Source organism: Streptomyces mirabilis, from assembly GCF_018310535.1.
Classification (GTDB): domain Bacteria; phylum Actinomycetota; class Actinomycetes; order Streptomycetales; family Streptomycetaceae; genus Streptomyces.
This window is the reverse complement of sequence record NZ_CP074102.1, coordinates 4,066,101-4,179,735: the sequence shown is the minus strand read 5'-3', so window position 1 is coordinate 4,179,735 and position 113,635 is coordinate 4,066,101. Positions and strand designations below refer to the sequence as shown.

The window sequence follows — 113,635 nt, the reverse complement described above, 5'->3', positions numbered from 1 at the left end:
GCGGTCTCGAACTGGCCGATGGAGCTGAGCGCGGTCTGCGGCTTGTCCATCGTCTTGGGGAAGACGGAGGCGTTGGAGCGCACCGGCGTGAGCTGCTCGGAGTTGAAGCCGAACTTCTCGGCCTCCGCGAGCATCTTGTCCTTGCCGAGATCCGCGCCGATCTTGCCGAAGACCGTGTTGCAGGACACCTTGAGCGCCACGCGCATGGTGGCGTTCTTGCAGGGGATGTTCCCCTCGTTCTTCAGCTCGGTCGAGGTGGTCGGCAGCGTGTACGGCAGCGGCGAGTCCGTGTTCTCGTCCGCGGACTTGTACAGGCCGTTCTCCAGCGCCGCCGCCGCGGTGACCACCTTGAAGGTGGAGCCCGGCGGGTAGGTCTCGCGCAGCGCCCGGTTGAGCATCGGCTCGTCGGGGTTGTTCTTCTTCTGGAGCTTGTTCCAGGCCTTCTCGTCGCTCCCGGAGGTTCCGGCGAAGGTCGAGGGGTCGTACGACGGGGTCGAGGCCAGCGCCAGGATCGCGCCGGTCTGCGGGTTGATCGCGGCGACGGCGCCCTTGCCGCGGCTCAGCAAGCCCTGGTACGCGGCCTTCTGCGCGGCGGCGTTGAGGGTGGTGACGACGTTGCCGCCCTGCTTCTTCTTGCCCGTGATCATGTCGAGGGTGTTGCGGAAGAAGAGCCGGTCGTCGTTGCCGGTGAGGATGCCGTCGTCCAGCTTCTCCAGCTGGGAGGCGTCGAAGGCCTGCGAGGCGTACCCGGTGACCGGCGCCCACATGGGGCCGTCCTTGTAGGTGCGCTTGTACTCGAAGTCGTTGATGCCGCTCTTGGTCGACTTGGTGGCCCCGGTGATCGGGTTGCCGTCGACGATGATGTCGCCGCGCGGAGTGGCGTACCGCTCGATGGCGACGCGGCGGTTGCTCGCGTTGGTCCGCAGGCTGTCCGCCTGGACGTACTGGATGTAGTTGTCGCGGATGAGCAGGGCGAGGACGAGGAGCCCGCAGAAGAGCGCGATCCGGCGCAGGGGCTTGTTCACGGGCGGACCACCTGGGTCATCTCGGCGTCGGGGCTGGGGGCGGGCGCGGGGGCCGGGCGGCGGGCCGTGTCGCTGATTCTCATCAGGATGCCCATCAGCGCCCAGTTGGCGATGACGGAGGAGCCTCCGTAGGCCACGAACGGCATCGTCATACCGGTGAGCGGGATCAGGCCCATGACGCCGCCCGCGACGACGAAGACCTGGAGCGCGAAGCCGCCGGAGAGGCCGACCGCGAGGAGCTTGCCGAACGGGTCGCGGGCCGCGAGCGCCGTTCGGATGCCGCGCTCCACGATCAGGCCGTAGATGACCAGGATCGCCATGATCCCCGCCAGGCCCAGTTCCTCGCCGAAGCTGGCGAGGATGAAGTCGGAGTTGGCGGCGAACCGGATGAGTTCCGAGTGGCCCTGTCCCCATCCGGTGCCGAGCGTGCCGCCGGAGCCGAAGGCCCACAGGGCCTGCATGGCCTGCTCGGAGTGGAGGATGCCGTCGTGGGTTCCGGCCTGGCTGAGCTTGTACTCGCGCATCGGGTCGAGCCAGGCCTGGACACGCGTCTGGATGTGCGGTTCGAAGCTCGCCACGCCGACGGCTCCGGCCGCCGACATCAGCAGACCGAAGACGATCCAGCTGGTCCGCTCCGTGGCGACGTACAGCATGATCACGAACATGCCGAAGAACAGCAGCGAGGTACCGAGGTCGGTCTCGAAGACCAGGATCAGGATGGAGACGAACCAGACCACCAGGATCGGGCCGAGGTCACGGCCGCGCGGCAGGTAGAGGCCCATGAAGCGGCGGCTGGCGAGGGCCAGCGCGTCACGCTTCACCATGAGGTAGCCGGCGAAGAAGACCGCGAGGATGATCTTCGCGAACTCGCCGGGCTGGAGGGTGCCCAGACCGGGGATCGAGATCCAGATCTTGGCGCCGTAGATGTTGGCGCCGAGGCCCGGGACCAGCGGCAGCAGGAGCAGGACCAGGGCGCCGAACATGGAGATGTAGGTGTAGCGCTGCAGGACGCGGTGGTCCTTCAGGAAGATCAGCACGGCGACGAACAGACCGATGCCCAGCGCGGTGTACAGCAGCTGGCGTGGCGCTGCCTGGGCGAAGTTGGGCAGCGACTGGAGCAGCTTGGACTGGTCGAGACGCCAGATCATCACCAGCCCGAGGCCGTTGAGCAGCGTCGCCAGAGGCAGCAGCAGCGGGTCGGCGTACGGCGCGAACTTGCGGACGCCGAGATGGCCGACGCCCGCGATCAGGCCGAGGCCGAGGCCGTAGCTCAGCAGGCCGGACGGCACCTTCTCGTCGATGGCGAGGCCCACGTTGGCGTACGCGAAGACCGGGATGAGGACGGCGAACACCAGCAGCGCCAACTCGGTGTTGCGGCGGCTCGGTGTGCCGATCGAACCGATGGTCGACGTGTGGTGCGTCGGCGTGTTCGTACTACTGCTCATGGTGTGACAGGGCCCCTCACGGCTTCTTACTGCTTACCGCACAGCGAGACCAGCTTCTGCTCCTCGTCGGAGAGGCTGGGGCCGGGTGTGGGAGTGGGTGCGGTGGAGGTGGACGGTTTCGAAGACGGTGCCGAGCTCGATGCGTGCGGCGTCGGGGACGGCCTGGACGTGGCCTTGGACGTCAGAGAGGTGGTTGTGGTTCCCGTGGTTCCACCTGCCTGGCCCGCGCCGGTCTTCGCGCTGTTGCTGTCGGCGGCGCGGCGCTCGGCGTCCTTCTTGCACGCGGAGGCCTGCGTGGCGAGCTCGCTGATCTTCTTCTGGGCGTTCTGGAGGCCGCCCTCCGCGATCGTCGCCTTGATCTGCTTCTGCTGGTACGGCGGCAGGTACTTGAGTTCGATCTCGGGGTGATCCTTCTCCACCTTCGAGAGCGAGACCCAGGCCAGGTCCTGGCTGATTCCGCGGTACAGCGCGACGTGCTGATCCTGGGCGCCGACGTAATACTGCGTCTGCGTCCACTGGTAGCCGCCGTACAGACCGCCGCCGATGACGGCGAGGGCCAGCGCGGTGTAGAGCGATCTCTTCAGCCACTTGCGCCCGGCGCTCGGCTTGACGAAGTCCTCGTCGGAGTAGTCGCCGTAGCCGCCCGTGGAGACGTAACCGGTGGTGTCGCCGCTGCCGGGCGGTCCGAACTCGCCGCCACCGCCCTGTCCGGGCACCGGACGGCCGAGGCTGGAGGCGCGGCCCGCGGGGGTCTGCATGGCGTCGTTGTCGTGCATCTGGTGCTGGTGCTGGTTCTCGGCGACCGCGCCGACCACGACCGGGGTGTCGGAGAGCTGGGCGGCGAGGGTGTCGCCGGAGTCGATGTCGAGGACGTCGGCGATGATGACGGTGATGTTGTCGGGGCCGCCGCCGCGCAGCGCGAGCTCGATGAGGTTCTGGACGGTCTCCTGCGGGCCCTGGTAGCTGGCGAGCGTGTCTTCCATCGTCTGATGGGAGACGACGCCGGACAGGCCGTCGGAGCAGATCAAGTAGCGGTCGCCGGCGCGGACTTCGCGGATGGAGAGGTCCGGCTCGACGTGGTCGCCGCTGCCCAGCGCGCGCATCAGCAGGGAGCGCTGCGGGTGGGTGGTGGCTTCCTCTTCGGTGATGCGGCCCTCGTCGACGAGGCGCTGCACCCACGTGTGGTCCTGGGTGATCTGCGTGAGGACGCCGTCACGCAGGAGGTACGCACGGGAGTCGCCGACGTGCACGAGGCCGAGGCGCTGACCGGTCCACAGGAGCGCGGTGAGGGTGGTCCCCATGCCCTCCAGCTGGGGGTCCTCCTCGACCATCATCCGCAGCTGGTCGTTGGCACGCTGTACGGCGGTGCCCAGCGAGGTGAGGATGTCGGAGCCCGGGACGTCGTCGTCGAGCGCGACGATGGTGGAGATCACCTCGGAGGAGGCGACCTCACCGGCGGCCTGGCCGCCCATCCCGTCGGCGATCGCGAGCAGGCGGGGACCGGCGTAACCGGAGTCCTCGTTGCCCTCGCGGATCATGCCTTTGTGCGATCCGGCGGCGAAGCGCAGTGACAGACTCATGCGCACCTCGCCCGTCGGCTCCGGGTACATCCGCACGGTGCCCACCCTCCGGTCGGGAGCGCGCCGGGGTCCGTCGTGTGGACCGCTGCTGCGTGCTCGCTCCGCTCGCTCATTGTCGTACTACTTCCGCAGCTCGATGACGGTCTTGCCGATGCGGATCGGCGCGCCCAGCGGAACAGGCGTGGGAGTCGTCAGTCGGCTCCGGTCGAGATACGTGCCATTGGTGGAGCCGAGGTCCTCGACGATCCACTGGCCGTCCCGGTCCGGGTAGATCCTGGCATGGCGGCTGGACGCGTAGTCGTCGTCCAGCACGATGGTGCTGTCGTGCGCGCGGCCCAGGGTGATGGTCTGCCCCTGCAGCGCGACGGTCGTGCCCGTGAGAGTGCCTTCGGAGACGACCAGCTTGGTGGGGGCGCCGCGGCGCTGTCGGCCACCACCGCCGCCGCCGCTCGGCGGCGCCGCCTGCTGGCGCTGCGGAGGTGGTGTGGTTTGGCGCGCGGCCTGCTGCGGCCTGGAGGCGTCCCTGCGCGAGCCGCGCTGTGTGACGCGCGTTCCGAACAGGTCGCTGCGGATGACCTGCACGGCCACGATCACGAACAGCCACAGTACGGCCAGGAAACCCAGCCGCATGACCGTGAGGGTCAGCTCTGACATTGCCCCCGCTTCACCCTTCGGCTTGCCGGTAAATGATGGTGGTGCTGCCCACGACGATCCGCGAGCCGTCGCGGAGCGTAGCGCGGGTGGTGTGCTGCCCGTCCACCACGATGCCGTTGGTGGACCCGAGATCCTGGATCGTCGAGGGCGTTCCGGTCCGGATCTCACAGTGCCGGCGGGATACGCCGGGGTCGTCGATCCGCACGTCGGCTTCGGTGCTGCGGCCCATCACCAACGTCGGGCGGGAGATCTGATGGCGTGCGCCGTTGATCTCGATCCAGTGCCGCATACGGCCGCCGGCCGCCGGGCCCGGAGCCGCGCCGGGCCGGGAGCCCATCGGCGAGGGGCCGGGGCGCACGCCGGGCGGCGGCGCGGACGGCATCGGGGGAGCGCCTGCGGGACTCGCGCCCGGGGCGGCAGCCGGATAGCCGTAGCCACCGGGCCGGCCGGGGGGCGGGCCCGCGGGGGCGCGCTCGGGGGCCTGCTGGTCGGTGGAGGAGGCGAGCGTACGGCTGCGCACCCGGTAGAGACCGGTGTCGAGGTCGTCCGCCTTCTCCAGGTGGACCTTGATGGGGCCCATGAAGGTGTAGCGCTGCTGCTTGGCGTAGTCGCGCACCATCCCGGCGAGCTCGTCGCCGAGCTGGCCGGAGTAGGGGCTGAGGCGCTCGAAGTCCGGCGCGCTCAGCTCCACGATGAAGTCGTTGGGTACGACGGTCCGGTCGCGGTTCCAGATCGTGGCGTTGTTGTCGCACTCGCGCTGCAGCGCTCCGGCGATCTCCACGGGCTGGACCTCGGACTTGAACACCTTGGCGAAGGTGCCGTTGACCAGACCTTCGAGGCGCTGCTCGAACTTCTTCAGGACTCCCATGGGGCACCTCCTCCTTCGTAACCGTCCTGGTTCTGCCTGCTGTCCACGTCGTACTGCGTACGGCCCACTGTGTCGTACGGCCTGCCGTAGTCGTCCTGGTCCTGCTGGTACTGCTTACTGATCGTATCCACGCGTCGGGAAATCGGCTGGTTCCCCCTGTCGGCCCTGTCGACGGGTGTCGACGCCTTCCGAAGTCCCTTCCCGGAGTTCCCTCCGGGGCACCTCTTCGAACACTTCCCGGCACTACTCCTGCCAAGGATCGTAGAGGCGCTCCGAGACCAGTGTCCCGCACCTGACTGTGCACCCTGCCCTGCTCCTGGAGAGATGGCCTGGACCGGTACGAGGTTGATACGTGAACCGGTTAGGCCTGAGACGTGCGGTGCCGGCGGGGCCCGTGGCCGTGGGAAAGGGATGTGATTCCACCCCGGACAGCGTGCTAATCTTCTGCATGTCGACAGGCGCTCACACCACTCGGTGAGAGACCAAAGACACACCCAATGCGCGGGTGGCGGAATAGGCAGACGCGCTGGATTCAGGTTCCAGTGCCCGCAAGGGCGTGGGGGTTCAACTCCCCCCTCGCGCACCAGCGAAAAGGGCTCATCGTCAAGACGATGGGCCCTTTTCCGTGTCTCCGGTACGGGGCCGGGGTCGGGCGCGCCGGGCTGGGTCCGGGGGGTTGAGGTGGGGTCGGCCGGGGTGCTGGTCGGAGTGTGTTCTGTCTCTCAGTTTTTGTCGGGCGGGGCTCAGGGGTGTCCGCGCAGGGGCAGATGGATCTCCAGCAGGGTGCCGGTGGGGGTGCCCGGGGTGATGCCGGTCCGGCCGCCGAGGTCCTCGACGCGGTCGGTGAGGGAGCGCAGGGCCCGCGCGGAATCGGCGGAACCTCCCACGGGGCCGTGGCCGTCGTCGGTCACCTTCGCGTACAGCCAGCGCCTGGTGATGCGTACGACGGTGTCCACGCGGCGCGCGCCCGAGCGGGCCAGGCGGTCGCGCAGGGCCTCGCGCAGGGCGAGGAATGTCTCCTCCCGGTGCCGCTCGGAGAGGGTCCACTCGTCGCCGATGACCTCGACGGAGGTCTGGATACCGCGGCCGTCGCGGGGACGTGGGCCCGCGAGGAAGGCCTCCAGGGCCTCGCGCAGGGGCGGCAGGTCGGCGCGGTGGCGCACACCGTCGATGAGCGCCTGGTTCTCCCTGGCCGCCGCGGACAGTGCCCTTTGGGCGGTGGCGAGGTGGGCGGCGACGGTGCCGGGAGCGCCAGCGGTGGGTGAGCCGGTCCTGCCGGGGGCGCAGGTCGCCGCGGCGTCGAGGCTGAGTCGGGCCAGGGACAGGGCGCCGCCCAGCTCGTCGTGCAGCTGCCGGGCCAGCCGGCGGCGCTCGCCGCGGCCGTCGTCGCCGGACCACATGCCCTCCCCGGCCTCCCGGACGACCTCGCCGAGGCGCCGGACGACCGCGACCGCGCGGGGCAGCGCGCTCTCGTGGTGCGCGATGCCGTTCTCCAGGACGTGCAGCAGGGCGCACTCGAGGAGCAGGGCGACCGCGGCGGCCACCTGGTGCGGGGAGGCGGCGGGCGGGGCGATGGGCGCGGGGGCGGGGATGGTGTCCGCGGCACGCGCCAGGGCGGTGCGGGCGAACTCCGTCAGCGTGGTGCGCAGGGTGGGCACTTCCGCCTCGGCGGGGGCGAGTGCGGTGGGGAGGCGGGCGGTGAAGCGGTCCAGGACGGCGCCGGTCTCCCAGGATCCCAGGGTGGTGGCGGACGACATCAAGGGGGAGTGGCCCGGGCGGGGCGACATCCGGGCCGCCGCACGGACCAGGCCCTCGTGCAGGGCTTCGCCGAATCCATTGCCGACCAGGGGGATGGCCGCGGTGACAGGGGGGATCGGGCCGGTCGGTGCGGTCGTGGAGGTGGGCGCGGTGGGGGCGGTCGTGCTGCTCATCGGACTCCTCAACGCTCGGGTGACGCTTGGGTGCCGGGGGCAACGTGGCCATCGCCAACGTAACAAACAGACTTGTCTGATTGTCAAGAGTGAGAGGGGGTTCCGGATGGGGTGTGCTCACGGGATCGTCCGGCCGTCAAGAGGCCGTACATGGGCAAGAGCTGCAGGATTTATGGGGATTGGATGGAGGTCTGGGTTCACAGGGCTGTCGACTAAAACATGCATGGTTGTATGATTCCGGTTGTTGCCGGCGCCCTCAGGGCGCCCGCGCGCTCCTTCATGCCAAGAGCAGGAATAGGCAGGTGCAGCCTGATGCAGACCCGGTCCGAACAGACCCGTCAGGCTCTCGTCCGTGCCGCGGCGGAACTGATAGCGAACGGCCGGCTCTCCGATGCGGGACTGGTCAACATCTGCCGCCGGGCCGGGGTGAGCCGGGGGGCTCTCTATCACCACTTCTCCTCCACCGCGGAGTTGACGGCCGCGGTGTACGAGCAGGCGCACGAGCGGGTTGTCGCGCTGATGGACGAGGCCTTCGAGGGGCCCGTGGAGGATGCCCCGGAGCGCCTCCTGGTCGCCCTGTGCGAGGCGTTGCGTACGGAGGAACTGGTCCGGGCCGGCATACAGCTGGCGGTGGACGGGTCGGCGGGGCCCCCGCGGTTGCGTGACGACGTACTGGCGTTGGTGCGCAGGCGGGTGGTCGACGCGCACCGGGACGTGGTGCCGGCGCCGGAGGATCTGGCCGATCTGGCGGTGGTGGTGGCCGCGGGGCTGGAGTCGCTCGGGCACACGGACGCGGAGTGGTGGGACCCCAAGACGTCCAAGCGGTTGTGGGTGTTGTTGCGTCCGTTGTTCTCGTTGGCCGGGGAGGGGCGGGCGGAGGAGGAACAGCGGGTGGGCAGCGGGTCCGAGGGGGTTTGAGGGGGCCTGACGTCTTGAAGCGGGGGCGGGGTGTGGGGAGTTCGGCCGGAGAGGGGCTCGCCTGCGTCGCTCGACGGGGACGGGGCTCGAGGTCCGTGCGGGGGTGAGCGCGGGCCTCTGGGCCTTCCTCAAGCTCCCACGTTCCGGGCGGAGTTGACCCGAGGTTCGGCGAGCGCAACTTGGCCGGGCCAGGGGCAGGGGCCGTCTCTCGACCTGGGTGAGGCAGCGGTGGGGAGTCGCGAACCCCGGGCGAGTTCGTGGTCATGGGCTTGGGTACGCGGCCCAGAGCCCGGGGGACATCGGCCCCGTCCCGGAGTTGGAAGGCGGCTGGAGCCCGGCTGGGCTGCGCGCGGGGGAACGAGGCCCGAACTCGGTGACGTGTCGGGGCCCGGGTGCGGGTGGGGTCCTCGGTGGTCGGAGGTCGGTTGCGGGGGCCCGTGTTCGGGGCGGCGCGAGAGGGCGCCTGCGGTGACGGGGTTGGTCCGGAGCGGGTGTTGTCCGGGGGCCGGGGTCGGGACAGGCCCTCGGCCTTCGCAGGTCCGTCGCGGGGCGTGCCCGTGAACGGGACGGCACGCGAAAAACACCCCTGGTGGGGGGCTTGGCCCGGGGTGAGGTGTCGGGCTGGGGTCCCTCACGGGTGAGGCGGACCTGCCCGGAGCTCGCGTTCGGGGTGCCGTGTTCTGTTCGGCGGGCGGTGCGGGGGCGCGGGGTGCGGGCTTGGTTGTGAGGTTGTCGGGTTCAGGGGTGCGGCCGGGCGGGCCGGACGGTGGTCAGGCGGGCTCGTGGGCCGGCGGCGGGACGGTGCGGAGGCGGCCGAGCATGCCGGGCGTGGCCAGACCGGGCAGCACGAAGCGCCAGAAGGCACCGATGCGTTCCGGCAGATCCTCGCGGTTGCTGTAGACCTGGGACATCAACTGCAGGCCGGTGAAGGCGCCGACGATGGTCGACGTGGCTTCCTGGATGTCCACGCCGGGCAGGATCTCGCCCTGCTCCTCGGCCTGCCGCAGCAGGGCGAGTATGGCGGCGCCGGACTGCTCGTACGCCGTCTGCGGCGGCCGCGAGAACGACGTCTGCTCGACGGCGAGCCGTACACTGGCCCGTAGCACCGGATCGCGCTGGAGACGCTGGGCGAACTCCAGGGTGAGGTCGATGACCGCCTGGAGCTTCACCGCCTGGTCCGGCACCACCAGCGCCTCGCTGTGCGCGGTCACGAGGGCCACGGCGATCGCTTCCTTGGAAGGGAAGTGGTGGTACAGCGCGCCTCGAGTGAGGCCCGTCCGGGCCAGGATGTCGTTGGTGCTCGCCGCGTCGTAGCCGCGCTCGTCGAACACGCGGGCCGCGGACTCCAGGATCGAGTGCCTCGACCTCGTCCCGCGCTCTTGTGTGGCCATACCAGGTCCTTGCTCTCGCCCACTGGAATTTTACCGACTGGTCTGTATTGTATCGGCAAGGCGGCACGCCGCCAGTAGGCGGGAGTATTTGCTTCCGGTTTGGCTCGATTTTCGGTCGGTCCTCGGCCACTCCTCGAGTGCTTCTCAAGCGGTCGTCAAGCGGTCATCAAGTGGCCCTCATGGGGTCGTCGAGCGGTCCTCGCGTGGTCCTCGTACGGCCTGCGGGTGCCGCTCAGGGGTGGCCGAGCCGAAAACCGACACCGCGTACGGTGATGATCCAACTGCTCGAACCGAGCTTGCCGCGCAGGCTGCTGACGTGGGTGTCGATGGTGCGCCCGCGGTGGGACCAGGTGTCGTCCCAGACCTGCGCCATGAGCTGGCGTCGCGGCATGACGGTGCCGGGCTGCGAGGCCAGCAGATGCAGCAGGTCGAACTCCTTGCGGGTCAGGTCCACCGGCTTCCCGTTCAGCGTGGCCACCCGGGTGCCGACGTCGATGCGCAGCGGCCCGTGGGTGATGACCTGGGCGGCGGCGGGCTGTTGACGCACCCGGCGCATCACCGCCTCCATCCGGGCCAGTAACTCGCGGAAGCCGTACGGCTTGACCAGGTAGTCGTCCGAGCCGGCCTGTAGTCCGAGCACCCGGTCGAGCTCTGAGCCGCGCGCGGTGACGGCGATGACCGGGGTGTCGCAGACCGCCCGGATGCCCCGGCACACCTCGAGCCCGTCCAGGTCGGGCAGGTCCAGGTCGAGCAGTAGGAGATCGGCATCGCGGTGCGCCTGGAGCGCCTTGGTGCCGGTGGCCACGCTCTGTGCGGCGTACCCCTGCCGCAGCAGGCCCTGGACGAGGGAGTCGGCGGCCCTGACATCGTTTTCTACGACCAGGACGCGCAGTGCTCCGGCCGGGGGGCCGGGGTGGTCGGTGGCCGTCTGTGGGGCAACGGCCCGCCCGGGCTGGGGAATCGTGGGGCGGTGCGGAAGATTGCGCTGCGATCGGGCGTCGAGTAGATCCACGGCTTGCCGATTCATCTGCTCCTCCTGAGGCACAGTCTCGTCATCACGGAACGGACTGCTGAACTCTCACAATGAGGACGATAGCAAACAGACTTGTCTGATTGTCAACGTGTTCGAAATCCCCCGCGCGTCGGTCCGTGCCTTTTCCAATCTACCCACGTTGACCTGCGTATATGTAGAGAGATCCGGAGCTTCAAGGTCATGTTTCCGGCAGGTTGCGGTCGGGGTGGAGCCTCTTGTCCGGCGTGTGTCTCTGGCGCTAACCATGCAGGTCTGCACGGTTTGAAAGATCAGGCGTCCCGGGTGGCGCAATCGTGCTGTATCGGCCTGTAGGGGCGGCTCATCGCTCGAAGGATGCTAAAGCTTTACTTGAAAAACCGAACAGACATGTCTGTATCTTGTGTGAGCGAGAGAACGTCGGCCACGGGGGGTGGCTGCCGGCGGTACGGATTGCTGCCCCCTGCTCGGAACCAGACAGGAGTGCCGTACATGTCGTACACCACCTCCACCCGTGTGTCCGTCGAAGACGACGTCGCGACGGTGGGCACCAGCGCCTCACGAACCGCTGCTCGAAACGCTGTTAAACCCGCCGTTCAGGCCTCTGCCCAGGCCTCTGCCAAAGCCTCCGTCCAGACCGCCGCGCGAACTCTGACGCCGCGGCTGACCACGACGGTTCCGCGCGAGTACGTCCATCGCGCCGCCGTCTCGGAGGTCCTGCTGACCGGCTGGGAAGCCGCCGCCGAACCAGCCGGACCCGACCGGCCGGACGAGTTCGCGGTCAGTGCCCAATGGCCGCGCAGCCACTCCTTCTTCACCCAGTCCGGCGGCTACCAGGACCCGATGCTCCTGATCGAGTCCGTCCGCCAGATCGGTTCCCTGCTCGCGCACGCCGAGTTCGGCGTCCCCTTCGGGCACCAGTTCCTGATGTGGGACATGTTCTTCAGCACCTCCCCCGAACTCCTCGTCGCGGACGCCGTCCCCACGGAAGTCGAACTGCGCACCGTCTGCCGCGACATCGTCCGCAGGGGCCGGGTGCTCGGCGGTATGCGCTACGACGTCACCGTGCTGCGCGACGGAAGGGCGCTGGCCACCGCGGGCGCCGCGTTCAGCTGCACCAGTCCCGCCGTCCACCGCAGGCTGCGCGCCGGCCGGCCCACCACCACCGACCGCGTCGTGCCGCCCGCGATCGACCCGGCCGCGGTGGGACACTCCGACGACCGGCACGTGCTGCTCGCCGAGCCCAAGTCCAGGCCTGAGTCCGAACTCAAGCCCGAGCCCGGATGGGCCTCCGGTACCGGCGACCGCTGGGAACTGCGCGTCGACACCGCCCACCCCACCTTCTTCGACCACCCCGTCGATCACATACCGGGCATGGTCCTGCTGGAAGCCGCCCGGCAGGCCGCCCTCGTCTCGACCGGGATGCCGGACGCCCTCCTGGTCGGCCTCAAGAGCAACTTCGCGCGCTACGCCGAGTTCGACGCGCCCTGCTGGATCGAGCCGCAGGCCGAACCGCACGGTACGGAGGGCGGCGTACTGGTGCGGGTGCGCGGTACGCAGCACGCTGAGACCGTCTTCACCGCCGAGCTCGTCCTGAGCCCGCGCGGCCGTTGAGCCCGCGCATCCTCCGTACGCCTGGGAGAGCGTCCCCATCCCGAGGAGACAGACCCGTGCCCACCATCCTGATCACCGGCGCCGCCGGCTTCGTCGGCGGACACGTCGCCCGTGAAGCGGCCCGGTACCGGGCCGACTTGAGGCTCATGTCCCATCGCAGTCCCCTGCTCGGCTCCGGTCCCCCGCTCCACAAGGGCTCCCCCATCCAGGAGGGTCCTGCGGCCCATGACGGTGCTCGCGTCGTACGGGCCGATCTGACCGACCCCGCGTCCTTGCACGGGGTGTGCGACGGAGTCGACGTCCTGATCCACTGCGCCTCGCAGATCGGCGGCGGCGTCGAGGCCAACGAGGCCGTCAACGCCCGTGGCACGGCGGCGCTCATCGAGGAAGCGCGCCGCGCGGGGGTCGTGCGCATCGTCCAGCTGAGCACCGCGTCCGTCTACGGCCGTGGCACCTTCCGTGGCGACCGGCCCGAAGAACTGTCCCGTAACCCGGGCTCGCCCACGTCCCTCACCCGGGCCACGGCCGAGGACACCGTCCTCGCGGCCGGCGGTGTCGTCCTGCGCCCGCACCTGGTGTACGGGGAGGGCGACAGGTGGGTGGTGCCCGGCCTGACCCGGATGCTGCGCGTGCTGCCCGGCACGGTGGAGGGCTGGCCCGCCCGGACCTCCGTGATCGCCGCACCCGAACTGGCCGCGCTGCTGGTGGCCACCGCGCTCGCTCCCGCCGCCGACCTGACCGCCTCCGTCTACCACGCCACCCACCCGGAGCCCCTCCCCGTGGGCACCCTCCTGCGCGCGGTCGCCGACTGCACGGGGACCGACTGGCCGGACCGGGAACTGACCGCCGACCGAGCCCGGGCGGTCCTGGCCGAGAAGGGCGTGCCTCCGTCCGGGCTCGACATGTTCACCACCGACCACGTCTTCGACAGCACCCCGCTCTGGTCCGACCTGCGTCGCGCACCCGGCGCCGGCTTCGACACCGATTTCCCCCTCGCGGCGCCCTGGTACCGCAAGGCCCTGCGGGACGGTTGACCGAGTACGGGCCCGCGAGCTCGACCGGCCAAGTGGTCGACCCGCCAAGTGGTCGACCGGCCCGCGAAACCCTGTGGGGCGGCGGGAAGTGCCTCCCGAACGCAGCCCCTGAACGCCTCCTGAACGCCTCCTGAGCGTCTCCCGAACGCCACCCCGGAACGCCTCCTGAACGGCCCTCGAAATTTTCCCCGGAATGGCGCATTCCTTTTCTTTCCGGACCCGGCGGATCCGTCCGCCGGGTCCGGCAATTTGACGGAGGCCTGACCTTCTTCTTTCCTCTTCCGGTAAATGCTGCCCCGGGTCTGCTGATTCTGACCCAGTTCTGCAACGGACCGTATTGAAGGGGAAGTGCGCACTCGAACAGTCTTGTGGCTCCGAGCGGAGTCTGGGGAGGTTCATCGTGCGCAAGGTGCTCATCGCCAACCGTGGCGAAATCGCTGTCCGCGTGGCCCGGGCGTGCCGGGATGCCGGGATCGCGAGCGTTGCCGTGTATGCGGAACCAGACAGGGACGCGTCGCATGTCCGGGCGGCGGACGAGGCGTTCGCTTTGGGCGGTGACACCCCCGCCACCAGCTACCTGGACATCGCCAAGGTCCTCCAGGCCGCCAAGGACTCCGGCGCGGACGCCATCCACCCGGGCTACGGCTTCCTGTCGGAGAACGCCGAGTTCGCCCAGGCGGTCCTGGACGCCGGCCTGACCTGGATCGGCCCGCCCCCGCAGGCCATCCGCGACCTCGGCGACAAGGTCTCCGCCCGCCACATCGCCCAGCGTGCCGGCGCCCCTCTCGTCGCGGGCACCCCCGACCCGGTGAGCGGCGCCGACGAAGTCGTCGCCTTCGCCGAAGAGCACGGACTGCCGATCGCGATCAAGGCCGCCTTCGGCGGCGGCGGACGCGGCCTGAAGGTCGCCCGCACCCTCGAAGAAGTCCCCGAGCTCTACGACTCCGCCGTCCGCGAGGCAGTGGCCGCCTTCGGCCGCGGCGAGTGCTTCGTCGAGCGCTACCTCGACAAGCCCCGCCACGTCGAGACCCAGTGCCTGGCCGACACCCACGGCAACGTCGTCGTCGTCTCCACCCGCGACTGCTCGCTGCAGCGCCGCCACCAGAAGCTGGTGGAAGAGGCCCCGGCGCCGTTCCTGTCGGACGCCCAGGTGGCGGAGCTGTACTCCTCCTCCAAGGCGATCCTCAAGGAAGCCGGCTACGTCGGCGCCGGCACCGTCGAATTCCTCGTCGGCATGGACGGCACGATCTCCTTCCTGGAGGTCAACACCCGCCTCCAGGTCGAACACCCCGTCACCGAGGAAGTCGCCGGCATCGACCTCGTCCGCGAGATGTTCCGCATCGCCGACGGCGAGGAACTCGGCTACGGCGACCCCGCCCTGCGCGGCCACTCCTTCGAGTTCCGCATCAACGGCGAAGACCCGGGACGCAACTTCCTGCCCGCCCCCGGCACGGTGACGCTGTTCGCCCCGCCGTCGGGTCCTGGCGTCCGCCTGGACGCGGGTGTGCAGTGCGGCAGTGTGATCGGCCCGGCCTGGGACTCCCTGCTCGCCAAGCTGATCGTCACCGGCGCCACCCGCGAGCAGGCGCTCCAGCGCGCCGCCCGCGCCCTCGAGGAGTTCGAGATCGGCGGGATGGCCACCGCGCTGCCCTTCCACCGTGCGGTCGTCAAGGACCCGGCCTTCGCCCCCGAACTGACCGGCTCCACCGACCCGTTCACGGTCCACACCCGCTGGATCGAGACCGAGTTCGTCAATGGCATCCCGGCCTTCACCAACCCCGCCGAGGCGGCGGATGCGGAGGACGAGCCGGGCCGCGAGTCCGTCGTCGTCGAGGTCGGCGGCAAGCGCCTGGAGGTCTCGCTGCCGTCCTCGCTGGGCATGTCGCTGGCCCGCACCGGCCTCGCCGCCGGCGCCAAGCCGAAGCGCCGCGCGGCCAGGAGGTCGGGCCCGGTCGCCTCCGGTGACACGCTCGCCTCGCCCATGCAGGGCACGATCGTCAAGGTCGCGGTCGAGGAAGGCCAGGAGGTCAAGGAGGGCGACCTCGTCGTCGTCCTGGAGGCCATGAAGATGGAACAGCCCCTCAACGCCCACCGCTCGGGGATCGTGAAGAGCCTCACCGCCGAAGTGGGCGCGTCCGTCGCCGCGGGCGCCGCCATGTGCGAAATCACCAGCTGAATTCCCTGGCATTGCCTGGCATTTTCCGGCATTCTCCAGCGCAATTCTGAACCGGTCTGACAATTCCCTGACACGGGGAATATTGAAACCGCTCGTACCGCCCAAGATACTGAATATGAGCTTTCGTCAACTGTTGTGTGGTGGGCCCCGAGGAGAGGGAAAAGTATGTACAGCACGCTGATTGTGGCTCGGATGGATCCCGGGTCGAGCGTCGACGTCGCGAAGGTTTTCGGTGATTTCGACGACACGGAAATGCCGCACCGCATGGGCACGCGCCGGCGCCAGCTCTTCCAGTACCGGGGTCTGTACTTCCACCTCCAGGACTTCGACGCGGACAACGGCGGCGAGCTGATCCAGCACGCCCGGCACGACCCCCGCTTCATACAGATCAGCGAGGACCTGAAGCCGTTCATCGAGGCGTACGACCCGGCCACCTGGCGCTCCCCGGCCGACGCGATGGCCACACGCTTCTACAACTGGGAGGCGTCCGCGTGACCGGCCGACGAGTTGTCATCACCGGTATCGAGGTGCTCGCCCCCGGTGGTGTCGGGGCGAAGAACTTCTGGAACCTGCTGAGCGAGGGCCGTACGGCCACCCGCCGCATCACGTTCTTCGACCCCAGCCCGTTCCGTTCCCGGGTCGCCGCCGAGATCGACTTCGATCCGGCGGAGCACGGACTGCGCCCGCAGGAGATACGCCGGATGGACCGCGCCGCGCAGTTCGCGGTGGTCGCGGCCCGCGGCGCGGTCGCCGACAGCGGTATCGACATCGACGCCTACGACCCGTACCGCGTCGGCGTCACCATCGGCAGCGCGGTCGGCGCGACCATGGGTCTGGACGAGGAGTACAACGTCGTCAGCGACGGCGGCCGGCTTCACCTGGTCGACCACGCCTACACGGCCCCGCATCTGTACAACTACCTGGTCCCCAGCTCCTTCGCGGCCGAGGTCGCGTGGGCCGTGGGTGCGCAGGGCCCCAACACGGTGGTCTCCACGGGCTGTACGTCCGGCATCGACTCGGTCGGGCACGCCGTGGAACTGCTCCGCGAGGGCTCGGCCGACGTCATGATCACGGGTTCGTCCGACGCCCCGATCTCGCCGATCACGATGGCGTGCTTCGACGCGATCAAGGCGACGACGCCCCGGGACGACGTACCCGAGCGCGCTTCGCGCCCCTTCGACGGGACCCGCAACGGGTTCGTCCTCGGTGAGGGTGCCGCCGTGTTCGTCCTGGAGGAGCTGGAGAGCGCCAAGCGGCGCGGTGCGCACATCTACGCCGAGATCGCGGGCTATGCGACGCGCTCGAACGCGTACCACATGACGGGTCTGCGCCCGGACGGGGCGGAGATGGCCGAGGCCATCACGGTCGCACTCGACGAGGCCAGGATGAACCCGACCGAGATCGACTACATCAACGCGCACGGCTCGGGCACCAAGCAGAACGACCGCCACGAGACCGAGGCGTTCAAGCGGAGCCTGGGCGACCACGCCTACCGGACCCCGGTCAGCTCGATCAAGTCGATGGTCGGGCACTCGCTCGGCGCGATCGGCTCCATCGAGATCGCCGCGTCCGCGCTGGCGATGGAGAACCACGTCGTGCCGCCCACGGCCAACCTCACCACCCCCGACCCCAAGTGCGACCTCGACTACGTGCCGCTGGTCGCCCGCGAGCAGCTCACCGACGCGGTGCTCACGGTCGGCAGCGGCTTCGGGGGCTTCCAGAGCGCCATGGTGCTGGCGCGTCCCGAGAGGAGCGTGGCATGACCACCACGGTGGTAGTGACCGGTCTGGGCATCGCCGCCCCCAACGGACTGGGCACACAGGACTACTGGGCCGCCACCCGGACCGGCAAGAACGGCATCGGGCGGGTCACCCGCTTCGACCCGTCCTCCTACCCGTCGACCCTGGCGGGCGAGGTGCCCGGCTTCGTCGCCGCGGACGTGCTGCCGAGCCGGCTGCTGCCGCAGACCGACCACATGACGCGGATGGCGCTGGTCGCCGCCGAGTGGGCGCTCGCGGACGCGGGCATCGACCCCAAGGAACTGCCCCAGTACGACATGGGCGTCGTCACGGCCAGTTCCTCGGGCGGCTTCGAGTTCGGCCAGGGCGAGCTGGAGAAGCTGTGGAGCCAGGGCAGCCAGTACGTGTCCGCGTACCAGTCCTTCGCCTGGTTCTACGCCGTCAACAGCGGCCAGATCTCCATCCGCAACGGGCTCAAGGGTCCCAGCGGCGTCATCGTCAGCGACGAGGCCGGCGGTCTCGACGCGGTGGCGCACGGCCGGCGGCTCATCCGCAAGGGCACCCCGATGATCGTCTCCGGGGGCGTCGACGCGTCGATCTGTCCCTGGGGCTGGGTGGCGCAGATGGCCGGCGACCGGCTCAGCACCAGCGACGAGCCGACCCGTGCCTATCTGCCCTTCGACGCCGACGCGGCCGGTTACGTACCGGGCGAGGGCGGCGCCATCCTGATCATGGAGTCGGCCGAGTCGGCGTGCGAGCGCGGCGCCAAGATCTACGGCGAGATCGCGGGCTACGGCTCGACGTTCGACCCGCGGCCCGGCAGCGACCGCGAGCCCGCCCTGCGCAAGGCGATCGAACTCGCCCTCGCCGACGCGGACACCGCCCCCGAGGACGTCGACGTGGTCTTCGCGGACGCGGCGGGCGTGCCGGAGCTGGACCGTATCGAGGCCGACGCGATCTCGGCGGTCTTCGGTGTCCGGGGCGTCCCGGTCACCGCGCCCAAGACGATGACGGGCCGGCTGTACTCCGGAGCGGCCCCGCTCGACGTCGCCACCGCGCTGCTGGCCATCGAGGAGGGCCTCATCCCTCCGACGGTGCACATCAACCCCGACGAGGAGTACGGCCTCGACCTGGTCCTCAACCAGTCGCGCACCGCCCAGGTGCGCACCGCCCTGGTCCTGGCCCGCGGTTACGGCGGCTTCAACTCGGCCGTCGTGGTCCGCGCCGTGGACTGACCGGCACTCCCCCTGCCCCCAACGCCCCGAGACCCCCGACTGAACGATCCATTTCGACCTGGGAAGGAACCCACGTGTCCACTTCGGAATTCACCCTGGACGACCTGCGCCGCATCCTCCAGGAGGGCGCCGGCGTCGACGAGGGCGTCGACCTCGACGGCGACATCCTCGACGAGCCGTTCGAAGTCCTCGGCTACGAGTCGCTGGCGCTCCTGGAGACCGGCAGCCGTATAGAGCGCGAGTACGGGATCGTCCTCGACGAGGACCTGCTGACCGACGCCGACACCCCGCGCGCCCTCATCGAGGCCGTGAACCAGCAGTTCGGCGCCGACGAGCCCGCCGCCGCCTGACGCCCGACGGCGTTCCCGGGCCGGGCGAAACCTTTCACCTGACCTCGTCCGGTCCGGCTCCGCCGCACCCCCGCAGAACAAAGGGAGAGGAAGCACATGTCAACGCTGGAAAAGCGGGTCGCTCTCATATCGGGGGCCACCAGCGGCATCGGCCTCGCGTCCGCGCGGGCGCTGGCCGCGGCCGGCCACCGCGTGTTCATCGGCGCCCGCAGCGCGGACAACGTCGCCGAGACCGTCAAGATCCTCCAGGAGGAGGGCATCGACGCCGACGGCACGGTCCTCGACGTCCGCGACCCCGCCTCGGTCGGCGCCTTCGTGCAGGCCGCGGTCGACCGCTTCGGCACCGTCGACGTCCTGGTCAACAACGCCGGCCGGTCCGGTGGCGGCGTCACCGCCGACATCGAGGACGAGCTGTGGACCGATGTCATCGACACCAACCTCAACAGCGTGTTCCGGCTGACGCGGGAGGTGCTCAACACCGGCGGCATGCGCCACAAGAGCCGTGGCCGCATCATCAACATCGCCTCCACGGCCGGCAAGCAGGGCGTGGTCCTGGGTGCCCCCTACTCCGCCTCGAAGCACGGCGTGGTCGGTTTCACCAAGGCCCTCGGCAATGAGCTGGCCCCCACCGGCATCACCGTGAACGCCGTCTGCCCCGGTTATGTCGAGACGCCGATGGCCCAGCGGGTGCGCGCCGGATACGCGGCCGCCTACGACACCTCCGAGGACGCCATCCTCGAGAAGTTCCAGGCCAAGATCCCGCTCGGCCGCTACTCCACCCCCGAGGAGGTCGCCGGCATGGTCGCCTACCTCGCCTCCGACACGGCCGCCTCGGTCACCGCGCAGGCCATCAACGTCTGCGGCGGACTCGGCAACTTCTGAGCACCCCCACCGACCGGCAGCCCGTACCCAGCCATGGAGAAGAAAGCGTCATGACGACCCGTGAGGTAGAGCACGAGATCACGATCGCCGCGCCCGCACCGGCCGTGTACCGGCTGCTGGCGGAGGTCACCAACTGGCCCCGGATCTTCCCGCCCACCATCCACGTGGACCGAGTGGAGCACGAGGGCTCTCAGGAGCGGATACGGATCTGGGCCACCGCCAACGGCGAGGCCAAGAACTGGACCTCGCGCCGCGAACTGGACCCCGAGGCCCTGCGCATCACCTTCCGCCAGGAGGTGACCGCTCCGCCGGTCGCCGCGATGGGCGGCACCTGGATCATCGAGCCGCTCGGCGAGAACGAGTCCCGGGTACGGCTGCTGCACGACTACCGCGCCGTCGACGACGACCCGCACGACCTCCTCTGGATCGACCAGGCCGTCGACAAGAACAGCCGCTCGGAGCTTGCCGCGCTGAAGAAGAACGTCGAGTTCGCGCACGCGGCGGAGGAGGTGACCTTCTCCTTCGAGGACACCGTCCACGTCGACGGGTCCGCCAAGGACGTGTTCGCCTTCATCAACGAGGCGAACCTGTGGTCGGAGCGTCTGCCGCACGTCGCCACGGTCCGTCTGGAAGAGGACACGGTGGGGCTCCAGACCCTGGAGATGGACACCCGGGCCAAGGACGGATCCGTCCACACCACCAAGTCCTACCGGGTGACCTTCCCCCACCAGCACATCGCGTACAAGCAGGTCACCCTGCCCGCCCTGATGACCCTGCACACCGGTCACTGGACCTTCCAGGACACCGACCAGGGCGTCGCGGCAACCTCCCAGCACACGGTCACCCTCAACACGGACAACATCGAGAGCATCCTCGGCTGCGGGGCCACCGTCGCCGACGCCCGCGAGTACGTCCACACCGCCCTGTCCACCAACAGCCGGGCCACCCTCACCCACGCCAAGGCCTTCGCAGAGAACAGGCGTTGACGATGACGACGGACCATCAGGACACCGACACGACCATCCTGGACACCGACGTCCTCGTGGTCGGAGCGGGCCCCGCCGGGCTGATGCTCGCCACCGAGCTGAGGCTGGGCGGCGCCGAGGTGGTCGTCGTCGACCAGCGCCCCGGCCCGACCACCGAATCCCGGGCCTCCACCCTGCACGCCCGCACGATGGAGATTTTCGACTCCCGCGGGCTGCTGGACGAGCTCGGTACGCCGCCGTGCGAGCCGCGCGGTCACTTCGGCGGCGTACCGCTGGACCTGACGCTGCCCAGTTCGCACCCCGGGCAGTGGAAGGTGGCGCAGACCCGCACCGAGGAGCTGTTGCAGCGGCGGGCCGCCGCGCTGGGCGCCGATCTGCGGCGCCGGCACCAGCTGCTGTCCCTTACGGCGGAGGACGGGGTGGAGGCCGAGGCCATCGGTCCCTACGGTCCCGTCCGCATCCGGGCCCGCTACCTGGTCGGCTGCGACGGCGAGGACAGCACCGTACGGCGCCTGGTCCGGGCCCCCTTCCCGGGCCGGGACGCCGCACGCGAACTGCTGCGCGCCGACGTCTCCGGCGTCGAGGTCGCCGACCGGCGCTTCCAGCGCCTGGAGCACGGGCTCGCCATCGCCGCCACCCGCGAGGGGGTGACCCGGGTGATGGTCCACGAGTTCGGGCGGCCCGCCGCCGAACGCGGCGGCGCCGAACCGGACTTCGCGGAGGTCACCGACGTCTGGAAGCGCGTCACCGGCGAGGACATCAGCCAGGGCACCCCCCTGTGGGTCAACGCCTTCGGCGACGCCAACCGGCAGCTCGCCCGCTACCGGCACGGTCGCGTCCTGTTCGCCGGGGACGCCGCGCACCGGCAGATGCCGAGCGGCGGACAGGCCCTGAACCTGGGTGTCCAGGACGCCTTCAACCTCGGCTGGAAGCTCGCCGCCGTCGTCCGCGGCAGCGCGGGCGAGGACCTCCTCGACACCTACCACTCCGAGCGGCACACCGTGGGCCGCCAGGTCCTCGCCAACATCCGGGCCCAGGTCGAGCTGCTGCTCGGCGGCCCGGACGTCGAACCCGCCCGCGCCCTGCTCACCGAACTCGTCGCCCTGGACGGCGTGCGGCAGCACCTCGCCGGGATGATCAGCGGCCTCGGCATCCGGTACGACGTCGAGGGTGTCGAGGGTCGCGGCGCCGGGGGCGACGGGGGCGACGACTTCGGGGCCGGCGCCGCCAAGGGCGTCGGCGTCGGCCCCGAGATCCACTCCGACGAACACCCGCTGCTCGGGCGGCGGTTGCCGGACGCGTGGCTGGAGTCCGCGGAGCGTGGCGCGCGGCGCCGTACGACCGAACTGTTGCGCACCGGTCGCGGGTTGCTGCTGTCCCTGGACGGGGACGGCGCCCCGGCGCTGCGCGCGACGGCGGCCTCCTGGTCGGACCGGGTCGTCTTCGTCGCCGACCGCCCCGAGGCCGACGGCCCGCTCCCGATCGGGCAGGCCCTGCTGGTACGGCCCGACGGCTACGTGGCGTGGGCAGGTTCCGATTCCGGTTCGGCGGGTCCGGCCGGTCTGGCGCAGGCGCTGACCCGCTGGTTCGGCGCCCCGGCCGCCGACGACGACTGAGAACGACCGCACGGCCCGTCACCGACGAGCACAGGCACAGCACGGACCAGCGCACGCACAGCACACGCACAGCTGAGGCACCGCACGTCACCCACCGATGCGACGCGCGCCCGGGCGCGCGAGGAGAGGACACCCATGGACGCGCAGATGGACGCGGACGTCATCGTCGTCGGCGCCGGCCCGGCCGGGCTGATGCTGGCCGGGGAACTGCGGCTGGGCGGGGTGAGTGTCATCGTCGCCGAGCGGCTGGCGCGGCCCACCGGACAGTCGCGCGGGCTCGGGTTCACCGCCCGCGCCATGGAGTCCTTCGACCAGCGCGGTCTTGTCCCGCGCTTCGGCGGGCTGGAGAAGAGCCCGATGGGCCACTTCGGCGGGGTGCAGTTCGACTACACCGTGCTGGAGGACGCCCACTTCGGAGCCCGTGGTGTCCCCCAGTCCCAGACGGAGGCGGTCCTGGAGGAGTGGGCGCGTGAGCTCGGCGCCGACATCAGGCGGGGCTGGGAGTTCCTGGCGCTGGAGCAGGACGGGACCGGGGTCACCGTCACCGTGGCCGCGCCCGACGGCGAGCGCACGCTGCGCGCCGCGTACCTGGTGGGCGCCGACGGTGGGCACAGCCCGGTGCGCAAGGCCGCGGGCTTCGACTTCCCCGGTACGCCCGCCACCCGTGGCATGTACCTCGCGGATGTCGTCGGCTGCGAGATCCCGCCGCGTTTCCTGGGCGAGCGGCTGCCCGGCGGCATGGTGATGGCCGCCCCGCTGAAGGAGGGCGTGGACCGGATCATCGTGTGCGAGCACGGCACCCCGCCGGCCGACCGCAGTGAGACCCCGGAGTTCGCCGAAGTGGCGGCGGCCTGGGAGCGGTTGACGGGTGAGGACATCTCCGGCGGCGGCGCGGACTGGGTCAGCTCCTTCACGGATGCCACCCGCCAGGTCACCGAGTACCGGCGCGGGCGGGTGCTGCTCGTCGGCGACGCCGCGCACATCCACCTGCCGGCCGGCGGACAGGGACTGAGCACCGGTGTCCAGGACGCGGTCAACCTCGGCTGGAAGCTCGCGGCGACCGTCCAGGACCGGGCCCCCGAGGGACTGCTCGACACCTACCACGACGAGCGTCACGCGGTCGGCGCGCGGCTGCTGATGAACACCAAGGCACAGGGCACGGTCTTTCTCGGCGGCCCCGAGTCCCAGCCGCTGCGCGCTCTGTTCGCCGAGCTCATCGGCCTCGACACGGTCAAGCGGCACCTCGCCGGGGTGGTCAGCCACCTCGACGTCCGCTACGACCTCGGGGACGCCGGAGACTCGCTGGTCGGGCGCCGGTTGCCGCCGCGGGCGCTGAACACCGCCGCCGGCGAGGTCCGTACACCGGAACTTCTCCACGCCGCCCAGGGCGTGCTGCTCGACCTCGCCGACGACTCCGTGCTGCGCGAGGCGGCCGCTCGCTGGAAGGACCGCGTCACCGTTGTCACCGGTACCCCGCAGGACCCGGCCGCGTTCGGCGGCGCCGCCGCGGTGCTGGTCCGCCCCGACGGCTATGTGGCCTGGGCGGACACCGGCTCGGCGGAGCTGTGCGCGACGCTGCACCGCTGGTTCGGCGCGCCCGAAGCCCGCTGAGAACCACCACCGGCATCCGTTCCGCACGAGAGCACGAACACGAGAGCACGAACACGAGAGCACGAACACGAGAGGAAGTACCCCAGTGAGCGTTCCCACGGTCGAGACCATCCCCTCGTCCGTAACCGGTTCGGCCATGCCCTCGATGTCCCCGGGTGTGCGCCCCGTCGCCCTGGCGGCCGGTGACGTCACGCTCTCCGCGCTGATCGCCCAACCGTCCGGGCCACCGCGGGCCACGGTCGTCGCGGTGCACGGGGGAGGAATGAGCGCCGGGTACTTCGACGGGCAGGCCCACCCCGACGTCTCCCTGCTCGCCCTCGGCGCCCGGCTCGGCTACACCATGGTCGCCGTCGACCGGCCCGGTTACGGGCTGTCCGCCGCGGATGCCCCGAGCGGTCAGAGCCTGGCCGAGCAGTCCGCTGCGCTGCACGCGGCGTTGCGGCACCTGGCCGGGCGCGCCGAGACGGGCGCCGGGGTGTTCCTGCTCGCGCACTCCTTCGGCGGCAAGCTCGCCCTGACGTACGCCGCCTGCCAGGCCGGCGATCCGGATCCGGCCGTACCGCCGCTGCTCGGGCTCGACATCTCCGGGCTCGGCCGGGACTATGCGGTCGACCACCCGGCGGGCGGCCCCGACCCGCACCAGCACCGGCACTGGAAGCGGAACTGGGGTGCCCTGCGCTTCTACCCGCCGAACACCTTCCGCGAGGCGGAGGCCCTGGTCGCCCCGATGCCCCCGCGCGAGCAGGCCGAGGCACTCCAGTGGCCGCGACGGTTCCCGGTCGCGGCGGCGGCCGTGCAGGTTCCGGTGCGGCTGACGTTCGCCGAGCAGGAACTGTGGTGGCACCACGACGAGGACACCGTCGCCGACCTCGCCGCGCACTTCGCCTCGGCGCCGTCCGCCGCCGTCGACCGTCAGCCCGGCGCCGGGCACAACATCAGCCTCGGCTGGGCCGCCCGCACCTACCACCTGCGCGCGTTCGCGTTCTTCGAAGAATGCCTCGCGCGCCGGTCCGCGGGCGCGTCCGTGACCCCTTGATGCCATGACGACCACACGGCCCGAGGCCAGGGACACCGCGAAGAGGGGCAGGAGGGCGGCGGGCGGCGGCAGCCGTCGTACGCCCTTCCGGTCCCTGGCCGTGCGCAACTTCCGGCTCTTCGCGGCCGGCCAGGTCGTCTCGGTCGCGGGCACCTGGATGATGGTCACCGCCCAGGACTGGCTGGTGCTCTCCCTGACGGGGGACTCCGGCACGGCCCTGGGCACCGTGACCGCGCTCCAGTTCACCCCACTGCTGCTGTTCACGCTGTACGGCGGCCGGCTCGCCGACCGCCACGACAAGCGGCTGCTGCTCACCGGTGCCAACCTCGTCTCCGGCGCCCTCGCGCTGGCACTCGCCGTGCTCGTCCTGGCGGGCTCCGCCCAGCTGTGGCAGCTGTATCTGTTCGCGCTGGGCCTCGGCACCGTCAACGCGGTCGAGGTGCCCACCCGGATGGCGTTCGTCAGCGAGATGGTCGGCCCCGAGCTGCTGCCCAACGCCTCTGCGCTCAGCGCCGCCTACTTCAACACCGCCCGCGTGGTGGGTCCCGCCCTCGCCGGACTGCTGATCAGCGAGGTCGGCGCGGGGACGGCCATGCTGCTCAACGCGGCCAGCTATCTCGCCACGGTGACCGGGCTGCGGCTGATGCGCCCGGGGGAACTCCTGCGCACGGCTCCGCCGGATCGCGGAGTCAAGGTGGTCGACGGGCTGCGGTACGTGCGCGGGCGCCCCGACCTGTTCGTGCCGCTGGCGCTGGTCGCCGTGGTCGGCCTGTTCGGCTTCAACTTCCAGCTCACCCTGCCGCTGCTCGCCAAGACCGTCTTCCACTCGGGTGCGACCGCGTTCGGACTGCTGACCACGGCGTTCGCCGCCGGTTCGCTGCTCGCCGCGTTCGCCACCACCGCGCGCAGCGCCCGCCCGGCCGCCCTGACCGTCACCGCCTCCGCACTGGCCTTCGGGCTCCTCGAGACGGCGGCAGGCTGGTCGCCCACCTACGTGTGGGCGGCCGTGCTGCTGTTTCCGACCGGCTTCGCCACCCTCTACTTCGCCCAGGCCGCCAACCACCGCATCCAGTTGGGCAGCGACGCCGCCTACCGCGGCCGGGTGATGGCGCTCTACACGCTCATCCTGCAAGGACTCACCCCACTCGGCGCCCTCCTCGTGGGCTGGCTCACCGTCCGTCACGGTGCGCGCTCCGGCCTGTACGTGGGAGGGCTCGCCTCGTCGGCGGCGGCGCTCGCGGTGCTGCTCGCGGGGCGGACACGTCGATTCCCTCCCAGCCACCGGCCGGAACCGGCACTCCTCGGGCCCGGCCCTCTCCCTGAAAGGCAGCCCCATGAGTCCCCTGAGTGACAACACCCCGTGCAGTTGGCTCGACCGGCTCCCGGATCCGGTCCAGCTGCGCGCCATGACCCCCGACGCGCGTGCCCGCACCATCGGCCACTGTCTGCGCCTCGAACTGCACCACCTGCTCGCGGTCCCGCCGGGGCACCGGCTCTCGCCCGGTCTGCCGCTGCGCGGCCAGGGCCTGGACACGCTCGACGCCCTGCACCTGGGGCGCCGGATCCGGCGCGCCCTCGACGCCGAGGTGCCCGCCGAGGTGCTGCGGGAGAGCACCGTCGGCGAGCTGACCGCGTTGCTCGCCCGCTGACCGAACCGTCTTTCCTCTTGATCCACTTGAATGGGAGATCCGTACATGGAGCCCGCGATACCCATCGAACTGGGCGGCCGGCTGATGGAGCTGGCCGAACGCAAGGACATCGCCCGTGCCGGGCAGGACCCGAAGGCGACCGAACGACAGCACGCCAAGGGCAAGCTGACCGCTCACGAGCGCATCGAACTACTGCTGGACAAGGGCAGTTTCCAGGAGGTCGAACCGCTGCGCCGGCACCGGGCGACCGGCTTCGGTCTGGAGGCGAAGAAGCCCTACGGCGACGGTGTGATCACCGGCTGGGGCACGGTCGAGGGCCGTACGGTCTTCGTCTACGCCCATGACTTCCGTGTCTTCGGCGGCGCGCTGGGCGAGGCCCACGCCTGCAAGATCCACAAAATCATGGACATGGCCATCGCCGCCGGGGCGCCGCTGGTGTCCCTCAACGACGGTGCGGGCGCCCGCATTCAGGAGGGTGTCTCCGCGCTCGCCGGGTACGGCGGCATCTTCCAGCGCAACACCCGGGCCTCCGGTGTCATCCCGCAGATCAGCGTGATGCTCGGCCCGTGCGCGGGCGGCGCGGCGTACTCGCCCGCCCTGACCGACTTCATCTTCGCCGTCCGGGACATCTCGCAGATGTTCATCACCGGGCCCGACGTGGTCCGCGCGGTCACCGGCGAGGAGATCAGCCAGAACGGGCTCGGCGGCGCGGACGTGCACGGCGCTGTCTCCGGAGTGGCGCACTTCGTCCACGACGACGAGGAGAGCTGCCTCGCCGAGGTGCGCTATCTGCTGTCGCTGCTGCCGTCCAACAACCGCGAGCTGCCGCCCCGGCACGTCAGCGGTGACCCGGGCGACCGGTCCGGGGACGTGCTGCTCGACCTGGTGCCGCACGACGGCAACCGCTCGTACGACATGCGCGGGGTCGTCGAGGAACTCGTCGACGACGGCGACTACGTGGAGGTGCACGCGGGCTGGGCGCCGAACATCGTCTGCGCCCTGGCCCGGATCGACGGCCACACCGTCGGCATCGTCGCCAACCAGCCGGCCGCCATGGCGGGTGTCCTGGACATCAAGGCGAGCGAGAAGGCCGCGCGGTTCGTGCAGTTCTGCGACTCCTTCAACATCCCGCTGGTCACGCTGGTCGACGTGCCCGGCTTCCTGCCGGGCGTGGACCAGGAGCACGAGGGCATCATCCGGCGCGGCGCCAAGCTGTTGTACGCGTACTGCAACGCGACCGTGCCGCGGGTCTCGGTGGTGCTGCGCAAGGCGTACGGCGGCGCGTACATCGTGATGGACTCCCGCTCCATCGGCGCCGACATCGCGCTGGCCTGGCCGACCAACGAGATCGCGGTCATGGGGGCCGAGGGGGCCGCCAACGTGGTCTTCCGGCGGGAGATCGCGGCCGCGGACGATCCCGACGCGATGCGTCAAGAGAAAATCGACCAGTACAAGGAGGAGCTGGTCCACCCTTACTACGCCGCCGAACGCGGGCTGGTCGACGACGTCATCGACCCGCGCGAGACCCGGGCGGTCCTGGCCCGTTCGCTCGCCATGCTCGCGGCCAAGCACGCCGAGCTGCCGCGCCGCAAGCACGGCAACCCGCCTCAGTGAGCAGGGAGGAAACCATGAGCATCCAGCGCCCCGCCCTTGTCCCCGTTCCCGATCCCGCCCCCGATCCCGTCCTCGAACCCGCGGCCGGTCCGCTTTTCCGGATCGAGCGCGGCTGCCCCTCCCCGGAGGAGCTGGCCGCGCTGACCGCGGTACTGATGGCCGTCACGGCGGGCCCCGGCGTCGCACCCGACGACACGGCCCGCAAGCACCAGGTCGTCGCCCTGTGGCGCCGCCCCGAACGCGTCACCGGCTTCGACGGCCCCCGCACCTGGCGGGCGGCGGCCTGATCCCCCCGGGGTGGAACAGGGCGAAGGGGCCGGAGAGTTCACAGGAACTCTCCGGCCCCTTGGTCGTGCCCCTTCAGGGGCGCGGGGAACTGCGCGACCAGCCCAGGACACCCCGCGCCCTGAGGCCGATCCGCAGTCCCCCCATTTCCTCAGCGCTCCAGATCCCCGTGCTGCGCGGGATCCCGCAGCATGGAACGCAACCCCGGTTCCATCTCCACAAGACGCTCCACCGCGTCCGGGGCGTACAGATAGGCGGTGGGCACGGCGCGAATGGCGACGGGCCGATCTCCCGCCCCGGCCAGCGCCACCGCCGCGATGTGGGTGGAACACAGGGGCAGGTTGCCCACCACCCAACCCGTCGGCCGCTCGGCCAGCCCGGCCTCACCCAGGTAGTCGAGGTCGGCTCCCCGGGTCAGCCCGGTGCCCAGCCCCTTCAGATACGCCTCCTTCCGTGTCCACAGGCGGCCGAAGGCCATGGTCCGTTCGTGCTCGGGAATCTTCCCGAGCTCCTCCCGCTCGGCCGGATGCAGCGCCGGCAGACACGCCTCGGCGGTCTGGGGCGACGGCAGCCGCTGGACGTCGGCGCCCACCCGTGACTCGGCCACCACCACGATCGCCAGGCCGTGGCTGTGCGAGAGCGAGAACTGGGGGGCGCCGCCGGGCACGCCGAGCACCACGGGCCGGCCGTGGCGTTCACCGTTGCCTTTGTACCGCTCGCCGGCGAGGTTGAGCCGGCTCGGTTCGATGCCGGTGTAACCGGCGAGGACCCGGCGCAGTCCCACGTGCGCCGCGGCGTACATCTGGCGGTCGTCGGGTCGCCGATAGGAGTCGGCCCGACCTCTCTCGTACGCGACGAGCTCGTCGTACGGGACGTCACGCGGCGAGTCGGGCGGCGGCAGCAGCCACACGTCCAACTCCCCTCGCGCTACGGCGAGCCGGCGCACCGTCGGGGTCAACGGCGGTCCTCCGCGTGAGCCTTGGCGTGGGTGAGGGTGGCCCGGCTGTTGGTGGACAGGGCGGTGTGGACGTACTCGCGGGCGTCGGCGACGGTGGCCCCGCAGCCGAGGATGCTCTCGATGTTGTCCGTGTTGAGGGTGACCGTGTGCTGGGAGGTTGCCGCGACGCCCTGGTCGGTGTCCTGGAAGGTCCAGTGACCGGTGTGCAGGGTCATCAGGGCGGGCAGGGTGACCTGCTTGTACGCGATGTGCTGGTGGGGGAAGGTCACCCGGTAGGACTTGGTGGTGTGGACGGAGCCGTCCTTGGCCCGGGTGTCCATCTCCAGGGTCTGGAGCCCCACCGTGTCCTCTTCCAGACGGACCGTGGCGACGTGCGGCAGACGCTCCGACCACAGGTTCGCCTCGTTGATGAAGGCGAACACGTCCTTGGCGGACCCGTCGACGTGGACGGTGTCCTCGAACGAGAACGTCAACTCGGCGTCGGCGTATTCGCGTTCCGCGTTCTCCTTCAGCGCCGCGAGTTCCGCGACGGCGCTGCGGTCGATCTCGGCGCCGATCCGGTCCAGGGCCCCGGGGTCGTCGTCGGCGGCCCGGAACTCGTGCAGCAGCCGTACTCGGGACGCGTTCTCTCCGAGCGGTTCGACCAGCCAGGCGCCGCCGAGGCCGGCGACGGGGGCCGTGGTGACCAGGTGCTGGAAGTTGACCCGCAGCTTGGCGGGTTCGACGATCCGGCGCAGCGGACGGCAGCGAGGTTCGCCCGCCGCGGTCGGTGCGCTCTCCCAGATCGTCAGCCGCTCCTCGCCCTCGGGAGCCTCCTCGTACTCGACGTGGATGACCGAGGGGAAGATCCGCGGCCAGTTCCCCACCTCGGCGATCAGCCGGTGGACGGTGTCCGCCGGGACCGCGATGGTGATCTCGTGCGCGACTTGGCGCATGCCCGGGTGTTCCATGCGTGCTGTCTCCTCGTCCTGGTGTGGCGCGCGGGGGGCGGGACGGGAACGGGAACGTGACGGACAGAAAAGCCGCTGCCGGGTGGGGGATTCCCGGCAGCGGCCAGCCAGTGGGGATGGGAACGCGCCCGTGCGTCCGCGTCCGTGCGCGATCTGTCAAACGTGCTTCTGTCGGGCGTGCCTCTGCTGAGGGTGTTTCACGTGAAACAACGTGCAGACCCGGTGACGGGCCGGCCGCCGCCCGACCGGTCGGCCCGCCACCGGGTGGCTCACTCGCCCGCGGAGCGGGTGTGGACGACCTGGTAGGTGTTCTCGTCCTGCCAGGTCTGGAGCGCGGCGACGCGGGCGTCGACCTTCTGGCGCTCCGGGGAGCGCTCGCCCTGGGGCACGGAGCGGAAGGCGTCGTACGCCTCCTTGCTGTCCCACTGGGAGTAGACGACGACGAACTTGCCCTCGATGCCACGGGCACGCAGGCCGCGCAGCACCGTGTGGGTGCGGTAGCCGGGGACGTCGACCAGCCACGTCTGGGACTCGCCCAGGGCGTCGATCAGGTCCTCCTGGTTCTCCGGCAGCACGCCGAACAGCTCGATGGCCGTGTAGTCGTCGCGGGACGGGGAGATCTCGGTCACGCCGCCCAGTTCCGGCTTCTGCTGCGTGAAGGCGATCTCGTTCTGGAGCAGACGGATCGAGGTGGTGATCTCACCGAAGAGCGGGAGGGTGCGGTGCTTGAACTCCTCACCGGCGTAACGGCTCTCCAGGTCCTCGGTGCTGCGCCACTGGATGAAGTTGGCCGTTCCCGGCTTGTCCTGCCCGGCGTGGACCGTGCTGGATATCCAGCCCTCGTAGGCCGCCGTGTCGACGATCTGGCGCATCGCGGCGAGCAGCTTGACCTGCTTCTCGGCGGCGTCGGTCGAGAACAGGTTGAGAACGGTCAGGTGCTGACCATCGGCTGCGATCTTCGGCATTCTCTCGTCTCTTCCGTTCGAGGAAATGGGAGTGCGAATGAAGGTGCGGGTAGAGCTACGAATGGAGCTACGAATGCAGCATGGCAAGAAGATCTGCCCATGTGAAAGGGTCGGCACTTCAGGATTGGCGGCGCTTTTGTCAATTGTTTGAGTGCGGTGTCAGATCTTTCTCAACTTCGTCAGGGCTGTGAAAAGCGGCCTTGGTTGCCGATTGGCGCGGGCGCCATGCTCGGGTAATGCAGCCAGGCCCGGAAGTATTAGAGATATCCACTCTCCTTGACCGGTACCTCATCGGTCTCGACGACGACGAACTCGACGACGCGTGGGCGCGGGGGCTCTTCACGAAGGACGCCCTGGTCGAGTTCCCCATGAGCCGGCACGAGGGCCTCGACGGACTCGCCGGCTACCACCGTGACGCGCTGGCGGCCTTCGCCGCCACCCAGCACCTCGGTTCGCCCGCGGTCGTCGACCTCGACGACGCCGGTGAGCGGGCCGTGCTGCGCGCCAACCTCGTCTCGACGCATGCGCACCACCCCGGTGCGGCGGACGAGCCCCTGTTCCAGGTCGGCACCCTCGCGACCGGCGAAGCCCGCCGCGCCGCGGAGGGCTGGCGGCTCTCCTCCCTGACCTTCCGCGTGCTGTGGACCCGCGGCACCCCGCCCCGACCCCGGGAGCCCCAATGACGACGCTGGCGGCGGCCAGTCCCCAGGACATGAAACTCGCGATCATGCTTGCCGACATCGGCGTGGTGCTCGTGGCCGGCGCCGCACTCGGCCGGCTCGCGCAGAAGCTGCGTCAGCCGATGGTGGTCGGCGAGATCACCGCGGGCATCCTGCTCGGCCCGAGCGTCCTCGGCCTGCTGCCGGGGAACCTCACCGAGCGCCTCTTCCCCGCCGACGTAAGGCCGTTGCTGTCCGCGGTCTCCCAGGTCGGTCTGATCCTGTTCATGTTCGTGGTCGGCTGGGAGTTCGAGAAGCGCCTGATCAGGCCGCACGCCCGGCTCGCCGCGGGCGTCTCGCTCTCGTCGATCGCGATGGCTTTCGGCCTGGGTGTGGCGCTGGCCCCCTTCCTTTACCACGAGCACTCCACGGTGGCCGGACACCACATCTCCTTCGTCGCGTTCGCCACCTTCATCGGCACCGCGATGTCGGTGACCGCCTTCCCCGTGCTGGCGCGGATCCTCACCGAGAACAAGCTCCTGGACACCCGGGCCGGTTCGCTCTCGCTGGCCAGCGCCGCCATCGACGACCTGCTCGCCTGGTGCCTGCTGGCCTATGTCTCGGCCCTGGTCACGGCGAACGGGAACTACTCCGACCTCGCCCGCATCGGCCTCTACAGCGCGCTCTACGTGGCCGGGATGCTGCTGGTCGTACGGCCGCTGGTGGCCCGGCTGGTGTGGCGCTGGGCGGCCACCGAGCGCTGGTCGGCGCTGCTCGCGGTGCTGTGCGCGGGCGCCCTGACCTCAGCCTGGCTGACCACCTGGATCGGCATCCACGCCATCTTCGGGGCCTTCCTGTTCGGGTTCGTGATGCCCCGTGAGCCCGCCATGGTTCTCGCGGAGCATCTGCGCAAGCCCATGGACCACGTCAGCGTCGTGCTGCTCCCGGTCTTCTTCATCGTCACCGGGCTCGGCGTGGACCTCGGTTCGCTCACCGCCGGTGACGTCGTCGCGCTCGTCGCGATCATCGTCGTGGCCTGCACCGGCAAGCTGGTCGGCGCCATCCTTCCGGCGCGGCTGGCCGGGTTCTCCTGGCGTGAGTCGAAGGACCTGGGGCTGCTGATGAACACCCGGGGTCTGACCGAACTCATCATCCTCAACGCCGCCGTCAGCCTGGGCGTGCTCGACACCCGCATGTTCACGATGCTCGTGATCATGGCGCTCGTCACGACGGCGATGGCGGGTCCGCTGCTGTCCAGGCGCCGCCCGGTGCCGGCCGTCGTGCCCGAGCCGTCCGAGCCGTCCGAGGCGCCGGCTTCGCGCGCCGCCTGATCAGGAACGCCCCAGGCACCCCCCGTAACCCCGAACCCGGTACCCCCGAACCCCGACCCGGTACCCCCTAACTCCGTAACCGCGTAACTCCGTAACCCCGTATCCGAGAACGAGAGGGCTGTCGTGATCCCCGTTTCGCAAGCCATCCCCGAGCAGCTCGGTCCGGTCGACGGCCGCGCGCTGCGCACCGTGTGCGGACACTTCGCCACCGGTGTCACGGTCATCACCTCGGGCAGCGGCGACAACGCCACGGGCGCCACGGTGAACTCCTTCACCTCGGTCTCCCTGGACCCGGCGCTGGTGCTCATCTGCCTGCACGACGACTCCCGGCTGCTTCCCGTGGTCCAGGAGTCCGGCGGCTTCGTCGTGAACTTCCTGACGCAGCGGCAGGAGCCCGTGGCCTGGGCGTTCGCCGGTCGGCGGACCGCCCGGATCGAGGAGGTGCCGCACCACAGGTCCGTCCTCGACCTGCCGGTGCTCAGCGAGGCGCTCGCGCATCTGGAGTGCCGGCTGGTCACCGAGTACGACGGCGGTGACCACACCATCCTGCTGGGCGAGGTCGTCGGTCTGCGCGCGCCCTCCGAGGCCGAACAGGAGGACCCGCTGATCTTCTTCCAGGGCTCCATGCGGACACCGGCATGGAGCTAGTGGATCCACCCGGCTCAGTGGTGGCGGCTCGGACCCTGCTCCTCCGCCTCGTCGAACTGCTGCCGCGCCTGCTCCACCAGCGGCAGATGGTCGGTCGACCAGTCGAAGAGCGAGGCGAACAGCGGGGCCAGGGTCCGTCCCAGGTCGCTGATCTCGTACTCCACCCGGGGCGGCACCTCCGGGTAGTACGTGCGGATCACCAGTCCGTCGCGCTCCAGCTGACGCAGCCGCTGCGTCAGCACCTTCGGCGTGATGGTGCCGATGTTGCGGTGCAGCTCCACGAAGCGCTGGGTGCCGAACGCGTTGAGCGTCCACAGGATCGGCGTGGTCCAACGGCTGAACACGATGTCGAGGACCGGGGCGATCGGGCACCTCTGCGGGGAGCCGACGCCGGCCGCGTGCGCGGCTTCGGGGCCGGCCACGGAGGGCGTACCGCCCTTTGCGGACCGGGTGTCGCTCGTGGGCGTCGTGCTCGTCATACCGACCATCACCTTCCGGGAAGTCACTTTCCTCTAGGTACCTACTTTACCCAGGATGCTAGCTTCCAAGAAGCCAGCAAAGCCAGTACCTCCCTGTACGTCCCCGTCCGAGAATCCTCATGCTCCTAGGGAGTGACATGTCCATCCAAGAGTCCACCCACAGCCCCGCCAAGGCGGCGGGCGAGTCCGGGCCGGCTCGCCGCCCCGGCCTCATCCTGGCCTTCCTCTGCCTGGCCGGCTTCATGACCTTCCTCGACGTGTCGATCGTGAACGTCGCCCTGCCGACCATCGAGGACGAGCTCAACATCTCCACCACCGCTCTCCAGTACGTGGTCACCACCTACGGCATGCTCCTCGGCGGCTTCCTGCTGCTGACCGGCCGGCTCGCCGACACCCTCGGCCGCCGCCGGATGCTGCAGACCGGCCTGCTCCTGTTCGCCGGTTCCTCGCTGCTCGCCGGGGTCTCGCAGAACGCCGCGATGCTGATCGGCGCCCGCGGTGCCCAGGGCCTGGGGGCCGCGTTCATCGCCACCGCCGCGCTCAGCCTGCTGACCAACAACTTCGAAGAGGGACCGGCCCGCAACAAGGCGCTCGGTGCCTGGGGCGCGCTCAGCGGTCTCGCCGCCGTCGCCGGCGTCACCCTCGGCGGTCTGCTCACCGACGGGCCCGGCTGGCGCTGGATCTTCTTCATCAACGTTCCGATCGGCGTCATCGGCGCCCTGGTCGCCCCGATGGTCGTCGGCGAGAGCCGCTCCGCCCAGCGCAGCAAGTCCTTCGACGTCGCCGGTGCGGTCACCCTCACCGCCGGCCTGGTCCTGCTGATCTTCACCCTCGGCCAGACCGTCTCCGACTCCAATGTCCCGACCGGCCGGGTCATCGGCGGGTTCATCCTCTCCGCGATCCTGCTCGTCTCCTTCATCGTCATCGAGCGCCGCGCCAAGGAGCCGCTGATGCCGCTCGGCATCTTCCGCCGCCCCTCGCTGCGCGCCGCCAACGGCATCGCCATCCTGCTGCTCGGCACCTGCGTCACCCTGTTCTTCTTCGCGAGCCTCTTCATGCAGCAGGTCCTGGACTACTCCGCCGTCAAGACCGGCTTCGCGTACGTGCCGCTCGCGGTGCTCACCGCCGTCGGCGCCGGCGTCGCCTCCCAGGTCGTCACCAAGGTCGCCGCCAAGCCCGTCCTGCTGGTCGGCCTCGCGCTCGCCGCGACCGGCATGATGCTGCTGTGGCGTGCCCCGTCCGACGCCTCCTACCTGACGGACGTGCTGCCCGCCTTCGTCCTGATGGGCCTCGGCCTCGGAATGTCCTTCGTCCCGCTGCAGGTCTCCGCGTTCGCGGGGATCGAGGAGCGCGAGTCGGGTCTGGCCGCCGGTCTCATCAACACCGCCCAGGAAGTCGGCGGCGCGCTCGGCCTCGCGGTCGCGGCGACCTACGCCTTCCGCCGGGTCGACGAGCTGACGGCCAAGGCCCACGGTGTTCCCGCCCTGGTCCAGGAGGCCCGTACGACCGTCTTCCACGACGCGTTCCTCGTGGGCGCCTGCTTCGCCGCCGCCGCCTTCGTGGTGACCCTGGTGCTGCTGCCGTTCACCAAGTCCTCCGAGCAGTCCGCGGCCGTCCCCGCGCACGCCTGACGGAAGACCAGAGACCGAAGTCGGACGACGGAAGAACGGACCCGGCCATGTCCAAGCCCCTGCCCCTGTCCGCCGCGGCGGAGGAGTTCCTCGCCGAGAACGCCCTGTGCACCCTCACCACCCTTCGCCCGGACGGCACGCCGCACGTCGCGCCCGTACGGTTCACCTGGGACGGTGAGGCGGGCCTGGCCCGGGTGATGACCACGGTGCACCGCCGCAAGTCCCGCAACCTGTTAGCCAGGGCCGGTGGCCGGGCCGCCGTGTGCCAGCTGGTCGGCCCCCGCTGGATCACCCTGGAGGGCCCGGCCACCGTCTCCACCGACCCGCCCCGGGTGGTGGAGGGGATGCGCCGCTACGCCAAGCGGTACTGGTCCCAGCCGCCGCAGCCCCCGGGCCTCGCGGTCATCGAGATCGCGGTCGACCGCGTGATGGGCCTGTACTGAACGGGCTGTACCGAACTCCCGGGGCACATACGGGGCGAGAGGGTGCCGGAAGACACTTCCGGCACCCTCTCGCATGCTCCGCCTGTAGTTGGCCCCCCGTACCCCCCAGTAGCTGCAAGGCCTCTGACGAACTTGTCAGAACTTGTCAGAGTTCTGTATCGACGGCCATTCAGCTTCCCGGGAGCCCTCGGAATACTGGAGAAAACGCCAGCGGGAGAGGGAATATGGACGCCTTCAATGCCGATGTGATCGTTGCCGGAGCGGGACCCTCGGGCCTCATGCTCGCGGGAGAACTGCGCCTCTCGGGTCTCTCGGTCATCGTGCTCGACCGGCTGGAACAGCCGATGCAGCAGTCCCGTGCGCTGGGATTCTCCGCCCGTACGATCGAGGAATTCGGCCAGCGTGGACTTCTCGAGGATTTCGGTCCGCTGGAGACCATACCCGGCGGCCATTTCGGTGGACTCCCCATCGACTACCGCATTGTCGAGGGCGGCAATTTCGGTGTCCGCGGTGTTCCGCAGTCGCGCACCGAGGCCATCATCAACAAGTGGGCCGTGGGTCTGGGCGCCGACGTCCGCCGGGGCCATGAGGTCATCGGCCTGACGCAGGACGAGAACGGGGTCCAGGTCGAGGTCGCGGGCCCGGAGGGCGTCGAGACGCTGCGCGCCGCGTACGTCGTCGGCTGTGACGGCGCCCGCTCCACCGTCCGCCACCTGGCCGGGATCGACTTCCCCGGCGTCAGCGCCACCATCGAGATGAAGATGGCGGACGTCGCCGGAGTCCAGCTGCGGCTGCGCCCCACCGGTGAGGTCGGCGAGGCCGGCATGGTCGTGGTCCTGCCGCTCGGCCCGGGCGCCACCCGCGTGGTGGTCTTCGAGCGCGGCGCCGGTGTCCGCCCCACCCAGGAGCCGCCCACCTTCGAGGAGGTGGCCGCCGCCTTCCAGCGGGTGACCGGCGAGGACATCAGCGGTGCCAAGCAGCTGTGGACCAGCTACTTCACCGACGCCAGCCGGCACGCGGCCGAGTACCGCAAGGGCCGGGTCTTCCTCGCGGGCGACGCCGCCCACATCCACCTGCCGATCGGCGCCCAGGGCATCAGCGCGGGAGTCGGCGACGTGGTCAACCTCGGCTGGAAGCTCGCCGCCGCCGTCAAGGGGCACGCCCCGGAGGGCCTGCTCGACACCTACCACTCCGAGCGCCACCCGGTCGGCGCCCGCATCGTCTACAACACCCTGGTCCAGCGCACCCTCTACCTCGGCGGTCCCGAGGCTCAGCCGCTGCGCGACCTGTTCGCCGAACTGGTCCAGATCGAGGACGTACGACGTCACCTCGTCGGCCTGGTCACCGGCCTGGACATCACCTACGGCGCCGTCGAGGGCGGCCACCCGCTGCTCGGCCGCCGGCTTCCCGACCAGGAACTGCTGGTCGGCGACGAGAAGACCACCACGTACGAGCTGCTGCACCAGGGCCGCCCGGTCCTCCTCGACCTGCACGACAACGCGGCGCTGCGCGAGGCCGTGGCCGCCTGGTCCGACCGTGTCGACGTCGTCACCGCCACCCGGCCCGACGCCGCGGCCCCGGCCGCCGACCTCCTCGTACGCCCCGACGGCTACATCGCCTGGGTCGGCGCCGACGGTTCCACGGACGGCCTGACCGACGCGCTCGCCCAGTGGTTCGGCGAGCCCGGCACCGCCGCCTGAACCCCCCGGTCGCCCCGACCTGTTGATCCGAATCCCCCCAGTAGGACGCGCGCCACCCATCCGACCCGTCCGTGAAACGAGAAAGAGGAGTGCGGTCTTGCCCACCAAGGCTGAGGAAGCGAAGAAGGCCGACAAGGCCGCCGAGTGGACCGAATGCGACGTCGCCATCCTGGGGTCGGGCCTCGCGGGCTCGATCATGGGAGCGATCCTGGCCCGTCAGGGCGCGAACGTGGTGCTCATCGACGCCGGTCAGCACCCCCGGTTCGCCGTCGGCGAGTCCCAGAACCCGCAGCTCGTCGAGTGGCTGCACATTCTGGCCGTGCGCTACGACGTCCCCGAGATCAAGCACATGCTGGACGTGAAGGCGGTGACCGAGCACATCGGTCCGACGCACGGCCGCAAGCAGAGCTTCGGCTTCGTCACGCACCGGCCGAACCGCGAGCCGGACCCGCACGAGGCGACGATGTTCGTCATCCCGAAGATGCTCACCGAGGCGGTGCACCTCTTCCGCCAGGACACGGACTCGCACTACCTGAACGTCGCCGCCAAGTACGGCTGCACGCTCCGCCAGAACTGGTTCGCCACCGACCTCGACGTCGACGACGACGGCGTCACCATCACCGGCAGGAACGGCGAGGTCTTCCGGGCCAAGTACCTGATCGACGCGAGCGGTTTCCGCTCCCCGCTCGCGCAGAAGTTCGACCTGCGCGAGAACCCGCCCCGGCACAAGCACCACGCACGCTCACTGTTCACGCACTACGTCGGCATCAAGCCGTACGACGACGTGTGCAACTACCCGGAGGCGCTGCGCCCGCCCGCCGAGTCGCCCTTCCACGGCGGCACCCTGCACCACCTCATCGAGCGGGGCTGGTTCTGGATCATCCCGTTCGACAACTACAAGGACTCCAAGAACCCGGCCTGCAGCGTCGGCCTGACCTTCGACGAGCGGCTGTACCCCAAGCCGAAGGACATGACTCCGGACCAGGAGTTCAACCACTACCTCGACATGTACCCGGCGGTGAAGCGGCAGTTCGAGGGCGCCAAGCGGATCCGCGAGTGGGTCTCCACCGACCGCCTCCAGTACTCCTCCAAGCGCACCATCGGGGCCCGCTGGTGCCTGATGTCGCACGCGGCCGGTTTCATCGACCCGCTGTACTCGCGCGGTCTGTCCAACACCTTCGAGGTCGTCGACGCCCTCGCCTACCGGATCCTGGACGCCCTGCGCGAGAACGACTTCACCGAGGAGCGCTTCGAGTACGTGGAGCGCCTGGAGCAGGGTCTCCTGGAGTACAACGACAAGATCGTCAACAGCTCGTACATCGCCTTCAGCCACTTCCGGCTGTGGAACGCGGTGTTCCGGGTGTGGGCCTGCTTCACCACGCCGGCCACCATGCGTCAGATCATGGCGCGCCAGAACTTCCAGCTCGACGGTGACGACCGGCACTTCAAGGAGATGGAGAAGGCGCCCTACACCGGCCTGTGGTGGCCGGACAGCCACGCCTTCAAGGTCCTCTTCGACACCACCGCCGAGACCTGCGAGCGGTACGAGGCGGGCGAGATCGACGGTGACAAGGCCGCGGACATCGTCTTCGAGGCGATCCGCGACTGCGAGTCCGTCAACACGCCCTTCGGCTGGAAGGGCCCCGAGGACCTCCGGTTCTTCCGGGCCACCACCCCCACGATGATGAAGTTCATGTGGTGGGCCAGCACCTCCGGCCCCAAGGAGATGCGCGACCTCGGCCGCTCGATGCTGGCCGGCGTCGTCAAGCAGGGGGTGCGCGGCCGCAAGGTGTCCTGACCGCGGCCCCATCTCGAAGGCCCCACCTCGAAGGCGCGGCCTCGAAGGCCCCGCCTCCCGGGCCCGCCTTCACAGAGCCACTTCCCCCCCCGGATCCGGCGCCGGGCCCACCTTCCCCCCGTGGGCCCGGCGCCGGCCCCCTTGCTCCTCTTCCTTACGTCTCCTCCTTACGTCTCCCCCCACTGACTTCCACCTACATCCACCGTTTCCTAGAACCTTGGGACATCCGTGATCACTCGTAGAGCACTGATCGGTGCGGGAACGGCCGCCGTCGGTCTGGCCGTCCTGCCCAACAGCCCTGTCTCCGCGGGCTCTTCCGCCCCCTGGAGCACCCTCGCCGGCAAGCTCCAGGGACAGCTGGTGCTGCCCACCGACTCCGGCTACGGCGTGGCCAAGCAGCTGGAACTCGGCCAGTTCGACTCGGTCAACCCGCAGGCCGTCGCGTACTGTGTCAGCTCCTCCGACGTCTCCGTCGCGCTGCGCTTCGCCCAGGACAACGCACTGCCGTCCGCGGTCCGCAGCGGCGGCCACAGCTTCGGCGGCTACTCGACCACGCCCGGCCTGATCATCGACGTGTCGCGGCTCAACGCGATCACCGTCGGCAGCGGCACCGTCGACATCGGCCCCGGCGCCAAGAACGTCGAGATACTCAACGCGCTCGCCCCGCACGCCCTGGTGGTCAGCGAGGGCGGCTGCCCCACCGTGTCGGCCGGCGGCTTCCTCCAGGGCGGCGGCTTCGGCTTCCTGACCCGCCCGACCGGCATGGCCTGCGACGCGATCACCTCGGCCGAGGTGGTCCTCGCCGACGGCTGCGTGGTGACCGCCTCGCCGACCAGCCACCCCGACCTCTTCTGGGCGATCCGCGGTGGCGGTGGCGGCAACTTCGGCGTCGTCACCCGCTTCACGGTCACCCCGCACGAGGGCGACCAGATGGCCATCAGCAACCTGATCTTCCCGTACGACCGCGCGGCCGACGTGCTGCACGGCGTGGGCCAGTGGCTGGTGGACGCCCCCCGCACCATCGGCGGCGGCGCCTACCTCGTCCAGGCCGACGCGGCGCCCGGCACCGTACCGGCGCTCAACGTCTTCCTCGCCTCCCGCGGCACCCCGGCCGAACTGGCCTCGGAGGCGGCGAGGCTGCTGTCGCTGACCGGCGCGGTGACGGCCCGCCAGGACGCGGTCATGACGTACCAGCAGGTCATGATGATGATCTTCGGTTGCAGCACTCTGACCCAGGACCAGTGCCAGCGCGCCGGGAAGTCGCCGAGCGGGGTGCTCACCCGGCCGGCCTTCGGTCTGGAGCGGACCCGGCTGGGCAGCGCGCCCTACGCGCAGAGCGACTGGGCGAACGTGGTGACGGCCTTCGACGCCGACCGCAAGGCCGGGCAGGCCCGGTACCTCGACTTCCACTTCTTCGGGGGCGCGGCCAACGACCCGGCCCGCACCGACACGGCGTACGTGCACCGTGACTCGCTCTTCTCCGTCAACTACCGGGTCCTGATCAACGACCCGGCCCAGGTCACCGCCGAGACCAAGGCCGTCGCCACGAGCTGGGTCGACCACGGGTTCGACACCATCGACCCGCTGTCCAACGGCGAGACGTACCAGAACTGGATGGACGCGGAGCTGCCGAACTGGCGGCAGTCGTACTACGCCGAGAACTACGCGCGGCTGAAGGTCGTGAAGGCGAAGTACGACCCGTACCGCTACTTCAAGTTCGCCCAGGGCATCGGAGCCTGACGCTTCGTGAACCCGGACGTCTCATGAGCCCGGACATGTGGAAGGGCCGCCGGATCGATGTCCGGCGGCCCGCCCGCTCGATCGTCTGCCGCGTCGTCTCGTCAGGGACGACGTCCGTACCAGCCCACCAGTTTGTCGATGTCGGGAGCGTCCTCGTGCACCTCCACCACCGGACCGAACGGCACCTGGCCGCCGCGGGGTTCCGCGGGCACGGCCCGGTGCATGTTGGCCAGCGGCGCGGCGAGCATCTCCGGGTCCCACTCGGGGCTCTGACCGGTCGCCTTCGCCAGGTCCCAGGCGTGCAGCACGAACTCGTTGGTGTAGATCACCGAGGCGACCACCCCGGGCACCGGGCCCCAGGGCAGGCCGATCTGGCGGCCCAGTACGGCCGGGTCCGACCACACCGCGTCGAACTCCTTCGTCGCCTCCGCCCATGCCTTGGCCCAGTCGCCGTCGGCGACGTCCTGGGCGAAGTGCGGAACGCTCATGAAGGAGCCGCCCGCGCCCATGACGGCGACCCGGCGCAGCACGGACACCACGTGGTTGGCCATGTCACGGACCGAGTAGTCGGGACACGGGGTGACGGTGTCGTACTGCTCGGGGCGCAGCGCGGTGAGCGTACGTCCGGTGAGCTCGACGGCCTTGAACAGGCCGCCACGGGGGTCGGTGGGCGGGTTGGCGGGGGGATTGGTGCTGTCAGCCATGTCTTGAGTCATGTCTTCATCGTCGACGTCAAACAGGTCATCTTGTGGCCTATTACTGAAGCCTCATCAGATCTTGCTGAAAATAGATGTATTGGCTCAAAGCATCTCAAAATCTCAGATCTCAGATCTCGAAATCTCGGAGGGGGCCGGTTGCTGTGAAGGCTGACCGTCTGGTGGCGACCCTGCTGCTGCTCCAGGCGCGCGGGCGGGTGACCGTGCGCGAGGTGGCCCAGGAACTGGAGGTGTCGGAGCGCACCGCGCGCCGGGACCTGGAGGCCCTCACCACCGCCGGTGTCCCCGTCTACTCGCAGCGCGGCCGGGGCGGCGGCTGGAGCCTGGTCGGTGGCGCCCGCACCGATCTGACCGGTTTCACCTCGCGGGAGATCGGGGCGTTGTTCCTGGCCGCGGGCCCCTTGTCGGCCTCGCCCGAACTGCGTGCCGCGTTACGGAAGTTGATGCGGGCAGTGCCCGCGCCCATGCGGCCGCACGCCGAGGCGGCCGCCAAGGCCATCCTCATCGACGGTGTCGACTGGTCGCGCACGGCGGGTGGCGGCGGCCCCCACCAGCACACCCTGGAGCGGGCGGTGCTCGACGGCGAACAGGTCCGGCTCGGCTACGCCCATCCCGACCGGGCTCCCGGCGAGCGCACGGTGCACCCGCTCGGCCTGGTCTCGAAGGCCGGCCGCTGGTACCTCGTCGCCGGGACCGAGGAGGGACTGCGCACCTTCCGGCTCAGCAGGGTCACCTCCGCGACCCGGACCGGTGAGCCGGTGCGGCGCCCGGAGGGTTTCGACCTCGCCGCCGCCTGGCGGGAGCTGGCCGCCGAGGTGGAGCAGCGGCTGACCGCGGCGACCGTACGGGCGCGGGCCGACCGCGACGCCCTGCCGGTGCTGCGGCAACTGCTGGGCGGGCGGTTGCGGACGGGCGAGGCCCAGATCGACGGCCGGGTCGAGTTCACGGCCGACGGTCCGTCGGTGGAGGTGCTCGCCGCGCAACTGGCCGGTCTCGGCAGCCGCGTCGAGGTGCTCGATCCGCCGGAGGCGCGGGAGTCGCTCGTACGGCTGGGCCGCTCGCTCACCGCGGTGTACGGCGGCCGCGAGGAAGAGACCCGCTCGGATAGCCACTTTCCTGTAGGTACCTACTATACGGAGGATGTTAGCGTCCCTGTCATGGCCGCCAACCACGGATGACCGGCGGATTTCCCACACCGTCCCCACGCCATCCCCCACGCCATGCCCCACACCGATGAAGCCAATGACTGCTGATTACTGGTTCGGATTAACGCACTAGGGAGTTGTTTTTGATGATTGTCGTCACTGGAGCCACCGGAAATGTCGGACGTCCGCTGATCGAGGCGCTCGCCGAGGCGGGGGAGCAGGTCGTGGCGGTCTCGCGCCGCCCGCTGCCCTCTCCGACGGACGGTGTCCGCCACGCCCAGGCCGACCTCGGCAGCGCCGAGAGCATGCGGCCGGTCCTCGAAGGCGCCGACGCCTTCTTCATCCTGCTCGCCGGCGAACTGCTCGGTTACGGCGAGGCCGCGACCGACCTGCTGGCCGCCGCCAGGGACGCCGGCGTCAAGCGGGTCGTCCTGCTCTCCTCGCAGATCAACGCCACCCGCCCCGACTCCGCCTCGCACGGCAGGCTGCGCGAGTTCGAGGAGGCCGTACGCGGCTCGGGCCTTGACTTCACGATCCTGCACGCGGGTGGATTCGCCTCCAACGCCTTCGCCTGGGCCGAGTCGGTCCGTGCCGACCGCACGGTCTTCGCCCCGTTCGGTGACGTGGCCCTGCCGGTCGTCGACCCCGCGGACATCGCCGCGGTCGCCGCGGTCGTCCTGCGCGAGGACGGGCATGCCGGTCGTACGTACGAGGTGACCGGCCCCGAAGCGGTCAGCCCGCGTGCGCAGGCCGAGGTGATCGCCGAGGCCATCGGTGAGGAAGTGACCTTCGTGGAACTGACCCGCGAGGCCGCCCACACCCACATGGCCCAGTTCATGCCCGAGGACGTCATCCCCGGCACCCTGGACATCCTCGGCGCCCCGCTCCCCGCCGAGCAGCGGGTCAGCCCCGATGTGGAGAAGGTCCTGGGCCGCCCGGCCACCCCCTTCTCCGGCTGGGTGCGCCGCAGCCTCCCGGCGTTCAAGTAGCTCGCACGGCTCGCTCGGCCCGCTTGTACCCCCGGTACCGCCGCCGGATGCCCGCTGCGATCCATCCCCCGCGGCAGTGGGCATTCGGCGGCCCATACGGCCACACGGCAGTACGTATCACGACAGTACGTATGGTGCGTCGTCAGGGGGCGCCGGGGCTTGCCCGGCCTTCCCCGGAGGGGCTACGCGGCGAAGCGCTCGGCGAACTCCTTGGCCTTCGTGACCGCCTCGTCGACGGCCTTGGCGCGGGAGGCCTCGTAAAGGGGGATGAGGTCGGCCATCGCCGGGTTGTGCGGCGCCATCGTGAGCTCCGGGACGATGACGTGGACGTCCAGGGCGAGGGTGTCGCGCAGGATCGCCTCCAGGTAGTTCTGGACGTACTCGTAACCCTCGCGCGGGGTGCCCGGCGCGTAGGAGCCGCCGCGGCTGGCGACGACCGTGACCGGGGTGCCCTTGACCTTCGAGTCCTCGCTCATGGCGGTACGGCCGATGAGGATCACCTGGTCCAGCCAGGCCTTGAGGGTCGAGGGGATCGTGAAGTTGTACATGGGCGCGCCGATCAGGATCGCGTCCGCCTGCTCCAGCTCCTCTATGAACGTCAGGCGCTCGGCGAAGGCGGCGGCCTGCTCGGGGGTGTGCGCGTCCGCGGGGGCGAAACCGGCGGTGTGGGCGTCGGCCGTGATGTGCGGGACCGGGTTCACGGCGAGGTCGCGGTAGATCACGGTGCCCTGCGGGTGCTGCTCCTCCCAGGCCTTGCGGAACGCGTCCGTGACCGTGCGGGAGGCGGAGGCTGCGCCCGGGAAAACGGACGAGTCGACGTGCAGGAGGGTGGCCATGGGGAATCTCCAGGAGAAGGGGGCGAACTTTTTGTACTGGACTAGAGATAACACAGCTACTTACTTTTTTTCATCCCCTCACGGGAACACAGTACCCTGGACCCATGCCAGAGCCGGGGACTCATGACGCAGGGCCGTGCCAGAGGGTCGACGACGGCATGGCGCGCGTCTTCCAACTACTCGGGAAGCGCTGGACCGGCCTGGTCGTGGCCGTGCTGCTGCCGCACCCCGCGCACTTCGCCGACCTGCGCAGAGCGATCCCCGGCATCAGCGAACGGATGCTCTCCGACCGCCTCACGGAACTCGGCGCGGCGGGGCTGGTCGTCCGCGAGGTCGACGAGGGCCCTCCGCTGCGGGTCGTCTACGGCCTGACGGAGGCGGGCGCCGCACTGCAGCCCGCGCTCGTGGAACTCGGAACCTGGGCGGAGAAGCACCTGCCGGGGGGCCCGCCGTGCCCGGGCGAACTCCGCAAGTGACCCTGAACCGGGGCTGATTCGGAGGGGCCGGGTTTTCCACAGGCCGGGAGTTGTCCACAGGGTCTGACGCGTTTCAGCCACCGGCGGTACGGTCATCACGAGTTGATGTTCGTGCGTGACGGGGGAGGCAGTCGGTATGACGGATCTTGGTGCAGCGGATCAGGCGCAGCAGGACCAGCGGAGCCGGCCGGGCGGGCAGGACCATCAGGGCGAACAGGACCACCAGAGCGAGCAGGGCCGACAGGCGTCCAGGATCTCCGGGGTCTTCGGAGTACGCGGATTCGCGGGCCGGCCCGTGCAGGCCGCACCCAAGGAAGAGGGCAAGGCGCTGCGCCGACGGGTGCCGCGCGCCGCGCACGCGGAGCTGACCTTCGACGCCGGCCGCCCGGACGCGGTGACCGCCGTCGAGGAGTCCAACCTCGGCCGGATCCCGGAGCTCACTCCGATACGGGTCGGCAGGATGGCCGCCACCCCCTTCGCCTTCCTGCGCGGTTCGGCGGGCCTCATGGCCTACGACCTCGCGCGCACCCCCACGACCGGCATCGCCGCCCAGATCTGCGGCGACGCCCACGCGGCCAACTTCGGCCTGTACGGAGACGCGCGCGGCGGCCTGGTCATCGATCTGAACGACTTCGACGAGACGGCGCACGGCCCCTGGGAGTGGGACCTCAAGCGCCTCGCCACCTCGCTCGTGCTCGCGGGCAGGGAAGCGGGCGCGGACGAGGACGCCTGTCGCAAGGCCGCCCAAGACGCGGTCGGTGCCTACCGACGCACGCTGCGGCTGCTGGCGAAGCTCCCGGTACTGGACGCGTGGAACGCCATCGCGGACGAGGAACTCGTCTCCCACGCCGACGCCCACGACCTGCTCGGCACACTGGAGCGGGTCATGGAGAAGGCACGGGCCAACACCAGCGGACGGTTCGCGGCCAAGTCGACCCAGCCGACGGAGGACGGCAGCCACCGCTTCGTGGACGCGCCCCCCGTGCTGCGCCGTGTACCCGACGCGGAGGCGGCGGCGGTCGCGGCCTCGCTGGAGCACTACCTGACCACCGTCTCCGAGGACCGTCTCCCCCTCCTCGCGCGGTACGCGGTGCACGACGTCGCCTTCCGCGTCGTCGGCACGGGCAGCGTCGGCACCCGCTCCTACGTCGTGCTGCTCCTCGACCACCGCGGCGAACCCCTGGTCCTCCAGGTGAAGGAGGCCCGCGCCTCGGCGCTGCTCCCGCACCTGGCGACGGCCGGTCACGCCATACCGGAGGTGCCGCACGAGGGCCGCCGGGTCGTCCTCGGCCAGAAGCGCATGCAGGTCGTCAGCGACATCCTGCTCGGCTGGACCACCGTCGAAGGCCGCCCCTTCCAGGTACGCCAGTTCCGCAACCGCAAGGGCAGCGTCGACCCCGCCGCCCTCGCCGCCGACCAGGTCGACGACTACGCCCGCATGACCGGCGCCCTTCTCGCCCGCGCCCACACCCACACCGCCGACCCCCGCCTCATCGCCGGGTACTGCGGGAAGAGCGAGGAGCTGGACGAGTCCATCGCCTCGTTCGCCGTGGCCTACGCCGACCGTACGGAGGCGGACCACGCGGAGCTGGTCACGGCGGTCAGGGAAGGGCGGGTGGCGGCGGAGCTCGGGGTGTGAGCTCCCCCGGCCGGGGGAAGGCCGCGAGTCGTACGGGGCCGTGGCCTAGTCTGGTCGGGTGACGACCCCGGAAGCCGAGCACAGCGAGTCCGACCGTACCCAGGCCGAGGATGCCCGGCCCCAGGGCACCGGGGATGCGGATGCCCACGACGAGTCCGCACCGGAGGCGGCGCCCGAGGCGCAGGCGCGGCCCGAGGAGCGGCTCGAGCGGGCCGTGCGGGCGGCCGAGCAGGCGTTGATCGAGTTCGAGATCGCCGTGGAAACCTTCCGCGTCGAGGTCGAGAACTTCTCGCGCCTGCACCACCAGAAGCTCGGCCCGATGTACTCGCGCCTCGACGAGCTGGACGCGCAGATCGCCGAGGCGGTCGCCGCGCGCACCGGGGACGTGGAGGACATACGCAAGGCGGACGAGGCGCGGGCGCGGGTCATGCCGATGCCCGGGGTCGAGGAGCTCTTCCACGGCTGGATGGACTCCGAGGGACTGTTCCCCGAGGCGGTGGCGATGCTGACGGACCAGCCCGTACGCCCCCCGCAGCGCGTGCGTCCCAGCGAGGAGGCCCGTCAGCTCTACCGCGAGCTGGTCCGCAAGGCCCACCCTGACCTGGCTCAGGACGACGACGAGCGCAGGCGGCGCGACGAGTTCATCGCCCGGGTCAACGCCGCGTACAGCCGTGGCGACGAGGCCCTGCTGCGGGAGCTGTCCGAGGAGTGGGCGGCGGGCCCGGTGCCCGAGGAGTGGAAGCCGAGCCGCAGCGAGGAGCTCTACGCCCGCCTCGAGTGGCTCGCCCAGCGCAAGGAGCTGCTCGCCCTGGTCGCCCGCGAGCTGGAGGAGAGCGCCATCGGCGCCATGCTCAAGCTGGCACCGGAGGACCCGGACCGGCTCCTGGAAGAGATCGCCGAGCAGCTGCTGGCCCAGGTCGACGAGCGCGAGAAGGAGCTGGCCCGGCTGGTCGGCTAGGGCCTGTCCGGTGGGGCTTCGGGCCGCCTGCGCGGTCGGGTAGCGTCGGGGGCATGAGTTTTGGATCTGGTGTGCCCACGGTCGAGGTCGGGGATCTCGCGGACGGAGACTTCCTGCTGGACGTCCGGGAGGACGACGAGTGGCAGGCGGGCCATGCCGCGGGGGCGCTGCACATTCCCATCAGTGAGTTCGTCGCACGCTACAGCGAGCTGACCGAGGCGGCGCCGCAGGACGGCAGGGTCCATGTGATCTGCCGCTCCGGGGGCCGTTCGGCGCAGGTCACGATGTACCTGGTCCAGCAGGGCATCGACGCCGTGAACGTCGACGGTGGCATGCAGGTCTGGGCCGCCGCCGGCCGCCCGGTCGTGGACGACAAGGGCACCCCCGGCTTCGTGCTGTAGCCGCCGGCAGGGGTTCACGCCCGCTGGAGCCACTCGTACAGGGGTTCACGCCGGCGCCCGCCTTTGCCGAGCGGCGATCATCACGCCGCGCGGCGTCCCACTGCTGCCCGGGGCTCGCCCATGCCCGGAGAGGCGAGGACGCGCCGCGGGCGTGGGGGGTTCAGCCCAGGGGATGGGCCGCGAGCAGATCCCCCAGTGCCTCCTCGTGTGCCGCCGCCGGTCCGAGCGACAGTTCGAGTTGCTTGGCCCAGGCGTGGTACCGGTGCAGCGGGTAGTCGACGTCGGCGCCGAACCCCCCGTGCAGATGTTGCGCGGTCTGCACGACCCGCCGTACCCCTTCCGACGCCCAGATCTTGGCGACGGCCACGTCCCCGGAGGCAGGAAGCGCACCCCCCGCTCCCGTACTGATCCGCCACGCGGCCTGCCACAGCGTCGCCTCCATCGCCCGCAGGTCGATATAGCGGTCGGCGGCCTGCACGGCGACGGCCTGGAACGTGGCGACCGGGAACCCGAACTGCTCCCGCTTGCCCGTGTACGCGCTCGTCATCCCGAGCACCCGCTCACCGAGCCCGAGCGCCAGCGCGCATGTTCCGGTGGCCAACAGCTCCCGCAGCCACTCCCACGCCCCGTCCGCTTCGATGACATCCCGGGCGGTGATCCGCGCGGACTCCAGACGCAGCTCCCCGAGCCGTTCGCCGGTCGTGGAGATCTGCTCACCGCGGACGACCCCCTCGTGGACCCGGGGCACCAGCGCGAGGACCGTCCGGCCGCCGCCCGTGTGCGCGGGTACGACGGTGAAGTCGGCGTTCTCCGCCCACGGAACCGCCGTCTGCACCCCGTCCAGCACCCACGCGCCACCGTCCCGCCGTGCGGTCACGGCGAGTTCGGCCGGGTCGTGCCCGGTCCGCCCGTTCGCCGCGACGGTCAGCACGACCTCGCCCCGGCCCGCCCGCGCGAGCAGCTCCGCCTTCAGCTCCTCGCCGCCGTACGCCTGTACGGCCACCGCCGCCGCACTGTTCTCCAGCAACGGCACGCGCGCCAGCACCTTCGCCGCCTCGCGCAGCACCAGGCACAGCGCGATCGCGTCGAGGCCGGCCCCGCCGTACTCCGCGGCGAGCAACAGACTCAACAGATCCGCATCGGCGAGCCTCGCCCACAGCGCCCGGTCGAAGTCGTCGGCGACGGCGCCCGCGGTGACCGCAGGACTGGGCACTCCGTCCGGCGCGACCCCGCCGAACACCGCCTTCGCCGCCTCGACCGCCGCCTGCTGCTCCTCGGTGAAGGTGAAGTCCACGGTCCTGTCCTCCCACGCACCGACCCACCGACCCGGCGGACACCGGATCTGACGGAGCGTCAAGATAGAACAGGTTCTACAAGAAGGGAACGGTTCGACCGCGGAAGCCCCACCGTCCCGACAGACCGATCGTTCGGTTTGTCGCGTCATGTACTGGGGCTTGCGGCCGTAGGGTGTCCACCGCTGTGGATAACCTCGGGGTCGCTGTTGTGTCGCTGTTGTGCGCACTGTGCCGAATGGGGCTGTGCCTGGCGGTCCGGCCTGAGTACCGTTCCCCTGCGCACGCCGCGGTGTGGTGCGCGCGGGTGCCACGGCGCCGCGCGGCCCGGCGGCGGGAATCGGACCGGGATCGGGAATCGGGGCGGAATGGACGAGTACGACGAGGGCTCGAAGGCCCGGCACCTGCCGGACGGCCCTGACGGCTCCCTGCCCGAGGGCCCCGCCTCCGCCGGTTCCACCCCTGACAGCACCCCCTCCATGGACCAGGAACCCGTCCCCCAGGCATCCGCCGCCGATCCCCCCGCCCCCGTTCCAGTCCCCACCGGCATAGCGTCTCTCCCCCTCCGCTCCCAGGTTGTCGCCGCCCTCGCCCTCGCGGTCGTCGCGGTTGTCGCCTGTGTGCACCTCGGCATGGTGTTCCTGCACGTCGCGCCCTCGAACACGGTCACCAAGCAGCACGGCCGGGCGATCGACGACTGGATCTACCCGGAGTTCGAGCAGAACTGGAAGCTCTTCGCCCCCAACCCGCTGCAGCAGAACATCGACGTCCAGGTCCGTGCCCAGGTCCGCGGCGCGGACGGTGGCATCACCGAGACCGGCTGGTACGACCTGTCCGCGCTGGACGGCGCGGCGATCGACGACAATCTGCTGCCGAGCCACACCCAGCAGAACGAACTGCGCCGGGCCTGGGACTTCTACATCGGCACGCACGACAACCAGAACCGCCCGGTGGGCCTGCGCGGCGACCTTTCCCAGCGTTATCTGCGCCGGGTCGTCATGCTGCGTCTCGACCGTGAGGGGGCCGACGGCAAAGGCGCCGTCGTCGAAAGCGTCCAGGTCCGTTCCCGTACCACCAACGTGCCGCCCCCGAAATGGAGCGAGGAGCAGGTGTCCGACACGCCCGTCCTTCGCGAGCTGCCCTGGTGGACCGTTCCCGAGGAGGACGTGACGGACGCGCGGAAGGAGGCGAGCGCCCGATGAACCGCATCGCAGTGTCGATCTCGCGCGGTATCGCCCGGGTCACCGACGCCGCCCTCGGCCCGTACCAGACGGCCGTGATCCGCATCGGCTTCGCCGCCACCTGGCTGCTGTTCCTGCTGCGCGAGTTCCCGCACCGCCAGGAGATGTATGGCCCCGACGGACCGTGGAAGTGGGACTTCGCCCAGCGGCTCGTCGCGGACAACCACGCCTTCACGATCCTGATGTGGTCCGACAGCCAGGTGTGGTTCGAGATCGTCTACACCCTGGCCGTCCTCTCCGCTCTCCTGCTGCTGGTGGGCTGGCGGACCCGCACGATGTCCGTGCTCTTCATGGTCGGCGTGCTCTCGCTGCAGAACCGCAGCATCTTCATGGGGGACGGCGGCGACAACGTCATCCATCTGATGGCGATCTATCTGGTGTTCACGCGCTGTGGACAGGTGTGGTCGCTGGATGCCCGGCGGGCCCGGCTCGCGCGGGAGGCACGCGCGCGTGGGGACCTCCCGCGGGCCGGGGTCCAGGACCGGGTCGGTCTCGTCCTGTGGGCGGCGCTCGGCCTGCTGCTGGCCGCGGCGACCGGCGCGGGGCGGCTCAGCCCCGGCTGGCTGGTGGTCTTCTGGGGGCTGTGGGCGGTCCAGGCGCTGTGGTGGGCCGTCGGCCGCCTGGCGCGCGCCGCTGAGCCTCGGACCCTGCTCGATGTCATCGCCAACGCCGTGCACAACGCGGCCCTGCTCGTGATCACGGCCGAGGCGTGTCTGATCTACGCGACCGCCGGCTGGTACAAGATCCAGGGCTCGCGCTGGCAGGACGGCACCGCCGTCTACTACCCACTCCACCTGGACTACTTCTCCCCCTGGCCCGCGCTGTCCGACCTGCTGGCCTCACACGGCACGATCGTGATGCTGGTGACCTACGGGACGGTCGCCGTCCAGGTCGCCTTCCCCTTCACTCTGATCAACCGGCGCGTCAAGAACGTCCTGCTGGCCGCCATGATGACCGAGCACGCCGTGATCGCCGTGGTCCTCGGGCTGCCGTTCTTCTCGCTCGCGATGATCGCCGCCGACTCGGTGTTCCTGCCGACGTCGTTCCTGCGGCGCCTCGGCGGATGGGCGGCACACGCGCGTGGACGACTGTTCCCGCCCGGCGCCCGCAAGGTGCCGGGCCAGCGCGCTCAGGAGCCGCGCACCCCGGAGCCGGCCGAGGACCCGCACGTAGGCTTCACCGCATGAAGGACCCCGTGAGCGCCTGGCGCCGCCTCGCCGACACCTCCGTCCTGCTCGACGGCTTCCACGCCCTCAAGCACGCCGTGCGCTTCCGCGCCGAGGTCCTGGTGGCGGTCACCGGCGACCGGCAGGCGGCGCTCGCCCTCACCGACGAGCTGGCCCCGGACATACGGGACACCCTGGACGCTCTCCTGGTGGAGGTCCCGGAGGCCACGTACCGCTCCCTCGTCCCGCGTCCGCACCCGACCGCGGTGGCCGCGTTGGCGGTACGTCCCTCCCGCGAGGCCAATCTGCGGGAGCTGGCCCGCACGCCCCGCACCGCCCCCGTGGTGGTCCTCGACCATCCGCGCAACCTCGGGAACGCCGGTGCCGTGATCCGCCTCGCGGCCGGCTTCGGCGCCACCGGCGTCGTCACCACCGGCACCCTCGACCCCTGGCACCCCACGGTGGTGCGGGGCGGGGCGGGCCTGCACTTCGCGACCGCCGTGGAGCGGCTGACGGTGGCCGAGCTGCCGTCCGGGCCGGTGTTCGCCCTCGACCCGGACGGCGAGGACATCCGGGGACTGAAGCTCCCGGACGACGCCGTGCTCGCGTTCGGCTCCGAGCGCAGCGGCCTCTCCGCCGACCTGCGCGCTCGTGCCGATCACTTGGTGTCGCTCCCGATGCGCCCCCAGGTCTCCAGCTACAACCTGGCGACGAGCGTGGCCATGACCCTGTTCCACTGGAGCGCCCCGCAGGGGCAGTAGGGCCTGTCCGGCGGATCGGGCCCTAACGCCGGACCTCCACCACCCGGAACCGGTTGGCCACGAAGCCCCCGTCGCACAGCGCGGCGTTCGCCGCCGGGTTGCCCCCCGACCCGTGGAAGTCCGAGAACGCCGCCGTCTGGTTGACGTATACGCCGCCCGTCAGATTCAGGGACAGCTGGGCGCACTCCTCCAGACAGGCCTCCTGCACGGCCTCCTCGACGACCTCGTCGGTGGTGTACGCCCCGACGGTCATCGCCCCCTTCTCCCGGACGGTCCGGCGCAGCAGCTCCACCGCGTCCCCCGCCGAGTCGACCGCGACCGCGAAGGACACCGGTCCGAAGCACTCGTTCATGTAGGCGGCCTCGTCGTCGGCACCCTCCCAGTACTTCCGCGCGCCGTCGAGCTTCACGATCACCGGGGTGCGGACGACCGCGTCCGGGAACTCCGGGTTGGCGATCTCCCGCGAGGCGAGGGCGACCTCGCCGAGCCCCGCCGCGGCCTCCAGGCGTGCCTTGACGTCAGGGTTCACGATCGCGCCCAGCAGCCCGTTGGCACGCGCGTCGTCCCCGAGGAGTCCGTCGACCGACCGGGCGAGGTCGGCGACCACCTCGTCGTACGACTTGGAGCCCTCCTCCGTACGGATGCCGTCGCGGGGGATGAGGAGGTTCTGCGGGGTCGTGCACATCTGGCCGCTGTACAGGGACAAGGAGAAGGCCAGGTTGGACAGCATCCCCTTGTAGTCGTCGGTCGACTCCACGATCACCGTGTTGACGCCGGCCTTCTCCGTGTAGACCTGCGCCTGGCGGGCGTGGGTCTCCAGCCAGTCGCCGAACGCCGTCGACCCGGTGTAGTCGATGATCCGGATCTCGGGGCGCACGGCCAGGGTCTTGGCGATGCCCTCCCCGGGCCGCTCGGCGGCCAGCGCCACCAGGTTCGGGTCGAAGCCCGCCTCGGCGAGCACCTCGCGCGCGACCTGGACGGTGAGCGCGAGCGGCAGCACCGCGCGCGGGTGCGGCTTGACGAGCACGGCGTTGCCGGTGGCCAGGGAGGCGAACAGGCCCGGGTAGCCGTTCCACGTCGGGAAGGTGTTGCAGCCGATCATCAGCGCGATGCCGCGCGGCACCGGCGTGAACTGCTTGGTCATCGCGAGCGGGTCGCGCTTGCCCTGGGGCTTGGTCCACTCCGCGGTGTCGGGGGTGCGGACCTGCTCCACATACGCGTACGCCACCGCCTCCAGGCCGCGGTCCTGCGCGTGCGGGCCGCCCGCCTGGAACGCCATCATGAAGGCCTGGCCGCTGGTGTGCATGACCGCGTGCGCGAACTCGTGCGTGCGGTCGGCGATCCGCTTGAGGATCTCCAGACAGACCATCGCGCGCATCTCCGCGCCCGCGTCGCGCCAGGCCCGCTGTCCGGCCCGCATGGCGGGCAGCAGCACGTCGACGTCCGCGTGCGGGTAGGTGACGCCCAGCTCGATGCCGTACGGGGAGATCTCGCCGCCCACCCAGTCGTCGGTGCCGGGCTGGCCGAGGTCGAGGCGGCTGCCGAGGAGGGCGTCGAAGGCGGCCTTGCCCTCGGGCATGCTCAGGCTGCCGTTCTCCCCGTAGGCCTTCGGGTGCTCGGGGTGCGGGGACCAGTACGCGCGCGTACGGATCGCTTCCAGTGCCTGGTCGAGCGTGGGCCGGTGCTGGGCGGTCAGCTCGTGCGCGGTCAGTTCGGCGGCCATGCGGGACCATCTCCTCGTCTCAAGAACTCTTCGCTGAGCTCATGACCTGGGCAGAAATAGCCGGACAGAGTTAGAGTAACCGAACGATCGGTCGGGACAAGGGGGTCCGCCGCATCTGTGGAAAACCCCGTGCGGGAGGATCGCGCACATGACAGCACTCGACCTCAACAGCCCCGTGGCCGTCGTCGGCACCGGCACCATGGGCCAGGGCATCGCCCAGGTCGCGCTCGTCGCGGGCCACCCCGTGCGGCTCTTCGACACGGTTCCCGGGCGTGCCGACGCGGCGGCCGAAGCGATCGGCGCGCGTCTCGACCGGCTCGTCGAGAAGGACCGGCTCGTCGCCGCCGACCGGGACGCGGCACGCGCCCGGCTGCACCCCGCGCACAGCCTCGCCGAGCTGGCGGACTGCGCGCTCGTCATCGAGGCGGTGCTCGAACAACTCGAGGCGAAACAGCAGCTGTTCCGCGAGCTCGAGGACATCGTCGAGCACGACTGTCTGCTCGCCACCAACACCTCGTCCCTGTCCGTCACGGCCATCGGCGGCGCCCTGCGCAACCCCGGCCGTCTGGTCGGACTGCACTTCTTCAACCCGGCGCCGCTGCTGCCGCTGGTGGAGGTCGTCTCCGGGTACGCGAGCGACTTCTCGTCGGCCACGCGCGCGTACGAGACGGCACGCGCCTGGGGGAAGACACCGGTCGCCTGCGCCGACACCCCCGGCTTCATCGTCAACCGCATCGCCCGACCCTTCTACGCCGAGGCCTTCGCGGTGTACGAGGCGCAGGCCGCCGACCCCGCGACGATCGACGCCGTCCTGCGCGAGTCCGGCGGTTTCCGGATGGGGGCCTTCGAGCTGACCGACCTGATCGGCCAGGACGTCAACGAGTCCGTGACGCACTCCGTGTGGCAGTCCTTCTTCCAGGACGTGCGCTTCACGCCCTCGCTCGCCCAGCGGCGGCTCGTCGAGTCCGGCCGGCTCGGCCGCAAGACGGGGCACGGCTGGTACGACCACGGGGCCGACGCCGAGCGTCCCGAGCCGCACACCGCGGAGAAGGCGCAGGCGCCCGCGTACGTCGTCGCCGAGGGTGATCTGGGTCCGGCATCCGAACTGCTCGCGCTGATCCGCGAGGCCGGAATCCAGGTCCGCGAGGACGAGGAGGACCACGGGACCCGACTGGTGCTGCCCAGCGGCGGCCAGCTGGTCCTCGCCGACGGCCAGACGTCGGTCGAGTTCCGCGACGTCGTCTACTTCGACCTGGCGCTCGACTACCGCCGAGCGACCAGGATCGCCCTTTCGGCCTCCCAGGACACCGCCCCGCAGACCCTCTCCGAGGCCGTCGGCCTCTTCCAGGCGCTGGGCAAGACCGTCAGCGTCATCGGGGACGTTCCCGGCATGATCGTCGCCCGGACCGTGGCGAGGATCGTCGATCTTGCGCACGACGCCGTCGCCAAGGGCGTCGCCACCGAGGAGGACATCGACACCGCGATGCGGCTCGGGGTCAACTACCCCCTGGGCCCCTTCGAATGGAGCCGCAGGCTCGGCCGGAGCTGGGCCTGCTCCCTTCTGGACGACCTGCACCAGCGCGATCCCTCCGGGCGCTACGCGCCCTCTCTCGCGCTCTACCGCCACGCGTACGCCACCGAGAAGCGCGAGGGAACCTCATGACCACCGCCAAGCGTGACACGTACACCCCGGAGAGCCTGCTCTCCGTCGCCGTCCAGGTCTTCAACGAACGCGGCTACGACGGCACCTCCATGGAGCACCTCTCCAAGGCGGCCGGCATCTCCAAGTCGTCGATATACCACCACGTCACGGGCAAGGAGGAGCTGCTGCGCCGCGCCGTCAGCCGGGCCCTGGACGGCCTCTTCGGCATCCTCGAGGAGGAGCACGCGCGCGTGGGGCGTGCGGTGGAGCGCCTGGAGTACGTCGTACGGCGCATGGTCGAGGTGCTCACCGCGGAACTCCCGTACGTGACCCTGCTGCTGCGCGTGCGCGGCAACACGGGCACCGAGCGCTGGGCCCTGGAGCGGCGCCGCGAGTTCGACCACCAGGTGGCCGAACTCCTGAAGGCCGCGGCCGCCGACGGGGACGTACGCGGCGACATCGAGGTCCGCCTCGCGACCCGCCTGGTCTTCGGAATGATCAACTCGCTCGTCGAGTGGTACCGCCCCGACAGCCGGGGCATGGGCGAACGCGAGGTCGCCGACGCGGTGGCGCAGCTGGTCTTCGGAGGGCTCCGGAACGAGGCGTGACGCCTCTCCCGCCCCCGGCACGGAGGTCACCCCTCGGGCTCGGTCACCCCTCCGGCTCCAGGTCCTCCTCCTCGAAGACCAGGAGTGTTCGGGTGCTGAGGACCTCGGGGATGGCCTGAAGGCGGGTGAGGACCAGTTCGCGGAGGGCTCTGTTGTCGGGGGTGTGCACCAGGAGCAGGACATCGAAGTCGCCGCCCACCAGAGCGATGTGGGAGGCGCCGGGCAGCACCCTGAGCTGCTCACGGACCGTGCGCCAGGAGTTCTGCACGATCTTGAGGGTGATGTACGCGGACGTGCCCTGCCCGGCGCGTTCGTGGTCGACGCGCGCCCCGAAGCCGCGGATCACGCCGTCCTCGATGAGCCGGTTGATCCGCGCGTAGGCGTTGGCGCGGGACACATGGACCCGTTCGGCCACGGAGCGTATCGATGCGCGGCCGTCCGCCTGGAGCATCTGCAGGATGTCCTGGTCGATGGCGTCGAGCGGACGGGCGGGCGGCGGGACGGGGCCGGCCTCCGGCGGCTCGGCCATTTGTTCAGGTGCCATGTCCCCCCGCCTCCCTACCATGGACGTACTGCGTCCATCTCAGGCTGTGCAGAACCGTTTGTCCACAGCCTGGCGGTGCCTGTAGCCAAAATGTGCCGACGACCGAACAATCGGTAGGTGAGGCGCCTCACACCCGTGCAGCGCCCAAGCCGCTCCCACGAGGAGGTGCCGTCATGACGGTCATGGAGCAGCGAGGCGCTTACCGGCCCACGCCGCCGCCCGCCTGGCAGCCCCGCACCGACCCCGCGCCGCTGCTGCCCGACGCGCTGCCCCACCGCGTCCTCGGCACCGAAGCCGCCGCGCAGGTCGACCCGGGCCTGCTGCGCCGCCTGTACGCGGAACTGGTGTGCGGCCGTCGCTACAACGCGCAGGCCACCGCCCTCACCAAACAGGGCCGCCTCGCCGTCTACCCCTCCAGCACCGGCCAGGAGGCCTGCGAGGTCGCCGCCGCGCTCGTCCTGGAGGAGCGCGACTGGCTCTTCCCGAGCTACCGCGACACCCTCGCCGCCGTCGCCCGCGGCCTCGACCCCGTCCAGGCCCTCACCCTCCTGCGCGGCGACTGGCACACCGGCTACGACCCCCACGAGCACCGCATCGCACCCCTGTGCACCCCCCTCGCCACCCAGCTCCCGCACGCCGTGGGCCTCGCGCACGCCGCCCGCCTCAAGGGCGACGACGTGGTCGCGCTCGCCCTGGTCGGCGACGGCGGCACCAGTGAGGGCGACTTCCACGAGGCGCTGAACTTCGCGGCGGTCTGGCAGGCCCCGGTCGTCTTCCTCGTCCAGAACAACGGCTTCGCCATCTCCGTCCCGCTCGCCAAGCAGACCGCCGCCCCCTCCCTGGCCCACAAGGCCGTCGGTTACGGAATGCCCGGCCGACTGGTCGACGGCAACGACGCGGCGGCCGTGCACGAGGTCCTGAGCGACGCCGTGCGCCACGCGCGCGCGGGAGGCGGTCCGACGCTGGTCGAGGCCGTGACATACCGCATGGAGGCCCACACGAACGCCGACGACGCCACCCGCTACCGCGGCGACTCCGAGGTCGAGACCTGGCGGGCGCACGACCCGATCGCCCTCCTGGAGCACGAGTTGACCGAGCGCGGCCTGCTCGACGACGACGGCATACGGGAGGCCCGCGAGGCCGCCGAGACCATGGCCGCCGACCTGCGCGCTCGCATGAACCAGGACCCGGTGCTCGACCCCATGGACCTCTTCGCCCACGTGTACGCCGAGCCCACACCTCAACTGCGTGAGCAGGAGGCGCAGTTGCGCGCCGAGCTCGCGGCCGAGGCCGAGGCCGAGACGGAGGGTACGGCCCGATGACCACTGTCGCGCTCAAACCCGCCACCATGGCGCAGGCCCTCACGCGCGGGCTCCGCGACGCCATGGCCGCCGACCCGACCGTCCACGTCATGGGCGAGGACGTCGGCACCCTGGGCGGCGTCTTCCGTGTCACCGACGGGCTCGCCAAGGAGTTCGGCGAGGATCGCTGCACGGACACCCCGCTCGCCGAGGCGGGCATCCTGGGGACGGCCGTCGGCATGGCCATGTACGGGCTCAGGCCGGTCGTGGAGATGCAGTTCGACGCGTTCGCCTACCCGGCGTTCGAGCAGCTGATCTCCCACGTGGCACGGATGCGCAACCGCACCCGCGGCGCCATGCCGCTCCCGATCACCATCCGTGTCCCGTACGGCGGCGGCATCGGCGGCGTCGAGCACCACAGCGACTCCTCCGAGGCGTACTACATGGCGACCCCCGGGCTCCATGTCGTCACCCCCGCGACCGTCGCCGACGCCTACGGGCTGCTGCGCGCCGCCATCGCCTCCGACGACCCGGTCGTCTTCCTGGAGCCCAAGCGCCTGTACTGGTCGAAGGACTCCTGGAACCCCGACGAGCCACCGGCCGTTGAACCGATAGGCCGCGCGGTGGTGCGACGCCCGGGCCGCAGCGCCACGCTCATCACGTACGGGCCGTCCGTGCCCGTCTGCCTGGAGGCGGCCGAGGCGGCGCGGGCCGAGGGCTGGGACCTCGAAGTCGTCGACCTGCGCTCGCTCGTGCCCTTCGACGACGAGACCGTGGCGGCATCGGTACGGCGGACCGGACGCGCGGTCGTCGTGCACGAGGCCGGCGGTTACGGCGGCCCGGGCGGCGAGATCGCGGCCCGCGTCACCGAGCGCTGCTTCCACCACCTGGAGGCGCCGGTGCTGCGCGTCGCCGGTTTCGACATCCCGTACCCGCCGCCGATGCTGGAGCGGCACCACCTGCCCGGCGTCGACCGGATTTTGGACGCCGTGGGGCGTCTGCAATGGGAGGCGGACAGCTGATGGCCCAGGTGCTCGAGTTCAAGCTCCCCGACCTCGGTGAGGGCCTCACCGAGGCGGAGATCGTCCGCTGGCTGGTGGAGGTCGGCGACGTCGTAGCCGTCGACCAGCCCGTCGTCGAGGTCGAGACGGCCAAGGCGATGGTCGAGGTCCCCTGCCCCTACGGAGGCGTGGTCACCGCACGCTTCGGTGAGGAGGGCACGGAACTGCCCGTGGGCTCCCCCCTGTTGACCGTCGCGGTCGGCGCGCCGTCCTCCGGCGAAGAGACCGAGGGCTCCGGCAACGTGCTGGTGGGGTACGGCACCGGGGCGCCACCGGCGCGACGCAGAAGGGTACGGCCGCCCGCCGGGGCAACCACTCCGCCCGGGGCGCACACGCAGACCCGGCCCGCGCACCACTCCGCCGCCGACAACCACCCGGGCGCCCCGGCGCGGGAGCCCAGGCCGGCCCATGACTACATCGCGACGACGGCACGCGCCGAGGGCCCCGTGCCGGTGATCTCCCCGCTCGTCCGCAGGCTCGCCCGGGAAAACGGCCTGGACCTGCGGACCTTGGTGGGCTCCGGCCCCGACGGGCTGATCCTGCGGTCGGACGTGGAGCACGCGTTGCGCTCGGCCGGCACCCCGGTCCTGGAGCCGGAAACCGCACTCGCCCCGCACACCTCCGAACCCGCCCCTGTGGCCCCGGCACCTGCCACGGCCGGCACCCGCATCCCCCTCCGAGGCATCCGCGGCGCGGTCGCCGACAAACTCTCCCGCAGCCGTCGCGAGATCCCCGACGCGACCTGCTGGGTGGACGCCGACGCGACGGAACTCATGCACGCGCGCAGGGCGATGAATGCCGCCGGCGGCCCCAAGATCTCCCTGCTGGCGCTGCTCGCCCGCATCTGCACCGCCGCACTGGCCCGCTACCCGGAGCTCAACTCCACGGTCGACACGGAAGCTCGCGAGATCGTCCGCCTCGACCACGTCCACCTGGGCTTCGCGGCACAGACCGAGCGCGGTCTCGTCGTCCCCGTCGTCCGGGACGCCCACACGCGCGACGCGGAATCGCTGAGCGCGGAGTTCGCCCGGCTGACCGAGGCCGCACGCACCGGCACACTGACGCCCGCGGAACTCACGGGCGGCACCTTCACGTTGAACAACTACGGAGTGTTCGGCGTCGACGGCTCCACGCCGATCATCAACCACCCCGAGGCCGCCATGCTCGGCGTCGGCCGGATCCTCCCCAAGCCCTGGGTGTACGAGGGCGAGCTGGCCGTGCGCCAGGTCGTCCAGCTCTCGCTCACCTTCGACCACCGGGTGTGCGACGGCGGCACGGCGGGCGGCTTCCTGCGGTATGTGGCGGACTGCGTCGAACAGCCGGCGGTGCTCCTGCGTTCCCTGTGATCGCGGCGGCACGCATACTCGGGGGATGACCGCGTCCGAGCCACCGGGGACCCCCGGCCCCGCCGCCCCGTACGACGCCGTCGTCCTCGCGGGCGGCGCCGCCCGCCGGCTCGGCGGCGCGGACAAGCCCGGTCTGCGCGTGGGCGGGCGCCCCCTCCTCGACCGGGTGCTCGCCGCCTGCGCCACCGCCACCACCACGGTGGTCGTCGCCCAGCCCAGAGAGACCGCGCGGCCCGTGGAGTGGGCGCGCGAGGACCCGCCCGGAGGGGGACCGCTCGCAGCGCTCCACGCCGGCCTGCGGCACACCTCGGCGGAACACGTCGTGGTGCTCTCCGCCGACCTGCCGTTCCTGGACCGGGCGACGGTAGGGCGCCTGCTGGACGCCCTGCGGACGGGCGACGCCCCCAAGGGCCCGGCGCAACCCGACGGCGTGCTGCTCACCGACCCCGACGGCCGCGACCAGCCGCTCGTGGCCGCCTACCGCGCGGACGCCCTGCGCCGGGAGCTGGCCGCGCTCACCGCCGCCCACGGTGGAGTCACCGGGCTGCCGCTGCGGCGGCTCACCGCCGCGCTCGACCTCACCCGCATCTCCGACCCCGTCGCGTCCTTCGACTGCGACACCTGGGACGACATCGCCGCGGCCCGGGCCCGCATCAGGGAGCATGGGAACGTGTTGGATGAATGGATTTCCGCAGTCAAGGACGAGCTGGGCATCGACCTGGACGTCGACACCGGCCTCCTGCTCGACGTGGCCCGCGACGCCGCGCACGGTGTGGCCCGGCCCGCGGCGCCGCTGACCACGTTCCTCGTGGGGTACGCCGCCGCACAGGCCGGGGGAGGCCCCGAGGCCGTCGCGGAGGCATCCCGCAAGGCCGCCGCGCTCGCGCTCCGCTGGGCCGCCGAGGACACCCCCGACGCCAAGCCGACCTCAGGCGCCAAGCCGACCCCCGACGCCGGATGAACGCGCCCCGCGCCAGGCCACCCGGTCAGGACGCCGACGACCTCGACGTGGAGGAGGCCCTGGCCTTGGTCAAGGACCCCCGAAGCGCGTCCGACCCCCGGCACGGCCACGGCGCGGTCCCCGCGCCCACATCGGAGGGCGAGAACCGCACCCACGCCCCCGCCGGCGCCAAGGGCAAGGGCGACGGGCACAAGGCCACCCCCTGGCCCCAGGCCCGTACGACCGCCGAGCGGGCCGCCCGTTCCGTCCCGCGGCGCGCCCCTGTCTCCGTGTCCCTGGACGCGGCCCTGGGCCTGGTCCTCGCCGCCCCGCTCGCCGCGCTCACCGACCTCCCCTCCTTCGACACCTCCGCGATGGACGGCTATGCGGTCGCCGGACCCGGCCCCTGGGACCTCCGCGAGGAGCGGGTACTGGCGGGCCACGCGAAGCCGGAGCCGCTCATCGACGGCGAGGCGGTGCGGATCGCCACCGGCGCGCGCATCCCGCAGGACGCCACCGCCGTGCTGCGCAGCGAGCACGGGCGCCTCGACGACAAGGGCCGGCTGCACGCCACCCGGGAGGCCGCGCACGGGCAGGACATCCGGCCCCGTGGCCAGGAGTGCCGCAGCGGCGACCAGCTCCTGCCGGCCGGCGCCCTGGTCACCCCCGCCGTGCTGGGCCTCGCCGCGGCCGCCGGATACGACATGCTCACCGCGGTCCCCCGCCCCCGCGCCGAAGTCCTCGTCCTGGGTGACGAATTGCTCACCGAGGGGCTCCCCCAGGAGGGCCTGATCCGGGACGCGCTCGGCCCGATGCTGCCGCCCTGGCTGCGCGCGCTCGGTGCCGAGGTCCTCGCGGTACGCAGGCTGGGCGACGACGCCAAAGCCCTGCACAAGGCGATCACCCACTCCGACGCCGACCTGATCGTCACGACCGGGGGCACCGCCTCGGGCCCCGTCGACCACGTCCACCCCACCCTGAGCCGGATCGGCGCCCACCTCCTCGTGGACGGTGTCAAGGTCCGCCCGGGTCACCCCATGGTCCTGGCCCGCACCAAGGAGAACCAGCACCTCGTCGGCCTGCCCGGCAATCCCCTGGCGGCCGTCTCCGGCCTGCTGACGCTCGCCGAGCCCCTCCTGCGCATCCTGGCAGGCCGGGTGGCGCCGGAGCCGTACACGCTGCCCCTCGGGGACGCGGTCCACGGGCACCCGTACGACACCCGGCTCATCCCTGTCGTGGTGCGTGCCGACCGGGCCATGCCGCTGCACTACAACGGTCCGGCCATGCTGCGGGGCATCGCGGTGTCCGACGCCCTCGCGGTCGTACCGCCCGGCGGCGCCCGTCCGGGTCAGGAGCTGGAACTCCTCGATCTGCCCTGGGCCTTGGCCGGTATGGGGAATGCCTGAGACGAGTGGGGCATGAACCGGACGGTGAGCCGGACCGGGGAGTGTTTCACGTGAAACTTTCACGCCGAGCCGTCGGCATCCTCGTGTTTTGGAGGGTGCGGGTCCCAGCCTGCCGCGAATGACCACTTGATGGCCATCGAAGAGACGGTGAACTGGAGATATGCGCTCTTGTGTCCCTCGGGCAGTGCGATCTCGTTGAAGGTGGGACTGACTTTCCCGTCCTCGCATTGCAGCGGGAAGCTGAATCCTGTCGGCTTCAGGGTCACCGTCAGGGTCCCCTTGCCTTCACAGTCCACTGCGGTAGCAAGGGTTTTGCCCGCCAGGACTCCGCCCTTGAGGGGATATGCGGCGCTGCCTGTGACGGAGGCGGCGGACGCCACGGTCTTGATGTCGTCCTGAGCGAGATTCGGCGCTTTGGAAACCGTGTCTGCGGGGACAGTGGCCGGATGCGTGGTCTCCGCCGTCGTTGGAGTGGGGGTGCTGGTGTGAGCGGGTGCGCTCGACTTGCCCTGTCCGGACGCGGTGGTGTGGCTGCTCGTGCACCCTGCAACCGTGGTGGCGGAGAGCACGGCGACGCATGCCAGGCGTCCGGTCCGGCTGGAAAACGTCATCAGATCTTGGTCTCCCAGAACTTTGGTCCTGATCAGCTGATGGATACTGACTGCCTGATAGAGATCACACGGTCTCCGGCCTGGAGGGTCGCGGCCTGCGGCTCGGTGTAGTCGATGACTGCGTTCCCGCGTACGACGGCCACGATCAGATCCGTGCACTCCCGAGGCGATCGACCAACCTCATCCTTGGCCACCGGTCGCTCCGCGAGATCCAGTCCACTTCCGGAGGTCATCAGATCCTCCAAAGCGTCTGCGGCATGAGGGCTGGCCATGGACACACCGAGGAGACGTCCTGCGGAGCTGGAGCTGGTAACGACCGTATCGGCGCCGCTCTGCCTCAACAGCGGTACGTTCTCGTCTTCCCGCACCGCGGCGACGATGGTCGCGCGCTTGTTGAGCTGGCGCGCGGTAAGGGTGACCAATGCCGCGGTGTCGTCGCGCTCAGGGGCAACGATCACCTGGGCGGCACTCTGCAACTCGGCCTTTCGAAGGGTGTCGGAGCGGGTGGCATCTCCGAGTACCGAAACCAGCCCATCGGTGCCGGCGGCCTCCACGATCTTCCGCTGCGGGTCGACAACAACGATCTTGTCCTTGGGGATGCCCTGCCCCAGAAGCGTCTCGATGGCGTGCCGGCCTTTGGTCCCGTAGCCGACGACGACCACGTGCTCCCGCATGCGAGAGCGCCAACGATGCACCCGCACCTGTTGGCGGGTGCGCTCGGTGAGCACTTCGAGCGTGGTCCCGACCAGGATGATCAGAAAGAGGACGCGCAGCGGGGTGATTACCAGGATGTTGGTGAGCCGGGCAGCGTCGCTGACCGGGGTGATGTCGCCGTATCCGGTGGTCGAGAGGGTGACGGTCGCGTAGTACGCGGCATCGAGGAAGTCGACGCTGCCGTCTGAGTTGTCGCTGTAGCCGTCACGGTCGAACCAGACGAGAAACGTAGTGACGGCCAGCACCAACAGGGCCATGGCCAAGCGCCGTAGAACCTGCTGGAGAGGCGGCACGCCGCTCTCGATGGGCATGGTGATCGAACGTCCGGCCTCGGCATCGTCCAGAGCCTCGGCCCGTGACCGGTACCAGAGAGACCGGAGAATCGAGAACCTCCCGGTCTTGGAGGGTGGTTGCTTCTCGTCGTTCATCGCTTGCCCCCTGCGACGGTGATCCAGCCGGCCGGCGTGGTGACCATGGTCTCGGACGATGCTGCACCGGTGTTGAACCACAGAACCCGGCACGTCCCTCTTCTGGGTGGCTTCGGGCGTATGCCGGGTGAGGTTCTGTTCGATGAAGATTAGCCAAAGCCTCACAGGGCGGTTCGGCGGTGCGGCGGCTGAGGGCGCGCCGCCCGAGGGGATCGCGTGGCGCAGACCGGATACGGTCGACGGTTGAGGGCAGGGGGCGGAGCAATGAGCTCCACCGGTGTGTGGGTCGTCGCCTCTTGGGGTGCTTCAGCACGCGGCCGAAGCCGGTCTGGGCGTTGCCGGGTCTGTCCGCTGGTACTGAAGCTTCGTCTCGGGGCTGAAGATGTCCTCCCGGGCCGGTTGCACAAGGTCGTTGTCCATGCTCATAAGGTGCTTTCGGGAAACTGATGGAGGGCGACTTTGCGCGACCACACCGTCGTTGTCGGGTTCGGGACCAAGGGGCGGTCGGCGGTGCGGACCGTTTGTGCGACCGGGCTGAAGAAGGAGGAGGTCGTGGTCGTCGACCCCAGCGCCAAGGCGGTCGACGCGGCGACGGCCGAGGGGTATGCCGGGGTCGTCGGGGACGCGACCCGCAGTGACGTGCTGATGCGGGCCGAGCTCCACAAGGCGCGGCAGATCATCATCGCGACCCAGCGCGACGACACGGCCGTGCTGGTCACGCTGACCGCACGCCAGCTCAACCGGCAGGCGAAGATCGTCGCCGCGGTGCGTGAGGAGGAGAACGCGCCGCTGCTCAAGCAGTCCGGCGCCGACGCCGTCATCACCAGTGCCAGCGCGGCCGGACGGCTCCTCGGGCTCTCCGTGCTCAGCCCCAGCGCCGGCATGGTCATGGAAGACCTCATCCAGCAGGGCAGCGGGCTCGACATCGTGGAACGGCCGGTCGTGAAGGCCGAGGTGGGCAAGGGCGTACGCGAGACGGACGACCTGGTGGTCAGTGTCGTACGGGGGCATCGCGTGCTCGGCTACGACGATCCGGCCATCGGGAAGCTCCAGTTGACGGACCGGCTCATCACCATCGTGCGGGTCACGCGCGGCACCCAGGTGGCACCGCACAGCCGACCACTGCCCCAGGACTGAATCCTCTGGGCTGAATCCTCGGACTTCCGCGGACACCCACCCAGCGTGCCGGGATCACGCGACCACCCTCGTCGTCGCCCGCCGGGTCGAGCGCCGTGGCAGCGCGCGGCGGACGGTGCCCGCGGGCTTCTCACCGTGTGACAGGGGTAGCGTCAGTTTCATGAAGGCAGTGACGATCACCCAGCCCGGCGGCCCCGAAGTGCTCACGTGGACGGATGTGCCGGACCCCGTTCCCGGTCACGGGGAAGTTCTCGTCGAAGTAGTGGCCAGCGCCGTCAACCGCGCCGATCTGATGCAACGGCAGGGCTTCTACAACCCGCCGCCCGGCGCCTCCGCGTACCCCGGACTCGAATGCTCGGGCCGGATCGTCGAGATCGGCCCCGGAGTCTCCGGATGGGCCGTCGGCGACGAGGTCTGCGCGCTGCTCGCGGGCGGCGGATATGGCGAGAAGGTCGCCGTCCCGGCCGGACAACTGCTGCCCGTTCTCGAGGGCCTGGACCTCAGGCAGGCGGCCGCGCTGCCCGAGGTGACCTGCACGGTCTGGTCCAACGTCTTCATGGTCTCCCACCTGCGCCCGGGCGAGACCCTGCTCGTGCACGGCGGCTCCAGCGGCATCGGCACCATGGCGATCCAGCTGGCGAAGGCCGTCGGTGCGAAGGTCGCCGTCACGGCCGGTACCAAGGAGAAGCTCGACTTCTGCGCCGAACTCGGCGCGGACATCCTCATCAACTACCGCGAGCAGGACTTCGTCGAGGAGATCGAGCGGGCCACGGACGGCTCGGGCGTCGACGTCATCCTCGACAACATGGGCGCCAAGTACCTCGACCGGAACGTGCGGGCCCTCGCGGTCAACGGACGGCTCGCGATCATCGGTCTGCAGGGCGGCGCCAAGGGGGAGCTGAACATCGGCGCGCTCCTCACGAAGCGTGCCGCGATCAGCGCCACCTCGCTGCGCGCCCGCCCGCTCGGCGAGAAGGCGGCGATCGTCGCCGCCGTGCGCGAGCACGTGTGGCCGCTGATCGCCTCCGGCCATGTACGGCCGGTCGTCGACCGCGAGCTGCCGATGAGCGAGGCGGCGGCGGCGCACCAGGTCCTGGAGGAGAGCGGCCACATCGGCAAGGTCCTCCTCGTCGTCCCCGGCAAGGACTAGGCAAGGACCAGGAAAGGGCTAGAAGGAGACGAGGAGGAGCCGTCCCCCGGCAACGGCTGCGACACCGAAGCCCCGGCGACCCGGTCCGGGTGCCCGGGGGATCCGCTCAGCCGCGTCGCAGGCGCAGGGCGAGGAAGGCGAGGCCCAGGCCGAGGCCGATGAGGATCAGCCCGCCGCCGAGGGGCAGGATCTTGAGGACCGGTTCGGGGGCGGTCGCCGGGCCGACCTCGTTGTGCTGGACGGGCACGGCCGCGGGCCGCGACGGCTCGGGTGCACCGGTCGCCTCCGGGCGGTCCGACGCGGCGTTCTCCCCGGCGGGGTCGCGGTCCGTGTACGTCGGCACGGTGTCCTCGCGACTCCCGCTCCCGTCCTCGTCCGGCGCCGAGGGATCCTCGCGCCCCGGGCGCGTACGACCCTCGCCCGCGCTGCTCCCCGCGCGGGATACGCCGGCGCTCGGAGCGGGATCGGCGGCGTACGACACCGCGTACGGGACGGCGCGTGAGACGGCATACGAAGGGGATACCGCGCCGGTCGTCAGGACGAGCAGCAGTCCGGGCACACGGAGCGCGGTGAGACGTGGAGTCACGTGGGTGACCCCCTCCCGGTGAGGAGTCCCATGATCAATGGGGCAAGCCTCACATGACCTACCCTTCCCGGCATCTCGGCGGTCACCTGGACGGTGGATCACGCTGCATGGGGGGCACCACCGTGATGGGGTGGAGGTGTGCGAGAGAATGGCGGCATGGAGATGCCGAGGAACGAAAGGTCGCCGGAGAACCCCCAGATCCTGGTCGTGGGCCAGGACGGGATGGCTCTCGGCGGCACCGGAGACGAGGACTCCCGCGAGGTCCCGGTGACAGAGATGGTCGAACAGCCCGCCAAGGTCATGCGTATCGGGAGCATGATCAAGCAACTTCTCGAAGAGGTGCGCGCCGCGCCTCTGGACGAGGCGAGCCGGGTCCGGCTCAAGGAGATCCACGCCAGCTCCGTGAAGGAGCTGGAGGACGGCCTGGCGCCCGAGCTGGTCGAGGAGCTGGAGCGGCTCTCACTGCCCTTCACGCACGACGCGACCCCCAGCGACGCCGAGCTGCGCATCGCGCAGGCCCAGCTGGTGGGCTGGCTCGAGGGCCTCTTCCACGGGATCCAGACGACTCTGTTCGCCCAGCAGATGGCGGCCAGGGCCCAGCTGGAGCAGATGCGCCGCGCGCTCCCGCCGGGTGTCGGCGGCCTGGACGGCGACGAGGACCCGCGCGCGGGCGGCCGCTCCGGCGGACCGTACCTGTAGCCCTGGGCGACCCCTTCTCACGAAACGGGCCCGGCACGTGAAGTGCCGGGCTCGTCTTATAGGCACTCATACGCGCCATAGGCGCTTATGAGCGTTATGGGATCTTATGCGCGGCGGTTCAGGACGGATTGCCCGAAGAGACGCTCAGCTCGATCTCCGGCATGTTCTTGGGATCGACGTCCACGCCCGCGGACGGGAACTGATCCATGATCGTGTCCTGGCCGTAGGTGTTCTCGTCGACCTTCTTGATCTTCATCTGCCAGCCCGCGGCCTGGAAGCAGGACTTCACGGACGTCAGGTTCTTGTACTGGAAGTCCGGAATCTGGATCTTGTTCGGGTCGTCGTACGACTCCTGCGGAGACGTGCACTTCTCCTTGTCGATCGTCTTCGACGTGTCCGGACCCTTGTGCCCCGCCACCACGGACGGCGAGGGGCTGCTGCCGCCGCCTCCCTGGTTGTCGCCGCCGCCGTTGTTGTTCAGCGCGAGGGCGGTGATCAGACCGCCGATCGCGACGAGCGCGACCACGATCGAGCCGACGACGACCGCCCTGTTGCCCTTGCGGCCACCGGAACCGCCCGGGACGGAGGTCTGGGGCTGGGGCGTGAGGTGGTACGGCGGCGGGGTCGACATGCCCTGCTGGGGGGCGTACGCCGGGACCCCCGGCGTCGGGTAGCCCCCCTGCTGCGGATACCCGTACGCCTGGGACGGCGCGGGCGGCGGGGTAGGGGCGCCGTAGGGGTTGGGCTGGTACGGCGTCTGCACGGGACCCGGGGCCGGCATCGCCTGGTCCACGGGCGGGAAGACGGCCGAGCCGACGCCCGCGCCGCTCGACGTCCTGGCCCCCGGCACGATGCTCGGCGCGGCGGCCTGCAGGGACTGGGACACCCGCAGACACTCGTCGCGCATGGCCTCGGCGCTCGGGAAGCGCTCGTTCGGGTTCTTCTTCAGCGCACGGGCGATCAGCGCGTCCACCGCCGGGGGCAGCGAGCGGTTGATCGAGGAGGGCGTGACCGGCTCCTCCTGGACATGCGCGTACGCGATGGCCAGCGGTGAGTCGGCCTCGAACGGCAGCCGCCCGGTGACCAGTTGGAACAGCATGATGCCGACGGAGTAGAGGTCGGACCGGGCGTCCACGCCCCGGCCGAGCGCCTGCTCCGGGGAGAGGTACTGAGGGGTGCCGACGACCATGCCGGTCTGCGTCATCGAGGTGACGCCGGACTGTATGGCGCGGGCGATGCCGAAGTCCATCACCTTGACGACGTTGCGCTTCGTCATCATCACGTTGCCCGGCTTGATGTCCCGGTGGACCAGGCTCATCTCGTGGCTGATCTCCAGGGCCGCCAGCACGTCCGCGGTGATCTTCAGGGCCTTGTCGGCGGGCATGGCGCCGTACTGCGCGATGTCCTGGTCGAGCACGGAGCCGAGCGGGCGGCCCTCGACGTACTCCATGACGATGTACGGCGTCGTCATGCCGCCCAGTTCGTCCTCGCCGGTGTCGAAGACCGAGACGATGTTCGTGTGCGTGAGTTTCGCCACTGCCTGGGCCTCGCGGCGGAAGCGCTCGCGGAAGGCCTGCTCGCGGCCGAGCTCGGTGTGCAGTGTCTTGATCGCGACCTGGCGGTCGAGCACCGAGTCGTAGGCGAGGTGCACCGAGGCCATGCCGCCCTCGCCGAGCAGATCACGCAGCTGGTAGCGGCCGCCGGCGACCGCGCGTCCCGCGTACCGGCCCTGTGCGCCGTCCTGGCTCATGTTCTGCGTCCCCCATTGGCGCGGATTGTTCTGCCTGTGCTGCGAGCTGTCCTGCGCGCGCTCCGCGCGGTCGTGCGGTGATCAGCGCGGAGATCTGCGCGGTGAACTGCGCTGTGATCCGTACTGAGTCCGTCTGAGTCCGTGCTGTGATCGATCTGTTTTTCGTTGATCGATTGGCTGATTCCCGGCCAAGTCTGCCGTAGGGCACTGACACGTCAAGCGCGGTGCCCGTTCCGTGACCGTCTGCGAAAGAAGCGTCGCGGAAGCGTTACAGGTGCCGTACGAGCGGTACACAGAATTTGCACGCCGACACCCTGGACAGGTTTCATGGCCGGTCCATCTCACTTCCATCTCGGGCCGGAGCCTTGCGCGAAGCCTGTAGCGTGGCCCGACGGAGACCGTAACAACCACCGCGCAGACCGCGGGCAGAAACGACGGCGAGGACTGATGGCACAGCAGCAGCGCGCTCAGGGCCCGTCCGACCCCGAGGCGACTGGCGGCGGTATGTCAGATGCGCCGGAGATGTGGGGTAATGGCGGACTTGTGGGGGACGGCCGATACCGGCTGACCCACAGACTAGGCCGGGGCGGCATGGCGGAGGTGTTTGCGGCCGAGGACGTGCGCCTCGGGCGCACCGTCGCGGTCAAGCTGCTCCGCTCCGACCTGGCCGAGGACCCGGTGTCCAAGGCCCGCTTCACGCGTGAGGCGCAGTCGGTGGCCGGACTCAACCACCACGCAGTCGTCGCCGTGTACGACTCGGGCGAGGACGTCGTCGGCCACGCGACCGTGCCGTACATCGTGATGGAGCTCGTCGAGGGCCGCACGATCCGCGACCTGCTGATCAACGCCGAGGCCCCCGGGCCCGAGCAGGCGCTGATCATCGTGTCCGGTGTCCTGGAGGCGCTCGCCTACTCGCACCAGCACGGCATCGTGCACCGCGACATCAAGCCGGCGAACGTGATCATCACGAACACCGGTGCGGTGAAGGTGATGGACTTCGGCATCGCGCGCGCCCTGCACGGCGCGCAGTCGACGATGACCCAGACCGGCATGGTCATGGGCACGCCGCAGTACCTCTCCCCGGAGCAGGCTCTCGGCAAAGCCGTCGACCACCGCTCCGACCTGTACGCGACCGGCTGTCTGCTGTACGAACTGCTCGCGCTGCGGCCCCCGTTCACCGGCGAGACGCCGCTGTCGGTGGTCTACCAGCACGTCCAGGACATCCCGGTACCCCCCTCCGAGGTCGCGCAGGGGGCGCCGCCGGAGCTCGACGGGCTGGTCATGCGCTCCCTCGCGAAGGAGCCGGACGACCGGTTCCAGACCGCCGAGGAGATGCGCGGCCTTGTCCAGTACGGGCTGCAGATGCTGTACGACCAGGGTGGGCACACCGGCACCTGGAACACCGGCCCGGTCGCCATGCACGAGGGGTTCCACACCCCGGCGTCCGGCTTCGCGGGTACGACCGCACTGCCGCATCCCGGTGAGTCAGGCACCACGCAGATCCCGGCGCCGATCATCCCGCCGTACGGCAGCGGCGGCGACGACGGCGGCTTCGAGGGGCACGGCAACCACGGCAGCGGCCGCGGCAAGCTGTGGATCCTCGCGGTCCTCGCGGTGATCGCGATCGCGGCGGGCGTCGCGCTCGCGCTCCACAACACCGGTGGCACCGGTGGCGGCGGGAGCGGTACGACCCACTCGCCGACCACCACGCCGTCCGCCAAGGACAACGAGACCAGCGCGAGTCCCAGCGACAGCCCCACGGACACCGCGACGGACGATTCCACCGACGACAACACCAGCTCGGGGGGCGGTTCGGACTACACGCCGTCCTACACGCCGTCCCCGAGCTACAGCAGCCAGCCCTCGAACCAGCCGTCGGACACGGCCACGGACACGACGCCGACGGACACGACGCCTTCGGACCCGGCGACCGAGAGCCAAGATCCGACGACGCCGGCCGATCCGACGGACGGCGTCATCGGCGGCGGCGACAGCCAGGGCAGCTCGCAGAACCCTTGAGGGACACCGACGGAATCGCCCTCCACGCGCGCGTGAAGCCCGAAACGGGCGCCACGCGCGCGTGGTGTTTCCCTCCCCCTGGTCGCGGTGTTCGCGCCCCGGCCGCTGTGTCTCCCCCGACCGGTGTCGGCGATCAGCCCGCGAACGCCTCGCACACCGCGTCGTACTCCCGCGTCCACCACACCGCCAGCGCCGAGGCCGCCGGGAACTGCGGATCGGCGCGGGTGTCACCGCGCTCGTAGTGCCAGCGCAGCATCCAGAAGTCGTTGAGGCGCTCCCACCACACCCGGTGCACGGCGGCCGCCAGCTCGGGGGGGCCGGCGCCCGCGGTACGCCGGTACGCGCGCGCGTAGGCCCGCACCTTCGCCAGGTCCAGGGCGCCGACGGGACGTACGAAGAAGATCACCGCGGCGCGTACGGCCTCCTCGGCGCGGGGATGGACGCCCAGACGGTCCCAGTCGACGATCGCGGCCGGTTCACCGTCGCGGTAGAGCAGGTTGAAGGGGTGGAAGTCGCCGTGCACCCAGCCCACCGAGCCGCCCTGCGGGGGCCGTCGGTCGGCATGGCGCTCCAGGAGGGCGCGCCGCTCCAGGAGCCGGTGCCGGGCCAGCTCGTCGAAGGCGTCGTACGGGCGGTGGCGGCGCACCTGGGCGAGCAGGCGGTCGATGAGCGCGAAGGTGTCTGCGGGGTCGGCTCCCCGGGCCGGATCCACCCCTTCCGCCGCCGCTGAGCCTCCCGCTCCGGCCCTCGCTGAGCCTCCCGCGCCCGCCGATCCTTCCGTCGCCCCCGTGACGCCGGTCGGTCTCGCCGGGGCGCGGCCCTCCGTCGGCATCACCCGCTCCAGGCTCGCGTGGACGACGCCCAGGAGCGTCCCCAGCCGCGCGCACTGCTCCGTGGTGAGCTGGCCACCGTGCCGGTGCCGGCCGTCGATCCAGGGGTGCAGCGCGTACGCGTGGCCCCCGATGACGGCGACGGTGCGCCCGTCGGTGCCGGTCAGCGGCGGGGCGACGGGGACGCCGAGGTCCGCGAGACGCTGGGTCGCCCGGTGCTGGCGGGCGATCGCGACGGGGTCGGCGGTCTCGGGGTCGAAATGGTGCTTGAGGAAGTAGCGGCCGCGGGTGGTGCGGAGCCGGTATCCGCGGTTGAGCAGCCCCTGTTCGACGGGGTCGCAGGTCAGCGCGGACCCGGCGGCGTACTGGCGGAGGAGGGCTCCCAGAGGGGGCGCGTGAGACACCGGGGGTGGTGCAGATAGGCGCGGCACGCGCCAGATGCTAGGGCACGAGCCGGGCCTCTGACCTCGGGTTTGTCACAGACAGTCGTCTTTGATCACGGGTCAGTCACAGGGTGCTCCGGAACTGGCGTTCCGTGGCATCGTCCGAGGAATGGACGGTGGAGAACTGGGGCTCGATGCTCAGATGGACCGGGTCGAAGGGCTCGCCGTCCATGAACCGCGGCGCGGGCCCGAACAGCTCGCGGTGGGCCTCGGTCGGCTCCACGGCCTCGCACCGGCCCACGATCTGCACGGACCACACGCTCTCGCCGGGCCCTGCCGAAGCCAGGTTGTCGGTGCCGTAGGCGACGACGCTCCCGAGGCAGGCCCGGTGGTACCCGCAGCCCCGGTGCAGGCGCAACAGGACGCGGCCGTCCACCACGACGTGGCGGGCGAGGGCGAGGAAGGGCATGGCACGCATGCTGGCGGCCAACCGGCCATGGTCGGTACGGCGGAGGAGTTCCACGGCGAGCTCTTCGTCGATGGGCATGTCCCCAATTTCCGGCACTCCGAACGCCCCGAAAAAGAGGCACCCGCCCCCTTAAGAGGGGCCAAAGGTCCCGAAAGACAAGTAGGGCGGTATGGGCGGCGCCGCACCCGGTGACCCGAGTTCAGTCGCACCGAGCGCCCCGTGTTCATTGGCGCCGCACTCAGTGGTGCTGCTTCTCCGCCTGGATGCGCGCCACATAGGCGGCGGCCTGGGAGCGCCGTTCCATGCCCAGTTTGGACAACAGGCTCGACACGTAATTCTTGATCGTCTTTTCGGCGAGATGCAGCCGCTCGCCGATGGAGCGGTTGGTGAGCCCCTCGCCGATCAGGTCGAGGATCTTGCGCTCCTGCTCGGTGAGGTGCCCGAGCTTGTCGTCGTTCTTGGCACCGCCGCCGCCGTGCCGCAGCCGCTTCAGGACCTGGGCGGTGGCCACGGGGTCGAGCAGCGACTTGCCGGCCGCGACATCGCGTACGGCCGAGAGCAGTTCAGCGCCGCGGATCGCCTTCAGCACATAGCCCGACGCGCCCGCCATGATCGCGTCGAAAAGCGCCTCGTCGTCGGCGAATGAGGTCAGCATCAGGCACTTGATGTCGTCGTTCTGCGACCGGATCTCGCGGCAGACCTCCACTCCGCTGCCGTCCGGGAGCCGTACGTCCAGGATCGCGACGTCCGGGGCCGTGGCCGGGATCCGCACCAGCGCGTCGGCCGCCGTACCGGCCTCGCCGACGACCTCGATGCCGTCCTCCCCCGAAAGCAACTCATGGACACCGCGTCGTACCACCTCGTGATCGTCGAGGAGAAATACGGTAATTTTTCCGCTTTCGGGCACAAAGTCAGTGTCACACGCCACCCTTGGCCCTGCCTGGGGTGAACTCTTCCCGTGCCTGGGGTGACCGGGATAACGTGCCCGTGTTCCGGCCCCCTGCGAGGCTGTGACCAGTGCTGTGACCAGCGACTGTTCCCGACCTGCGTGCATTACTTGGAAATCCGACTAATAAATAGTGGGAAGTCCAAGCAAAAACGCAGGTCAGGAGGGGTTTCACAGAATTGTGGAGCACTGGGTAACGTGGCCGTTGCAGGGCGCTCGCCGGGGCACCTGTCACGCCTGTTCCCGGCCGAGTGCACCCACCCCGTGCACGGGTACTTGGAGCAGGCGAGCCGCACTGGCCACCCGGCAACCCCGGGGGCCGGACCGACGGAGGAGCACACGTGACCGTGGAGAGCACTGCCGCGCGCAAGCCGCGACGCAGCGCCGGTACGACCGCTGCGAAAAGCGGCGCCGATACGACCGGTACGAAGAGCGCCGCGAGCAAGCGCACCAGCGCGGCCGGCAAGAAGTCACCGGGCGTACCCGGCGCACCTGGCGCATCGGGCCCCGGTCCCGAGCTCGTCCAGCTGCTGACGCCGGAGGGCGAGCGGGTCAAGGACGCCACGTACGACCCGTACGTCGCCGACATCACCCCCGAAGAGCTGCGCGGTCTGTACCGGGACATGGTGCTGACCCGCCGCTTCGACGCCGAGGCCACCTCCCTGCAACGCCAGGGCGAGCTGGGCCTGTGGGCCTCGCTGCTCGGCCAGGAGGCCGCCCAGATCGGCTCCGGGCGGGCCACCCGCGAGGACGACTACGTCTTCCCGACCTACCGTGAGCACGGCGTCGCCTGGTGCCGCGGGGTCGACCCGACCAACCTGCTCGGCATGTTCCGGGGTGTGAACAACGGCGGCTGGGACCCGAACAGCAACAACTTCCACCTGTACACGATCGTCATCGGCTCGCAGACGCTGCACGCCACCGGCTATGCCATGGGCATCGCCAAGGACGGCGCGGACTCGGCCGTGATCGCGTACTTCGGGGACGGCGCCTCCAGCCAGGGCGACGTCGCCGAATCGTTCACCTTCTCCGCGGTCTACAACGCCCCGGTCGTGTTCTTCTGCCAGAACAACCAGTGGGCGATCTCCGAGCCGACCGAGAAGCAGACCCGCGTCCCGCTCTACCAGCGCGCGCAGGGCTACGGCTTCCCGGGCGTCCGGGTCGACGGAAACGACGTCCTGGCCTGCCTGGCGGTCACCAAGTGGGCGCTGGAGCGGGCCCGCCGCGGTGAGGGCCCCACCCTCGTGGAGGCGTACACCTACCGCATGGGCGCGCACACCACCTCGGACGACCCGACCAAGTACCGGGCCGACGAGGAGCGCGAGGCGTGGGAGGCGAAGGACCCGATCCTGCGCCTGCGCACGTACCTGGAGGCCTCAAACCACGCGGACGAGGGATTCTTCGCGGAACTTGAGGCCGAGAGCGAGGCGTTGGGCAAACGAGTACGCGAAGTCGTCCGCGCCATGCCGGACCCGGACCACTTCGCCATCTTCGAGAACGTGTACGCCGACGGGCACGCGCTCGTCGACGAGGAGCGGGCCCAGTTCGCCGCCTACCAGGCGTCGTTCGCGGATGAAGGGGAGGGCAAGTAGCGATGGCTGCGGAAAAGATGGCGCTGGCCAAGGCGATCAACGAGTCGCTGCGCACGGCCCTCGACGCCGACCCCAAGGTCCTGATCATGGGTGAGGACGTCGGCAAGCTCGGCGGTGTCTTCCGGGTCACCGACGGGCTCCAGAAGGACTTCGGCGAGGACCGGGTCATCGACACCCCGCTCGCCGAGTCGGGCATCGTCGGTACGGCGATCGGTCTCGCGCTGCGCGGCTACCGGCCGGTGGTGGAGATCCAGTTCGACGGTTTCGTCTTCCCGGCGTACGACCAGATCGTCACGCAGCTCGCGAAGATGCACGCGCGGGCGCTCGGCAAGATCAAGCTTCCCGTCGTGATCCGGATTCCGTACGGCGGTGGCATCGGCGCGGTCGAGCACCACTCCGAGTCCCCCGAGGCGCTGTTCGCGCACGTGGCGGGCCTGAAGGTGGTCTCCCCGTCGAACGCGTCGGACGCCTACTGGATGATGCAGCAGGCCATCCAGAGCGACGACCCGGTGATCTTCTTCGAGCCGAAGCGGCGCTACTGGGACAAGGGCGAGGTCACCACCGACGCGATTCCCGGACCGCTGCACAAGGCGGTCGTGGCGCGCGAGGGCAGCGATCTGACGCTCGCGGCCTACGGTCCGATGGTGAAGGTCTGCCTGGAGGCCGCCGCGGCCGCCCAGGAGGAGGGCAAGTCGATCGAGGTCCTGGACCTGCGCTCGATGTCCCCGATCGACTTCGACTCCGTCCAGGCCTCGGTGGAGAAGACCCGCCGCCTGGTCGTGGTGCACGAGGCCCCGGTCTTCCTCGGTACGGGCGCGGAGATCGCCGCCCGCATCACGGAGCGGTGCTTCTACCACCTGGAGGCACCCGTCCTGCGGGTGGGCGGCTATCACGCCCCCTATCCGCCGGCGCGCCTGGAAGAGGAGTACCTTCCGGGCCTGGACCGGGTGCTCGACGCCGTCGACCGCTCGCTGGCGTACTGAGGAGAGGGTCGTGACGACGATGACTGAGAACGCGTCGGGGCTCCGCGAGTTCAAGATGCCCGACGTGGGCGAGGGACTCACCGAGGCGGAGATCCTCAAGTGGTACGTCCAGCCCGGTGACACGGTCACCGACGGCCAGGTCGTCTGCGAGGTCGAGACCGCCAAGGCCGCCGTGGAACTTCCCATCCCCTACGACGGCGTGGTGCGCGAACTCCACTTCCCCGAGGGGACGACGGTGGACGTGGGCCAGGTGATCATCGCGGTGGACGTGGCCGGCGGATCGGCGCCGACCGGGCAGGCCCCCGTCGCCGTGGAAGCCCCCGTGGCCGAGGCGCCCACCGCCCCCACCCCCCAGGCACCGGTCGCCGAGGAACCCAAGCCCGAGGGCCGCACGCCGGTCCTCGTCGGGTACGGGGTGGCCGAGGCCTCCACGAAGCGCCGTCCTCGCAAGGGCACCGAGGTCCCGGCCCAGCAGCCCGAGACGTTCCTGGCGGCCACCGCGATCCAGGGCGAGCTCAACGGCCATGGCCACGGGTCCGCGCCGGGTGGGCAGCGCCCTCTCGCCAAGCCCCCGGTCCGCAAGCTCGCCAAGGACCTCGGCGTCGACCTGGCCACGATCACGCCTTCGGGTCCGGACGGCATCATCACGCGCGAGGACGTGCACGCGGCGGTCGTACCGGCTCCGGCCGCGGAGCAGCCGGCCGTGACGGCGCCCCCGGTTCCCGCCCAGGCCCAGGCTCCCGCTCCGGTCGTCATGTACGACACGGCGCGAGAGACCCGTATCCCGGTCAAGGGGGTCCGCAAGGCCACGGCCGCCGCGATGGTCGGCTCGGCGTTCACCGCGCCGCACGTCACCGAGTTCGTGACGGTCGACGTGACGCGCACGATGAAGCTCGTCGAGGAGCTCAAGCAGGACAAGGAGATGCAGGGCCTGCGGGTCAATCCGCTCCTGCTCATCGCCAAGGCCCTGCTGGTCGCCATCAAGCGCAACCCGGACGTCAACGCGTCCTGGGACGAGGCGACCCAGGAGATCGTGCTCAAGCACTACGTGAACCTGGGCATCGCCGCCGCCACCCCGCGTGGTCTGATCGTCCCGAACATCAAGGACGCCCACACCAAGACCCTCCCCCAACTCGCCGGTTCCCTGGGCGAGCTGGTGGCCACGGCCCGCGAGGGCAAGACCTCACCCGCCGCGATGCAGGGCGGCACGGTCACGATCACGAACGTCGGCGTCTTCGGCGTCGACACCGGCACGCCGATCCTCAACCCCGGCGAGTCGGCGATCCTCGCGATCGGCGCGATCAAGCTCCAGCCCTGGGTCCACAAGGGCAAGGTCAAGCCCCGCCAGGTGACGACGCTCGCGCTGAGCTTCGACCACCGCCTGGTCGACGGCGAACTGGGCTCCAAGGTCCTGGCCGACGTGGCGGCGATCCTGGAACAGCCGAAGCGGCTGATCACCTGGGCGTGAGCGCGTGAGCGCGTGAGCGAAGGCGGAGCCGCGCGTCCCTAGGGGCGCGCGGCCCAGCACGACGAAGGGGGCCCGTCGCGGTGAGCGACGGGCCCCCTTCGGCTGGTGTCCGGGAAACTACTTGGCGAAGCCGTAGTTGAGGAGCTTGGTGGCGTCCGTGGCGCGCTGGGTGATCGAGGTCGACGCGAGAACCGTGCCGATGATCGTCTTGCCGTTGCGGGTGGCGGCGAAGACGAGGCAGTACTTGGCCTCGGGGCCGGAGCCGGTCTTCACGCCGATGGTGCCGCTGTAGCTGCTGAGCAGCGTGTTCGTGTTGGTCCACGCCGCCATGGTGCGGATGCTGCCGGTCTTCGTGACGGTCTTCGCCGTGTACGACTTGGTCTTGACGACCGTGCGGAACGTGGCGCTCTTCATCGCGCTGCTGGCGAGCTTCGTCAGGTCGCGCGGCGTCGAGTAGTTGTTGCCGTTGCCGATGCCGTCGAACGAGTCGAACTTCGTCTTCGTCATGCCGAGGCTCTTCGCCGTGGTGTTCATCTTGCCGATGAACGACTTCACACGGGCGGCACGGGTGGAGCCCGAGCCGAACTTGTCGGCGAGCGCGTAGGCGGCGTCACAGCCGGACGGCAGCATCAGACCGTAGAGGAGCTGACGGACGGTGACCTTGTCACCGACGATCAGGTGGGCGGAGGACGCGGTGTTGGCGACGATGTAGTCGCTGTACGCCTTCTGGATCGTGACCTTGGCGTCGAGGTTGAGGTTCGGCTGCGCGAGCACGACCTTGGCGGTCATGATCTTGGTGGTGGAACCGGTGGAACGCTGGGTGTCCGCAGCCTTGGTGTACAAGGTCTTGGCCGTGCCGTTGTTCATCACGTAGCCGCCGGCGGCGGCGATCGTGGGCGTCGTGACGGCCCCTGCGGGGGCGGCCCCGAAAGCTCCGGCCGCCAGCACGGCGCCGGTGGTGACGGTGACAGCGGCGGCTCGACGGAAACGCGTGCCCTTAATGCCGGTAATCAAAATGAACGCTCCGAATGCGCGAAATGCCCCTGGGAGAACGGCACATGACAGTGCCGTCTTACGTACGGACTCGTGAGGGACCCAAAGGGATGCATGGAAGATGGGGTGGAATTGTGTGACGTGGGTTACGCCGAGGGGTGGGCGTTGACCGCGTGAAGGCTATCGGTCCGCATCCTGGACGACGCGCGACCATGTGTACGTGTTGTATCTATGATGTGCGCATGCCTGCCGCGCCGTCCGTGACCGCTCCGCCCGCCACCAAGCAACCCCCCGCCGCCGACCGCGTCTACGCCCACGTCAAGCGGGGTGTCCTGGAACGTCGTTACGAGGGCGGGACGCTGCTCACCGAGGGCGAACTCGCCGAGGCCGTGGGTGTCTCGCGCACGCCGGTGCGCGAGGCGTTGCTCCGGCTCGAGGTCGAGGGCCTGATCAAGCTCTACCCGAAGAAGGGCGCGCTCGTCCTGCCCGTCTCCGCGCAGGAGATCGCGGACGTGGTCGAGACACGGCAACTCGTGGAGGAACACTCGGTCCGCAAGGCCGTACCCGCGTCGCCGCATCTCATCGCGCGCCTGGAGGAACTCCTCGCACAGCAGAAGGAGCAGGCCGCCGCGGGAGACCTGGCCGGCGCCGCCGTCACCGACCGCTGCTTCCACGCCGAGATCGTCCGAAGCGGCGGCAACGAGATCCTCTCCCGGCTCTACGACCAGTTGCGCGACCGGCAGTTGCGGATGGGCGTCGCCGTGATGCACGCGCATCCGGACCGGATCACCAAGACGCTCACCGAGCACGAGGCGATCCTCGAAGCGCTGCGGTCCGGCGACGCGGAGGCGGCGGTCAATATCGTCCACGGTCACGTCAGCTGGTTCTCGAACCTGGCGCGGGGAGAGGTCCGATGAGCTCCCACTCGGCCGTCTCGCTCCCCGGAGACCCGCCCGGCGGACGCCGGGCGATCGGCGTCTGGGGCATCGGCGTCTCCGTCTATTTCGTCGCCGTCATCTTCCGTACGTCGCTGGGAGTGGCCGGGCTCGACGCCGCGGACCGCTTCCATGTGAACGCCTCCGCGCTCTCCACCTTCTCGATCCTCCAACTCCTCGTCTACGCGGGCATGCAGATACCCGTGGGACTGCTGGTCGACGGCCTCGGCACCAAGAAGGTGCTGACCATCGGCGTACTGCTCTTCACCGCGGGCCAGTTGGGCTTCGCGTTCTCCTCCACGTACGGGATGGCGCTGGCCTCGCGCGCGCTGCTGGGCTGCGGGGACGCGATGACGTTCATCAGCGTGCTGCGCCTGGGCACGCGATGGTTCCCGGCGCGGCGGGGGCCGTTGGTCGCGCAGCTCGCCGGACTTGTGGGCATGGCGGGCAACCTGGTCTCCACCCTTGTCATCGCGCGGTTGCTGCACGGGGTGGGGTGGACGACGGCGTTCGCGGGCAGCGCGTTCGCCGGGGTCGTCGTCCTCGTGCTCCTTCTTCTCTTCCTGAAGGACCACCCCGAGGGGCACGAGCCGGAACCGTTCCCGCATCAGGGGGCCGCGTACGTGCGCCGGCAGATCGCGGCGTCGTGGCGGGAACCCGGTACGCGGCTGGGAATGTGGGTGCACTTCACGACACAGTTCCCGGCGATGGTCTTCCTGCTCCTGTGGGGTATGCCGTTCCTGGTCCAGGCGCAGGGGCTGTCGCGGGCGACGGCCGGTGAACTGCTCACCCTCGTGGTGCTGTCCAACATGTTCGTGGGTCTTGTCTACGGACAGATCGTCGCCCGGCATCACGCGGCGCGGCTGCCGCTGGCGCTCGGGACCGTGACGGCGACGGCGGTGGTCTGGGCGAGTGCGCTGGCGTATCCCGGTGACCGGGATCCCATGTGGCTGCTGGTCGTGCTGTGCGCGGTGCTCGGGGCGTGTGGGCCGGCTTCCATGATCGGGTTCGACTTCGCGCGGCCCGCGAATCCGCCGGAGCGGCAGGGGACCGCGTCCGGGATCACCAACATGGGTGGTTTCGTCGCCTCCATGACGACGTTGTTCGCGATCGGCGTGCTGCTGGACGCGACCGGGGACAACTATCGCGTCGCCTTCTCCGCCGTGTTCGTTCTTCAGGCGCTGGGGCTGAGCCAGATCTTCCGGTTGCGGAAGCAGGCGGCGCGCAGGGAGCGTGAGCGGTTGGTGGCCAGCCGCGTGGAGACGGTACACGTCCCCGCGTAGCGCCCCTTCAGGGACGCGGGGAACCGCGCGACCAGCTCCCCGCCCACCCGCAGTCCAAGAACCCCGCGCTACGGCGTGACCGCGAAGTTCCTCAGGATGGCTGTGGTCAGTTCCGGGTCGCCCTCCGTCTTGATGCGGTCGGAGACGGCCTCGGCCGTGACGCGGCCGCAGGCGAGGCGGAAGTACGTCTCCCAGTCGAGGGTGAGGGTGGCGGCCGGGCCGAGAGAGGGGGCGCCGTCTATCGAGCCGCGCCCGTCCGCATCGACCCGCACCGTCCGCAGGAACTCCAGCGGCCCGTGGATGTCGAAGACGACTGCCGAGTTCGCGGGCGCCCCCGCGTCCTTGGCGACGACCTTCGGCAGGGCCTCGAGGAGTTTGTCGCGGACGATGTGCGCGCCGGGAGAGTCGAGGTTGCCGGGGACGCCGAGCGCGGTCCGCAGGTCCTGTTCGTGCACCCATACGTCGAAGGCGCGCCTCTGCATCGCCTGTTCGAGGGTGATCTCGGTCCCGAGCGGGCCACGCACCTTGGCGTCCGGCTGCCGCGACTCGTTCCGCAGCTGACGGTTGCGGCGGATGATCGTGTACTCCAGCTCGGAGGTCATCTCCGGTGCCGTGTGGTGGCGGCGCACGTCGACCTGCATCTCCATGTACCGCTGGTGTTCGTTCGTCACGTGGAACAGGTCGCGGGGGAGCGTGTGGATCGGCCGCGGGTCGCCCAGCATCTCGCAGTCGAGCCCGATGACATGCGAGACGAGATCACGTACCGACCAGCCGGGGCAGGGTGTGCGCCGGTTCCATTCACCTTCCACCAGCGGCGACACCAACTCGGATATCGCATCGACGGAGTGGGTCCAGGCGTCGGCGTAGGACTGAAGGCTGGGATGCAGACTCACGGAACGGGACCCCTCGGGCGGTTTGGACGCGGGCAGTGCACAGGCAGCGGGTGTCTTGGGACGCTAAGTTACGCTGCTGTGAGGCACCCCGGCAGTGCTTTGGTGTGACGATCGTAGGCCTGTATGGACGGCTCGAATGCCAGGACGGTGGTAGTGTGCGCGCCTCTCTCCTCCAGATCGACGTAAACGACGGCGAATCGGTCGATTCGCGTCGGCGTCGTGTGGCGGCTCTGGTACGAGAACAAGCCGGAGTCGATCTGGTCGTGCTGCCGGAACTGTGGACCACCGGGGCGTTCGCCTACGAGTCGTTCGGTACGGAGGCGGAGTCCCTCGAAGGGCCGACGTTCGAGGTCATGGCGAAGACGGCGAGCGACACGGGCATCTGGCTGCACGCCGGGTCGATCCCCGAGCGGGACGCCGACGGCACGCTCTACAACACCTCCCTCGTCTTCACCCCCTCCGGCGACCTGGCCGCCGCCTACCGCAAGATCCACCGCTTCGGCTTCGACAAGGGCGAGGCCGTACTGATGGGCGCGGGCGGCGAACTGGTGACGGTCCGTCTGCCCGAGACCACCCTCGGCATCGCCACCTGCTACGACCTCCGCTTCCCCGAGCTCTTCCGCGGGCTCGTCGACGCCGGCGCCGAGACCGTCGTCCTCTCGGCCGGCTGGCCCGAGCGGCGCCGCTCCCACTGGACGCTGCTCGCCCAGGCCCGCGCGGTCGAGAACCAGGCGTTCGTTCTTGCCTGTGGAACGGCCGGCACGCACGCGGGCGTTCCCCAGGCCGGTCACTCGATCGTGGTCGATCCGTGGGGGGAGGTCCTGGCGGAGGCCGGGGCAGGGGAGCAGGTGCTCACGGTGGACTTCGACCCCGGGAAGGTCGCGACCACGCGGGAGCAGTTCCCGGCGCTGAAGGACCGGATGCTGGGACTGACGGCACCGCGCCGCTGAGCCGGTCCTCGCCCCGCTGAGTCAGTCCTCGCCCCGCTCCTTCTCCGCCAGGTGGATCACGCACACCGCCACCGCGATCAGCAGCGCGGGGTCCGCGTCCTCGCGGACGACGTCGACGCCGTACGTCTCCCTCACGTGCAGCCAACGGCGCGAGATCACCGCCAGCAGCTCACCCTCGTACTCGACGGCGAACTCGCGGTCGAGGATCTTGCCGCTGACGTCGAGTTCCGTACCGTCCACCAGGGACACCCGGTAGTGGTTGCGGAGCAGGGACAGCCGCTTGCGTCTGATCGTCGCCAGCGGTTCCCCGTCCCGCCCGATCACCATCGTGTCCCGCAGGGCGAACATCTTCTGGTGGATGTCGATGAGGACACGGCCGCGGGTGTCCTTCAGCTCGAAGGTGTCCCGCAGTCGCATCGCCTTGCCGTCGACGAGGAACACCTTGTTGCCGTGGTCGTCCTCGATCCAGTAGTCGTCACCGAAGCCGAGGAGCCGGTCGCGTACGAGGAATCTCATACCGTTACCGGTTCCCGGGATCCACAAGATCATCACGCGTTCACCCCCTCCGATGGCGGGGGCGAGGGGGAGAAGGTCGCCGGCGCGAGGTCTGGTGCGAGGGCAAGGGCGAGCCATCACGGAAAGACGTGCCCTCGTCGGCGTGGCCGCCCTGCTCGCGGGACTCCGGCCCGATCCGCTTCCGGGTCACCCGCAAGGACGCCACCCGCCCCGTGATCGACACGTCCGCCGACGTGAAGCTCACTTTCCGGTCCGACGACTGTGGCGGTGGCGACTACGGCCGAGGGATCGCCTTCACCAAAGAAGGGGGTCTGACGGCGAAGATCCCGAAGGCGGTGTCGGAGGCCTGGTTCAAGCAGATCAGATCCCGGGCCACTTCAGAACCCGATCCCGCCCCGTCCTCCTGATCCCGGAACACCCGCGCCGGGCTCCTTCCTCGCGAAGCGGCCGGGTGTCACCGCTTCTCCAGGGCCCGGCCCGAACCGTCTCCGGTACGCCGACGGGCTCAGCCCGGTCTCCCGCCGTAGCCGTGCCCGTAGATTGGCCGCCGTGCCCAGGCCACTCCGCTCGGCCACGACGTCCAGCCGTTCCTCTCCCCGCTCGATCAACCGGCAGGCGAGGGCGACGCGTTCCCCGGTGAGCCAGGCCAGCGGCGTGGTTCCCAGTTGGGTTCGGAAACGGCGGTGGAGCGTGGCGGGGGAGACGGCCGCGCGGGCCGCGAGGTCCGCCACCGTCAGCGGCTCGCCCAGCCGTTCCTGCGCCCACGCCAGCAGCGGACCGAGCGACTCGTCCGGCACGTCGGGCACCGGCCGCTCCACGAACTGCCGCTGACCTCCGTCGCGGTGCGCCGCGAACACGAGCCGTCGGCTGACCGCGTTGGCGATCTCGGCGCCGTGGTCCCGGCGTACGACGTGCAGCCCCAGGTCGAGCGCCGAGGCGCTGCCGGACGCCGTGAGGATGTCGCCGTCGTCCACGAAGAGGACGTCCGGCTCCAGGCGGACCGCCGGGAACCGCGCCCGGAAGGAGTCCGCCCACATCCAGTGGCAGGCCGCCCGCCGTCCGTCCAGCAGCCCGGCCTCCGCGATGGTGAACGCGCCCGAGCAGAAGCCGAGTAGCCGTGCGCCGCGCGCGTGCGCTCGGCGTACGACGTCCAGGACGCGGGGTGAGCGCGGGGCCTCGGTGTCCGGCCGGTTCGGCACGATCAGCGTGTCCGCCTCCTCGGCCGCCTCCAGTCCGGCGACTCCGGTCAGCGTGAAGAAGCCGTCGCGCATCCGCGTGCGCGGCCCGGCGGCGCAGAGCCGGAAGTCGTACAACTCCCGCCCCAGTTCAGGCCGGGGCAGCCCGAAGACCTCGATGGCACAGCTCATCTCGAACGGGTTCGAGTTCTCGTCGACGACCAGCACGACACGATGAGAGGATCCTTGCGCCATATGCGATTTCTAGCACTCGTGCCGTTGCCGCACCACCGCCGAGGATGCCCACATGGCCTCTTCGAGCAGCACCCACACGACCTCTTCGAACAGTGGCGGTGAACCCGTCGCCCTCGCCACCGCCCTCGCCTCCTTCTCCGACCTCTGGAGCCCCCGTATCGTCACCGCCGTCAACGACTACGACGTGCGCATCGCCAAGGTCGAGGGCGAGCACGTGTGGCACGTGCACGACCACACGGACGAGTTCTTCCTGGTCCTGGAGGGCGAGCTGACCATCGCGCTGCGGGAGACGGCGGGCGAGCGGACCGTCGTCCTGCCCAAGGGCTCCGTCTTCACCGTGCCCCGCGGCACCGAACACAAGCCGACCGCCCCGGCCGGCGCCGCGATCCTGCTCTTCGAGCCCACCGGAACCGTCACCGTCGGCGACCGCCATGACGAGGTCCCGGACCACGTGGACGCCACCACGGGGCACGTGCTGAGGTGAGTTCATCACCTTTGACTCCGCTGTTCGTTCACAGAGTGATCAACTCTGGGCGGGGACTTGCAGCACCACGATGCTTGCGTCGAATATGCCGATCTCTATCTACGACTCTCGCTGGATCGGGATGGCAAAACGGTCATTGAGCCTCGGAGGTCAGCCCCCTACGGGCTGTGCGTCGACCCTGATTCAGGGCGATTGACCCCGGACGCGGAGACTTCCGTGTACGCGCGTCTGATCACGGACGAGGCACTCTCTGGCAGCCCGCTCGTAAGGATCGCGAGGCTGCTCAGCGAAAACGGGACCGGACCCGGCGACTGGAGGCCCGGTCGTCGTGGGTGAGGGAATCGTCACCGTTGAAGAGCTGAAGCGGATCATGGCCGCTCTTGAGTCCAGGACCCGACTCAGGGGCGATGGTGTGAAGCACCCGGTTCGAGCGTCGGTGCACCTGCTGACAGGACTTCTGTACCGCGGAATCGACGGATACGGAACCCGCATGAGTCTGAGCGGCAAGTCGTATGTCTGCCGGGGCGTGCGACTGGGTCACACCTGTCCGGGTGCGCGGGCGCCGGCGGCGCCTGTCGAGAGGGCGGTGGCGGAATCCTTCATCGCCAGGGTCCCGTCCCTCCCCGCAGGGCATCCGACGCGTAAGGCGATGGCCGACCGGAATGTTCCGTTCGACCGTGCGGGCCTGACGGCTCTGTGGGAGCGAAGTGAGGTGGGAAGTAAGCGGGGACTCCTGTCCGAGGTCATCGAGCGTGTCTGGGTCGCGCGTGCCGAGGGGCGGGGGCGACGGTTTGATCCCGAAAGACGACTGCGGATCGTCTGGGCCGGGGAAGGCCGTGCGGAACAGGGCCCAACGGGGTGTGGTTGGCTTGATCCATGGCAAAGCGAGCACGTGTCCGGGCCCCTGAACTGACAGGTAAGGGTGGCTGGATCAACACAGTCGGTGGACAGCTCGGCCTCACTGAACTCCGAGGCCGCATCGTAATTGTTGATTTTTGGACATTTTGTTGCGTGAACTGCCTGCATGTCCTGGACGAGCTGCGGGAGCTGGAGGAGAAGCACCGGGACACGGTGGTGATCATCGGGGTGCACTCGCCGAAGTTCGCGCATGAGGCCGAGCACCAGGCGGTCGTGGACGCGGTGGAGCGGTACGGGGTCGAGCACCCGGTGCTCGACGATCCCGAGCTCGCGACCTGGAAGCAGTACGCCGTGCGCGCCTGGCCGACGCTCGTCGTGATCGACCCCGAGGGGTACGTGGTCGCGCAGCACGCCGGTGAGGGGCACGCGCACGCGATCGCCCGCCTGGTGGAGGAGCTGGAGGCCGAGCACGCGGCCAAGGGGACGCTGCGCCGCGGCGACGGACCGTACGTGGCACCCGAGCCCGAGCCCACGGCGCTCCGCTTCCCCGGCAAGGCCCTCGCCCTGCCGAGCGGGAACCTCCTGGTCAGTGACACGACCCGGCACCAGCTCGTCGAGCTGGAGGGCGACGGGGAGAGCGTCGTACGGCGGATCGGCTCCGGGGTGCGGGGGTTCGTGGACGGGTCGGCCGAGGAGGCCGCGTTCAGCGAGCCGCAGGGGCTGGCGCTGCTCGACGACGGTTCGGTCGTCGTCGCGGACACCGTGAACCACGCGCTGCGCCGCCTGGACCTCGTGACCGGCGAGGTCAGCACCCTCGCGGGGACGGGGCGCCAGTGGTGGCAGGGCTCGCCGACGTCCGGCCCGGCGCGCGCGGTGGACCTGTCCTCGCCGTGGGACGTGGCTCTGTTCGGCGGGAAGATCTGGATCGCCATGGCCGGGGTGCACCAACTGTGGGCGTACGACCCGGAGGGCGGCACCGTCGGGGTCGCCGCCGGTACGACGAACGAGGGGCTCGTGGACGGGCCGGGGGCCGAGGCCTGGTTCGCGCAGCCGTCCGGGCTCGCCGCCACCGCCGACCGTCTTTGGCTCGCCGACTCCGAGACGAGCGCACTGCGCTGGGTGGATCTCGACGGGACCGTGCACACCGCCGTCGGCACCGGTCTGTTCGACTTCGGGCACCGGGACGGGGCCGCCGAACAGGCTCTGTTCCAGCACCCGTTGGGCGTCACGGCCCTGCCCGACGGCTCGGTCGCGGTCAGCGACACGTACAACCACGCACTGCGCCGCTACGACCCCGCGACGGGCGAGGTGACCACGCTGGCGACCGACGTGAGGGAGCCCAGCGACGCGGTTCTCGTCGGAGACGACATCGTGGTCGTGGAGTCGGCGCGACACCGGCTGACCCGGCTGCGGCTCCCCGAGGAGGCCGTGCGGGTGGAGTCGGTGGCCCACCGCACCCAGCGCGCGGCGACCGAAGTCGCTCCGGGAGGGCTCCGGCTGGACGTCGTCTTCCAGGCCCCGACGGGCCAGAAGCTGGACACACGCTATGGGCCGTCCACCCGGCTGCTCGTCTCCTCGACCCCGCCCGAGCTGCTGCTCACGGGTGAGGGCGCGGGAACCGATCTCTTCCGCGCGCTGGAGCTGAACCCGGCCGTCACGGAGGGTGTCCTGCACGTCTCCGCGATGGCCGCGTCCTGCGACGACGATCCCGCGAACGAGTACCCGGCCTGCCATGTCCACCAGCAGGACTGGGGTGTGCCGGTCCGCCTCACCGAGGGCGGCGCGGACCGGCTGCCGCTGGTGCTGGCGGGCATGGCCGACTGACCCGTACATCTACAGCTGTCACTGGGCCTGCGGGCAACGCCCGTTCAGACGTATGCCTACACGCCGTAGCCGCCCCGGTGGTGCCGCTCCTCCTCGATCACCGGGGTGCTGGGCGGCATGACCACCCGGCGCCTCCTGGCGATGCTGCTGAACGTCACGACCCCGATCAGTCCGACGATCATGAAGATGAGGCCGACCAGGTCGAGGTTGACCCCCTTCATGTGCCAGTCGGTCGCGAATGTGAGGACCGCCCCCGCTGCGATCAGGATGATGCATCCGCCCAGGCTCATGGGTGTCGCCTCCTTGTAACCAACTCGGCTTCTCTCAGGCCCGGTCCGGGTACCCGGCGGCGCGCCGGGCATGCGGAACTAACCGTCCAGGAACGCCACCAGCGCGTTGGCCAGCAGGAACGGGTCGTCGGCGCCGCAGAGTTCGCGGGCGCTGTGCATCGAGAGGATGGCCACGCCGATGTCGACGGTCCTGATGCCGTGGCGGGCCGCGGTGATCGGGCCGATGGTGGTGCCGCAGGGCATCGAGTTGTTGGAGACGAAGGACTGGAAGGGCACGCCGGCCTTCGCGCAGGCGGCGGCGAAGACCGCACGGCCCGAACCGTCCGTGGCGTAGCGGTTGTTGACGTTCACCTTGAGGATGGGGCCGCCGCCCGCGCGCGGGTGGTGCGTCGGGTCGTGCCGCTCCGCGTAGTTGGGATGGACGGCGTGGCCGGTGTCGGAGGAGAGACAGATCGTGCCCGCGAAGGCGCGCGCCCGGTCCTCGTACGAGCCGCCGCGCGCGAACACCGAGCGTTCGAGCACGCCGCCGAGCAGCGGACCGTCGGCGCCGGTGTCGCTCTGCGAGCCGTTCTCCTCGTGGTCGAAGGCCGCGAGGACGGGGATGTACGAGAGCCCCGAACCGGAACCCGAACCGGTACCGGAATCTGAACCGGAGGGGGAGCCGGAGCCGGAAGGAGAGGCCTCGCCCGTCGCCGCCGCGATCAGCGCCGCCGTACCCGCGTGCAGGGAAAGCAGGTTGTCCATGCGCGGTCCGGCCACCAGCTCCCTGTCGCGGCCCAGGTACGAGGGCCGCTCGACGGAGTGGGTCATCAGGTCCCAGCCGGTGACCTCGCCCGCCGGCAGGCCCGACTCCTCCTCCAGGAAGGCGATCAGATCACCCTCGCCGGGGTCGCCCAGACCCCAGACGGGCTGCAGATGACGCTGCTTGTCGAGCTTGAGGCCGTCGGTGGAGACGGAACGGTCGAGGTGGACGGCGAGCTGGGGCACGCGCAGCAGGGGCCGGTCGATGTTCACCAGACGCGAGGAGCCGTCCTTCAGCGTCAGCCGTCCCGCCAGCCCCAGGTCCCGGTCCAGCCAGGAGTTCAGCAGCGGGCCGCCGTAGATCTCCACGGCGACCTGGCGCCAGCCGTGCGCCCCGCTGTCCGGCTGCGGCTTCACCCGCAGATTGGGGGAGTCGGTGTGCGCGCCCACGATGCGGAACGGGGTGTGCGGCTCGGCACCCTCGGGCACGTACCAGGCGACGATCGCGCCGCCGCGCAGCACGTACTTGCCGCCGCTCGTCCCCTCCCAGGCATCGGTCTCGGCGACCTGACGGAATCCGGCCTTCTCCAGCCGCTCGGCGGCGTTCGCCACGGCGTGGTACGGCGTCGGGCTCGCCGCCAGAAAGGTCATGAGGTCGTCGGTGTGGCCGCGGTCGAAGCGGGCGCTTGTGCTCATGGGTTCACCTTAACGACGCCCGAAGGCCCGCTCCTGGCGATGGGGACGGCCCTTCGTAAGGGGGATGTGAAGGACGGACATCCGGCTGGAGGGGCAGGTTCCGCTTGGTCTCCGCGCCCCGTGGTCCTCGGATCCATGCGGGAAACCCATGCGGGAAACCCACGCGGGTCCCTGCGGGTCCGTGCGGGAAACCCACGCGGGTCCCTGCGGGTCGCTGCGGGAATTCCATGCGAGGAGCGGGCTGCCGCGTGCCCTCTGTGGCCGCATACGACGGCGGCCCGCCCCCGGAGATTCGCTCCGGGAACGGGCCGCCGACGGCGATGCCCTCAGGCCGCGGGGATCAGAACGCCGCCTCGTCCAGCTCCATCAGGTCCAGGTCCACGACCTCGGCGAGCTTGCGGGCGCCGGTGACGCCGGGCAGGACGTTGGCGGCGAAGAACTTCGCCGCGGCGATCTTGCCGGTGTAGAAGGGCTTGTCCTTCGCCGAGGCCGTCTCCAGCTTCTCGGCGGCCACGGCGGCACCGCGCAGCAGCAGGTAGCCGACGACCACGTCGCCGGAGGCCAGCAGCAGGCGGGTGGTGTTGAGGCCGACCTTGTAGATGTTCTTGACGTCCTGCTCGGTGGCCGCCAGGTCCGTGAGCATGAGGCCGACGATGGCCTCCAGCTCGACGGCCGCCTTGGCGAGCTGCTCGCGGGCCGCGGACAGGTCCTCGCCGCCCGTGCCGAGCGCAAGGAACTTCTTGATGTCCTCGGCGAGGGAGTTCAGCGCCGCGCCCTGGTTGCGGACGATCTTCCGGAAGAAGAAGTCCTGGCCCTGGATCGCGGTCGTGCCCTCGTACAGGGTGTCGATCTTGGCGTCGCGGATGTACTGCTCGATCGGGTACTCCTGCAGGAAGCCGGAGCCACCGAAGGTCTGCAGCGACTGGGCGAGCTGCTCGTAGCCCTTCTCGGAGCCGTAGCCCTTCACGATCGGCAGGAGCAGGTCGTTGAGGGCCTCCAGGGCGGCGGTGTCCTCGCCGGCGGCCTCCTTGACCTGGATCTCGTCCTGGATCGCGGCGGTGTGCAGCACCAGGGCGCGCATGCCCTCGGCGTACGCCTTCTGCGTCATCAGCGAGCGGCGCACGTCGGGGTGGTGCGTGATGGTGACCTTGGGCGCGGTCTTGTCCATGAAGTTCGCGAGGTCGGGACCCTGGACGCGCTCCTTGGCGTACTCCAGCGCGTTCAGGTAGCCGGTCGAGAGCGTGGAGATCGCCTTCGTGCCGACCATCATGCGGGCGAACTCGATGATCCGGAACATCTGGCGGATGCCGTCGTGCTTGTCGCCGATCAGCCAGCCCTTGGCGGGGTGGCGGTCGCCGAAGGTCATCTCGCACGTGTTGGACGCCTTGAGGCCCATCTTGTGCTCGACGTTCGTCGCGTACGCGCCGTTGCGCTCGCCCAGCTCGCCGGTCTCGAAGTCGAACTCGTACTTCGGGACGAGGAAGAGGGACAGGCCCTTGGTGCCGGGGCCGGCGCCCTCGGGGCGGGCGAGGACGTAGTGGAGGATGTTCTCCTCCATGTCGTGCTCACCCGAGGTGATGAAGCGCTTCACGCCCTCGATGTGCCAGGAGCCGTCCTCCTGCTGGACCGCCTTGGTGCGGCCCGCGCCCACGTCCGAGCCGGCGTCCGGCTCGGTGAGCACCATGGTGGAGCCCCACTGCTTCTCGACGGCGATCTTCGCGATGTGCTTCTGGACCTCGGTGCCCTCCTCGAAGAGGATGCCCGCGAAGGCGGGGCCGGAGGAGTACATCCAGACCGCCGGGTTCGCGCCGAGGATCAGCTCCGCGTACGCCCAGATCAGGGAGCGGGGCGAGGTGGTGCCGCCGAGCTCCTCGGGCAGGCCCAGACGCCAGTACTCGGAGTCCATGAAGGCCTTGTACGACTTCTTGAAGGATGCCGGTACGGGAGCCGTGTTGGTCTCCGGGTCGAAGACCGGCGGGTTGCGGTCGGCGTCCGCGAAGGACTCCGCCAGCTCGTTCTCCGAGAGACGGGTCAGCTCGTCGAGAACGCTCTTCGCGGTGTCGACGTCCATCTCCGCGAACGGTCCGGTGCCGTACACCTTGTCGCGCCCGAGCACCTCGAAGAGGTTGAACTCGATGTCGCGGAGATTCGACTTGTAGTGCCCCATGGCGACGGCTCCGTAAGGGATTGGGGAGGCGGAGGTACTCGCAGCCTCGTTACACGTACCGGCAAGTAGCTACGATGATGCTACCCGTCGGTAATAAGAATCAACCCCTGGTGGCCCATATGTGGCCGACTACTCTTTGACGCATGTACGGCTACGACCAGAATGCGGGCGCCCAGCAGCAGTACGCCCCGCCGCAGCAGCAGATGCCCGGCGGTTACGGCCAGCAGCCGCCGCTCTACCCCGAGCCGTCCCCGCCCTCGCTGGCGGACGCGGTGCGGGCGTTCACCACGGGATCGATGTCCGCGGAGGACTTCCAGCAGGTCTTCGCGACGTCGAAGGTCTACTGCCCGCGCGGCGACAACCCCGGATTCCTGGCGCTGCACAACACCCAGCAGCCGGTCATCCCGATGTTCACCTCGCTCAAGGAGCTGCGCCGGTACGCCGGCAAGGAGTCCAAGTACTTCGTGATCACCGGCGCCGAGGTGATCGACCTGCTCCCCACCGGCTACGGCTTCGTCCTCGACATGGAGGGGGAGCACCGTATGGTCTTCGACGCGAAGGCCGTGGAGCAGATGGTGGACTTCGCCATGCGCCGTATGTACGGGTAGCGCTCACTCTCCTACGACAGTCCGGACGCCCGGAGGGAATGCCCTCCGGGCGTCCGTCGTTGTGGGTGGCAGAAAGTTCAACAATCAACTAAACTCGAAGCACAAGGAGGTACCGACATGCCTGCAGTGACCGTCGAGAACCCGCTGACCCTTCCCCGTGTGGTCGCGCCGGCCGACGCCGTGGACCGTCCCGTGCTCACCGTGACGACCGCGCCCAGCGGCTTCGAGGGCGAGGGCTTCCCGGTCCGCCGTGCGTTCGCCGGGATCAACTACCGCCACCTCGACCCGTTCATCATGATGGACCAGATGGGCGAGGTGGAGTACGCGCCGGGCGAGCCCAAGGGCACCCCCTGGCACCCCCACCGCGGCTTCGAGACCGTGACCTACATCATCGACGGCATCTTCGACCACCAGGACTCCAACGGTGGTGGCGGCACCATCACCAACGGTGACACCCAGTGGATGACCGCGGGCGCCGGCCTCCTGCACATCGAGGCCCCGCCGGAGTCGCTCGTCATGTCCGGCGGCCTCTTCCACGGCCTCCAGCTGTGGGTGAACCTCCCGGCCAAGGACAAGATGATGGCCCCCCGGTACCAGGACATCCGCGGCGGTTCGGTCCAGCTGCTGAGCACCCCCGACGGCGGCGCGCTGCTGCGCGTCATCGCCGGTGAGCTCGACGGCCACGAGGGCCCCGGCGTCACGCACACGCCGATCACCATGGTCCACGCGACCCTGGCGCCCGGCGCCGAGATGACCCTCCCGTGGCGCGAGGACTTCAACGGTCTCGCGTACGTCCTCGCCGGACGCGGCAGCGTCGGTACGGGCCGTCGCCCGGTCCACACCGGCCAGACCGCCGTCTTCGGCGCGGGCGGCTCGCTGACCGTCCGCGCGGACGAGAAGCAGGATGCGAACACGCCGGACCTCGAGGTCGTCCTCCTCGGCGGACAGCCGATCCGCGAGCCCATGGCCCACTACGGCCCCTTCGTGATGAACACCCGCGAGGAGCTGCAGCAGGCCTTCGAGGACTTCCAGAAGGGCCGCCTGGGCACCGTTCCGGCGGTGCACGGAATGTCCGAGGGCGGGATATAACCCCCTTCCGCCCGACCACGAAAGGCCTCGTCCGTACGCCGGACGGGGCCTTTCGCCCGTCGGACGGGGCCCTTCGCACTGACGCCGTGTCACCCGGCCGGGCCGTCCCGGCGGGACGGCCCGGCCCGCGCGTGGTCGGGTGGAGGCGTGCAGCTACTCCCCGAGGGCGCCCGGCGGCTGGCCGCCTGGTGCGCCGTGATCCTGCTCGTCGCCGGTGTGGCGTGGGTCGGGATCCGGCTGTGCGGGGAGTTCCGTACGGCGATCGTGCCCGTGCTGCTCGCGCTGCTCGGCACCGCGCTGCTCGGGCCGATGTACCGGCGACTGGTGAACGTCGGGGTCAACCGGTCGCTGGCCGCGGGGCTCACCTGTGTCGCGGTGGTCGTGGTCGTCGGCGGCGCCGTCTACATCGTGGTCGCCGCGCTCATCGACACCGGGGACCAGATCATCGCCTCCCTCAGGCTGGCCGCGCGGTCCGTCGCCGAGCACTTCGGCGCGGCGGGCACCTCCCTCGACGATCTCGCCGCCAACGCCAAGGACCTGCTGACCAAGTTCGGCGGGACGGCCGCGTCCAATGTCATCAGTGGTGTGAGCGTGGTGGGCGAGTCCATCGCCATGGCCGTACTGGCACTGCTGCTCGTCTTCTTCTTCCTCCGCGACTCCCACCGCGCCGCCGGGCTGCTGCGCTCGCTGGCGCCGCGCGGCACCGCGGACACGGTGGAGGCCATGGCCCGGCGCGCCTTCGGCGCCGTCGAGGGCTTCATGCGCGGGACCACGGTGATCGCCCTCATCGATGCCCTGTGCATCACGATCGGGCTGCTGATCCTGCGCGTCCCGGGCGCGGCCGGGCTCGGTGCGCTGGTCTTCGTGGGGGCGTTCATCCCCTACCTCGGCGCGTTCCTCTCCGGCGCGGTGGCCGTGCTGGTCGCGCTCGCCGACCGGGGGTTCGTGATCGCACTGTGGGCGCTCGGGGTCGTTCTCGCCGTGCAGGTCCTCGAAGGGCATGTGCTGCAGCCGATGATCCAGAGCCGGACCATGCAGATGCATCCGGCGGTGGTGATGCTGACGATCACGGCGGGCGCGTCCGTCGCGGGCATCCTGGGCATGCTGCTCGCCGTACCGCTGACGGCCGCCGGCTTCGGGGTCCTCGCGGAGCTACGGACCCACTACGAGTCGGCCTCCCCGTCTCCACCGGACGCCTCGTCCCCACCGGCCTCCCCGTCTCCACCGGACGCCTCGTAGAACTCGAACCAGATGCTCTTGCCCTCGCCCCGTGGGTCGACGCCCCAGGAGTCGGCGAGGAATTCCACGAGCACCAGCCCACGTCCGGAGGACGCCAGTTCGCCGGGGTGGCGGCGGTGCGGCAGGTCGTCGCTGGCGTCGGTGACCTCGATCCGCATCCGGCGGTCGTCCGTACCGCCGGTCACCTCGGCGACGAGCAGCGCGTCGGTGTCGGTGTGGACGAGGACGTTGGTCAGCATCTCGGAGACGAGGAGGACCGCCGAGTCGCGCTGGTCGGCGGAGGCCCAGTCGTGCAGCATCTCGCGCAGCTGCTGGCGGGCTCCCGCGATCCGCTCGGGCTCGGCCTGCGCCACGGTCAGCGCGGTGCGGCGCACCGAGGGGGAGAGCGGGGCCTCGACCGTGTCGCCGTACCCCTTGCCCTGCCGGCTCAGCAGCAGCACCGCTATGTCGTCCTCGCGCCGGTCGGCCAGCGGTCCGGGGGTGTGGTGCGAGGAGGGGCCGTGCACGCCCTGGACCAGCGCGTCGGCGAGCTCCTCCATGTCGCCGTCGTGGGACTCCAGGATGTGGCGGATACGGCGCCACCCGGTGTCGAGGTCGTGGCCGCCGGTCTCGATCAGCCCGTCGGTGCAGAGCAGCATGGTCTCGTCGGGCTCCAGGGCGAGCCGGGTCGTGGGGTAGTCGGCGTCCGGGTCGATGCCGAGCGGCAGTCCGCCCGACGTGGGCCGTATCAGCACCGTCCCGTCCGCCATGCGTATCGCGGGGTCCGGGTGCCCCGCGCGGGCGAAGTCCAGGATGCCGGTCGCCGGGTCCACCTCGACGTACAGGCAGGTCGCGAAGCGCGGGTCCGCGGTGTTGCCGCCGCTCTCGCCGGTGGAGCCGTACGTCACCGAGTCCGTGATCCCGCACAGGAACCGCGAGGCCCGGGAGAGGACCGCGTCGGGCCGGTGGCCCTCGGAGGCGTACGCGCGCAGGGCGATACGGAGCTGGCCCATCAGCCCGGCGGCACGCACGTCGTGGCCCTGGACGTCACCGATGACCAGGGCGAAGCGGCCGGTCGGCAGCGGGATCACGTCGTACCAGTCGCCGCCGACCTGGAGGCCGCCGCCGGTGGGGACATAGCGCGCGGCGACCTCCATGCCCGGCATCTGCGGGCCGAGGGTGGGCATCATCGAGCGTTGCAGGCCGTCGGTGAGCTCCCGCTCCGTCTCGGCGGCCACGGCCCGGGAGAGGGCCTGAGCGAGCATCCGGGCCACGGTCGTCAGCACCGAGCGCTCGTCGGGCGTGAAGCTGACGGGGTAGGTGAAGGCCGCCATCCACGCGCCCATCGTGCGCCCGGCGACGGTCAGCGGCAGAAAGGCCCAGGACTCCCGCCCGAAGTGCTGGGCGAGCGGCCAGGAGACGGGATACCGCTCCTTGTAGTCCTCCGGAGAGGAAAGGTAGACGGCCCGGCCCGTGCGGACGACCTCCGCGGCCGGGTAGTCGGTGGACAAGGACATATGCGTGAAAGGGCCCTCGTCCCCCGGCTTCTGCCCGTGGTGGCCGATGACGGTGAGCCGGTCCCCGTCCACGCCGAAGACGGCCAGCCCGTCCGGTGTGAACCCCGGCATCGACAGGCCCGCCGCGACCCGCAGTACCTCGGCCGTGGACCGCGCCTCGGCCAGCGCCCGCCCGGCGTCCAGCAGGAACGCCTCGCGCGAGCGGCGCCAGTCGCCGGTGAGCGGGGTGCGCGCGGCGGTGGCCCCCGAGGGCTCGGTGACCTCCTGGAGCGTGCCGAACAGCAGGAACTCCCCGCTCTCGGGGTCGACGGTCGGCTTGGAGCGGCTGCGCACGGTACGGATCACCCGCCCGTGCTCGTCCATGATCCGCAGCCGGACCTCGGCGAGCGTGTCCTCGGCGACGGCGAGCTGTACGACGCTGACGACCTCGTTCCAGTCGGCCGGGTGGAACCGGGAGCGCATGGCCACCTCGGTGACGGTCGCCCTTTCCGCGGGCAACCCGAGGAGCCGGGCGGCCTCGGCGTCGACGGTGACCTGCCCGTGTGCGTTGTCCCAGCGCCACACGCCGGTCGCAAGGGCGGCCAGTACGTCCCCCACAGCGGGCAGGGGCTCACCAGTGCGCATTGACCCACTGTATGAAGAGGTGATCGGAAGGTGCCACCGAGAGTATTCGGGGTGGTGATCTTTGGGCGGCCGGTACCCTTGGGGGATCCGGGCGTCGGCCCGGAAGTTTCACGTGAAACAGACCCAAGCTCATGTGAAACAGACCCCGATCCGCGAAGACTGGATGAACGACGATGCATCGGTACAGGTCCCACACCTGCGGCGAGCTCCGCGCCTCTGACGTCGGCAGCGACGTCCGGCTGAGCGGCTGGCTGCACAATCGCCGAGACCTGGGCGGCATCCTCTTCATCGATCTGCGCGATCACTACGGCATCACGCAGCTCGTCGCCCGACCCGGCACGCCCGCCTACGAGGCCCTCGACAAGGTCTCCAAGGAGTCGACGGTCCGCGTCGACGGCAAGGTCGTCTCGCGTGGCGCGGAGAACGTCAACCCGGACCTGCCCACCGGCGAGATCGAGGTCGAGGTGAGCGAGGTCGAGCTGCTCGGCGCCGCCGCCCCGCTGCCGTTCACGATCAACGCCGAGGACGGCGTCAACGAGGAGCGGCGCCTGGAGTACCGCTTCCTCGACCTGCGCCGCGAGCGCATGCACCGCAACATCCTGCTGCGTACGGCCGTGATCTCCGCGATCCGTCACAAGATGACGGCGCTGGGCTTCAACGAGATGGCGACCCCGATCCTCAGCGCCACCTCTCCCGAGGGCGCGCGCGACTTCGTGGTCCCCTCCCGTCTGAACCCGGGCAAGTTCTACGCCCTGCCGCAGGCCCCGCAGCAGTTCAAGCAGCTGCTGATGATCTCCGGCTTCGACCGCTACTTCCAGATCGCGCCCTGCTTCCGCGACGAGGACGCGCGCGCGGACCGCTCGCCGGGCGAGTTCTACCAGCTCGACGTGGAGATGTCCTTCGTCGAGCAGGAGGACGTCTTCCAGCCCATCGAGAAGCTGATGACGGAGCTGTTCGAGGAGTTCGGTGGTGGCCGTCATGTCACCTCCCCCTTCCCGCGCATCCCGTTCCGCGAGGCGATGCTGAAGTACGGCTCCGACAAGCCGGACCTGCGCGCCCAGCTGGAGCTGGTCGACATCACCGACATCTTCGAGGGCTCGGAGTTCAAGGCCTTCGCCGGCAAGCACGTACGTGCCCTGCCGGTGCCGGACGTCGCCGGTCAGACCCGGAAGTTCTTCGACGGCCTCGGCGACTACGCGGTCGAGCAGGGCGCGAAGGGCCTGGCCTGGGTCCGGGTGGGTGAGGACGGCTCGCTGACGGGCCCGATCGCCAAGTTCCTCACCGAGGACAACGTCGCCGAGCTGACCAAGCGCCTCTCCCTGGCCCCCGGCCACGCGGTGTTCTTCGGCGCGGGCGAGTTCGACGAGGTCTCGAAGATCATGGGCGCGGTGCGGGTCGAGGCCGCGAAGCGCTCGGGCAACTTCGAGGAGAACGTCTTCCGGTTCTGCTGGATCGTCGACTTCCCGATGTACGAGAAGGACGAGGACACCGGGAAGATCGACTTCTCGCACAACCCGTTCTCGATGCCCCAGGGCGGCCTGGAGGCCCTGGAGTCCCAGGATCCGCTGGACATCCTGGGCTGGCAGTACGACATCGTCTGCAACGGCGTCGAGCTGTCCTCCGGCGCGATCCGCAACCACGAGCCCGAGATCATGCTCAAGGCCTTCGAGATCGCGGGCTACGACCGTGACACCGTCGAGGAGCAGTTCGCCGGCATGCTGCGCGCGTTCCGCTTCGGCGCCCCGCCGCACGGCGGCATCGCCCCGGGCGTCGACCGCATCGTCATGCTCCTCGCGGACGAGCCGAACATCCGCGAGACGATCGCGTTCCCGCTCAACGGCAACGCGCAGGACCTGATGATGGGCGCGCCGACGGAGCTGGACGAGACGCGGCTGCGCGAGCTGCACCTGTCGGTGCGGAAGCCGCAGCCGAAGTAGGAAGTTGGCCTCAGGCAGGCCTAAGTCAGGCCTCAGTCAGGCCGAAGGGCTCGAAACCGACGCCGGTTTCGAGCCCTTTCGCTTGCGCACCACGTTTCACAGCGCATTCCAATATTCCCCCAGGCTTCTCGCCTCTAGCGTCCCGGGTCATGACGGATTCTCAAGTACCCGAAAACAGAGGTGGGTTGGCCCGCCGTACGGTTCTGATGGCGAGTGGCGTGGCGGTGACCGCGGTGGGGGTCGGCGGCGCGCTGTCGGTGAACGCCTCGGCTGAGGAGACCGCTCCGGAGACGCACGCTGCGGCGGAAACGTGCTACACGCTCACCTCGGAGCTGGTCGAGGGCCCGTACTACATCGACGCCGACAAGATCCGCCAGGACGTCACCGAGGACCAAGAGGGCATCCCGCTCACCCTCGAACTCAAGGTGATCGACGCGGACACCTGCAAGCCGCTCAGGAACGCGGCCGTGGACATCTGGCACTGCAGCGCGACGGGCGTCTACTCGGGCTACGAGTCGAGCGGCAACGGCGGTGGCGGCCCGGCCCCGACGGGCCCGCCGCCCTCCGGCACCCCGACCGGCGAGCCCCCGACCGGCGGCCCGGGGGGTGGCGGCGGGGGCCACCAGGAGCCGACCGACGACGACCGCTTCCTGCGCGGCACCTGGCACACGGACCGGCACGGCCACGTCACCTTCAAGACGATCTTCCCGGGCTGGTACCAGGGTCGCGCCGTGCACATCCACACGAAGGTGCACGTGGACGGCACCTGGACCGACGCGGGCTACGAGGGCGGGCACACCTGCCACACGGGCCAGTTCTTCTTCGACGAGAAGTCGGTGCTGGCGTCGGCGAAGGTCTCCCCGTACTTCACGAACACCACCACGCGCACCACGCTCACCGAGGACACGATCTACCCCCAGAACGGCCACACGGGCGGCCTCCTGTACCTCAAGTACGACAAGAAGAACATCGCGAAGGGAGTCCGCGCGCACCTGACGATGGGCGTGGCCCCGGACGAGACGCACGACAACACGGACACGCAGCCGAGCACGTCGGCGTCGCCCTCGGCGAGCTGACCCACCAGCTCGCTCGACCAGGGCCCGGAACTCCACTGGTTCCGGGCCCTTTGGGCCGTACGGGCGTCGGGATCGGGTGTCTGGCGAGGTTCACCGTGGACGCACAGGCGGTTCGGCGGGGGTGCACAGTGGCGGGGCGTGTGATGGCGGGGAGGCGGGTGAGGTCACCTCGCGCCGTACCGGAACACGCAAGCGCCGGAGGAAGCCATGGGAGTCGTACTGGTCGCACTGTTGCTGATCGTCGGAGCGGTGGCCGCGGTCGCCTTCCAGCGGCGGTCGTCGCGGTCGTACGGCGCGGTGTCCGACCTGGACGCGGAGGCGGAGGCCCACCGCTGGGTGGAGCGGCTCGGCGGGAGCCTGTCCACGCTCGACGCGCGGGGCAACGCGGCGGCGGCGCAGGCGTTGACCGACGCCGCCGAACGCCACCGGGCCGCGCAGGGTCAGTTGGTCACGGCTCGCTCCGGCGCGCAGTACGCGATGGCCTCGCAGACGGCTCTGGAGGGCCTCCACTACATCCGCGCCGTCCGCACCTCGCTGGGCCTCGACCCCGGCCCCGCCCTCCCCGACCTGGGCACGAGCTCGATCACTGCCCGGGACGGCCGGGTCACGATCGACGGTCGGACCTACGCGGCCTCGCCCCGCCCCGGTGACGCGACGCCGTACTACTACCCCGGCGGGGTCGTGGGCGGCCGGCGGATGCCGGGCGGTTGGTACAGCGCCCCCTGGTGGAAGACGGCTCTGGCCGCCGGCGCGGCTGGAGCCGGCGGGTGATCCTGGCCGACGCCCTCCTCGACGGCCTCCGCCGTTGCAATTCCCTCCACCTCGCCTTGGCCGGGGTGTTCGCCAGGGCGATTTCCATCGTCTCGAACCAGTACGCCAGAGTGTCCTTGTCACTTCGTCGGCGGCGGGACGCCGAGCGCCTCGTAGACGGGCGCGAGCGCCTCTGGGTGCTCGGCGAAGATCCGGTGCGAGACCTCGTGGGTTGATGTGACCATGTGGCGGAACCTAGGGGGATCTTGGGCCGGGGGTTCGGCCGATGAGGGGGGATCACTCTTTCGGGGGTCGATGAAACGTTCACGCCGCCGCGGTCAGTTCGCACCAGATGTACTTGCCGGTGCCGATGATGTTTCTGACGTCCCGTTGGCGGACCCATCCCCAGGTGTCCGCACAGCTGTGGACAAGCGCGAGGCCGCGACCCGATTCGGCGTCCGGGGTGGGGTGTCGGGTCGGGCGGGGTGGTGTGGGGTCCGCGTCCCAGACGCCGATGCGCAGCGCGCCGTTCTCCGCGCGGAGGCGTAGGGCGGCGGGGCCCCTCGTGTGCTGAACGGCGTTGGTGACCAGCTCCGTTGCCAGCAGTTCGGCGGCTTCCGTGAAGTGGGGGAGGCCGTGGGCGGTGAGGATCAGGCGGACGGTACGGCGACAGATCGCGACGGCCCGGGGGTCGTTGGGGATGTAGAGGGTGTACTCCCAGGGGGCGGGGGCCGGTTGGGATTCGTGCATGCGGGACTCCTGGGGGCGAGGTGGGAGTGGGGACGGCGGTGGCATGTCGCGACCGTCGTGGCAGGACGGTGCGGTGCGCTTCCGGTGCCCCGGGGTTTCGCTGAGTGTGCGTCGCGTCACTGACGGTAGAGGAGAAATTTCTCCCGGTGCAAGTCGTTCGCGTAGCCTGACACCCGAACGAGGACCCGTTGAGGAGATGAGTCGCATGGCGCCGAGGAGTCAGCCCAGCGCGCGTCAGGTGCGGCTGGGTGCCGAGTTGCGCAAACTGCGGGACGCGGCAGGAATGTCGGCGCGTGAGGCGGCGGGGCTTCTGTCATCGACTTCGGCCCAGATGAGCCAGGTCGAGTCCGGGCTCTCCGGCGTCAGCGAGGAGCGCGTACGGCGGCTTTCGTCCCTGTACGCCTGTGCGGACGAGGAGTTGATCGACGCGCTGGTCGCGATGGCGACGGATCGTACGCGAGGCTGGTGGGAGGAGTTTCGGGGCGTGCTTCCGCTCGGTTTCCTGGATCTGTCCGAGCTTGAGCATCACGCGCGCTTCCTGAACGTGATCTCCACTGCGCATGTGCCGGGCGTGTTGCAGACCGAGGAGTACGCCCGCTCAGTATTCGCTTACATGGTTCCGGAGCTGCCAGCGAGTGAGTTGGAGCCAAGAGTCGCTCACCGCATGCGCAGGCGGATTGTTGTCGAGCGGGACGAGGCGGTTTCGTACGAGGCGGTCGTCCACGAGTCCGTGCTGCGGACGCGCGTGGCCGATCGGCAGGCCGCGCGAGCCCAACTCGATGAAATCCTGAGGCAGTCGGAGCGTCCGAACGTCACGGTTCGTGTCATCCCCTTCGACGTGGACGGCTTCGCCGGTGCCAACACCTCGATGTTCTACGCGGGCGGTCCCGTGCCCCAACTGGACACCGCGAAGCGTGACGCGCCGCATGGCGGACCGTTTCTGGACGCGCAGTCTCAGCTCGCCCGGTTCCGAACGCTCTTTCGTAAGGTGGAGTCGGTATCGCTCGACCCAGCGAAGTCGCGGGACTTCATACACCGTATGGCGAAGGAGTTGTAGCGCGTGATCCAGTGGCAGAAGTCCTCCTATTCCGGAGGCGGCGATGGGGACGAGTGCGTCGAACTCGCCCACCACGACAGCACATTGCTCCTCCGTGAGAGTGACGACCCCGACCGAATACTCTCCGTCTCTCCCCACACTCTCGCCGCGCTGCTCTCCCGCATCCGCACGGGTGCCTCCTGGAACGGGTAACGGCATCCTCCGTCGGGCGAGTTGAAAAGGGCGGCAACCTTTCCGGTCTCCGCGGCCACTGATGAGTCAGAAGCACCGCTCAGCGGGGCTTCGTGCACCACAACACGTGCTCCACAACCACGTAAGGACTCATCCGTGGCATCCCCCTCGCACCGCAGGTCCCTCCGCAAGCGTCGCGCCGTCATCGTCTCCGCCGCCGCCGTCACGGCCGCGGGCCTCGGCGCCGTCGCGTTCGTGATGAACGCGAACGCGGGTACGGTCGACCTCGCGCACCAGGTGCTGCCCGCCAAGGACGGCTGGGCGGCATCCGGGTCCGGGACGACCGGCGGCTCGCAGGCCGACTCCTCGCACGTCTACACCGTCAGCACCCGCGCCCAGCTCGTGAAGGCGCTGGGCAAGGCCGACAACTCCACGCCCAAGATCATTCAGGTCAAGGGTGTCATCGACGCCAACACCGACGACTCGGGCAAGAAGCTGACCTGCGCCGACTACTCCGCCGGTACGGGGTACTCGCTGGCCGCCTATCTGAAGGCCTACGACCCGGCCGCGTACGGCACCTCCAAGCTGCCTTCCGGCACGCAGGAGAAGGCCCGTGACGCCGCGCAGCAGAAGCAGGCGAAGAACATCGTCTTCAAGGTGCCCGCCAACACCACCATCGTGGGTGTGCCGGGCACCAAGGCCGGGATCACCGGTGGCAGTCTGCAGGTGCAGAGCGTCGACAACGTCATCATCCGCAATCTGACCTTCAGCGCCACCGAGGACTGCTTCCCGCAGTGGGACCCGACCGACGGCGACAGCGGCAACTGGAACTCCGCGTACGACGCCGTCACCCTGCGCGGCGCGACGCACGTGTGGGCCGACCACAACACCTTCACCGACGCGTCGCACTTCGACAGCGCCAACCCGAAGTACTACGGCCGCGAGTACCAGATCCACGACGGTGACCTCGACATCACCAAGGGCTCGGACCTGGTGACCGTCGAGCGCAATCAGTTCACCAACCACGACAAGACCATGCTGATCGGCAGCAGCGACACCGACAGCGTCGGCAAGCTGCGCGTCTCCATTCACCACAACGTGTGGAAGGGGATCGTTCAGAGGGCTCCCCTGACCCGGATCGGGCAGGTGCACATTTACAACAACTACTTCGACACCACGACCGTCAACGGGTACGCGCCCCTCTACAGCATCAACTCCCGCGCCAAGGCCCAGGTCGTCGCCGAGGACAACTACTGGAAGGTCCCGACGGGCGGGAAGATCTCCAAGCTGCTCAGCGGCGACGGCACCGGCTCGGTCGCCGGCGGCGGCAACCTCGTCAACGGCACCTCGACCGATCTCGTCGCCGCGTACAACGCCGCGAACTCGAAGAAGTTGAAGACGACGGTGAACTGGACGCCGGCCCTGACCGCCGGTCTCCAGACCTCCGCGAAGAACCTGCCGACGGAGCTGGCCACCACCACCGGTGCGGTCCTGACCTCGTAGGGGACGCCAAGGGCGCCCGGGGTCGGAAAGCCCCGGGTGCCCAGTCCTCGGATGCCGCCGCGCGGCTCAGGTGTCGTACTGGCCGTTCCACGGCTCGGCGAACGCGAGGCGGTCCGGGTAGAGCTCTGCCCAGGCCTCCTCCTCGTCCTCCCTGATCACCAGGCCGAACAGCACGCCGTCGACGGTGCGTTGGAAGGGACGGACCGCGATGTCCGTGTAGGAGCGGCGGGGCAGGCTCCGCAGGAGTTTCGCCAGATGGGCCCTGGCCCGGGAGAGCACCGAGTCCGGTCCGTCCGGGGCCAGTTGCTGTTCGGCCCAGGTGCCCGCGCACCAGATCTCCGAGTCGCGGTAGCGGCCCCCGGCGTCGAAGGTGTGCAGCACCGTGTAGAGGCGTTTGTGCTGTTCCCAGCCATCGTCGGGACGGTAGCCCTCGGGGAAGGCGTAGGTGATCGACGCCAGGAACTGGCCGTCCGCGTAGCGACCGATGCTCTCGGTGCGGGACTTCGGCTCGTAGGCGATCGGGATGACCGGAGGGACTGCCATGGCGAAACCATACGGGTGGTCAAGAGCATGTCACCAGCGGGGTCGGTTTCCGGCCGAGGAGTGAGACGGAGGGATACGGACGACAGGAACGGAACGGGGCCCGGCACCTCTTCGGTGCCGGGCCCCGCTCTGCGTCGTCACTACTCCGGTGCGCCGCCGAAGCGCTCCTTGTACGACTCCAGGTCCTCGTCCGTGATCTTGGCGAAGAGGACCGGGGGAACGGTGAAGGGGGTGCCCGCGGGGACGGCGGACAGGGACTTCGCCTCGTCCGCCGAGACCCACACCGCCGTGTCGTCCGTCAGCGCGAACGCCGAGCGCATCGCGCGGGAGGACGCGGGGATGAAGGGCTCCGAGACCACCGAGTAGAGGTGGATCAGGTTCATCGCCGTGCGCAGGGTCAGGGCCGCGCCCTCGGGGTCGGTCTTGATCTCCAGCCAGGGGGCCTTCTCCTCCAGGTAGGAGTTGCCCGCCGACCACAGGGCGCGCAGCGCCGCCGCGGCCTTGCGGAACTGGAGGGCCTCCATCTGGGTCTCGTACTCGGCCAGCAGGCCCGCGATCTCCTCGCCGAGCTTCGCCTCCGCCTCGCCCGCCTCGGCGCCCGCCGGGACCTCCTCGCCGAAGCGCTTCTTGGAGAAGGACAGCACGCGGTTGACGAAGTTGCCGAGGGTGTCGGCCAGGTCCTTGTTCACCGTGGCGGTGAAGTGCTCCCAGGTGAAGGACGAGTCGTCCGACTCGGGGGCGTTGGCGATCAGGAAGTAGCGCCAGTAGTCCGCGGGCAGGATGTCCAGCGCGTGGTCGGTGAAGACACCGCGCTTCTGGGACGTGGAGAACTTTCCGCCGTAGTACGTCAGCCAGTTGAAGGCCTTGACGTAGTCGACCTTCTTCCAAGGCTCGCGCACGCCCAGCTCGGTGGCCGGGAACATGACGGTGTGGAAGGGGACGTTGTCCTTGGCCATGAACTCCGTGTAGCGGACCGGGTTCTCGCCGGAGTCCGCCTCGTACCACCACGACTTCCAGTCGCGGTTCTCCGGGTCCTGGTCCGACCACTCCTTCGTCGCCCCGATGTACTCGATCGGCGCGTCGAACCAGACGTAGAAGACCTTGCCCTCCGCCGCCAGCTCCGGCCAGGTGTCGGCCGGGACCGGGACGCCCCAGTCCAGGTCACGGGTGATCGCCCGGTCGTGCAGGCCCTCCGTCAGCCACTTGCGGGCGATGGAGGAGGCGAGCTGCGGCCACTCGTGCTCGTGGCGCGCCACCCACTCCGAGACCTCGCTCTGGAGCTTCGACTGGAGGAGGAAGAGGTGCTTGGTCTCGCGGACCTCCAGGTCCGTCGAGCCGGAGATCGCGCTGCGCGGGTTGATCAGGTCGGTCGGGTCCAGGACGCGGGTGCAGTTCTCGCACTGGTCGCCGCGGGCCTTGTCGTAGCCGCAGTGGGGGCAGGTGCCCTCCACGTAGCGGTCCGGGAGGAAGCGGCCGTCCGCCGGGGAGTACACCTGGCGGATCGCGCGCTCCTCGATGAAGCCGTTCTCGTTCAGGCGGCGCGCGAAGTGCTGGGTGATCTCGCGGTTCTGCGGGCTGGAGCTGCGGCCGAAGTAGTCGAAGGCCAGCTCGAAGCCGTCGTACACCGCCTTCTGCGCGTCGTGCGCCTGCGCGCAGAACTCGTCGACCGGGAGGCCCTGCTCTTTGGCCGCCAGCTCGGCCGGGGTGCCGTGCTCGTCCGTCGCGCAGATGTAGAGGACGTCGTGGCCGCGCTGGCGGAGGTACCGGGAGTGCACGTCCGCCGGGAGCATGGACCCCACCATGTTGCCCAGGTGCTTGATCCCGTTGATGTACGGAAGGGCGCTGGTGATGAGGTGTCGAGCCATCGCGGCTGCTCCCAAGTCGTTACGTGTCGTTACGTGGGGTGACGATCGTCGGTTCTGGTCGTACCGTCGGTCGTCTTGCGAACCTTGAAATCGTAGCCGACATGGGTGGGCCGCCCGCTTACCCTTTTCAAGGGGTGGGAAACGGGCGGCCGCGTGTGGTTCCTGTTGGGCCTACGGGGTCCTGCGAGGTCCTACGGGCGCCAGTTCTCCAGTACGCCCTCGTAGACCTCCGCGTCGGTCAGCTCGCGCGGGGTCGGGCCCGCGTGGAAGAAGGCCGTGTTGTCGGTCTTCAGCTTGCGGAGGTAGTCGAAGGCCTTGTTGTCGTGCTCACCGAACGCGACGAACGAGAAGAACACCGTGGGGTGGTTCTTCGCCGCGTCCGTGAGGGACTGGGTGGCGGGTGTCTTTGCGTCCGGGGCGCCGTCCGTCTGGAAGATCACCAGGGCCGGGTCCGTGGTGCCGGACTTCTGGTGGTGCGTGACGACTTCTTCCACCGCGATGTGGTAGCTCGTACGGCCCATCCGGCCGAGGCCGGCGTGGAGGTCGTCGATCTTGTTCTCGTGCTCGGGGAGGGTGAGCTCGCCGGTGCCGTCCAGTTCTGTGGAGAAGAAGACGACCTGGACCTTGGCCTCGGGGTCGAGGTGGGCGGCGAGGGCGAGGGCCTGTTCGCCGAGGGCCTGGGCGGAGCCGTCCTTGTAGTACGCGCGCATGGACGCGGAGCGGTCGAGGACGAGGTAGACCTTGGCGCGGGTACCGGTGAGGTCCCTCTTCGCGAGGGCCGTTCCCGCTTCCTGGTAGGCGGTGGCGAGGTCGGGGGCGTGGGTCTTTACATGGGTGAGGGGGGTGGCGGGGGTGCCGGTCGTGCCGGCCTCGGCTTCGCCTTCGGCCGGGTCTTCTTCCCCACCCGCACCACCCGTGACGCTCTCGTCGTCGGGTGCGGGTGGCCCCGCCGGGGGCTGATCGCCGTCGGCGGCCACGGGCTCGTTCGCGGAGTCGTCCGCCGAATCGGGCGTCGACTCGTCCGCCGAGGCCGCCACGGGCTCGGTGACCGGTTCCGCGGTCGGCTCGGCGGTCGGTTCGGCCGGGACGACCTCAGCGGTGACCGGGGCGGAGATTTCCTCGGCGACCGGCTCGGAGGACTCCTCGGCGGCGGGCGCGGGGGCTTCTTCGGCCTCGGGCTCGGGGGCTTCCGCGGTGATCGGTTCCGGGGTCTCTTCGGCGTCCGGCTCCGAGGTCTCCTCGGCGGCGGGCTCGGGAGCCTCTTCGGCCTCGGGTTCGGGCTCCGGGGCGGACACCTCGGCGGTCTCGGCGACCGGCTCGGATTCGACCACGGGTTCCGGCTCGGGCGCGGGCGCCTCCACCACGGCCTCAGCCTCTGCCTCGACCTCGGGCTCGGCCGGAACCTCGACCTCGGGCTCGGCCACCGGCTCCGCCGCGACTTCGGTCTCGGCGTCGGCCGTGGTCACCGGCTCGGGGTCCGGTGCCGGAGCCGGAATAGAAGCGGGGGCGGAGACGGGAGCGGAAGCGGCAGTCGGCTCCTTCTCGGCCTTCTCCTCCTCGGTCGCCTTCGTCTCCTCGGTCGTCTTCTCCTCCAGTACCGGCTCCGCCGGCTTGGGGACCGTGACGTTGTCGAAGGCCGCCGACACCAGCTCGTCCACCACGGACGACTTGGGTTCCGGCTTCGGCGCCGACGCCGGCTCCGGCTCCGACGAAGGTGCGGGGATCTTCGGCTCGGCCTCCTGGGCAGGAGCCGGCGTGGGCTCCTGCTCGGTGGCCGGAGCCGGGACCGTGGGGGCCGTAGCCTCCGTCGGCGAGGTCTCCGCGTCGGCGTCACGCCCCTTGCGTGAGCGGCCGAACGCGTTCCGCAGGAGAGTGAGAATGCCCATGTGCGCAACCCTTCGCATGAGTTGAAGCCGTCAATCCCTGGCCAGGACGGACACGTAAGGTTAGCGGCCGTCTCCGGCGATCTTGGGCAGGGTCGGGTACCGACAGGTAGCGGTGTCAAGAGCGTTATCAAGACCCCTGCGAGAGCGGGAGGTTCACACTCCGTTCACCCGGCCGCAGAGTGCTCGCACCCGCATCCCCCTAGCGTCACGCTCACACCAAGGGTTCGCAAGGGGAGAGTAAAGTGCGCAGACTGCTGCCGTTGATCGGAACACCCGGCTCGCATCCCGGCGGGCGATCCGCCCTGACCTGCCGGTTCCGCTGTGGTGACGCCTGCTTCCACGAGGTGCCCAACACCAGCGACAACGCGTACGTCGGTGATGTCATCGCCGGTGCGATCGGCCGCCGTTCGATGATGCGGGCCGCGGCCGTCGTCACGGTCGCCACGGCGACGGGTGCGGCGGTCGTCGGTACCGGCGCCCAGGCCGCGGAGGCCGCGGAGGCCATTCGGGCCGCGGGAGGGGGTGTTGCGGGCCGTGATGGACATACCGGCGAAAAGGCCGCGCGCGGGCTGCGGTTCAGCCCCGTTGCCCCCAACACCGCCGACGCCGTCACCGTCCCCGGCGGATATGGCCAGAATGTCGTCATTCGTTGGGGTGAGCCCATCCTGCGCGGTGCTCCCGCCTTCGACCCGGAGCACCAGACCGCCAAGGCCCAGGCCGGCCAGTTCGGTTACAACAACGACTTCCTCGCCCTCCTCCCGCTGCCCGGTGAGCGCGGGCGGCAGCTCCTCGTGGCGAACCACGAGTACACCGACGAGGTGCTGATGTTCCGCGGGTACGACCCCGCGAACCCCACCCGTGAGCAGGTCGAGGTGGCGTGGGCCGCCCACGGTCTGTCCGCCGTCGTGGTCGAGGAGGACCGCAGGACCGGCAGGCTCACCGCCGTCACCCGGCACGCCCTCAACCGTCGCGTCACCGCCACCACCGAGTTCCGGCTCACCGGCCCCGCCGCCGGATCGGAACTGTTGAAAACCTCCGCGGACCCGACCGGGCGCAAGGTGCTCGGCACGCTCAACAACTGCTCCGGCGGCACCACCCCCTGGGGCACCACGCTGCACGGCGAGGAGAACTTCAACCAGTACTTCGCCAACGCGAGCCGTGACACCGACAAGCGGTACGGGCTCGGTACGGGCGCGACCGAGCGCAAGTGGGAGCGGTTCGACAAGCGGTTCGACGTGGCGCAGGAGCCCAACGAGTCGCACCGCTTCGGATACGTCGTCGAGTTCGACCCGTACGACCAGGCCTCCACGCCCCGCAAGCACACCGCGCTGGGCCGCTTCAAGCACGAGGCCGCGACCGTGCGGCTGACGGACGACGGGCGGCCCGTCGTCTACACCGGCGACGACGAGCGTTTCGACTACTTCTACAAGTTCGTCGGCAGCAAGCGGATGCGGCACGGTTCCTCGCGCTCCGTGCGGGAGCACAACCTCTCCCTCCTCGACGAGGGGACGCTCTACGTGGCCCGGCTGACCGGCGACTCCCCCGCCGCCGACATCGACGGGAGCGGGAAGCTTCCGGCGGACGGGGAGTTCGACGGCAGTGGTGAGTGGATTCCGCTGGCCACCGCGACCGCCCGCGGGGCCGTCTCGCACGTGGACGGGATGACGGCCGAGGAGGTCCTCGTCTTCACGCGGCTCGCCGGTGACAAGGTCGGCGCGACCAAGATGGACCGGCCCGAGGACATCCAGCCCTCCCCGCACACCGGCAAGGTCTATGTCGTTCTGACCAACAACACCAACCGTGGAAAGGCCGGGTCCGCGGGCGCCGACGAGGCCAATCCGCGCAACGCCAACAAGCACGGGCACATCCTGGAGCTCACCGAGCGGCGAGGCCGCGCCGAGGCGACCACCTTCGGCTGGTCGCTGTTCCTGGTCGCGGGCGACCCGGCCGACCCCGCCACCTACTTCGCGGGCTTCCCGAAGGACAAGGTCAGCCCGATCTCCTGCCCGGACAACGTGGCCTTCGACCCGCACGGCAACCTGTGGATCTCCACGGACGGCAACCAGCTCGGCTCGCACGACGGCCTGCTGGGCGTGGCGACGAAGGGCGAGCGGCGCGGAGAGCTGAAGCAGTTCCTGACGGTGCCGACCGGCGCGGAGACCTGCGGGCCGATCATCCAGGACCGGCGGGTACTCGTCGCGGTCCAGCACCCGGGCGAGATCGACGGCGCGTCGGTGGAGAAACCGGCGAGCAACTGGCCCGACGGACCCGGGAGGATCGTGCGCCCGGCGGTCGTCTCGGTGTGGCGCACGGACGGCTGCGACATCGGGGTCTGAGGTCGCGGGCGTCGTCGCGGGAGTCGCGTACGGGGCTCAGGGGAGGGCTGGGACGGGGTTGTCCACGCCGCTGCGTTCCAGCCACTCCCGGTACGCCGGGGACTGCTGTGCCGTCTCCCGGTACGCCTCCGCCAGGTCCGGATAGACGCCGTCCAGCTCGGCCTCGGTGCGCGCCGCGAGCAGCAGACGTACGCCGAGGGGGTCGCCGTACAGTCTGCGGACCACCGTCTCGGGGCCCGACTGGCGGGTCGGCTGGCAGACCGTGACGACCTCACCGGTCGCCACCAGGGATGCCGTCGTGTGGTAGTCGCCGTGCAGGACACGGGGGTTGAGCCCGGCCGAGCGCAGCATCCGGTGTACCGCGTCCCACTCGCCGTCGACCGTCGGGTCGATCATCCAGCGGTCCTCGGCCAGGTCGGAGAGGCGTACGACGGAGCGCGCGGCGGCCGGGTGGTCGATCGGCAGGGACACGAACTGGGGCTCGCGCTCGACCAGGACGCGCAGCCGCAGCCCGCTGGGGATGCGCAGCGGGCAGCCCTCGACCTCGTGCACGAAGGCCACGTCGAGCCGGCCCTCGGCGACCAGGTTGAGCAGGGCGTTCGCGGACACGTCCATCTGGAGGAGCGGTTCCATGCGGCGTTCGCGCAACCGGCGCAGCCAGCCCGCGAGGGCACGGCTCGCGGTGGAGCCGATGCGCAGCTGGGGGTCGTCCGCGGCGGCGGCGCGGGCCTCCGCGACC

General features: G+C 70.2%; 101 protein-coding genes, 1 tRNA gene and 1 pseudogene (2 of these 103 only partly in view). 65 read left to right on the top strand and 38 right to left on the bottom strand.

Translation table 11 applies throughout. The features are described from left to right. The 6 genes from SMIR_RS18435 to SMIR_RS18410 all read right to left on the bottom strand — a co-directional run. A protein-coding gene (locus SMIR_RS18435; RefSeq protein WP_168493594.1) for a peptidoglycan D,D-transpeptidase FtsI family protein crosses the window boundary here: on the bottom strand, nt 1–1,025 show its 5' portion. 463 nt of this gene lie to the left of the window's left edge; only the first 1,025 of its 1,488 coding nucleotides appear in the window; its start codon is at nt 1,023–1,025; the stop codon falls past the left edge of the window. Further along, nucleotides 1,022–2,470 (bottom strand): FtsW/RodA/SpoVE family cell cycle protein, encoded by a 1,449-nt coding sequence (locus tag SMIR_RS18430; RefSeq protein WP_168493596.1) that lies wholly within the window; start codon nt 2,468–2,470, stop codon nt 1,022–1,024. Before SMIR_RS18430 ends, SMIR_RS18435 begins: the two co-directional genes overlap by 4 nt. 26 nt (nt 2,471–2,496) lie before the next feature. Further along, nucleotides 2,497–4,080 carry a Stp1/IreP family PP2C-type Ser/Thr phosphatase gene (locus tag SMIR_RS18425; protein WP_212728373.1) on the bottom strand — a complete coding sequence of 528 codons (1,584 nt, stop codon included), beginning with the start codon at nt 4,078–4,080 and terminating at the stop codon, nt 2,497–2,499. 90 nt (nt 4,081–4,170) lie between these two features. Beyond that, nucleotides 4,171–4,704: an FHA domain-containing protein FhaB/FipA gene (locus SMIR_RS18420; protein WP_168493599.1), complete on the bottom strand. Its 534-nt coding sequence runs from the start codon at nt 4,702–4,704 to the stop codon at nt 4,171–4,173. Nucleotides 4,705–4,714: 10 nt separating this feature from the next. Then, nucleotides 4,715–5,572 carry an FHA domain-containing protein gene (locus SMIR_RS18415; protein WP_212727179.1) on the bottom strand — a complete coding sequence of 286 codons (858 nt, stop codon included), beginning with the start codon at nt 5,570–5,572 and terminating at the stop codon, nt 4,715–4,717. After that, on the bottom strand, nt 5,560–5,703 hold the full coding sequence (locus SMIR_RS18410) for a hypothetical protein (RefSeq protein WP_168493601.1): 144 nt from the start codon (nt 5,701–5,703) through the stop codon (nt 5,560–5,562). The genes SMIR_RS18415 and SMIR_RS18410 overlap by 13 nt, the downstream gene beginning before the upstream one ends. 368 nt (nt 5,704–6,071) lie before the next feature. On the opposite strand from SMIR_RS18410, the gene SMIR_RS18405 reads away from it, so the two are divergent. Further along, nucleotides 6,072–6,158 (top strand) — tRNA-Leu (locus SMIR_RS18405). Nucleotides 6,159–6,315: 157 nt separating this feature from the next. On the opposite strand, the gene SMIR_RS18400 is transcribed toward SMIR_RS18405, so the two are convergent. Continuing rightward, the gene (locus SMIR_RS18400; RefSeq protein ID WP_168493603.1) at nt 6,316–7,503 is read right to left on the bottom strand and encodes a sensor histidine kinase; all 1,188 of its coding nucleotides are present in this window, start codon (nt 7,501–7,503) and stop codon (nt 6,316–6,318) included. A gap of 312 nt (nt 7,504–7,815) precedes the next feature. On the opposite strand from SMIR_RS18400, the gene SMIR_RS44310 reads away from it, so the two are divergent. Beyond that, nucleotides 7,816–8,421, top strand: a complete 606-nt coding sequence (locus tag SMIR_RS44310; RefSeq protein WP_168493605.1) for a TetR family transcriptional regulator — start codon at nt 7,816–7,818, stop codon at nt 8,419–8,421. A 770-nt stretch (nt 8,422–9,191) separates the two neighbouring features. Here the strand turns inward: SMIR_RS44310 and SMIR_RS18390 are convergent. Both SMIR_RS18390 and SMIR_RS18385 read right to left on the bottom strand, forming a co-directional pair. Beyond that, nucleotides 9,192–9,812, bottom strand: a complete 621-nt coding sequence (locus SMIR_RS18390) for a ScbR family autoregulator-binding transcription factor (RefSeq protein ID WP_168493607.1) — start codon at nt 9,810–9,812, stop codon at nt 9,192–9,194. A 232-nt stretch (nt 9,813–10,044) separates the two neighbouring features. Next, nucleotides 10,045–10,839: a response regulator transcription factor gene (locus SMIR_RS18385; protein ID WP_168493609.1), complete on the bottom strand. Its 795-nt coding sequence runs from the start codon at nt 10,837–10,839 to the stop codon at nt 10,045–10,047. Nucleotides 10,840–11,313: 474 nt separating this feature from the next. On the opposite strand from SMIR_RS18385, the gene SMIR_RS18380 reads away from it, so the two are divergent. The 16 genes from SMIR_RS18380 to SMIR_RS18305 all read left to right on the top strand — a co-directional run bounded on the left by SMIR_RS18380 (nt 11,314) and on the right by SMIR_RS18305 (nt 28,650). Next, nucleotides 11,314–12,435, top strand: a complete 1,122-nt coding sequence (locus tag SMIR_RS18380) for a ScbA/BarX family gamma-butyrolactone biosynthesis protein (protein WP_168493611.1) — start codon at nt 11,314–11,316, stop codon at nt 12,433–12,435. A 56-nt stretch (nt 12,436–12,491) separates the two neighbouring features. After that, a complete protein-coding gene (locus SMIR_RS18375; protein WP_168493613.1) occupies nt 12,492–13,469 on the top strand; it encodes an NAD-dependent epimerase/dehydratase family protein in 978 nt (325 codons plus the stop codon). A 400-nt stretch (nt 13,470–13,869) separates the two neighbouring features. Continuing rightward, entirely contained in the window at nt 13,870–15,645 is a 1,776-nt protein-coding gene (locus tag SMIR_RS18370; protein ID WP_168493615.1) for an acetyl/propionyl/methylcrotonyl-CoA carboxylase subunit alpha, read from the top strand. A gap of 165 nt (nt 15,646–15,810) precedes the next feature. Continuing rightward, nucleotides 15,811–16,140: a TcmI family type II polyketide cyclase gene (locus SMIR_RS18365; protein WP_168493618.1), complete on the top strand. Its 330-nt coding sequence runs from the start codon at nt 15,811–15,813 to the stop codon at nt 16,138–16,140. Beyond that, on the top strand, nt 16,137–17,408 hold the full coding sequence (locus SMIR_RS18360) for a beta-ketoacyl-[acyl-carrier-protein] synthase family protein (protein ID WP_101399151.1): 1,272 nt from the start codon (nt 16,137–16,139) through the stop codon (nt 17,406–17,408). Before SMIR_RS18365 ends, SMIR_RS18360 begins: the two co-directional genes overlap by 4 nt. Continuing rightward, nucleotides 17,405–18,619: a ketosynthase chain-length factor gene (locus SMIR_RS18355; RefSeq protein ID WP_101399153.1), complete on the top strand. Its 1,215-nt coding sequence runs from the start codon at nt 17,405–17,407 to the stop codon at nt 18,617–18,619. Before SMIR_RS18360 ends, SMIR_RS18355 begins: the two co-directional genes overlap by 4 nt. Nucleotides 18,620–18,693: 74 nt before the next feature. After that, nucleotides 18,694–18,969, top strand: a complete 276-nt coding sequence (locus SMIR_RS18350; protein ID WP_054237212.1) for an acyl carrier protein — start codon at nt 18,694–18,696, stop codon at nt 18,967–18,969. A gap of 96 nt (nt 18,970–19,065) precedes the next feature. Continuing rightward, nucleotides 19,066–19,851 (top strand): 3-oxoacyl-ACP reductase FabG, encoded by a 786-nt coding sequence (fabG, locus tag SMIR_RS18345; protein ID WP_060898869.1) that lies wholly within the window; start codon nt 19,066–19,068, stop codon nt 19,849–19,851. 50 nt (nt 19,852–19,901) lie between these two features. Further along, a complete protein-coding gene (locus SMIR_RS18340; RefSeq protein ID WP_168493620.1) occupies nt 19,902–20,837 on the top strand; it encodes an aromatase/cyclase in 936 nt (311 codons plus the stop codon). A 2-nt stretch (nt 20,838–20,839) separates the two neighbouring features. After that, nucleotides 20,840–22,453, top strand: a complete 1,614-nt coding sequence (locus tag SMIR_RS18335) for an FAD-dependent monooxygenase (protein ID WP_168493622.1) — start codon at nt 20,840–20,842, stop codon at nt 22,451–22,453. Between the two features lie 147 nt (nt 22,454–22,600). Beyond that, on the top strand, nt 22,601–24,064 hold the full coding sequence (locus SMIR_RS18330) for an FAD-dependent monooxygenase (protein WP_168501166.1): 1,464 nt from the start codon (nt 22,601–22,603) through the stop codon (nt 24,062–24,064). A 136-nt stretch (nt 24,065–24,200) separates the two neighbouring features. Continuing rightward, nucleotides 24,201–25,100 (top strand): alpha/beta hydrolase, encoded by a 900-nt coding sequence (locus SMIR_RS18325; protein WP_168501167.1) that lies wholly within the window; start codon nt 24,201–24,203, stop codon nt 25,098–25,100. A 4-nt stretch (nt 25,101–25,104) separates the two neighbouring features. After that, the gene (locus SMIR_RS18320; protein ID WP_168493624.1) at nt 25,105–26,451 is read left to right on the top strand and encodes an MFS transporter; all 1,347 of its coding nucleotides are present in this window, start codon (nt 25,105–25,107) and stop codon (nt 26,449–26,451) included. Beyond that, a complete protein-coding gene (locus SMIR_RS18315; protein ID WP_168493626.1) occupies nt 26,435–26,749 on the top strand; it encodes an acyl carrier protein in 315 nt (104 codons plus the stop codon). Before SMIR_RS18320 ends, SMIR_RS18315 begins: the two co-directional genes overlap by 17 nt. A 45-nt stretch (nt 26,750–26,794) precedes the next feature. Next, nucleotides 26,795–28,363 (top strand): acyl-CoA carboxylase subunit beta, encoded by a 1,569-nt coding sequence (locus tag SMIR_RS18310; protein WP_067384835.1) that lies wholly within the window; start codon nt 26,795–26,797, stop codon nt 28,361–28,363. Nucleotides 28,364–28,377: 14 nt separating this feature from the next. After that, on the top strand, nt 28,378–28,650 hold the full coding sequence (locus SMIR_RS18305) for an acyl-CoA carboxylase subunit epsilon (RefSeq protein ID WP_101399163.1): 273 nt from the start codon (nt 28,378–28,380) through the stop codon (nt 28,648–28,650). A gap of 149 nt (nt 28,651–28,799) precedes the next feature. On the opposite strand, the gene SMIR_RS18300 is transcribed toward SMIR_RS18305, so the two are convergent. The 3 genes from SMIR_RS18300 to SMIR_RS18290 all read right to left on the bottom strand — a co-directional run bounded on the left by SMIR_RS18300 (nt 28,800) and on the right by SMIR_RS18290 (nt 31,521). After that, on the bottom strand, nt 28,800–29,606 hold the full coding sequence (locus tag SMIR_RS18300) for a 4'-phosphopantetheinyl transferase family protein (protein ID WP_248003012.1): 807 nt from the start codon (nt 29,604–29,606) through the stop codon (nt 28,800–28,802). Further along, the gene (locus SMIR_RS18295) at nt 29,603–30,556 is read right to left on the bottom strand and encodes an aromatase/cyclase (protein ID WP_168493628.1); all 954 of its coding nucleotides are present in this window, start codon (nt 30,554–30,556) and stop codon (nt 29,603–29,605) included. Before SMIR_RS18295 ends, SMIR_RS18300 begins: the two co-directional genes overlap by 4 nt. Before the next feature lie 269 nt (nt 30,557–30,825). Beyond that, nucleotides 30,826–31,521 (bottom strand): antibiotic biosynthesis monooxygenase family protein, encoded by a 696-nt coding sequence (locus tag SMIR_RS18290; RefSeq protein WP_054237220.1) that lies wholly within the window; start codon nt 31,519–31,521, stop codon nt 30,826–30,828. A 236-nt stretch (nt 31,522–31,757) separates the two neighbouring features. Here SMIR_RS18290 and SMIR_RS18285 point away from each other — a divergent pair, with 236 nt between their 5' ends. From SMIR_RS18285 to SMIR_RS18275, 3 genes are all read left to right on the top strand, one after another. Beyond that, nucleotides 31,758–32,204 carry a nuclear transport factor 2 family protein gene (locus SMIR_RS18285; protein ID WP_168493630.1) on the top strand — a complete coding sequence of 149 codons (447 nt, stop codon included), beginning with the start codon at nt 31,758–31,760 and terminating at the stop codon, nt 32,202–32,204. After that, the gene (locus tag SMIR_RS18280; protein WP_168493632.1) at nt 32,201–33,511 is read left to right on the top strand and encodes a cation:proton antiporter; all 1,311 of its coding nucleotides are present in this window, start codon (nt 32,201–32,203) and stop codon (nt 33,509–33,511) included. The genes SMIR_RS18285 and SMIR_RS18280 overlap by 4 nt, the downstream gene beginning before the upstream one ends. 123 nt (nt 33,512–33,634) lie before the next feature. Next, nucleotides 33,635–34,159, top strand: coding sequence for a flavin reductase family protein (locus SMIR_RS18275; RefSeq protein ID WP_235613982.1), 525 nt, complete (start codon nt 33,635–33,637; stop codon nt 34,157–34,159). Between the two features lie 14 nt (nt 34,160–34,173). Here SMIR_RS18275 and SMIR_RS18270 read toward each other — a convergent pair whose 3' ends face one another. Then, the gene (locus tag SMIR_RS18270) at nt 34,174–34,638 is read right to left on the bottom strand and encodes a winged helix-turn-helix transcriptional regulator (protein WP_168493634.1); all 465 of its coding nucleotides are present in this window, start codon (nt 34,636–34,638) and stop codon (nt 34,174–34,176) included. A 137-nt stretch (nt 34,639–34,775) separates the two neighbouring features. Between SMIR_RS18270 and SMIR_RS18265 the strand changes: the two genes are divergently transcribed. The 5 genes from SMIR_RS18265 to SMIR_RS18245 all read left to right on the top strand — a co-directional run bounded on the left by SMIR_RS18265 (nt 34,776) and on the right by SMIR_RS18245 (nt 41,950). After that, entirely contained in the window at nt 34,776–36,269 is a 1,494-nt protein-coding gene (locus tag SMIR_RS18265) for an MFS transporter (RefSeq protein WP_097285471.1), read from the top strand. Between the two features lie 47 nt (nt 36,270–36,316). After that, on the top strand, nt 36,317–36,712 hold the full coding sequence (locus tag SMIR_RS18260) for a pyridoxamine 5'-phosphate oxidase family protein (protein WP_054237224.1): 396 nt from the start codon (nt 36,317–36,319) through the stop codon (nt 36,710–36,712). 224 nt (nt 36,713–36,936) lie between these two features. Next, nucleotides 36,937–38,412 carry an FAD-dependent monooxygenase gene (locus SMIR_RS18255; RefSeq protein ID WP_067384760.1) on the top strand — a complete coding sequence of 492 codons (1,476 nt, stop codon included), beginning with the start codon at nt 36,937–36,939 and terminating at the stop codon, nt 38,410–38,412. Between the two features lie 97 nt (nt 38,413–38,509). Continuing rightward, nucleotides 38,510–40,210 (top strand): NAD(P)/FAD-dependent oxidoreductase, encoded by a 1,701-nt coding sequence (locus SMIR_RS18250; RefSeq protein ID WP_060900219.1) that lies wholly within the window; start codon nt 38,510–38,512, stop codon nt 40,208–40,210. Nucleotides 40,211–40,438: 228 nt separating this feature from the next. Next, complete coding sequence (locus tag SMIR_RS18245; protein ID WP_101399177.1) at nt 40,439–41,950, top strand: FAD-binding oxidoreductase; 1,512 nt, start codon at nt 40,439–40,441, stop codon at nt 41,948–41,950. A gap of 101 nt (nt 41,951–42,051) precedes the next feature. Here the strand turns inward: SMIR_RS18245 and SMIR_RS18240 are convergent, their stop codons facing one another. Next, nucleotides 42,052–42,654, bottom strand: a complete 603-nt coding sequence (locus SMIR_RS18240; RefSeq protein ID WP_168493636.1) for a TIGR03086 family metal-binding protein — start codon at nt 42,652–42,654, stop codon at nt 42,052–42,054. A gap of 155 nt (nt 42,655–42,809) precedes the next feature. Between SMIR_RS18240 and SMIR_RS18235 the strand changes: the two genes are divergently transcribed. After that, entirely contained in the window at nt 42,810–43,844 is a 1,035-nt protein-coding gene (locus SMIR_RS18235; protein ID WP_212727178.1) for a helix-turn-helix transcriptional regulator, read from the top strand. Nucleotides 43,845–43,957: 113 nt separating this feature from the next. Next, the gene (locus tag SMIR_RS18230; RefSeq protein ID WP_168493640.1) at nt 43,958–44,800 is read left to right on the top strand and encodes an NAD(P)H-binding protein; all 843 of its coding nucleotides are present in this window, start codon (nt 43,958–43,960) and stop codon (nt 44,798–44,800) included. Nucleotides 44,801–44,982: 182 nt separating this feature from the next. On the opposite strand, the gene SMIR_RS18225 is transcribed toward SMIR_RS18230, so the two are convergent. Beyond that, the gene (locus tag SMIR_RS18225; RefSeq protein ID WP_168493642.1) at nt 44,983–45,636 is read right to left on the bottom strand and encodes an FMN-dependent NADH-azoreductase; all 654 of its coding nucleotides are present in this window, start codon (nt 45,634–45,636) and stop codon (nt 44,983–44,985) included. Between the two features lie 104 nt (nt 45,637–45,740). Here SMIR_RS18225 and SMIR_RS18220 point away from each other — a divergent pair, with 104 nt between their 5' ends. The 4 genes from SMIR_RS18220 to SMIR_RS18205 all read left to right on the top strand — a co-directional run bounded on the left by SMIR_RS18220 (nt 45,741) and on the right by SMIR_RS18205 (nt 49,110). Further along, nucleotides 45,741–46,112 carry a winged helix-turn-helix transcriptional regulator gene (locus SMIR_RS18220; RefSeq protein WP_054237231.1) on the top strand — a complete coding sequence of 124 codons (372 nt, stop codon included), beginning with the start codon at nt 45,741–45,743 and terminating at the stop codon, nt 46,110–46,112. Nucleotides 46,113–46,248: 136 nt separating this feature from the next. Continuing rightward, nucleotides 46,249–47,751, top strand: a complete 1,503-nt coding sequence (locus SMIR_RS18215) for a DUF2252 domain-containing protein (protein ID WP_168493644.1) — start codon at nt 46,249–46,251, stop codon at nt 47,749–47,751. Between the two features lie 58 nt (nt 47,752–47,809). Beyond that, the gene (locus tag SMIR_RS18210) at nt 47,810–48,709 is read left to right on the top strand and encodes a hypothetical protein (protein WP_168493646.1); all 900 of its coding nucleotides are present in this window, start codon (nt 47,810–47,812) and stop codon (nt 48,707–48,709) included. Between the two features lie 71 nt (nt 48,710–48,780). Continuing rightward, complete coding sequence (locus SMIR_RS18205; protein WP_168501169.1) at nt 48,781–49,110, top strand: rhodanese-like domain-containing protein; 330 nt, start codon at nt 48,781–48,783, stop codon at nt 49,108–49,110. 160 nt (nt 49,111–49,270) lie between these two features. Here the strand turns inward: SMIR_RS18205 and SMIR_RS18200 are convergent, their stop codons facing one another. After that, on the bottom strand, nt 49,271–50,404 hold the full coding sequence (locus tag SMIR_RS18200; protein WP_168493648.1) for an acyl-CoA dehydrogenase family protein: 1,134 nt from the start codon (nt 50,402–50,404) through the stop codon (nt 49,271–49,273). 366 nt (nt 50,405–50,770) lie between these two features. On the opposite strand from SMIR_RS18200, the gene SMIR_RS18195 reads away from it, so the two are divergent. From SMIR_RS18195 to SMIR_RS18185, 3 genes are read left to right on the top strand one after another with little or no spacing between them, the layout of a single operon-like run. Further along, a complete protein-coding gene (locus SMIR_RS18195) occupies nt 50,771–51,604 on the top strand; it encodes a DUF5819 family protein (protein ID WP_168493650.1) in 834 nt (277 codons plus the stop codon). Further along, nucleotides 51,601–52,830: an HTTM domain-containing protein gene (locus SMIR_RS18190; RefSeq protein WP_168493652.1), complete on the top strand. Its 1,230-nt coding sequence runs from the start codon at nt 51,601–51,603 to the stop codon at nt 52,828–52,830. Before SMIR_RS18195 ends, SMIR_RS18190 begins: the two co-directional genes overlap by 4 nt. Beyond that, nucleotides 52,827–53,570: a TrmH family RNA methyltransferase gene (locus tag SMIR_RS18185; protein WP_168493654.1), complete on the top strand. Its 744-nt coding sequence runs from the start codon at nt 52,827–52,829 to the stop codon at nt 53,568–53,570. Before SMIR_RS18190 ends, SMIR_RS18185 begins: the two co-directional genes overlap by 4 nt. A gap of 22 nt (nt 53,571–53,592) precedes the next feature. Here the strand turns inward: SMIR_RS18185 and paaN are convergent, their stop codons facing one another. Further along, nucleotides 53,593–55,293 carry a phenylacetic acid degradation protein PaaN gene (paaN, locus tag SMIR_RS18180; RefSeq protein WP_168493656.1) on the bottom strand — a complete coding sequence of 567 codons (1,701 nt, stop codon included), beginning with the start codon at nt 55,291–55,293 and terminating at the stop codon, nt 53,593–53,595. A gap of 148 nt (nt 55,294–55,441) precedes the next feature. Between paaN and SMIR_RS18175 the strand changes: the two genes are divergently transcribed. Together SMIR_RS18175 and SMIR_RS18170 are read left to right on the top strand one after the other, a co-directional pair. After that, nucleotides 55,442–56,956 carry a 3-hydroxyacyl-CoA dehydrogenase gene (locus SMIR_RS18175; RefSeq protein WP_168493657.1) on the top strand — a complete coding sequence of 505 codons (1,515 nt, stop codon included), beginning with the start codon at nt 55,442–55,444 and terminating at the stop codon, nt 56,954–56,956. Continuing rightward, the gene (locus tag SMIR_RS18170; RefSeq protein ID WP_168493659.1) at nt 56,953–57,543 is read left to right on the top strand and encodes a TetR/AcrR family transcriptional regulator; all 591 of its coding nucleotides are present in this window, start codon (nt 56,953–56,955) and stop codon (nt 57,541–57,543) included. Before SMIR_RS18175 ends, SMIR_RS18170 begins: the two co-directional genes overlap by 4 nt. 43 nt (nt 57,544–57,586) lie before the next feature. Here SMIR_RS18170 and SMIR_RS18165 read toward each other — a convergent pair whose 3' ends face one another. After that, nucleotides 57,587–58,087, bottom strand: coding sequence for an Lrp/AsnC family transcriptional regulator (locus tag SMIR_RS18165; protein WP_373558965.1), 501 nt, complete (start codon nt 58,085–58,087; stop codon nt 57,587–57,589). A 173-nt stretch (nt 58,088–58,260) separates the two neighbouring features. Here SMIR_RS18165 and pdhA (SMIR_RS18160) point away from each other — a divergent pair, with 173 nt between their 5' ends. From pdhA (SMIR_RS18160) to SMIR_RS18140, 5 genes are read left to right on the top strand one after another with little or no spacing between them, the layout of a single operon-like run. Further along, nucleotides 58,261–59,409, top strand: a complete 1,149-nt coding sequence (pdhA, locus tag SMIR_RS18160; RefSeq protein ID WP_168493661.1) for a pyruvate dehydrogenase (acetyl-transferring) E1 component subunit alpha — start codon at nt 58,261–58,263, stop codon at nt 59,407–59,409. After that, complete coding sequence (locus SMIR_RS18155; protein ID WP_101399209.1) at nt 59,406–60,410, top strand: alpha-ketoacid dehydrogenase subunit beta; 1,005 nt, start codon at nt 59,406–59,408, stop codon at nt 60,408–60,410. The genes pdhA (SMIR_RS18160) and SMIR_RS18155 overlap by 4 nt, the downstream gene beginning before the upstream one ends. Continuing rightward, entirely contained in the window at nt 60,410–61,795 is a 1,386-nt protein-coding gene (locus SMIR_RS18150) for a dihydrolipoamide acetyltransferase family protein (RefSeq protein ID WP_168493663.1), read from the top strand. Before SMIR_RS18155 ends, SMIR_RS18150 begins: the two co-directional genes overlap by 1 nt. A 25-nt stretch (nt 61,796–61,820) precedes the next feature. After that, entirely contained in the window at nt 61,821–62,756 is a 936-nt protein-coding gene (mobA, locus tag SMIR_RS18145) for an NTP transferase domain-containing protein (RefSeq protein WP_168493665.1), read from the top strand. Further along, the gene (locus tag SMIR_RS18140; RefSeq protein ID WP_168493668.1) at nt 62,753–64,141 is read left to right on the top strand and encodes a molybdopterin molybdotransferase MoeA; all 1,389 of its coding nucleotides are present in this window, start codon (nt 62,753–62,755) and stop codon (nt 64,139–64,141) included. The genes mobA and SMIR_RS18140 overlap by 4 nt, the downstream gene beginning before the upstream one ends. Nucleotides 64,142–64,200: 59 nt before the next feature. Here the strand turns inward: SMIR_RS18140 and SMIR_RS18135 are convergent, their stop codons facing one another. Further along, a complete protein-coding gene (locus SMIR_RS18135; RefSeq protein ID WP_168493669.1) occupies nt 64,201–64,752 on the bottom strand; it encodes a hypothetical protein in 552 nt (183 codons plus the stop codon). A gap of 32 nt (nt 64,753–64,784) precedes the next feature. Then, nucleotides 64,785–65,894, bottom strand: a complete 1,110-nt coding sequence (locus tag SMIR_RS18130) for a potassium channel family protein (RefSeq protein WP_168493671.1) — start codon at nt 65,892–65,894, stop codon at nt 64,785–64,787. Nucleotides 65,895–66,341: 447 nt separating this feature from the next. On the opposite strand from SMIR_RS18130, the pseudogene SMIR_RS18125 reads away from it, so the two are divergent. Beyond that, a pseudogene (locus tag SMIR_RS18125) lies at nt 66,342–67,031 on the top strand (potassium channel family protein); the annotation flags it as partial. 160 nt (nt 67,032–67,191) lie between these two features. Next, entirely contained in the window at nt 67,192–68,181 is a 990-nt protein-coding gene (locus SMIR_RS18120; protein WP_168493673.1) for an NAD(P)H-quinone oxidoreductase, read from the top strand. Nucleotides 68,182–68,287: 106 nt separating this feature from the next. Here SMIR_RS18120 and SMIR_RS18115 read toward each other — a convergent pair whose 3' ends face one another. Beyond that, on the bottom strand, nt 68,288–68,767 hold the full coding sequence (locus tag SMIR_RS18115) for a hypothetical protein (RefSeq protein ID WP_168493675.1): 480 nt from the start codon (nt 68,765–68,767) through the stop codon (nt 68,288–68,290). A gap of 156 nt (nt 68,768–68,923) precedes the next feature. On the opposite strand from SMIR_RS18115, the gene SMIR_RS18110 reads away from it, so the two are divergent. Beyond that, entirely contained in the window at nt 68,924–69,466 is a 543-nt protein-coding gene (locus SMIR_RS18110) for a bacterial proteasome activator family protein (RefSeq protein WP_054234194.1), read from the top strand. A 118-nt stretch (nt 69,467–69,584) separates the two neighbouring features. On the opposite strand, the gene SMIR_RS18105 is transcribed toward SMIR_RS18110, so the two are convergent. Further along, entirely contained in the window at nt 69,585–71,216 is a 1,632-nt protein-coding gene (locus tag SMIR_RS18105; RefSeq protein WP_168493677.1) for a protein kinase domain-containing protein, read from the bottom strand. A gap of 447 nt (nt 71,217–71,663) precedes the next feature. Between SMIR_RS18105 and SMIR_RS18100 the strand changes: the two genes are divergently transcribed. Continuing rightward, nucleotides 71,664–73,235 carry a protein kinase domain-containing protein gene (locus tag SMIR_RS18100; RefSeq protein ID WP_168493679.1) on the top strand — a complete coding sequence of 524 codons (1,572 nt, stop codon included), beginning with the start codon at nt 71,664–71,666 and terminating at the stop codon, nt 73,233–73,235. Between the two features lie 133 nt (nt 73,236–73,368). On the opposite strand, the gene SMIR_RS18095 is transcribed toward SMIR_RS18100, so the two are convergent. From SMIR_RS18095 to SMIR_RS18085, 3 genes are all read right to left on the bottom strand, one after another. Further along, nucleotides 73,369–74,469, bottom strand: a complete 1,101-nt coding sequence (locus tag SMIR_RS18095) for a phosphotransferase (RefSeq protein ID WP_211118758.1) — start codon at nt 74,467–74,469, stop codon at nt 73,369–73,371. A 103-nt stretch (nt 74,470–74,572) separates the two neighbouring features. Beyond that, entirely contained in the window at nt 74,573–74,995 is a 423-nt protein-coding gene (locus SMIR_RS18090; protein WP_168493682.1) for a pyridoxamine 5'-phosphate oxidase family protein, read from the bottom strand. A 160-nt stretch (nt 74,996–75,155) separates the two neighbouring features. After that, the gene (locus SMIR_RS18085) at nt 75,156–75,824 is read right to left on the bottom strand and encodes a response regulator (RefSeq protein ID WP_168493683.1); all 669 of its coding nucleotides are present in this window, start codon (nt 75,822–75,824) and stop codon (nt 75,156–75,158) included. A gap of 380 nt (nt 75,825–76,204) precedes the next feature. Between SMIR_RS18085 and pdhA (SMIR_RS18080) the strand changes: the two genes are divergently transcribed. The 3 genes from pdhA (SMIR_RS18080) to SMIR_RS18070 are packed head-to-tail and all read left to right on the top strand — an operon-like array spanning nt 76,205 to nt 79,906. After that, complete coding sequence (gene pdhA / locus SMIR_RS18080) at nt 76,205–77,455, top strand: pyruvate dehydrogenase (acetyl-transferring) E1 component subunit alpha (RefSeq protein ID WP_168493684.1); 1,251 nt, start codon at nt 76,205–76,207, stop codon at nt 77,453–77,455. Nucleotides 77,456–77,457: 2 nt separating this feature from the next. Beyond that, a complete protein-coding gene (locus SMIR_RS18075) occupies nt 77,458–78,438 on the top strand; it encodes an alpha-ketoacid dehydrogenase subunit beta (RefSeq protein ID WP_095853619.1) in 981 nt (326 codons plus the stop codon). A 10-nt stretch (nt 78,439–78,448) separates the two neighbouring features. Next, a complete protein-coding gene (locus tag SMIR_RS18070; protein ID WP_168493685.1) occupies nt 78,449–79,906 on the top strand; it encodes a dihydrolipoamide acetyltransferase family protein in 1,458 nt (485 codons plus the stop codon). Nucleotides 79,907–80,023: 117 nt separating this feature from the next. Here the strand turns inward: SMIR_RS18070 and SMIR_RS18065 are convergent, their stop codons facing one another. Next, nucleotides 80,024–80,920, bottom strand: a complete 897-nt coding sequence (locus SMIR_RS18065) for a D-alanyl-D-alanine carboxypeptidase family protein (RefSeq protein ID WP_168493686.1) — start codon at nt 80,918–80,920, stop codon at nt 80,024–80,026. Nucleotides 80,921–81,141: 221 nt separating this feature from the next. Here SMIR_RS18065 and SMIR_RS18060 point away from each other — a divergent pair, with 221 nt between their 5' ends. Together SMIR_RS18060 and SMIR_RS18055 are read left to right on the top strand one after the other, a co-directional pair. Beyond that, nucleotides 81,142–81,816, top strand: a complete 675-nt coding sequence (locus SMIR_RS18060) for a GntR family transcriptional regulator (RefSeq protein WP_168493687.1) — start codon at nt 81,142–81,144, stop codon at nt 81,814–81,816. Next, nucleotides 81,813–83,117, top strand: a complete 1,305-nt coding sequence (locus SMIR_RS18055) for an MFS transporter (RefSeq protein WP_101399237.1) — start codon at nt 81,813–81,815, stop codon at nt 83,115–83,117. The genes SMIR_RS18060 and SMIR_RS18055 overlap by 4 nt, the downstream gene beginning before the upstream one ends. Before the next feature lie 68 nt (nt 83,118–83,185). Here the strand turns inward: SMIR_RS18055 and SMIR_RS18050 are convergent, their stop codons facing one another. After that, a complete protein-coding gene (locus SMIR_RS18050; RefSeq protein WP_168493688.1) occupies nt 83,186–84,010 on the bottom strand; it encodes a maleylpyruvate isomerase family mycothiol-dependent enzyme in 825 nt (274 codons plus the stop codon). A gap of 155 nt (nt 84,011–84,165) precedes the next feature. On the opposite strand from SMIR_RS18050, the gene SMIR_RS18045 reads away from it, so the two are divergent. Beyond that, entirely contained in the window at nt 84,166–84,960 is a 795-nt protein-coding gene (locus SMIR_RS18045; protein WP_168493690.1) for a carbon-nitrogen family hydrolase, read from the top strand. 21 nt (nt 84,961–84,981) lie between these two features. Here the strand turns inward: SMIR_RS18045 and SMIR_RS18040 are convergent, their stop codons facing one another. Beyond that, entirely contained in the window at nt 84,982–85,476 is a 495-nt protein-coding gene (locus SMIR_RS18040) for an LURP-one-related/scramblase family protein (RefSeq protein ID WP_075031659.1), read from the bottom strand. Between the two features lie 128 nt (nt 85,477–85,604). Between SMIR_RS18040 and SMIR_RS18035 the strand changes: the two genes are divergently transcribed. Further along, nucleotides 85,605–85,883: a hypothetical protein gene (locus tag SMIR_RS18035; protein WP_168493692.1), complete on the top strand. Its 279-nt coding sequence runs from the start codon at nt 85,605–85,607 to the stop codon at nt 85,881–85,883. Here SMIR_RS18035 and SMIR_RS18030 read toward each other — a convergent pair. Then, nucleotides 85,854–86,906 carry a GlxA family transcriptional regulator gene (locus SMIR_RS18030; protein WP_168493694.1) on the bottom strand — a complete coding sequence of 351 codons (1,053 nt, stop codon included), beginning with the start codon at nt 86,904–86,906 and terminating at the stop codon, nt 85,854–85,856. The two genes, SMIR_RS18035 and SMIR_RS18030, sit on opposite strands and share 30 nt — an antisense overlap. A gap of 52 nt (nt 86,907–86,958) precedes the next feature. On the opposite strand from SMIR_RS18030, the gene SMIR_RS18025 reads away from it, so the two are divergent. Together SMIR_RS18025 and SMIR_RS18020 are read left to right on the top strand one after the other, a co-directional pair. After that, on the top strand, nt 86,959–87,390 hold the full coding sequence (locus SMIR_RS18025) for a cupin domain-containing protein (RefSeq protein WP_168493696.1): 432 nt from the start codon (nt 86,959–86,961) through the stop codon (nt 87,388–87,390). A gap of 876 nt (nt 87,391–88,266) precedes the next feature. Continuing rightward, nucleotides 88,267–90,072 carry an NHL domain-containing thioredoxin family protein gene (locus tag SMIR_RS18020; protein ID WP_168493697.1) on the top strand — a complete coding sequence of 602 codons (1,806 nt, stop codon included), beginning with the start codon at nt 88,267–88,269 and terminating at the stop codon, nt 90,070–90,072. A 56-nt stretch (nt 90,073–90,128) separates the two neighbouring features. On the opposite strand, the gene SMIR_RS18015 is transcribed toward SMIR_RS18020, so the two are convergent. The 3 genes from SMIR_RS18015 to SMIR_RS18005 form a co-directional block, all read right to left on the bottom strand. Continuing rightward, nucleotides 90,129–90,362 carry a hypothetical protein gene (locus SMIR_RS18015; RefSeq protein ID WP_095853611.1) on the bottom strand — a complete coding sequence of 78 codons (234 nt, stop codon included), beginning with the start codon at nt 90,360–90,362 and terminating at the stop codon, nt 90,129–90,131. Between the two features lie 78 nt (nt 90,363–90,440). Beyond that, complete coding sequence (locus SMIR_RS18010; RefSeq protein WP_168493700.1) at nt 90,441–91,799, bottom strand: M18 family aminopeptidase; 1,359 nt, start codon at nt 91,797–91,799, stop codon at nt 90,441–90,443. A 340-nt stretch (nt 91,800–92,139) separates the two neighbouring features. Further along, a complete protein-coding gene (locus SMIR_RS18005) occupies nt 92,140–93,966 on the bottom strand; it encodes an acyl-CoA dehydrogenase (RefSeq protein ID WP_168493702.1) in 1,827 nt (608 codons plus the stop codon). A gap of 143 nt (nt 93,967–94,109) precedes the next feature. On the opposite strand from SMIR_RS18005, the gene SMIR_RS18000 reads away from it, so the two are divergent. The 3 genes from SMIR_RS18000 (at nt 94,110) to SMIR_RS17990 (ending at nt 96,902) form a co-directional block, all read left to right on the top strand. Then, the gene (locus SMIR_RS18000; protein ID WP_054234175.1) at nt 94,110–94,574 is read left to right on the top strand and encodes an SseB family protein; all 465 of its coding nucleotides are present in this window, start codon (nt 94,110–94,112) and stop codon (nt 94,572–94,574) included. A gap of 117 nt (nt 94,575–94,691) precedes the next feature. After that, a complete protein-coding gene (locus tag SMIR_RS17995; RefSeq protein WP_168493704.1) occupies nt 94,692–95,663 on the top strand; it encodes a pirin family protein in 972 nt (323 codons plus the stop codon). Nucleotides 95,664–95,810: 147 nt separating this feature from the next. Then, the gene (locus SMIR_RS17990) at nt 95,811–96,902 is read left to right on the top strand and encodes an AI-2E family transporter (RefSeq protein ID WP_168493707.1); all 1,092 of its coding nucleotides are present in this window, start codon (nt 95,811–95,813) and stop codon (nt 96,900–96,902) included. Here the strand turns inward: SMIR_RS17990 and SMIR_RS17985 are convergent. Beyond that, nucleotides 96,827–99,022: a SpoIIE family protein phosphatase gene (locus tag SMIR_RS17985; RefSeq protein WP_168493709.1), complete on the bottom strand. Its 2,196-nt coding sequence runs from the start codon at nt 99,020–99,022 to the stop codon at nt 96,827–96,829. The two genes, SMIR_RS17990 and SMIR_RS17985, sit on opposite strands and share 76 nt — an antisense overlap. 173 nt (nt 99,023–99,195) lie before the next feature. Here SMIR_RS17985 and aspS point away from each other — a divergent pair, with 173 nt between their 5' ends. The 3 genes from aspS (at nt 99,196) to SMIR_RS17970 (ending at nt 102,806) form a co-directional block, all read left to right on the top strand. Beyond that, entirely contained in the window at nt 99,196–100,959 is a 1,764-nt protein-coding gene (gene aspS / locus SMIR_RS17980; protein ID WP_054234171.1) for an aspartate--tRNA ligase, read from the top strand. Nucleotides 100,960–101,108: 149 nt separating this feature from the next. After that, nucleotides 101,109–102,035 carry an intradiol ring-cleavage dioxygenase gene (locus tag SMIR_RS17975; RefSeq protein ID WP_212727177.1) on the top strand — a complete coding sequence of 309 codons (927 nt, stop codon included), beginning with the start codon at nt 101,109–101,111 and terminating at the stop codon, nt 102,033–102,035. A 207-nt stretch (nt 102,036–102,242) separates the two neighbouring features. Beyond that, nucleotides 102,243–102,806 carry a hypothetical protein gene (locus SMIR_RS17970; protein WP_211118760.1) on the top strand — a complete coding sequence of 188 codons (564 nt, stop codon included), beginning with the start codon at nt 102,243–102,245 and terminating at the stop codon, nt 102,804–102,806. A gap of 303 nt (nt 102,807–103,109) precedes the next feature. Here SMIR_RS17970 and SMIR_RS17965 read toward each other — a convergent pair whose 3' ends face one another. Next, entirely contained in the window at nt 103,110–103,535 is a 426-nt protein-coding gene (locus SMIR_RS17965; protein WP_212727176.1) for an ATP-binding protein, read from the bottom strand. Nucleotides 103,536–103,740: 205 nt separating this feature from the next. Here SMIR_RS17965 and SMIR_RS17960 point away from each other — a divergent pair, with 205 nt between their 5' ends. From SMIR_RS17960 to SMIR_RS17950, 3 genes are all read left to right on the top strand, one after another. Continuing rightward, nucleotides 103,741–104,592 carry a helix-turn-helix domain-containing protein gene (locus SMIR_RS17960; protein ID WP_168493715.1) on the top strand — a complete coding sequence of 284 codons (852 nt, stop codon included), beginning with the start codon at nt 103,741–103,743 and terminating at the stop codon, nt 104,590–104,592. Nucleotides 104,593–104,595: 3 nt separating this feature from the next. Further along, nucleotides 104,596–104,784, top strand: coding sequence for a DUF397 domain-containing protein (locus tag SMIR_RS17955; protein WP_168493717.1), 189 nt, complete (start codon nt 104,596–104,598; stop codon nt 104,782–104,784). A 135-nt stretch (nt 104,785–104,919) separates the two neighbouring features. Continuing rightward, the gene (locus tag SMIR_RS17950; protein ID WP_168493719.1) at nt 104,920–106,266 is read left to right on the top strand and encodes a pectate lyase family protein; all 1,347 of its coding nucleotides are present in this window, start codon (nt 104,920–104,922) and stop codon (nt 106,264–106,266) included. A gap of 66 nt (nt 106,267–106,332) precedes the next feature. On the opposite strand, the gene SMIR_RS17945 is transcribed toward SMIR_RS17950, so the two are convergent. The 3 genes from SMIR_RS17945 to SMIR_RS17935 all read right to left on the bottom strand — a co-directional run bounded on the left by SMIR_RS17945 (nt 106,333) and on the right by SMIR_RS17935 (nt 110,560). Then, nucleotides 106,333–106,809, bottom strand: coding sequence for a hypothetical protein (locus tag SMIR_RS17945; protein ID WP_168493721.1), 477 nt, complete (start codon nt 106,807–106,809; stop codon nt 106,333–106,335). Nucleotides 106,810–106,949: 140 nt separating this feature from the next. Beyond that, nucleotides 106,950–108,674, bottom strand: a complete 1,725-nt coding sequence (gene metG, locus SMIR_RS17940) for a methionine--tRNA ligase (RefSeq protein ID WP_168493723.1) — start codon at nt 108,672–108,674, stop codon at nt 106,950–106,952. A gap of 191 nt (nt 108,675–108,865) precedes the next feature. After that, the gene (locus SMIR_RS17935) at nt 108,866–110,560 is read right to left on the bottom strand and encodes a VWA domain-containing protein (protein ID WP_168493725.1); all 1,695 of its coding nucleotides are present in this window, start codon (nt 110,558–110,560) and stop codon (nt 108,866–108,868) included. Nucleotides 110,561–110,802: 242 nt separating this feature from the next. Between SMIR_RS17935 and SMIR_RS17930 the strand changes: the two genes are divergently transcribed. Then, nucleotides 110,803–112,896 (top strand): PhoX family protein, encoded by a 2,094-nt coding sequence (locus SMIR_RS17930; RefSeq protein WP_168493727.1) that lies wholly within the window; start codon nt 110,803–110,805, stop codon nt 112,894–112,896. Between the two features lie 36 nt (nt 112,897–112,932). Here the strand turns inward: SMIR_RS17930 and SMIR_RS17925 are convergent, their stop codons facing one another. Beyond that, nucleotides 112,933–113,635 carry the 3' portion of a LysR family transcriptional regulator gene (locus tag SMIR_RS17925; RefSeq protein WP_168493729.1) on the bottom strand. 239 nt of this gene lie beyond the right edge of the window, so the window shows 703 of its 942 coding nt (coding positions 240–942); its start codon lies beyond the right edge, outside the window — the gene reads right to left on this strand; its stop codon occupies nt 112,933–112,935.

Bases quoted from the DNA above. Each gene is read 5' to 3' on its own strand.
- SMIR_RS18420 (WP_168493599.1), bottom strand. From the start codon at position 4,704: ATGTCAGAGCTGACCCTCACGGTCATGCGGCTGGGTTTCCTGGCCGTA.
- SMIR_RS17970 (WP_211118760.1), top strand. From the start codon at position 102,243: ATGGGAGTCGTACTGGTCGCACTGTTGCTGATCGTCGGAGCGGTGGCC.
- SMIR_RS18055 (WP_101399237.1), top strand. From the start codon at position 81,813: ATGAGCTCCCACTCGGCCGTCTCGCTCCCCGGAGACCCGCCCGGCGGA.
- SMIR_RS17965 (WP_212727176.1), bottom strand. From the start codon at position 103,535: ATGCACGAATCCCAACCGGCCCCCGCCCCCTGGGAGTACACCCTCTAC.
- SMIR_RS18020 (WP_168493697.1), top strand. From the start codon at position 88,267: ATGGCAAAGCGAGCACGTGTCCGGGCCCCTGAACTGACAGGTAAGGGT.
- SMIR_RS18120 (WP_168493673.1), top strand. From the start codon at position 67,192: ATGAAGGCAGTGACGATCACCCAGCCCGGCGGCCCCGAAGTGCTCACG.
- SMIR_RS18430 (WP_168493596.1), bottom strand. From the start codon at position 2,470: ATGAGCAGTAGTACGAACACGCCGACGCACCACACGTCGACCATCGGT.
- SMIR_RS18195 (WP_168493650.1), top strand. From the start codon at position 50,771: ATGGACGAGTACGACGAGGGCTCGAAGGCCCGGCACCTGCCGGACGGC.
- SMIR_RS18340 (WP_168493620.1), top strand. From the start codon at position 19,902: ATGACGACCCGTGAGGTAGAGCACGAGATCACGATCGCCGCGCCCGCA.
- SMIR_RS18075 (WP_095853619.1), top strand. From the start codon at position 77,458: ATGGCTGCGGAAAAGATGGCGCTGGCCAAGGCGATCAACGAGTCGCTG.
- SMIR_RS18010 (WP_168493700.1), bottom strand. From the start codon at position 91,799: ATGAGCACAAGCGCCCGCTTCGACCGCGGCCACACCGACGACCTCATG.
- SMIR_RS18040 (WP_075031659.1), bottom strand. From the start codon at position 85,476: ATGAGATTCCTCGTACGCGACCGGCTCCTCGGCTTCGGTGACGACTAC.
- SMIR_RS18175 (WP_168493657.1), top strand. From the start codon at position 55,442: ATGACAGCACTCGACCTCAACAGCCCCGTGGCCGTCGTCGGCACCGGC.
- SMIR_RS17935 (WP_168493725.1), bottom strand. From the start codon at position 110,560: ATGGGCATTCTCACTCTCCTGCGGAACGCGTTCGGCCGCTCACGCAAG.
- SMIR_RS18155 (WP_101399209.1), top strand. From the start codon at position 59,406: ATGACCACTGTCGCGCTCAAACCCGCCACCATGGCGCAGGCCCTCACG.
- fabG (WP_060898869.1), top strand. From the start codon at position 19,066: ATGTCAACGCTGGAAAAGCGGGTCGCTCTCATATCGGGGGCCACCAGC.
- SMIR_RS18380 (WP_168493611.1), top strand. From the start codon at position 11,314: ATGTCGTACACCACCTCCACCCGTGTGTCCGTCGAAGACGACGTCGCG.
- SMIR_RS18090 (WP_168493682.1), bottom strand. From the start codon at position 74,995: ATGCCCATCGACGAAGAGCTCGCCGTGGAACTCCTCCGCCGTACCGAC.
- SMIR_RS18260 (WP_054237224.1), top strand. From the start codon at position 36,317: ATGTCCAAGCCCCTGCCCCTGTCCGCCGCGGCGGAGGAGTTCCTCGCC.
- SMIR_RS17985 (WP_168493709.1), bottom strand. From the start codon at position 99,022: ATGCGCACTGGTGAGCCCCTGCCCGCTGTGGGGGACGTACTGGCCGCC.
- SMIR_RS18330 (WP_168501166.1), top strand. From the start codon at position 22,601: ATGGACGCGGACGTCATCGTCGTCGGCGCCGGCCCGGCCGGGCTGATG.
- SMIR_RS18415 (WP_212727179.1), bottom strand. From the start codon at position 5,572: ATGGGAGTCCTGAAGAAGTTCGAGCAGCGCCTCGAAGGTCTGGTCAAC.
- SMIR_RS18220 (WP_054237231.1), top strand. From the start codon at position 45,741: ATGCCAGAGCCGGGGACTCATGACGCAGGGCCGTGCCAGAGGGTCGAC.
- SMIR_RS18215 (WP_168493644.1), top strand. From the start codon at position 46,249: ATGACGGATCTTGGTGCAGCGGATCAGGCGCAGCAGGACCAGCGGAGC.
- SMIR_RS18110 (WP_054234194.1), top strand. From the start codon at position 68,924: ATGGAGATGCCGAGGAACGAAAGGTCGCCGGAGAACCCCCAGATCCTG.
- SMIR_RS18060 (WP_168493687.1), top strand. From the start codon at position 81,142: ATGCCTGCCGCGCCGTCCGTGACCGCTCCGCCCGCCACCAAGCAACCC.
- SMIR_RS18270 (WP_168493634.1), bottom strand. From the start codon at position 34,638: ATGACGAGCACGACGCCCACGAGCGACACCCGGTCCGCAAAGGGCGGT.
- metG (WP_168493723.1), bottom strand. From the start codon at position 108,674: ATGGCTCGACACCTCATCACCAGCGCCCTTCCGTACATCAACGGGATC.
- SMIR_RS18315 (WP_168493626.1), top strand. From the start codon at position 26,435: ATGAGTCCCCTGAGTGACAACACCCCGTGCAGTTGGCTCGACCGGCTC.
- SMIR_RS18425 (WP_212728373.1), bottom strand. From the start codon at position 4,080: ATGTACCCGGAGCCGACGGGCGAGGTGCGCATGAGTCTGTCACTGCGC.
- SMIR_RS18105 (WP_168493677.1), bottom strand. From the start codon at position 71,216: ATGAGCCAGGACGGCGCACAGGGCCGGTACGCGGGACGCGCGGTCGCC.
- SMIR_RS18130 (WP_168493671.1), bottom strand. From the start codon at position 65,894: ATGAACGACGAGAAGCAACCACCCTCCAAGACCGGGAGGTTCTCGATT.
- SMIR_RS18355 (WP_101399153.1), top strand. From the start codon at position 17,405: ATGACCACCACGGTGGTAGTGACCGGTCTGGGCATCGCCGCCCCCAAC.
- SMIR_RS17960 (WP_168493715.1), top strand. From the start codon at position 103,741: ATGGCGCCGAGGAGTCAGCCCAGCGCGCGTCAGGTGCGGCTGGGTGCC.
- SMIR_RS18285 (WP_168493630.1), top strand. From the start codon at position 31,758: ATGCAGCCAGGCCCGGAAGTATTAGAGATATCCACTCTCCTTGACCGG.
- aspS (WP_054234171.1), top strand. From the start codon at position 99,196: ATGCATCGGTACAGGTCCCACACCTGCGGCGAGCTCCGCGCCTCTGAC.
- SMIR_RS17975 (WP_212727177.1), top strand. From the start codon at position 101,109: ATGACGGATTCTCAAGTACCCGAAAACAGAGGTGGGTTGGCCCGCCGT.
- SMIR_RS18225 (WP_168493642.1), bottom strand. From the start codon at position 45,636: ATGGCCACCCTCCTGCACGTCGACTCGTCCGTTTTCCCGGGCGCAGCC.
- mobA (WP_168493665.1), top strand. From the start codon at position 61,821: ATGACCGCGTCCGAGCCACCGGGGACCCCCGGCCCCGCCGCCCCGTAC.
- SMIR_RS18265 (WP_097285471.1), top strand. From the start codon at position 34,776: ATGTCCATCCAAGAGTCCACCCACAGCCCCGCCAAGGCGGCGGGCGAG.
- SMIR_RS18165 (WP_373558965.1), bottom strand. From the start codon at position 58,087: ATGGCACCTGAACAAATGGCCGAGCCGCCGGAGGCCGGCCCCGTCCCG.
- SMIR_RS17995 (WP_168493704.1), top strand. From the start codon at position 94,692: ATGCCTGCAGTGACCGTCGAGAACCCGCTGACCCTTCCCCGTGTGGTC.
- SMIR_RS18100 (WP_168493679.1), top strand. From the start codon at position 71,664: ATGGCACAGCAGCAGCGCGCTCAGGGCCCGTCCGACCCCGAGGCGACT.
- SMIR_RS18185 (WP_168493654.1), top strand. From the start codon at position 52,827: ATGAAGGACCCCGTGAGCGCCTGGCGCCGCCTCGCCGACACCTCCGTC.
- pdhA (WP_168493661.1), top strand. From the start codon at position 58,261: ATGACGGTCATGGAGCAGCGAGGCGCTTACCGGCCCACGCCGCCGCCC.
- SMIR_RS18030 (WP_168493694.1), bottom strand. From the start codon at position 86,906: ATGGCGCAAGGATCCTCTCATCGTGTCGTGCTGGTCGTCGACGAGAAC.
- paaN (WP_168493656.1), bottom strand. From the start codon at position 55,293: ATGGCCGCCGAACTGACCGCGCACGAGCTGACCGCCCAGCACCGGCCC.
- SMIR_RS18240 (WP_168493636.1), bottom strand. From the start codon at position 42,654: ATGGCTGACAGCACCAATCCCCCCGCCAACCCGCCCACCGACCCCCGT.
- SMIR_RS18135 (WP_168493669.1), bottom strand. From the start codon at position 64,752: ATGACGTTTTCCAGCCGGACCGGACGCCTGGCATGCGTCGCCGTGCTC.
- SMIR_RS18255 (WP_067384760.1), top strand. From the start codon at position 36,937: ATGGACGCCTTCAATGCCGATGTGATCGTTGCCGGAGCGGGACCCTCG.
- SMIR_RS18015 (WP_095853611.1), bottom strand. From the start codon at position 90,362: ATGAGCCTGGGCGGATGCATCATCCTGATCGCAGCGGGGGCGGTCCTC.
- SMIR_RS18150 (WP_168493663.1), top strand. From the start codon at position 60,410: ATGGCCCAGGTGCTCGAGTTCAAGCTCCCCGACCTCGGTGAGGGCCTC.
- SMIR_RS18230 (WP_168493640.1), top strand. From the start codon at position 43,958: ATGATTGTCGTCACTGGAGCCACCGGAAATGTCGGACGTCCGCTGATC.
- SMIR_RS44310 (WP_168493605.1), top strand. From the start codon at position 7,816: ATGCAGACCCGGTCCGAACAGACCCGTCAGGCTCTCGTCCGTGCCGCG.
- SMIR_RS18140 (WP_168493668.1), top strand. From the start codon at position 62,753: ATGAACGCGCCCCGCGCCAGGCCACCCGGTCAGGACGCCGACGACCTC.
- SMIR_RS18400 (WP_168493603.1), bottom strand. From the start codon at position 7,503: ATGAGCAGCACGACCGCCCCCACCGCGCCCACCTCCACGACCGCACCG.
- SMIR_RS18290 (WP_054237220.1), bottom strand. From the start codon at position 31,521: ATGCCGAAGATCGCAGCCGATGGTCAGCACCTGACCGTTCTCAACCTG.
- SMIR_RS18320 (WP_168493624.1), top strand. From the start codon at position 25,105: ATGACGACCACACGGCCCGAGGCCAGGGACACCGCGAAGAGGGGCAGG.
- SMIR_RS18005 (WP_168493702.1), bottom strand. From the start codon at position 93,966: ATGGGGCACTACAAGTCGAATCTCCGCGACATCGAGTTCAACCTCTTC.
- SMIR_RS18295 (WP_168493628.1), bottom strand. From the start codon at position 30,556: ATGGAACACCCGGGCATGCGCCAAGTCGCGCACGAGATCACCATCGCG.
- SMIR_RS18310 (WP_067384835.1), top strand. From the start codon at position 26,795: ATGGAGCCCGCGATACCCATCGAACTGGGCGGCCGGCTGATGGAGCTG.
- SMIR_RS18385 (WP_168493609.1), bottom strand. From the start codon at position 10,839: ATGAATCGGCAAGCCGTGGATCTACTCGACGCCCGATCGCAGCGCAAT.
- SMIR_RS17945 (WP_168493721.1), bottom strand. From the start codon at position 106,809: ATGGCAGTCCCTCCGGTCATCCCGATCGCCTACGAGCCGAAGTCCCGC.
- SMIR_RS18280 (WP_168493632.1), top strand. From the start codon at position 32,201: ATGACGACGCTGGCGGCGGCCAGTCCCCAGGACATGAAACTCGCGATC.
- SMIR_RS18170 (WP_168493659.1), top strand. From the start codon at position 56,953: ATGACCACCGCCAAGCGTGACACGTACACCCCGGAGAGCCTGCTCTCC.
- SMIR_RS18025 (WP_168493696.1), top strand. From the start codon at position 86,959: ATGGCCTCTTCGAGCAGCACCCACACGACCTCTTCGAACAGTGGCGGT.
- SMIR_RS18000 (WP_054234175.1), top strand. From the start codon at position 94,110: ATGTACGGCTACGACCAGAATGCGGGCGCCCAGCAGCAGTACGCCCCG.
- SMIR_RS18325 (WP_168501167.1), top strand. From the start codon at position 24,201: ATGCCCTCGATGTCCCCGGGTGTGCGCCCCGTCGCCCTGGCGGCCGGT.
- SMIR_RS18190 (WP_168493652.1), top strand. From the start codon at position 51,601: ATGAACCGCATCGCAGTGTCGATCTCGCGCGGTATCGCCCGGGTCACC.
- SMIR_RS18365 (WP_168493618.1), top strand. From the start codon at position 15,811: ATGTACAGCACGCTGATTGTGGCTCGGATGGATCCCGGGTCGAGCGTC.
- SMIR_RS18305 (WP_101399163.1), top strand. From the start codon at position 28,378: ATGAGCATCCAGCGCCCCGCCCTTGTCCCCGTTCCCGATCCCGCCCCC.
- SMIR_RS18335 (WP_168493622.1), top strand. From the start codon at position 20,840: ATGACGACGGACCATCAGGACACCGACACGACCATCCTGGACACCGAC.
- SMIR_RS18390 (WP_168493607.1), bottom strand. From the start codon at position 9,812: ATGGCCACACAAGAGCGCGGGACGAGGTCGAGGCACTCGATCCTGGAG.